Source organism: Streptomyces sp. NPDC023541 (assembly GCF_055559995.1).
This window is the reverse complement of record NZ_JBVHJO010000023.1, coordinates 1-100,172: the sequence shown is the minus strand read 5'-3', so window position 1 is coordinate 100,172 and position 100,172 is coordinate 1. Positions and strand designations below refer to the sequence as shown.

General features: G+C 72.6%; 82 protein-coding genes and 2 pseudogenes. 57 read left to right on the top strand and 27 right to left on the bottom strand.

Going from position 1 to position 100,172, the window contains the following annotated elements:
- The 3 genes from ACZ3X1_RS34265 to ACZ3X1_RS34255 form a co-directional block, all read right to left on the bottom strand.
- Positions 1-10,058 (bottom strand): SDR family NAD(P)-dependent oxidoreductase (locus tag ACZ3X1_RS34265; protein ID WP_467283007.1); only part of this gene is annotated, 10,058 nt, incomplete at its 3' end.
- A gap of 126 nt (positions 10,059-10,184) precedes the next feature.
- A complete protein-coding gene (locus tag ACZ3X1_RS34260; protein ID WP_467283004.1) occupies positions 10,185-11,375 on the bottom strand; it encodes a cytochrome P450 in 1,191 nt (396 codons plus the stop codon).
- Positions 11,376-11,402: 27 nt separating this feature from the next.
- Entirely contained in the window at positions 11,403-12,566 is a 1,164-nt protein-coding gene (locus ACZ3X1_RS34255; protein ID WP_467283002.1) for a pyridoxal phosphate-dependent aminotransferase, read from the bottom strand.
- Between the two features lie 426 nt (positions 12,567-12,992).
- Between ACZ3X1_RS34255 and ACZ3X1_RS34250 the strand changes: the two genes are divergently transcribed.
- A complete protein-coding gene (locus tag ACZ3X1_RS34250; protein WP_467282999.1) occupies positions 12,993-13,823 on the top strand; it encodes an LmbU family transcriptional regulator in 831 nt (276 codons plus the stop codon).
- Positions 13,824-13,901: 78 nt separating this feature from the next.
- On the opposite strand, the gene ACZ3X1_RS34245 is transcribed toward ACZ3X1_RS34250, so the two are convergent.
- Positions 13,902-14,744, bottom strand: a complete 843-nt coding sequence (locus ACZ3X1_RS34245) for an FMN-binding negative transcriptional regulator (protein WP_467282997.1) — start codon at positions 14,742-14,744, stop codon at positions 13,902-13,904.
- A gap of 52 nt (positions 14,745-14,796) precedes the next feature.
- Between ACZ3X1_RS34245 and ACZ3X1_RS34240 the strand changes: the two genes are divergently transcribed.
- A complete protein-coding gene (locus ACZ3X1_RS34240) occupies positions 14,797-16,146 on the top strand; it encodes a lysine N(6)-hydroxylase/L-ornithine N(5)-oxygenase family protein (RefSeq protein ID WP_467282995.1) in 1,350 nt (449 codons plus the stop codon).
- Between the two features lie 116 nt (positions 16,147-16,262).
- On the opposite strand, the gene ACZ3X1_RS34235 is transcribed toward ACZ3X1_RS34240, so the two are convergent.
- Positions 16,263-16,499, bottom strand: coding sequence for an MbtH family protein (locus tag ACZ3X1_RS34235; RefSeq protein ID WP_030651287.1), 237 nt, complete (start codon positions 16,497-16,499; stop codon positions 16,263-16,265).
- Positions 16,500-16,924: 425 nt separating this feature from the next.
- Between ACZ3X1_RS34235 and argB the strand changes: the two genes are divergently transcribed.
- Positions 16,925-17,863: an acetylglutamate kinase gene (gene argB / locus ACZ3X1_RS34230; protein WP_467282992.1), complete on the top strand. Its 939-nt coding sequence runs from the start codon at positions 16,925-16,927 to the stop codon at positions 17,861-17,863.
- Between the two features lie 428 nt (positions 17,864-18,291).
- On the top strand, positions 18,292-20,541 hold the full coding sequence (locus tag ACZ3X1_RS34225) for an MMPL family transporter (RefSeq protein ID WP_356811739.1): 2,250 nt from the start codon (positions 18,292-18,294) through the stop codon (positions 20,539-20,541).
- A gap of 192 nt (positions 20,542-20,733) precedes the next feature.
- Here ACZ3X1_RS34225 and ACZ3X1_RS34220 read toward each other — a convergent pair whose 3' ends face one another.
- On the bottom strand, positions 20,734-21,189 hold the full coding sequence (locus ACZ3X1_RS34220; RefSeq protein WP_390078432.1) for an Lrp/AsnC family transcriptional regulator: 456 nt from the start codon (positions 21,187-21,189) through the stop codon (positions 20,734-20,736).
- Positions 21,190-21,312: 123 nt separating this feature from the next.
- On the opposite strand from ACZ3X1_RS34220, the gene ACZ3X1_RS34215 reads away from it, so the two are divergent.
- The 3 genes from ACZ3X1_RS34215 to ACZ3X1_RS34205 all read left to right on the top strand — a co-directional run bounded on the left by ACZ3X1_RS34215 (position 21,313) and on the right by ACZ3X1_RS34205 (position 22,788).
- The gene (locus ACZ3X1_RS34215; RefSeq protein ID WP_356811737.1) at positions 21,313-22,314 is read left to right on the top strand and encodes an asparaginase; all 1,002 of its coding nucleotides are present in this window, start codon (positions 21,313-21,315) and stop codon (positions 22,312-22,314) included.
- 64 nt (positions 22,315-22,378) lie between these two features.
- Positions 22,379-22,588, top strand: a complete 210-nt coding sequence (locus ACZ3X1_RS34210) for an NACHT N-terminal Helical domain 1-containing protein (protein WP_467282989.1) — start codon at positions 22,379-22,381, stop codon at positions 22,586-22,588.
- Positions 22,582-22,788, top strand: coding sequence for a hypothetical protein (locus ACZ3X1_RS34205; RefSeq protein WP_356811735.1), 207 nt, complete (start codon positions 22,582-22,584; stop codon positions 22,786-22,788). The genes ACZ3X1_RS34210 and ACZ3X1_RS34205 overlap by 7 nt, the downstream gene beginning before the upstream one ends.
- 46 nt (positions 22,789-22,834) lie before the next feature.
- On the opposite strand, the gene meaB is transcribed toward ACZ3X1_RS34205, so the two are convergent.
- The 4 genes from meaB to ACZ3X1_RS34185 are packed head-to-tail and all read right to left on the bottom strand — an operon-like array spanning position 22,835 to position 29,108.
- Entirely contained in the window at positions 22,835-23,824 is a 990-nt protein-coding gene (gene meaB / locus ACZ3X1_RS34200) for a methylmalonyl Co-A mutase-associated GTPase MeaB (RefSeq protein WP_356811734.1), read from the bottom strand.
- Between the two features lie 10 nt (positions 23,825-23,834).
- The gene (scpA, locus tag ACZ3X1_RS34195; RefSeq protein ID WP_356811733.1) at positions 23,835-26,021 is read right to left on the bottom strand and encodes a methylmalonyl-CoA mutase; all 2,187 of its coding nucleotides are present in this window, start codon (positions 26,019-26,021) and stop codon (positions 23,835-23,837) included.
- Positions 26,018-27,883 carry a methylmalonyl-CoA mutase small subunit gene (gene mutA, locus ACZ3X1_RS34190; protein ID WP_356811732.1) on the bottom strand — a complete coding sequence of 622 codons (1,866 nt, stop codon included), beginning with the start codon at positions 27,881-27,883 and terminating at the stop codon, positions 26,018-26,020. The genes scpA and mutA overlap by 4 nt, the downstream gene beginning before the upstream one ends.
- Positions 27,867-29,108, bottom strand: a complete 1,242-nt coding sequence (locus ACZ3X1_RS34185) for an ROK family transcriptional regulator (RefSeq protein WP_467283017.1) — start codon at positions 29,106-29,108, stop codon at positions 27,867-27,869. Before ACZ3X1_RS34185 ends, mutA begins: the two co-directional genes overlap by 17 nt.
- A 1,433-nt stretch (positions 29,109-30,541) precedes the next feature.
- Here ACZ3X1_RS34185 and ACZ3X1_RS34180 point away from each other — a divergent pair.
- The 6 genes from ACZ3X1_RS34180 to ACZ3X1_RS34155 all read left to right on the top strand — a co-directional run bounded on the left by ACZ3X1_RS34180 (position 30,542) and on the right by ACZ3X1_RS34155 (position 36,465).
- Positions 30,542-31,510, top strand: a complete 969-nt coding sequence (locus ACZ3X1_RS34180; RefSeq protein ID WP_356811731.1) for a TauD/TfdA dioxygenase family protein — start codon at positions 30,542-30,544, stop codon at positions 31,508-31,510.
- A gap of 35 nt (positions 31,511-31,545) precedes the next feature.
- On the top strand, positions 31,546-32,193 hold the full coding sequence (ssuE, locus tag ACZ3X1_RS34175; protein WP_362634036.1) for an NADPH-dependent FMN reductase: 648 nt from the start codon (positions 31,546-31,548) through the stop codon (positions 32,191-32,193).
- 42 nt (positions 32,194-32,235) lie between these two features.
- Positions 32,236-33,279, top strand: a complete 1,044-nt coding sequence (locus ACZ3X1_RS34170; protein ID WP_467282985.1) for an ABC transporter substrate-binding protein — start codon at positions 32,236-32,238, stop codon at positions 33,277-33,279.
- 8 nt (positions 33,280-33,287) lie between these two features.
- Positions 33,288-34,100 carry an ABC transporter ATP-binding protein gene (locus ACZ3X1_RS34165; protein ID WP_356811728.1) on the top strand — a complete coding sequence of 271 codons (813 nt, stop codon included), beginning with the start codon at positions 33,288-33,290 and terminating at the stop codon, positions 34,098-34,100.
- Positions 34,097-35,014, top strand: coding sequence for an ABC transporter permease (locus ACZ3X1_RS34160; RefSeq protein ID WP_467282983.1), 918 nt, complete (start codon positions 34,097-34,099; stop codon positions 35,012-35,014). Before ACZ3X1_RS34165 ends, ACZ3X1_RS34160 begins: the two co-directional genes overlap by 4 nt.
- A 98-nt stretch (positions 35,015-35,112) precedes the next feature.
- Positions 35,113-36,465 (top strand): LLM class flavin-dependent oxidoreductase, encoded by a 1,353-nt coding sequence (locus tag ACZ3X1_RS34155; RefSeq protein ID WP_467282980.1) that lies wholly within the window; start codon positions 35,113-35,115, stop codon positions 36,463-36,465.
- A 75-nt stretch (positions 36,466-36,540) separates the two neighbouring features.
- On the opposite strand, the gene ACZ3X1_RS34150 is transcribed toward ACZ3X1_RS34155, so the two are convergent.
- Together ACZ3X1_RS34150 and ACZ3X1_RS34145 are read right to left on the bottom strand one after the other, a co-directional pair.
- On the bottom strand, positions 36,541-37,461 hold the full coding sequence (locus tag ACZ3X1_RS34150; protein ID WP_467283016.1) for an NADP-dependent oxidoreductase: 921 nt from the start codon (positions 37,459-37,461) through the stop codon (positions 36,541-36,543).
- A 114-nt stretch (positions 37,462-37,575) separates the two neighbouring features.
- Positions 37,576-38,295, bottom strand: coding sequence for a DUF2470 domain-containing protein (locus ACZ3X1_RS34145; protein WP_467283014.1), 720 nt, complete (start codon positions 38,293-38,295; stop codon positions 37,576-37,578).
- A gap of 157 nt (positions 38,296-38,452) precedes the next feature.
- On the opposite strand from ACZ3X1_RS34145, the gene ACZ3X1_RS34140 reads away from it, so the two are divergent.
- The 4 genes from ACZ3X1_RS34140 to ACZ3X1_RS34125 all read left to right on the top strand — a co-directional run bounded on the left by ACZ3X1_RS34140 (position 38,453) and on the right by ACZ3X1_RS34125 (position 41,605).
- Positions 38,453-38,848 carry a cell division protein SepF gene (locus ACZ3X1_RS34140; RefSeq protein WP_030031705.1) on the top strand — a complete coding sequence of 132 codons (396 nt, stop codon included), beginning with the start codon at positions 38,453-38,455 and terminating at the stop codon, positions 38,846-38,848.
- A gap of 526 nt (positions 38,849-39,374) precedes the next feature.
- Complete coding sequence (locus ACZ3X1_RS34135; protein ID WP_467283013.1) at positions 39,375-40,601, top strand: AAA family ATPase; 1,227 nt, start codon at positions 39,375-39,377, stop codon at positions 40,599-40,601.
- A complete protein-coding gene (locus tag ACZ3X1_RS34130) occupies positions 40,598-40,996 on the top strand; it encodes a nucleotide pyrophosphohydrolase (protein WP_362634018.1) in 399 nt (132 codons plus the stop codon). Before ACZ3X1_RS34135 ends, ACZ3X1_RS34130 begins: the two co-directional genes overlap by 4 nt.
- A gap of 123 nt (positions 40,997-41,119) precedes the next feature.
- Positions 41,120-41,605, top strand: a complete 486-nt coding sequence (locus ACZ3X1_RS34125; RefSeq protein ID WP_356811723.1) for a DUF6099 family protein — start codon at positions 41,120-41,122, stop codon at positions 41,603-41,605.
- Positions 41,606-41,700: 95 nt separating this feature from the next.
- Here the strand turns inward: ACZ3X1_RS34125 and ACZ3X1_RS34120 are convergent, their stop codons facing one another.
- Positions 41,701-41,943: a hypothetical protein gene (locus tag ACZ3X1_RS34120; protein WP_467283019.1), complete on the bottom strand. Its 243-nt coding sequence runs from the start codon at positions 41,941-41,943 to the stop codon at positions 41,701-41,703.
- Positions 41,944-42,146: 203 nt separating this feature from the next.
- On the opposite strand from ACZ3X1_RS34120, the pseudogene ACZ3X1_RS34115 reads away from it, so the two are divergent.
- Together ACZ3X1_RS34115 and mmuM are read left to right on the top strand one after the other, a co-directional pair.
- Positions 42,147-43,069, top strand: a pseudogene (locus tag ACZ3X1_RS34115) (LLM class F420-dependent oxidoreductase).
- A gap of 311 nt (positions 43,070-43,380) precedes the next feature.
- The gene (gene mmuM / locus ACZ3X1_RS34110; protein ID WP_467282976.1) at positions 43,381-44,301 is read left to right on the top strand and encodes a homocysteine S-methyltransferase; all 921 of its coding nucleotides are present in this window, start codon (positions 43,381-43,383) and stop codon (positions 44,299-44,301) included.
- Here the strand turns inward: mmuM and ACZ3X1_RS34105 are convergent.
- The gene (locus ACZ3X1_RS34105) at positions 44,298-44,489 is read right to left on the bottom strand and encodes an excalibur calcium-binding domain-containing protein (protein ID WP_467282974.1); all 192 of its coding nucleotides are present in this window, start codon (positions 44,487-44,489) and stop codon (positions 44,298-44,300) included. The two genes, mmuM and ACZ3X1_RS34105, sit on opposite strands and share 4 nt — an antisense overlap.
- 164 nt (positions 44,490-44,653) lie before the next feature.
- Here ACZ3X1_RS34105 and ACZ3X1_RS34100 point away from each other — a divergent pair, with 164 nt between their 5' ends.
- From ACZ3X1_RS34100 to ACZ3X1_RS34070, 7 genes are all read left to right on the top strand, one after another.
- Positions 44,654-46,207 carry a 3' terminal RNA ribose 2'-O-methyltransferase Hen1 gene (locus ACZ3X1_RS34100; protein ID WP_467282972.1) on the top strand — a complete coding sequence of 518 codons (1,554 nt, stop codon included), beginning with the start codon at positions 44,654-44,656 and terminating at the stop codon, positions 46,205-46,207.
- Complete coding sequence (locus ACZ3X1_RS34095; RefSeq protein WP_467282970.1) at positions 46,204-48,795, top strand: polynucleotide kinase-phosphatase; 2,592 nt, start codon at positions 46,204-46,206, stop codon at positions 48,793-48,795. The genes ACZ3X1_RS34100 and ACZ3X1_RS34095 overlap by 4 nt, the downstream gene beginning before the upstream one ends.
- A gap of 191 nt (positions 48,796-48,986) precedes the next feature.
- Positions 48,987-49,493: a hypothetical protein gene (locus ACZ3X1_RS34090; RefSeq protein ID WP_362634003.1), complete on the top strand. Its 507-nt coding sequence runs from the start codon at positions 48,987-48,989 to the stop codon at positions 49,491-49,493.
- 46 nt (positions 49,494-49,539) lie between these two features.
- The gene (locus ACZ3X1_RS34085; protein ID WP_356811717.1) at positions 49,540-50,766 is read left to right on the top strand and encodes an arginine deiminase; all 1,227 of its coding nucleotides are present in this window, start codon (positions 49,540-49,542) and stop codon (positions 50,764-50,766) included.
- A gap of 125 nt (positions 50,767-50,891) precedes the next feature.
- Positions 50,892-51,911 carry an ornithine carbamoyltransferase gene (argF, locus tag ACZ3X1_RS34080; RefSeq protein WP_467282967.1) on the top strand — a complete coding sequence of 340 codons (1,020 nt, stop codon included), beginning with the start codon at positions 50,892-50,894 and terminating at the stop codon, positions 51,909-51,911.
- Positions 51,912-52,075: 164 nt separating this feature from the next.
- Complete coding sequence (locus ACZ3X1_RS34075) at positions 52,076-52,903, top strand: enoyl-CoA hydratase family protein (protein ID WP_356811715.1); 828 nt, start codon at positions 52,076-52,078, stop codon at positions 52,901-52,903.
- Between the two features lie 4 nt (positions 52,904-52,907).
- Entirely contained in the window at positions 52,908-55,163 is a 2,256-nt protein-coding gene (locus tag ACZ3X1_RS34070) for a bifunctional salicylyl-CoA 5-hydroxylase/oxidoreductase (protein ID WP_467282965.1), read from the top strand.
- A 6-nt stretch (positions 55,164-55,169) separates the two neighbouring features.
- On the opposite strand, the gene ACZ3X1_RS34065 is transcribed toward ACZ3X1_RS34070, so the two are convergent.
- Genes ACZ3X1_RS34065 through ACZ3X1_RS34055 form a run of 3 tightly spaced genes read right to left on the bottom strand, consistent with a single transcriptional unit; the run spans position 55,170 to position 58,526 of the window.
- A complete protein-coding gene (locus tag ACZ3X1_RS34065) occupies positions 55,170-56,009 on the bottom strand; it encodes a GNAT family N-acetyltransferase (RefSeq protein ID WP_467282963.1) in 840 nt (279 codons plus the stop codon).
- A gap of 41 nt (positions 56,010-56,050) precedes the next feature.
- On the bottom strand, positions 56,051-56,863 hold the full coding sequence (locus ACZ3X1_RS34060; protein ID WP_467282961.1) for a PaaX family transcriptional regulator: 813 nt from the start codon (positions 56,861-56,863) through the stop codon (positions 56,051-56,053).
- 4 nt (positions 56,864-56,867) lie between these two features.
- Entirely contained in the window at positions 56,868-58,526 is a 1,659-nt protein-coding gene (locus ACZ3X1_RS34055) for an AMP-binding protein (protein ID WP_467282959.1), read from the bottom strand.
- A 148-nt stretch (positions 58,527-58,674) separates the two neighbouring features.
- On the opposite strand from ACZ3X1_RS34055, the gene ACZ3X1_RS34050 reads away from it, so the two are divergent.
- From ACZ3X1_RS34050 to hypE, 17 genes are all read left to right on the top strand, one after another.
- Entirely contained in the window at positions 58,675-59,853 is a 1,179-nt protein-coding gene (locus tag ACZ3X1_RS34050; protein WP_467282957.1) for an acyl-CoA dehydrogenase family protein, read from the top strand.
- Entirely contained in the window at positions 59,850-60,248 is a 399-nt protein-coding gene (locus tag ACZ3X1_RS34045) for a RidA family protein (protein ID WP_356811709.1), read from the top strand. Before ACZ3X1_RS34050 ends, ACZ3X1_RS34045 begins: the two co-directional genes overlap by 4 nt.
- Before the next feature lie 1,077 nt (positions 60,249-61,325).
- Positions 61,326-63,068, top strand: a complete 1,743-nt coding sequence (locus ACZ3X1_RS34040) for an enoyl-CoA hydratase-related protein (protein WP_467282954.1) — start codon at positions 61,326-61,328, stop codon at positions 63,066-63,068.
- 76 nt (positions 63,069-63,144) lie between these two features.
- Positions 63,145-64,200 carry an NADH-quinone oxidoreductase subunit B family protein gene (locus tag ACZ3X1_RS34035; RefSeq protein WP_391708452.1) on the top strand — a complete coding sequence of 352 codons (1,056 nt, stop codon included), beginning with the start codon at positions 63,145-63,147 and terminating at the stop codon, positions 64,198-64,200.
- Positions 64,201-64,278: 78 nt separating this feature from the next.
- Positions 64,279-66,063 carry a nickel-dependent hydrogenase large subunit gene (locus ACZ3X1_RS34030; protein ID WP_356813867.1) on the top strand — a complete coding sequence of 595 codons (1,785 nt, stop codon included), beginning with the start codon at positions 64,279-64,281 and terminating at the stop codon, positions 66,061-66,063.
- The gene (locus ACZ3X1_RS34025) at positions 66,060-66,587 is read left to right on the top strand and encodes a hypothetical protein (RefSeq protein WP_356813866.1); all 528 of its coding nucleotides are present in this window, start codon (positions 66,060-66,062) and stop codon (positions 66,585-66,587) included. The genes ACZ3X1_RS34030 and ACZ3X1_RS34025 overlap by 4 nt, the downstream gene beginning before the upstream one ends.
- Positions 66,584-67,234 (top strand): DUF5947 family protein, encoded by a 651-nt coding sequence (locus tag ACZ3X1_RS34020; protein ID WP_390073811.1) that lies wholly within the window; start codon positions 66,584-66,586, stop codon positions 67,232-67,234. The genes ACZ3X1_RS34025 and ACZ3X1_RS34020 overlap by 4 nt, the downstream gene beginning before the upstream one ends.
- The gene (locus tag ACZ3X1_RS34015; protein WP_390073812.1) at positions 67,231-67,932 is read left to right on the top strand and encodes a DUF6084 family protein; all 702 of its coding nucleotides are present in this window, start codon (positions 67,231-67,233) and stop codon (positions 67,930-67,932) included. Before ACZ3X1_RS34020 ends, ACZ3X1_RS34015 begins: the two co-directional genes overlap by 4 nt.
- Positions 67,929-69,389, top strand: coding sequence for a hypothetical protein (locus ACZ3X1_RS34010; protein WP_467282945.1), 1,461 nt, complete (start codon positions 67,929-67,931; stop codon positions 69,387-69,389). The genes ACZ3X1_RS34015 and ACZ3X1_RS34010 overlap by 4 nt, the downstream gene beginning before the upstream one ends.
- Positions 69,386-69,949 (top strand): hydrogenase maturation protease, encoded by a 564-nt coding sequence (locus tag ACZ3X1_RS34005; protein ID WP_356813861.1) that lies wholly within the window; start codon positions 69,386-69,388, stop codon positions 69,947-69,949. The genes ACZ3X1_RS34010 and ACZ3X1_RS34005 overlap by 4 nt, the downstream gene beginning before the upstream one ends.
- Positions 69,946-70,050 (top strand): DUF6893 family small protein, encoded by a 105-nt coding sequence (locus tag ACZ3X1_RS34000; protein ID WP_390073813.1) that lies wholly within the window; start codon positions 69,946-69,948, stop codon positions 70,048-70,050. Before ACZ3X1_RS34005 ends, ACZ3X1_RS34000 begins: the two co-directional genes overlap by 4 nt.
- Before the next feature lie 116 nt (positions 70,051-70,166).
- The gene (locus ACZ3X1_RS33995) at positions 70,167-70,562 is read left to right on the top strand and encodes a hydrogenase maturation nickel metallochaperone HypA/HybF (RefSeq protein WP_467282942.1); all 396 of its coding nucleotides are present in this window, start codon (positions 70,167-70,169) and stop codon (positions 70,560-70,562) included.
- 3 nt (positions 70,563-70,565) lie between these two features.
- Positions 70,566-71,531 (top strand): hydrogenase nickel incorporation protein HypB, encoded by a 966-nt coding sequence (gene hypB, locus ACZ3X1_RS33990; RefSeq protein WP_467282940.1) that lies wholly within the window; start codon positions 70,566-70,568, stop codon positions 71,529-71,531.
- Positions 71,531-73,981: a carbamoyltransferase HypF gene (gene hypF, locus ACZ3X1_RS33985; RefSeq protein ID WP_467282938.1), complete on the top strand. Its 2,451-nt coding sequence runs from the start codon at positions 71,531-71,533 to the stop codon at positions 73,979-73,981. The genes hypB and hypF overlap by 1 nt, the downstream gene beginning before the upstream one ends.
- Positions 73,950-74,330: a HypC/HybG/HupF family hydrogenase formation chaperone gene (locus ACZ3X1_RS33980; protein ID WP_356813855.1), complete on the top strand. Its 381-nt coding sequence runs from the start codon at positions 73,950-73,952 to the stop codon at positions 74,328-74,330. The genes hypF and ACZ3X1_RS33980 overlap by 32 nt, the downstream gene beginning before the upstream one ends.
- On the top strand, positions 74,327-75,466 hold the full coding sequence (gene hypD / locus ACZ3X1_RS33975) for a hydrogenase formation protein HypD (RefSeq protein ID WP_356813854.1): 1,140 nt from the start codon (positions 74,327-74,329) through the stop codon (positions 75,464-75,466). The genes ACZ3X1_RS33980 and hypD overlap by 4 nt, the downstream gene beginning before the upstream one ends.
- 70 nt (positions 75,467-75,536) lie before the next feature.
- Positions 75,537-76,526, top strand: a complete 990-nt coding sequence (hypE, locus tag ACZ3X1_RS33970) for a hydrogenase expression/formation protein HypE (protein WP_467283012.1) — start codon at positions 75,537-75,539, stop codon at positions 76,524-76,526.
- A gap of 41 nt (positions 76,527-76,567) precedes the next feature.
- Here hypE and ACZ3X1_RS33965 read toward each other — a convergent pair whose 3' ends face one another.
- On the bottom strand, positions 76,568-76,804 hold the full coding sequence (locus tag ACZ3X1_RS33965) for a hypothetical protein (protein WP_467282936.1): 237 nt from the start codon (positions 76,802-76,804) through the stop codon (positions 76,568-76,570).
- Positions 76,805-76,973: 169 nt separating this feature from the next.
- Here ACZ3X1_RS33965 and ku point away from each other — a divergent pair, with 169 nt between their 5' ends.
- Positions 76,974-77,963 carry a non-homologous end joining protein Ku gene (ku, locus tag ACZ3X1_RS33960; RefSeq protein ID WP_467282934.1) on the top strand — a complete coding sequence of 330 codons (990 nt, stop codon included), beginning with the start codon at positions 76,974-76,976 and terminating at the stop codon, positions 77,961-77,963.
- 1 nt (position 77,964) lies between these two features.
- Here ku and ACZ3X1_RS33955 read toward each other — a convergent pair whose 3' ends face one another.
- Positions 77,965-78,570 (bottom strand): hypothetical protein, encoded by a 606-nt coding sequence (locus tag ACZ3X1_RS33955; protein ID WP_467282932.1) that lies wholly within the window; start codon positions 78,568-78,570, stop codon positions 77,965-77,967.
- Between the two features lie 109 nt (positions 78,571-78,679).
- Here ACZ3X1_RS33955 and ACZ3X1_RS33950 point away from each other — a divergent pair, with 109 nt between their 5' ends.
- The gene (locus ACZ3X1_RS33950; RefSeq protein ID WP_467282930.1) at positions 78,680-79,645 is read left to right on the top strand and encodes an LLM class F420-dependent oxidoreductase; all 966 of its coding nucleotides are present in this window, start codon (positions 78,680-78,682) and stop codon (positions 79,643-79,645) included.
- Positions 79,646-79,901: 256 nt separating this feature from the next.
- Here ACZ3X1_RS33950 and ACZ3X1_RS33945 read toward each other — a convergent pair whose 3' ends face one another.
- Together ACZ3X1_RS33945 and ACZ3X1_RS33940 are read right to left on the bottom strand one after the other, a co-directional pair.
- The gene (locus ACZ3X1_RS33945) at positions 79,902-80,123 is read right to left on the bottom strand and encodes a hypothetical protein (RefSeq protein ID WP_467282928.1); all 222 of its coding nucleotides are present in this window, start codon (positions 80,121-80,123) and stop codon (positions 79,902-79,904) included.
- 3 nt (positions 80,124-80,126) lie between these two features.
- The gene (locus ACZ3X1_RS33940; RefSeq protein WP_467282926.1) at positions 80,127-80,492 is read right to left on the bottom strand and encodes a hypothetical protein; all 366 of its coding nucleotides are present in this window, start codon (positions 80,490-80,492) and stop codon (positions 80,127-80,129) included.
- Between the two features lie 22 nt (positions 80,493-80,514).
- Here ACZ3X1_RS33940 and ACZ3X1_RS33935 point away from each other — a divergent pair, with 22 nt between their 5' ends.
- Both ACZ3X1_RS33935 and ACZ3X1_RS33930 read left to right on the top strand, forming a co-directional pair.
- Positions 80,515-81,072, top strand: coding sequence for a hypothetical protein (locus ACZ3X1_RS33935; RefSeq protein WP_390073816.1), 558 nt, complete (start codon positions 80,515-80,517; stop codon positions 81,070-81,072).
- Positions 81,073-81,129: 57 nt separating this feature from the next.
- Positions 81,130-81,270: pseudogene (locus ACZ3X1_RS33930) on the top strand (RNase A-like domain-containing protein); the annotation flags it as partial.
- A gap of 39 nt (positions 81,271-81,309) precedes the next feature.
- On the opposite strand, the gene ACZ3X1_RS33925 reads toward ACZ3X1_RS33930, so the two are convergent.
- Positions 81,310-82,479, bottom strand: a complete 1,170-nt coding sequence (locus ACZ3X1_RS33925) for a magnesium and cobalt transport protein CorA (protein ID WP_467282921.1) — start codon at positions 82,477-82,479, stop codon at positions 81,310-81,312.
- A 152-nt stretch (positions 82,480-82,631) separates the two neighbouring features.
- On the opposite strand from ACZ3X1_RS33925, the gene ACZ3X1_RS33920 reads away from it, so the two are divergent.
- Together ACZ3X1_RS33920 and ACZ3X1_RS33915 are read left to right on the top strand one after the other, a co-directional pair.
- Positions 82,632-83,744, top strand: a complete 1,113-nt coding sequence (locus tag ACZ3X1_RS33920; RefSeq protein WP_467282919.1) for a winged helix DNA-binding domain-containing protein — start codon at positions 82,632-82,634, stop codon at positions 83,742-83,744.
- Positions 83,745-83,867: 123 nt separating this feature from the next.
- Positions 83,868-85,589: an AMP-binding protein gene (locus ACZ3X1_RS33915; RefSeq protein WP_467282916.1), complete on the top strand. Its 1,722-nt coding sequence runs from the start codon at positions 83,868-83,870 to the stop codon at positions 85,587-85,589.
- A gap of 113 nt (positions 85,590-85,702) precedes the next feature.
- On the opposite strand, the gene ACZ3X1_RS33910 is transcribed toward ACZ3X1_RS33915, so the two are convergent.
- Both ACZ3X1_RS33910 and ACZ3X1_RS33905 read right to left on the bottom strand, forming a co-directional pair.
- Positions 85,703-86,191: a glutathione peroxidase gene (locus ACZ3X1_RS33910; RefSeq protein WP_356813840.1), complete on the bottom strand. Its 489-nt coding sequence runs from the start codon at positions 86,189-86,191 to the stop codon at positions 85,703-85,705.
- Positions 86,192-86,259: 68 nt separating this feature from the next.
- Positions 86,260-87,207 carry a hypothetical protein gene (locus ACZ3X1_RS33905; protein WP_467282913.1) on the bottom strand — a complete coding sequence of 316 codons (948 nt, stop codon included), beginning with the start codon at positions 87,205-87,207 and terminating at the stop codon, positions 86,260-86,262.
- 267 nt (positions 87,208-87,474) lie between these two features.
- Here ACZ3X1_RS33905 and gcl point away from each other — a divergent pair, with 267 nt between their 5' ends.
- Positions 87,475-89,262, top strand: coding sequence for a glyoxylate carboligase (gcl, locus tag ACZ3X1_RS33900; RefSeq protein ID WP_467282910.1), 1,788 nt, complete (start codon positions 87,475-87,477; stop codon positions 89,260-89,262).
- A gap of 1,138 nt (positions 89,263-90,400) precedes the next feature.
- On the opposite strand, the gene ACZ3X1_RS33895 is transcribed toward gcl, so the two are convergent.
- The 3 genes from ACZ3X1_RS33895 to ACZ3X1_RS33885 all read right to left on the bottom strand — a co-directional run bounded on the left by ACZ3X1_RS33895 (position 90,401) and on the right by ACZ3X1_RS33885 (position 93,905).
- A complete protein-coding gene (locus ACZ3X1_RS33895; RefSeq protein WP_030961149.1) occupies positions 90,401-91,858 on the bottom strand; it encodes a catalase in 1,458 nt (485 codons plus the stop codon).
- Positions 91,859-92,096: 238 nt separating this feature from the next.
- A complete protein-coding gene (locus ACZ3X1_RS33890) occupies positions 92,097-92,996 on the bottom strand; it encodes a 2-hydroxy-3-oxopropionate reductase (RefSeq protein WP_356813837.1) in 900 nt (299 codons plus the stop codon).
- A gap of 75 nt (positions 92,997-93,071) precedes the next feature.
- Positions 93,072-93,905: a TIM barrel protein gene (locus ACZ3X1_RS33885; protein ID WP_467282905.1), complete on the bottom strand. Its 834-nt coding sequence runs from the start codon at positions 93,903-93,905 to the stop codon at positions 93,072-93,074.
- A 125-nt stretch (positions 93,906-94,030) separates the two neighbouring features.
- Between ACZ3X1_RS33885 and ACZ3X1_RS33880 the strand changes: the two genes are divergently transcribed.
- The 7 genes from ACZ3X1_RS33880 to ACZ3X1_RS33850 all read left to right on the top strand — a co-directional run bounded on the left by ACZ3X1_RS33880 (position 94,031) and on the right by ACZ3X1_RS33850 (position 100,021).
- Complete coding sequence (locus ACZ3X1_RS33880; protein WP_078848537.1) at positions 94,031-94,282, top strand: thiamine-binding protein; 252 nt, start codon at positions 94,031-94,033, stop codon at positions 94,280-94,282.
- Positions 94,279-94,662 carry a helix-turn-helix domain-containing protein gene (locus ACZ3X1_RS33875; protein ID WP_356813834.1) on the top strand — a complete coding sequence of 128 codons (384 nt, stop codon included), beginning with the start codon at positions 94,279-94,281 and terminating at the stop codon, positions 94,660-94,662. Before ACZ3X1_RS33880 ends, ACZ3X1_RS33875 begins: the two co-directional genes overlap by 4 nt.
- A 154-nt stretch (positions 94,663-94,816) precedes the next feature.
- Positions 94,817-95,323, top strand: coding sequence for a 2-oxo-4-hydroxy-4-carboxy-5-ureidoimidazoline decarboxylase (gene uraD, locus ACZ3X1_RS33870; RefSeq protein WP_356813833.1), 507 nt, complete (start codon positions 94,817-94,819; stop codon positions 95,321-95,323).
- Between the two features lie 8 nt (positions 95,324-95,331).
- Positions 95,332-95,721, top strand: coding sequence for a hydroxyisourate hydrolase (gene uraH / locus ACZ3X1_RS33865; RefSeq protein WP_356813832.1), 390 nt, complete (start codon positions 95,332-95,334; stop codon positions 95,719-95,721).
- Between the two features lies 1 nt (position 95,722).
- Entirely contained in the window at positions 95,723-96,646 is a 924-nt protein-coding gene (gene pucL, locus ACZ3X1_RS33860) for a factor-independent urate hydroxylase (RefSeq protein ID WP_030822359.1), read from the top strand.
- A 194-nt stretch (positions 96,647-96,840) separates the two neighbouring features.
- Complete coding sequence (locus ACZ3X1_RS33855) at positions 96,841-98,244, top strand: 8-oxoguanine deaminase (protein WP_467282899.1); 1,404 nt, start codon at positions 96,841-96,843, stop codon at positions 98,242-98,244.
- A gap of 376 nt (positions 98,245-98,620) precedes the next feature.
- Entirely contained in the window at positions 98,621-100,021 is a 1,401-nt protein-coding gene (locus ACZ3X1_RS33850) for a nucleobase:cation symporter-2 family protein (RefSeq protein ID WP_467282896.1), read from the top strand.
- Positions 100,022-100,172: the final 151 nt, after the last annotated feature.

Below are 100,172 nucleotides of genomic sequence, written 5' to 3'. Positions count from 1 at the left end.
TTGCAGGCGTCGTCGAGGTCGAGGACCCCCGCGACGTGCGCCGCGGCCAGCTCGCCCACCGAATGGCCGAGGAGGTAGTCCGGCGTCAGGCCGTAGTGCTCGACCGTGCGGTAGAGGGCGACCTCCGTCGCGAAGAGCGCCGCCTGCGTCCACATGGTCTGGTGCAGGGGTGAGGCCGGGTCATCCTCGGCGAAGAGGAGGGACTTCAGGGTCACGGACTGCTGCAGGTGCTCGTCGAGACGGGCGCAGACCTCGTCCAGGGTCCGGGCGTAGACGGGGTGGGTCTCGTACAGCTCACGGCCCATGCCGGGACGCTGACTGCCCTGCCCGGTGAACAGGAAGGCGGTCTTGCCGCCGCCCTGTCCGGCCGGCGGTCCCGTGATGACGTCCGCGGACTCCTCCCCGGAGGCCAGCGCGGCGAGCGCCCTCAGACGGCCCTCGCCGTCGTCCGCGACGACGGCCGCGGTGTGGGCCAGGAGCGCCGGCGCGGCGGCCAGTGACCGGCCGATGTCCGCCAGTGCGATCCGAGACGGCGAAGTGGCGGCCGGCTCCGGCATCGCCATGCGCTCGGAGACGAAGGCCAGCAGCCGCTCCGCCTGGGCCCGCAGGGCCGGCTCCGTGTGGCCCGACAGCAGCCAGGGCGCCATCGGCACCGCCTCGGGGGCCGGGGCGGCGGGCTCCGGCTCGTTGGCGGGGGCCTGTTCGAGGACCACGTGGGCGTTGGTGCCGCTGATGCCGAAGGAGGAGACGGCGGACCGGCGGGGCCGGTCGGTCTCGGGCCACGGGGTCGCCTCCGTGAGGAGGGACACCGCCCCCCTGCTCCAGTCCACGTGCGAGGTCGGCCGGTCGACGTGGAGGGTTTGGGGGAGGATGCCGTGGCGCATGGCCATGACCATCTTGATGACGCCGCCGACGCCTGCGGCGGCCTGGGAGTGGCCGATGTTGGACTTGAGCGAGCCGAGCAGCAAGGGCCGGTCGGTGTCGCGGTCCTGGCCGTAGGTGGCGAGGACGGCCTGGGCCTCGATGGGGTCGCCGAGGGTGGTTCCGGTGCCGTGGGCCTCGACGGCGTCGATGTCGGCGGTGGTGAGGCCGGCGGCGGTGAGGGCTTCGCGGATGACGCGTTCCTGGGAGGGGCCGTTGGGGGCGGTGAGGCCGTTGCTGGCGCCGTCCTGGTTGACGGCCGAGCCGCGGACGACCGCGAGGACGTCGTGGCCGTTGCGGCGGGCGTCGGAGAGCCGCTCCAGGAGCAGCACGCCCACGCCCTCGCTCCAGGCGGTACCGTCCGCCGCGTCTGCGAAGGACTTGCAGCGGCCGTCCGCCGCCAGCCCGCGCTGCCGGCTGAACTCCACGAACAGATCGGGCACCGCCATCACCGTCACGCCGCCCGCGAGGGCCAGGGTGCATTCGCCCTGGCGCAGGGCCTGGGCGGCCAGGTGGAGGGCGACGAGGGAGGAGGAGCAGGCGGTGTCGACGGTGATGGCCGGACCCTGGAGGCCCAGCGTGTACGAGACCCGGCCGGACGCCACGCTGAGCGTGTTGCCGGTCGTACGGTAGGCCTCCACGGCCTCCGGGGCGTTGCGCAGGTGCGAGGCGTACTCGCTGTACATCGCACCGCTGAAGACGCCGGTCCTGGTGCCGCGCAGGGTGGCCGGCGCTATGCCCGCGCTCTCCACCGCCTCCCAGCTCGTCTCCAGCAGCAGCCGCTGCTGCGGGTCCATCGCGGCGGCCTCGCGCGGGCTGATCCCGAAGAACTCGGCGTCGAAGCGGTCGGCGTCGTGGAGGAAACCGCCGTTGCGGGCGTACGAGTGCCCCGCGCGGTCGGGGTCCCCGTCGAAGAGCCGGTCCAGGGACCAGCCGCGGTTCGTGGGGAAGGGGCCGATGGCGTCGGTGCCTTCGGCGACGAGCCGCCACAGGTCCTCGGGCGAGCGGGTGTCGCCCGGGTATCGGCAGGCCATGCCGACGATCACGATCGGGTCCTCGTGATCGGACGCGCCGCGCGCCGCGACCTGCTGCCCGGTACGGACCACCAGGCCCTCGCCGGCCAGCTTGGCGAGCTCGCCCGCCAGGAACTCGGCCAGCGCCGTGGGGGTGGGGTGGTCGAAGACGGCGGTCGCCGGCAGCGTGATCCCGCTGACCGCGACGACACGGCGCCGCAGTTCCAGCCCGGTCAACGAGTCCATGCCGAGGGTCTTGAACGCCGTGTCCGCGTCGACTGAGTCCGGGCCCGCGAGGCCGAGTACGGCGGCGACCGTGGTCCGTACGAGCTCGCCGACGGTACGCAGCCGGTCGGCCGCCGGGAGCGCGGCGGTGCGCTCGGCCCAAGAGGAACCGCCGGCACCGGAAGAGCCGGCGGCCGCGGCGGCGCGGCGGCGCGGGGCGCGGACGAGAGTGCGCAGCAGGGCCGGCACCGACCGGTCGGGCGAGCGCAGGGCCGGCAGGTCCAGGTCGGCCGCGGCGAGCAGTGGCTCCGCCGAGGTGAGGGCCGCGTCGAAGATCTCCATGCCGCGCTCGGCGGAGATCGGCAGCACGCCCTTGCGGACCCACCGCTTGACGTCCAGGTCGCTCAGCCCATTGGTCATGGCACTGGCCGTGTCCCAGAGTCCCCAGGCGAGGCTGGTGGCGGGGAGGCCGTGGTGGCGGCGGTGGTGGGCGAGTGCGTCGAGGTAGGTGTTGGCGGCGGCGTAGTTGGCCTGGCCGGGGTTGCCGATGAGGCCGGCGATGGAGGAGAAGAGGACGAAGTGGGTGAGGGGGAGGTGGGAGGTGAGCTGGTGGAGGTTCCAGGCCGCGTCGGCCTTGGGGCGCAGGACCCGGGTGACGTGGTGGGGGGTGAGGTTGTCGAGGGTGGCGTCGTCGAGGGCGCCGGCCGCGTGGACGACGGCGGTGAGGGGGTGTTGGGCGGGGACGGCGTCGAGGAGGTTCTGCAGTGACTGGCGGACGGCGGCGTCGCAGGCGGCGATGGTGACGTGGGCGCCGGCCGCGGTGAGTTCGTCGGCGAGTTCTCGGGCTCCGGGGGCGTCGGGTCCGGTGCGGCTGGTGAGGAGGAGGTGCCGGGCGCCGTGGCGGGTGACGAGGTGGCGGGCGAGGATCCGGCCGAGTCCGCCGGTGCCGCCGGTGATCAGGACGGTGCCGTCGGGGTCCAGGCCCGTTTCCGCCGCGGGGGAGGGGGTGCTTTCAAGACGGGGGGTGTGGAGCCGGCCGTCGCGGAGGCTGAACTGGGTGTCCGGGCAGGTGGCCGCCGCGTGGGCCGCGGCGGCCAGCTGCCCGGCGTCGGCGTCGTCGATGTCGAGGTGGGCGAGCCGGTCGGGGTATTCGTTCTGTGCGGTGCGGACGAGGCCGGTGAGGGCCGCGGCGGGGAGGTCGCGGATGTCCTGGTCGGTGGTGGGGGCCGTGGCGCGGCGGGTGAGGAGGACGATGCGGGTGGAGTCCAGAGTGGTGTCGGTGAGGAGTTCCCGGAGGGTGGCGAGGGTGCTGCGAACCGCCTCGTGCACGTCCGCGTACTCGTCCGACACGGCTATGAAGGACGGCAGTTGGGCGCCGTCGCCCAGAGCGGTCCGCAGTTCCGCGACATCGGCGTACGTGTCGCCCGAGACGGCCGGGGCCAGCCCGTGCGGGTCGGATCCGAGCACGGCCCACAGCCCCGCCGCGGCATCCGCACCGCCCGCGGTCCGGGCGTCCGACGTCCGGGCGTCCGGCTGCGGCATGGGCTTCCACACCAGCCGGTGCAGACCGGAGGGCCGCCCCGCGCTCTGCGCGGCACGCAGGTCACCGGCCGGACGCAGCGTGATGGAGTCGACCGTGACGACGGGCCGGCCCTCGGGGTCGGTCGCCGTCAGCGAGGCCGTGTCGGCGTCGACCGGTACCACGTGCACGCGCAGCGCGGTCGCGCCCGAGGCGTGCAGGGTGACCCCGCTGAAGGAGAACGGGATGGCCAGCTCGGTACCGTCGCCGAGCAGCATCGCGTGCAGGGCCGCGTCGAGGAGCGCCGGGTGGATGGCGAAGGCCGAGGCGTCGGCGTGCTGTTCCGGCGGGAGGGAGACCTCCGCGAACCGCTCCTCGCCCGCCGCCCCCGACGCCGCGCCGGATGCCGACGCCGGCCCCGACTGCCAGGCCCGGCCCAGGCCCTGGAAGACCGGCCCGTACTCGTAACCGCGGTCGGCGAGACGCTCGTAGACCTCGTCGAGCGGCAGCGGCCGCGCGCCCTGCGGCGGCCAGGCCGGCGCGGCGGCGGGGGCCGGGTGCTCGCCTGTGGCCAGTACACCCGAGGCGTGCCGGGTCCATTCCGCGTCGGCCGGGCCCTCGGGGCGGGAGTGGACGGTGACGGACCGGGTGCCCGACTCCTCGGCCGGGCCGAGCGCGACCTGCAGGTGGACGCCGCCCTCCTCCGGGACGATCAGCGGCGCCTCCAGGACCAGCTCGCGGAGCTTGTCGTAGCCGAAGCGGTCGCCCGCCGAGACGGCCATGTCGACGAGGGCGGTACCGGGCAGCAGGACCGTGCCGACGACCGCGTGGTCCACGACCCACGGGTGCGTACGGCGGGAGACGCGGCCCGTGAACAGCACACCCTCGCGGTCGGCGAGGCTGGTCACCGCGCCCAGCAGCGGGTGCTCGGCCGAAGTGAGGCCGAGGCCCGACGGGTCCTCCGCCGTGACCGGGGTGTCGAGCCAGAACCGGGTCCGCTGGAAGGCGTACGTCGGGAGCTGGACGCGCCGGGCGCCCGTACCGGCGAACACGGCGGACCAGTCGACGCCGACGCCGTGGCAGTGTGCCTCGCCGAGTGCGAGCAGCAGCCGCCCGGCCTCGTCCTCGTCGCGGCGCAGGGTGCCGAGGGAGGTGCCCCGCACGCCCGCCGCGTCGAGGGCGGCCTGCACTCCGATGGTGAGCACCGGATGCGGGCTCACCTCGATGAAGGTGTGGTGCCCGGCGGCGAGGAGGTCTTCGACCGCCTGCTCGAACTGCACGGTCTCGCGCAGGTTCCGATACCAGTACCCGGCGCCCATCACGCTCGCGTCGGGGAGCAGCGCCCCCGTCAGCGACGAGTGGACCGGAATGTCGCCCGGGCCCGCCTCGATCCCGTCGAGGAGCCGGGCCAGCTCGTCTTCGAGCTCCTCCACGTGGGCCGAGTGGGAGGCGTAGTCCACGTCGACGAGACGGGCCCTCGCCCCTTCCTCCTTGACCTGGGCGAGGAGCTCGCGCAGGGCATCCGGATCGCCGGAGACGACGGTCTGGGCGGGGCCGTTGACCGCGGCGACGGAGATCCTGCCCCGCCAGGCGCCGATCCGGTCCCGCACCCACGCCGCCGGCTGGGCCACGGACATCATGCCGCCGCGGCCCGACAGCACGGTCAGTGCCCGGCTGCGCAGTGCCACCACCCGGGCCGCGTCCTCGACGCTCAGCACGCCGGCCACGCAGGCCGCCGCGATCTCGCCCTGCGAGTGGCCGATCACGGCGGCCGGTTCGACGCCCAGCGAGCGCCACACCGCGGCCAGCGACACCATCACCGACCACAGGACGGGCTGTACGACGTCGACGCGCTCGAAACCGGGAGCCCCCTCCACGCCCCGGACCACGTCCAGGAGCGACCAGTCCACCAGCGGTTCCAGGGCCGCGGCGCACTCGGCCATCCGGCGGGCGAACACGGGGGAGGTCTCCAGCAGGCCGGCCGCCATGCCCGCCCACTGCGCGCCCTGGCCCGGGAAGACGAACACGGGGCGAACGGCGGGCCGGCTCTGCCCGGTGACGAGGCCGCGGGCGGTGGCGCCGTCCACCAGGGCCAGCAGGCCCTGCTCCAGCTCCGTACGGTCGGCGGCGACGACTGCGGCACGCCGGTCGAAGTGGCCCCGGCCGACGGCGAGGGAGTGGCCGATGTCCGTGAGCCGGACGCCGGGGTTGTCGCGCAGGTGGTCCAGGAGCCGGCCGGCCTGAGCGCGCAGCGCCTGGTCGGTCTTCGCGGACACGAGGAAGGGGACGGGTGCGGCTTCGGCGGGCGCGCCCTCCTCGGCGGGGGCCGGGCACCCGGCCCGCGGCTCGGCGGCCACCGGCTCGGCGGCGGCCACCGCCGGCTCTGGGGCCTGCTCCAGTACGAGGTGGGCGTTGGTGCCGCTGACGCCGAAGGAGGAGACGCCGGCCCGGCGCGGCCGGTCGGCCTCCGGCCACGGCGTGGCCTCGGTCAGCAGCGAGACCGCGCCGCTCGACCAGTCGACGTGCGAGGTCGGGGTGTCCACGTGCAGGGTGCGCGGGAGCAGGCCGTTGCGGATCGCCATGACCATCTTGATCACGCCGCCCGCGCCGGCGGCGGCCTGGGTGTGCCCGATGTTGGACTTCAGCGAGCCCAGGAACAGCGGCCGGCCGGCCTCGCGGTCCCGGCCGTAGGTGGCCAGGATCGCCTGGGCCTCGATGGGGTCGCCGAGCCGGGTGCCCGTACCGTGCGCCTCGACGGCGTCGACGTCCGCGGCCGACAGGCCGGAGGCGGCGAGGGCCTCCAGGATGACCCGCTCCTGGGAGGGGCCGCTGGGGGCGCTCAGCCCGTTGCTGGCGCCGTCCTGGTTGACGGCCGACCCGCGGATGACCGCGAGGACCTCGTGGCCGTTGCGCCGTGCGTCGGAGAGCCGCTCCAGGAGCAGCATGCCGGCGCCCTCGCCCCAGCCCGTACCGTCCGCCGCCTCCGCGAACGACTTGCAGCGACCGTCCACCGACAGACCGCGCTGACGGCTGAACTCCACGAACATGCCGGGGCTCGCCATCACCGTCACACCGCCGGCCAGGGCCAGTTCGCACTCCCCGGCCCGCAGCGCCTGCGCCGCCATGTGCAGCGCCACCAGCGATGCCGAGCACGCCGTGTCGACGGTGACGGCCGGGCCCTCCAGCCCGAGGGTGTAGGAGGCGCGGCCGGAGACCACGCTCGTGTACGTGCCGGTCAGCAGGTAGCCACCGACGCCCTCGCCCGCCTCGTGCAGGCGCGGCCCGTAGTCCTGCGCCATCGCGCCGACGTACACCCCCGTCCCGCTGCCGCGCAGCGCTGCCGGGTCGATCCCGGCGCGCTCCACGGCCTCCCACACGGTTTCCAGGACCATGCGCTGCTGCGGGTCCATGGCGGCGGCCTCGCGCGGGCTGATCCCGAAGAACTCGGCGTCGAACCGGTCGACGTCGTGCAGGAACCCGCCCTGGCGGGTGTACGAGGTGCCCGCGCGGTCGGGATCCCCGTCGAAGAGGGTCTCCAGCGCCCAGCCGCGGTTGCCCGGGAACTCGGAGACGGCGTCGCGCTCCTCCACGAGCAGCCGCCACAGGTCCTCCGGGGACTCCACCCCGCCCGGGAAGCGGCACGCCATGGACACGATCGCGATCGGCTCGTCGGAGCCGTGGTTCCGGCGCGGGACGGCCCGGGAGACGGGCTGGTGCGCGGGCACCGTCCCGGAGAGCTCGGCGAGCCGGGCGACCAGCTTCTCGGGGGTGGGCCGGTCGAACAGGAGGGTGGTGGGCAGGCGCAGACCGGTGGCGGCGACCAGCCGGTTGCGCAGTTCCACCGCGGTCGCGGAGTCGAATCCGAGTTCCTGGAAGGTGCGGGCCGGGTCGATGTCCGCGCCCTTGCCGCGCCCGAGGACCAGGGCCACCTCGTTGCGCACCAGGTCCATCAGGAACCGGGCCGTGCGCTCCGGGTCCCCGCCGGCCTCGAAGGGGTCGCGGTCGCCTGCGGCGTCGGGGGCACGGAGGCCGAAGGGGTACGTGGGCAGGTCGACGACCGCCGCCTCGGCGGGGAAGACGGGGCTCCAGTCCACGGGGGCGCCGTGCGCGTACGCCTCGGCCACGGAGGTCAGGAAGCGGTGCGGCCCGTCCGCCCCGCGCCGCAGCGAACCGACCGCGACGGCGGTGGAGCCGGTTGTCTCCAAGCTCTGTTCGAGGGGCAGGGTCAGCACCGGGTGGGGGCTGACCTCGACGAAGAGGTCGTGGTCGGCCACGCACCGGACCGAGCTCTCGAACAGCACGGGCTCGCGCAGGCTGCGGAACCAGTACGAGGCGTCCAGCGAGCGCGTGTCCAGCAGCGCGCCCGTCAGGGCCGAGTAGAAGGGGATGGTCCCCTTGCGCGGCCGGACCGGTGCCAGCACGGCGAGCAGCTCTTCGTGGATCTCGTCGATGTGCGCGGAGTGCGCCGCGTAGTCGATGGCGACCCGTCTGACCCGTACGCCGTCGGCGGTGAGCTCCTCCTGGAGCCGCTCGACGGCGTCCAGGTCACCGGCGACGGCGATCGACCGCGGCCCGTTGACGCCCGCGACGGACAGCCGCTCGCCGTACGGGGCTGTGCGCGACCGCACCTCGTCGAGGGGCAGCAGGACCGAGAGCATGGAGCCGCGGCCCGCGAGCCGGGCCTGTGCCCTGCCGCAGAGCGCGCTGACCCGGGCGCCGTCCTCCAGGCTGAGCCCGCCCGCGACGACGGCCGCGGCCATCTCGCCGATGCTGTGCCCGACGACCGCGGCCGGCTCGATGCCGAAGGAGCGCCACAGGGCCGCGAGGCCGAGGGAGGTCGCGAACAGCGCGGGCTGGATGACGTCGATGCGGTCGAGTGCGGGCGCGCCCGGCGCCCCGCGCAGTACGTCCTCCAGGGACCAGTCGACGTACGGGGCGAGGGCCTCGGCGGTGGCCCGGACGCCGGCGAGGAAGACATCGGAGCCGTCGAGCAGGCCGGCGGCCATGCCGGGCCACTGCGCGCCGTGGCCGGGGAAGACGAAGACGGTCCGGTCGCGCGGCGCGGCCGTGGCGCTGACACGTCCGGGGCCGCGGCGGCCCTCGGCGAGCGCGGCCAGCTCCTCGGCGAACTCGGCCTCGGTGGCGGCCAGCAGGACCGAACGGTGCGCGAACGCGGTGCGCGAGACCGCCAGGGAGTGCCCGACATCGGCCGTGCCGGGGCGTCCGCCGGCGCCGTCGGTGAGCCGGAGCCGGTCCAGCAGCCGCCCCGCCTGCGCGCGCTCGGCCGCCGCGGTGTGCCCGGAGACCACCCACGGCAGCACGCCGGCCCGGAAGCCGGCCGCCGACGGGCCGGTGGAACGTTCCTGTACGCCGGGAGCCGCCTCGGCCTCCACCGACCAGACCACCCCGTCACCGTCAACCGCCCGCACGGCCCCCACCCGGCCGACGGCAGTCCCCCACAGAACCGCCCCGAGCCGACCGCCACCCCGCCCTGTCCCAGCTTCGCCTTCGGCACCCCCACCTGCGGCGGCAGCCTCGCCTGCGGCGCCGGCCCGGCCTGTGGCCGCAGCCCTGTCTGGGGCGGTGGCTTCGCCTGCGGCGGTGGCCCGGCCCGTGGCGTCAGCCCCGCCTGCGGTGGCAGCCCCGCCTGCGGCGGCAGCTTCGCCTCCGGTGCCGGCCTCGCCTGCGGTGGCAGCCTCGCCTTCGTCCATGGCCACGGCCACAGTGGCGTGCTCCGTGTCGGTCTCGCCTTCCGTTCCGGCCGCGGGCCCGGCTTCGCCTCCGGCCTCGGCCCCGGCCGTAGGGGCGGCCTCCGTGTCGGCCCCGGTCGAAGGGCGGGGTGGGGTCTGGTCCGGCGTCGGGCCTGTGGCGCCGAGCACGGAGAGGATCCTGTCGCCGTCCGCCTCGGCCCGGGCCAGCGTCTTGAGTACGGCCACGGCCCCGGCCGGGGCGCCCGCGCCCGCGAGGGCGATCGTGCTCTCGCCGGCGCGCAGGCTCTCGGCCGCGAGGTGCACCGCCGCCAGGGCGGACGCCGCGCCCGCTCGTACGGTCCGGTGCGTACCGGTCAGGCCGAACACGGCCGCGACCCCGCCGGCGACGCCCTCGGCGTCCCCACCGAGGAAGAGCCCCGTACCACCGGAGCCGCGCAGCGAGGCCGGGACGGTACCGGCCGCCTCCAGGGCCTCCCAGCACAGTTGCAGCAGGAGCCGCTGACGCTCGTCCACCGATGCGGCCGCCTCCGGCCCGATGCCGAAGAACGCCGGGTCGAAGCCCTCGGCTCCGTCCGCTCCCGGGACGCGGCAGGACAGCCCGATGACGGCGACGGGCTCCCCGGCGGCCCCGGCGAACTCGGCATCGCGGCGGGTGGTCTCGACAGACATGCGGATCCTCACTCCAAGTCCAAAGGTGTTCCGGGGAGCAGCACTTCGAGGGGGACGCCCGGAACACCCGGGAGGCGACCCGCCTGTACGACCGGCCGGCGGCGCGCGCGGCGCGCGGCGGCTCGGCTACCAGTCCACGAGCAGCCGGGCCAGCCCCCGCGTACCGAGGCCGTCCTTCCAGACCACGGCGTCGGGGCCCGAGGCCGTCCGCAGGGTCGGGAACCGCCGCATCAGACGCTCCAGCACGATCTGCAGCTGGAGCCTGGCCAGCGGTGCGCCCAGACAGCGGTGCACCCCGTGGCCGAACGTCAGGTGCGCGGCGTCGTGCCCCTGCGGATCCAGCAGCCCGGGCTCGGCGAAGGTCTTGCCGTCCCGGTTCCCGTGCAGCAGGGAGACGATGACGCCCTCCCCGGCCTGAACCGTGACGCTGCCGAGCGGTACGGGCTCCACCGCGACCCGGGGGAAGCTGATCGGGGTGGAGGGAGTCAGCCGCAGCAGCTCCTCCACCGTGGGGGCCAGCCGGTCCGGCCGCTCACAAAGCTCCCGGTACGCCGCCGGATCGCGGAGCAGGGCGTGCGCCGACAGGCCGAGCTGCCCGACGACGGTCTCGTAGCCGGCCATCAGCAGGGTGAGTCCCATGGTGAGCAGCTCGCCCATGGACAGGTCGCCCTGCTCGTGCGCCGCGATCATGGAGGTGAGGAGGTCGTCCTCGGGCCTGCGGCGCTTGCGGTCGATCAGGTCGGCCATGTAGTCGATGAGTTCGAGGCGGCGCCGGGCCTTCTCCTGCGGGGTGCTGGCGGAGATGTCGAACAGCACCTCGACCCAGTCGCGGAAGCGGGTGGCGTCCTCGTGGGGAACGCCGAGCAGCGAGCACAGGACGGCCAGCGGCAGCGGTGCGACGAGCGTCTCGATCAAGTCGGTGCCGGGCCCCGCCGCGGCCAGGGCGTCGAGATGGCGGTCGGCCAGCTCCTCGACGGCCGGGGCCATGGCGGCGGTGCGGCCGGTGGTGAACGCCTTGGTCACGACGCGCCGCAGCCTGGAGTGATCCGCACCGTCCATGCTCATCATGGAGTTCGGTACGGGCTGTGCGTCGTTGAGCTTCGGGGCCTGCGGCGTGACGGCCTCGGCGCGGCTGAACCTCTTGTCCGTCAGGACCCGGCGGGCCAGTGCGTAGTCGCACACCAGCCACATCTTGTCGCCGGCGGGCGTGCAGAAGGGGACGACGTCGATGCCGTCCGGGACCTGCCCCTCCCCGGTCACGTACTGACCGAGGAACTCCGGGAGCGGGCCCAGCGGGCCGGCGCTGCGGTGCTTCATGCCTTTCCTCCCCGTTGTGGTCGGCGATCAGGTGTTCAAGAGGCGGCGCTCGGCCTCGCGCAGGACCGCGGCCTGCCGGTTGAACGCGATGCGCACGTACTGCTCCCCGGCGGCCGGGTCGGCGAAGAAGGGCGTCCCGGGTACGACCAGCACCCCGGTGCGGTCGAGGAGTTCGCGGACGAAGCCGAGGCTGTCCTGCCGGCCGCCGGTGAGCGGGCCGATGTCGGCGAAGAGGAAGCAACCGCCCTCCGCGGGGGTGAACTTCATGCCCATGCGCGAGAAGACGTCCTGGGCGAGGTCGCGCCGCCCGGCCATCTCGGCCGCCGCGACGGCCAGGTCGACGCCGTGGGCGGTCCGTCCTGCGGCCACCTGAAGGGGGACGGCGGCACCCAGCGTGGTGAGTTCGTGCACCTGGCGCAGCGCGCCCGTGCGCACCGGGTCGGACCGCAGGAAGCCCAGCCGCCATCCGCTGACGGCGTGGCTCTTGGAGAGGGACCCGACGACGATGCTGCGCTCGGCCAGTCCGGGGACGTCGGCCACGGAGACGTGGGGGCGGCCGTCGAAGGTGAAGGCGCGGTAGACCTCGTCGGAGATCACGGTGACGTCCCAGCGCTCGCACAACTCGGCGATCTCGCCCAGCTCCTGGCCGCTCAGGACGCGGCCGGTCGGGTTGCCGGGGGTGTTCAGGACGACGGCCCGGGTGCGGGAGGAGAAGGCGGCGGCCAGCTCGGCGGGGTCGAAGCGCCACTCCGGCGCGTGCAGCCGTACGTACCGGGGTACGGCCCCGGTCAGTTCGACGGCGGCGGTGAAGTGGTCGAAGCCGGGGTCGAAGAGGATGACCTCGTCACCGGGGTCTACGGTCGCCAGCAGGGCGACGAAGAGGGCCTCTGTCGCACCCGCGGTGACGGTGACCTCGGTGTCCGGGTCGGTGGGGGTGCCGAGGGCCTCCGCGATCCGCTGCCGCAGGGTTGCGTCCCCGTTGGGGTGCTCGTACTGGTTGTGGCCGGCCCGCATGGCGCGGGCCGCCTCCTCGATCATGTCCGCGGAGGTCTCGGGGTGGCCGGGGGTGCCGACCGCCAGATCGACGGCGTCACGGGTCCGCGCCAGCATGAACACCTCGGTCAGTCCGCTGCCCTTGAGCCGCGCCGCGCGCGACGAGAGGGGCGACCTGTGGGCCCGGGAGTGCGTCATTTCCGATCCTCCTGCTCCTGCTGAATCGACTGAATTAGCTGAATAGGGAGGCGCAGTGCGGGCGCGGGGAAAATGGCCATGGCCGTTCCGCTTTACCTCTGATGCCTCGTGAAAAGCCGAGCCGGCGGCTGCGGGAATTCTGCTGAGCCGCTGCGGAGAAACTCTGGCCGAGAATGAACATACCTCTCGCCCGGGAGGCGGAGAACAGAACGGCGGCGACAGAAGGCGGCAGCGGACAACAGCTGTTCAGTTGTTCGATGGGTCGGTCGCTCCGTCCCGTCGACGGGACGGAGCCGCTGCCGGGCCGCCAGGGAGCCGGCGGCTACGCGGCGGCCCGCGACGGCCGGACGGGCGACTTTGGCACGCCTTTAGCACGTGCTGCGAGCCTCCACACCTGTTCTGTGGACCCCTTCACATGGAGGCACGATGGCGATTCAGGCCGGCGACGTCGAGGGATCGCGAACGGGGCAGATCCGTCCCGGCCCCGAGTCCGTGCCGAGACCGCGCAGGGGCATGGGCATGGGCATGGGCATGGGTGAGGATCCACGGCGCGGTCAGGTGCTGACCACGAAGGTGGGTCTGCAGATGCCGGCCGGGATGTCCTTCGACGACTGGGAGAAGGCCGGGCGCCAGCTGTCCGGAATCGTGGATTCCTCATCCTGGTGGCTCGGCGACTGGCTCGTGTACGGCAAGGACCACTACACCGACCGCTACCAGCGCGGGATCCGGGCCGCGGGGCTCCAGTACCAGACCCTGCGCAACTACGCCTGGGTCTCCCGCCGCTTCGACTTCACCCGGCGGCGCGGCTCCCTGAGCTTCCAGCACCACGCCGAGCTGGCGTCCCTGCCGCACGACGAGCAGGAGGCCTGGCTCGACCGGGCCGAGCAGCGCAGATGGACCACCAAGCAACTGCGCGGCGCGATCCGCGCCGCACGCGAGAGCCAGGACCGGGTCCGGGTCCCCGCGGAACCGACGCGGAGGCTGGAAGTGCCGGGAAGCCGTCTCCAGTGGTGGCACCGGGCGGCCGAGCAGGCAGGGGTCGACTTCGAGCGCTGGGTGCTCGTCACCCTGGACAGTGCGGCGAAGCAGGCCCTGGCGGAACTCGGCAGGCTGGAGGACGCCGCGGACGGGCCGGCGGAGCTCATGGCGCCGGCCGGGCCCGGTGGGCCGCTGGAGAGCGAGGGGCCGCTGGAGATCGAGGGCCCGAAGCCGCCCGCGGAGCGGGGCGGGTTCGAAGGACCGGCCTCCGGTGCCTGACGCACCGCGCGGCCGCCCGCGGCGCGCAGGGCCCGCACTCCGCGGGGGAGTGCGGACCCTGCGGGGGTGTCCACGTGATCAGGGCAGCTGCCGCATGAGGTCGGCCGCGTCGCGCTGCCGAGTGCACCCGCTGTGGGTGAAGGAGTCCAGCACCCTCCCGCGTACGTCGGCGGGCTGCTCCTGGCTGAGCTTGAACATGCCCTCGGCGCCGGTCACCGTGATCCGGAAGGCGCCCACGCCCGGCAGGAGCTGGTGGAAGTAGCCGATCGAGTCGGTCATGTCCCAGCCCGTACCGAACTTCGCCTCCTCGAAGGCGCGCACGGTGGACTGCACCACGTCCATCGTCTCCTCGCTCGATTCGATCTTCTCCACCACGCCGCGCACGTGCACCGAGGTGAAATTCCACGTCGGGGCCGCCGGTGATTTCTCGTAAACCGTCGGGGAAACGTAGGAATGCGGGCCGGTGAAGGTCAGCAGGACGATGCCGCCCGTCTTGATTGCCGCCCAGTGCGGATTCGCCTTGTTCATGTGGCCGAGGAGCCTGGCACCCGAAAGGTCGGGGGCCCATTCCTCGTTCGCCAGCGGATCGGCGATGACCGGAAGATGCGTGGCGAACGGGCCGTCTTCGACGGGCCCGTTGGTCACCGCCAGGGCCAATGGATTGTCGCGCATCAGATCGGTCATCCATGAACTGTCGGGTTCACGGTAGTTGCTGGGGACGAACATCCGGAATTCACCCTTTCGGTCGGCGGGCTGTGTGAATACATGAAATCCGAACCGACCGTACTGCTGTCCCGTCACCGGGACAGCGGCCTTCGGCATCCGGTTCGCGCTGAAGCCGCTCGATTGCTTTGTCGGTGCCTTCAGGTTGGCGCCGGGACGTTCTCCGGCGCAATACTGAACAAAGGTCTCCCGGATCACCGGTCGAGATTCCAAGACGCTAGCGGGAGAATTGTCTATGGGTACAACGGGTATGCATAACCACGAGATTCACGACGTGGTCGGCATCGGCTTCGGCCCGTCCAACCTGGCGCTCGCAATCGCTCTGGAAGAGCACCGGGCCAACGTTCCGGACCGTCCGGTGAAGGCCGTGTTCTTCGAGCGTCAGGCGTCGTTCGGATGGCACCGCAACATGCTGCTGCCGTCGACCACCATGCAGATCTCGTTCCTGAAGGACCTGGCCACCTTCCGCAATCCGGTGTCCCGGTTCAGCTTCGTCTCGTATCTCCACGAGGCCGGGCGCCTGGTGCAGTTCGTCAACAACCAGGATTTCTTCCCGACCCGGCAGGAATTCCACCACTACCTGGAATGGGCGGCGGCCGGCCTCGCCGACCGGGTGTCCTACGGATCCGAGGTCACCGCGATACGGCCCGCCGGGGACGCCGGCTCCGGCTCTCCCGAGCACCTCGAGCTGGAGGTGCGGGGCGCCGGCGGCGACGTCCGGCTGGTCAAGGCGCGCAACGTGGCCATATCGACCGGCCTGGTGCCGCGCATGCCGGCCGGGGTGACCGCGGACGAACGGGTCTGGCACAGCTCGCAGTTCCTGGAGAGGTTCCGCGGCCTCGACCCCGACGAGCTCAAGAGCGTGGCGGTGGTCGGCGCCGGCCAGAGCGCGGCCGAGATCACCCGGTTCCTGTACGACATGCTCCCGCACGCGCGCGTCAGCGCGGTCATCCCGTCCTACGGGTACTCCGTCGCGGACGACACGCCCTTCGCCAACCAGGTGTTCGACCCGGCCGCGGTCGACGAGTACTACTTCGGCACCGACCAGGCGCGGGAGGCCTTCTGGCACTACCACCGCAACACGAACTACTCCGTCGTCGACGACGAGGTGATCCGCGCCCTGCACCAGCGCTCGTACGAGGAGGAGGTACGCGGCGACAAGCGCCTCCACTTCCTCAACCTCACCCGGGTCGCCGAGGTCGGCAGGGTCGGCAACGAGACGCGGCTCACCCTCAACTCGCTGCTCGACAGCGAGCCGCAGGAGCTGGACGTCGACGCGCTCGTCTTCGCGACGGGCTACGAGGGCATGGACCCCGCCGGCCTGCTCGGCGACTTCGACCGGCACTTCCTGCGGGACGAGACCGGCCGCCACCGGGTGGAGCGCGACTACCGCCTCGTCACCGCGTCGGGCCTGTCCTGCGGGATCTACCTCCAGGGCGGCACCGAGCACACCCACGGCCTGTCGTCGTCCCTGCTGTCGAACATCGCCGTGCGCAGCGGGGAGATCGCCGACTCCATCGTCCTGCGCAGGGCCGAGCAGGAACTGGCCGGGGCGCGGGCCGTCGAGGCCGCAGGCGCGGGCGCGGCCGTCCGGGCCTGACCCGTACACCCCGGCACGACCGAAGGGTGGGCCCCGGTGCTGGACGAACAGCACCGGGGCCCACCCTTCGTACTTCATCGGCCGTTCCACGCCATACGCGGAGAGCCGGATTCACTTCACGCGGCGTCGGCGGAAACCCGGTCCGCGGCCATCGCGTCGCGCAGGCTCTGCGGCCGCAGGTCGGTCCAATTCGCCTCGACGTGCTCCAGGCACAGCTGGCGGCTTTCCTCGCCGAAAACGATGCGCCAGCCGGCGGGAACCTCGGCGAACGACGGCCACAGTGAGTGCTGGCCCTCGTCGTTCACCAAGACGTAGAACCGGCCGTCAGCGTCGTCGAACGGGTTGCTGCTCATGAATCCACTCCAATTCAAGCCGTTCACGGTCCGCTTCCCGGACGGGAAACGGACCGTCATCCATTAAGGGGGATGGAGTTGGCGAGACCGCCGTGCCCGATCATGGCACCTTTCGGCCGCCCGGTGCAGCCCGGTGCGCGGATGAGGCACCCCGCAGGCACCGTCGACGCGTTCGTCCCGCCGTCCTGTTGACGGGACGGATCCGAGCCCGGAACACCGTGCGCCAATTCTGCTTGGTTCTGGGCGAGTTCCGCGGAATGGACTTCCGGCCGCGCCTTCTCGCGCGCAATGCTGGACGGGCGACCACGGCTCCGTGCCGTGGTCCTTCACGTCCCCGGGAGCCGGAGCCCTCCACAGAAGGAGTTGTGCCGATGAGCGTCGCCAGCGCGGCCGGCCGTTCTCTTCACCCTGCGCACGAGGTTCTCATGACGACCCGTCGGTGGACCGCCCTGGACAAGGCGCGGTCCGTCTGCGAGGCGCTGCCATGGCTGACGCGCCACCAGAACGGCACCGTGGTCATCAAACTGGGCGGGCACGCCATGGTCGACGAGCAGCTGACCGCGGCTTTCGCCCGGGACGTCGTCTTCCTGCGCTACGCCGGACTGAAGCCGGTGGTCGTCCACGGCGGCGGCCCGCAGATCGGAGCCGAACTCGAACGGCGGGGCCTGGCGAGCGAGTTCAAGGCCGGCCTGCGGGTCACCTCACCGCCCGCGATGGACGTGGTCCGGATGGTGCTCGCCGGGCGGGTCCAGCGCGAGCTCGTCGGGCTGATCAACGCGAACGGGCCGCTGGCCGTCGGCATGACCGGCGAGGACGCCGACACCCTCACCGCCGTCCGGCACGTGCCATGGGTCGACGGCGAACCGGTGGACATCGGCCGGGTCGGCGACATCACCCGCGTGGACACCGGCGCCATCGAGGCCCTCCTCGCCGACGGCCGCATCCCGGTCGTCTCGTCCGTCGCCCGCAGCGCCGAGGACGGCCACGTCTACAACGTCAACGCCGACACGGCGGCGGCCGCGCTGGCCACCGCGCTGCGCGCCCAGGCGCTGGTGATGCTCACCGACGTGGAGGGGCTGTACGCGGGCTGGCCGGCGAGCGGCGAGGTCATCGCCCGGCTCACCGCCCGAGAGCTGGAGAAGCTGCTGCCGGAGCTCGCCGACGGGATGGTCCCCAAGATGACCGGCTGCCTGCACGCCGTGCGGGGCGGCGTCGGCACCGCGCGCGTGATCGACGGACGGGTCCCGCACGCGGTTCTGCTGGAGATGTTCACGGACGACGGGGTCGGCACGGTGATCGTGCCGGATCCGGAAGCGGACCAGGAGGCGGGCCCGGCGGCGCGAGCGGACGGGGTGGGGCCGTGACCGCGGCGGTCGTGCCGGACCGGTGGTCCACCGATCACTGTGGCGCCATGGTGGCGCCAGCGTGCGTCGAGCGATGCCACGGGGCGGCGCCGAGTGCCGCAGCGAGTGATGGCCGATATCAACGGCCTCACCCCACCAGGTCCCTGGCCGGATCACGGGGCGTCCCGGGCCGCGATCGACCAGGCCGGCCGGTTCTGGCCACCCGCTCCGAAGGCCCCCTACGGCCGGGCATAGCACCGCCTCATCCGGCCACTCCGGCCCCATGGCGCAGGAATGGCGCGACAGTGGCGCCATCTGTGTGCCATGATGGCGTCACCGAAGGCGCCCCGTAGGGCCGGGCCCGCGGCCGGCCGCGCCGATCGCCCTGCCCCACCGGAACCACCCCCGCTCCCGCTCGCACATCGATTCAAACAGGAGTTCTTTTCGTCATGGCCACTTTCCTTTACAAAGTGGGTCGATTCGCCTTCCGGCGACGAGGCCTGGTCGCCCTGCTGTGGGTCGCCGTCCTGGTCGGGGTCGGTTTCGCGGCCTCCACCGCGCCGGCGCCGCCCGCCGATACGTTCTCGATGCCGGGTACGGAGTCCCAGAAGGCCTTCGACCTGCTGAAGGAGAAGTTCCCGGCCATGAGCGTGGACGGCGCCACCGCCCGCGTGGTCGTCCGTACGCCCGGCGGCGAGAAGCTCTCCGACCCCGCCCAGAAGGCCAAGGTCGAGACGCTCGTCGGGGCGCTCGCCAAGGCACCCGACGTGGTTTCCGCGTCCGACCCCTTCGCGACCAACGCCATCAGCCAGGACGGCACCACGGCCTATGCCGTCGCCACCTACAGGCTGACTGCGCTCAAGCTGACGGACGAGGCCCACGACGGCCTCGACAAGGCGCTCGCGGACGCCCGGGCCACCGGACTCGTCGTCGAGGCCGGCGGTGACGCCGTCAAGGTCGACGGAGCACCGGGCGGCGGCGCGGAAGGCATCGGCATCCTGATCTCCGCGATCGTCCTGGTCCTCACCTTCGGCTCGATGATCGCCGCCGGCATGCCCCTGCTCACGGCCATCCTGGGCGTCGCCATCGGCGGTGCGGCCATCACCGCGCTCGGCAGCACCCTCGGTCTGTCCAGCACGACGTCCACCCTCGCGCTGATGATCGGCCTCGCGGTCGGCATCGACTACGCCCTGTTCATCGTCTCCCGCTACCGCTCCGAAGTGGCCGAGGGCCGCGAGCGCCAGGACGCCGCGGGACGGGCCGTCGGAACGGCCGGCTCCGCCGTCGTCTTCGCCGGCCTCACCGTCATCGTCGCCCTCGCCGGCCTCACCGTCGTGAACATCCCGATGCTGACCAAGATGGGCCTCGCCGCCGCCGGCACGGTCGCCGTCGCGGTCCTCATCGCGGTCACCTTCGTCCCGGCCCTCCTCGGGTTCGCGCCGATCAAGGTCATGCCCCGCCGCGACCGCAAGCAGTACAGCGGCAAGCCCCTCACGGAGCGCCAGCAGCGCAAGGCCGACCAGCGGGCCGCCAAGGGCCACAAGCCCAACCTGGGCACCCGCTGGGCCCGGTTCGTGGTCCGCCGCCCGCTCGTCGTCCTCCTCTTCGGTGTCGTCGGCCTCGGCGCCGTCGCGGTACCGGCCGCGAGCCTCCAGCTCGGCCTGCCCGGCGAGGGCACCATGGCGCCGGACACCACCCAGCGCAAGGCCTACGACATGCTGTCCGAGTCCTTCGGGGCCGGGTTCAACGGCCCGCTGACGGTCACCGTCCAGGCCAAGGACGCGGCGACCGCCGCCGGCGGCGTGGGCAAGGAGCTCGCCAAGGTCGAGGGCGTCGCCACGGTGACCCCCGCCACGCCCAACGACAAGGGCGACACCGCGGTGCTCACCGTCGTCCCGAAGACCGGCCCCACCGAGACCGAGACCGAGGAACTCGTCGGACACATCAGGGGCGTCGCCGGCGCCCTCGGCGCGAGCAACGGCGGCGCCGAGATCCTGGTGACCGGTCAGACCGCCCTGTTCATCGACTTCTCCCAGACCCTCGACGACGCGATGCTGCCCTACCTGGGTCTGGTCGTCGGCCTCGCCTTCCTCCTGCTGGTCCTGGTCTTCCGTTCGCTGCTCGTCCCGCTCAAGGCGGCCCTCGGCTTCCTGCTCTCCGTGAGCGCGGCCCTCGGCGCGGTCGTCGCCGTCTTCCAGTGGGGCTGGCTCGGGGACTTCTTCGGCGTCGAACAGCCCGGCCCGATCATGAGCACCCTGCCGATCTTCATGATCGGTGTCGTGTTCGGCCTCGCGATGGACTACGAGGTCTTCCTCGTGACCCGGATGCGGGAGGCCTACGTGCACGGGGCGCAGCCCAAGGACGCGGTCGTCACCGGATTCCGCTACGGCGGCCGGGTGGTCGGCGCCGCCGCGATCATCATGGTCAGCGTCTTCTCCGGCTTCATCATGGAGGACAACGTCTTCGTCAAGATGGTCGGCTTCAGCCTCGCCATCGCCGTCCTCTTCGACGCCTTCTTCGTCCGCATGGCCCTCGTCCCCGCCCTGTTCGCCCTGCTCGGCCGGTCGGCCTGGTGGCTGCCCCGCTGGCTCGACCGGGTGCTGCCGAACATGGACGTCGAAGGCGAGAAGCTCAGCCGGACCGCCCCCGTCCTGCCCTCCCAGCAGCGCCGCGAACACGAGGCCGACGCCCTGCGCTGACCCCTTCCGCGGGAACGCGACGCCCGTGCGCCGACGGCCCCGAGAGCCGTCGGCGCCCGGGCGTTTCCGCTGCATGGCCCCGTCCCTGGACTCCACCCGGGCGTCGAGGGACCCGGAGCCCTCCGCGACGGTCCGGAAGTCGTCACACGCCGCCCGCCACAGCGATCGCCACTCATCGGACGATCACGGCAGTCAGCCGTCGACCGGCAGGCCCGTCGGCTCCTTGACGCGTTTCATGATGATCTGCGAGTTGACCTCGGTGATGCCCGCGAGGGCGGTCAGCTTCTCGATCCACAGCCGCTCGTACGCGCGCAGGTCCGCGACCGCGATCCGCAGCAGGCACCCGGGGCTCCCGAAGAGGCGGTAGGCCTCGATCACGTCGGGGATGTCCTGGAGGGCGGCCTCGAAGGCCTCGACCGCCTCGCGGTCACGGCGCACCTCGACCGAGACGAGCACCTCGAAGCCGCGCTCGACCGCTTCGGGGTCGATCACCGCGCGATAGCCCTGGATCACCCCGTCCTGCTCCAGCTGGCGCACCCGGCGCATGCACGGGGACGGGGTCAGCCCCACCCGCTGGGCGAGTTCCTGGTTGCTCAGCCGCCCGTCGGCCTGGAGCTCGCGCAAGATATCGCGGTCGATGGCGTCCATGGCGCAATTATCACCCACGACTCCTCGCCCGGTCGGAGGAAGACGCAAGCATATTGCGCACAGATCGCTCTATCATTGCTGCTTTGAGTACAAATGTACGAGTGAGAAGGGCGGCCACGCAGCATGGGACGGATCGTCGTCATCAGCACCGGCGGCACGATAGCCAGCCGCTGGCAGGGCTCCGGCTTCGCCGCGGACGCCGACGGGAGCGAGGTCATCGCCACGGCGCCGCTGCCCGAGGGCATGACCGTCGAGGTCGTCGACCTGTTCAGCGTGAACAGCCCCCGCCTCACCACGGCCCACCAGCTCACCCTCCTGCGCACCGTGCACGAGGTGCTCGCCGACCCCGGCGTCGACGGCATCGTCGTCACCCACGGAACTGACACCCTGGAGGAGTCGGCGTTCCTGGTCGACCTCCACCACCACGACCCGCGCCCCGTCGTCTTCACCGGCTCGCAGCGGCCCATGGGCACCGCCGACGGCGACGGACCGGGCAACCTGTACGACGCGCTGCTCACCGCCGCCACCACCCGAGGGCTCGGCGTCCTGATCGCCTTCGCCGGACGCGTCCACGCCGCGCGCGGCACCGTGAAGACGCAGGCCGTGGACCTGGACGCGTTCGCAGACCCCTCCAAGGAACTGCTCGGGAAGATCGGCTTCGGCAAGGTCGCCATGCTGCGCACGCCCCGGCGGCCGGCCGCGCTCCCGCTGCCCGCCATGCCCGAACTCCCGCCGCGCGTCGACATGGTGATGCACCACGCCGACGCCGACCCGGCGCTCCTGAACGCCGCCGTCGAGGCCGGCGCCCGCGGCATCGTCCTCATCGGTACCGGCGCGGGCAACGCCACCCCGGAGATCGTGGAAGCGGTGCGTGCCGCTGTCGCCCGCGGGGTGCTGGTCGCCCTCACCACGCGCGTCATGGCCGGGCCCGTCACCGAGATCTACACGCACGGCGGTGCGGTGGACCTCGTCGCGGCCGGCGCCGTTCCGACGGGCACCCTGCGCGCGGGACAGGCCCGCATCGCGGTCCTCTCCGCCCTCCTCGCCACCGACGACACCGCCGAACAGGTCCGCGTCCTGCGCGAGTCCCTCACTCCGGCCGGCCCGGTACTCGTCGAGGCATAACGCCCCGGGCGGCGTAGGCGACCGTTAGGCTCCGGTCAACGGTCGCTACGCTGCGGGGGGTTGCATGGAGCCCGGCACCATCGGCATCAGGGTGGCCTCGGCGGCCATCGGACCCCTCGTGAAGAAGCTGTTCGTCAACGAGGGCGCGGGCGCCGGCGTCGTCGACCGGCCGATCCGGCTCTCGGGCTACGTGTCCTTCACGGGCGAGAAGCGTTCCCTGACCGAATCCGACTTGCGTACGGTACGTGCGGCGAGAAGGTACTGCGGATGGTGATCCGCCGGTTGCCGCTGGCGTTCCCCGGGCTCGGCGAGTGCCGCTTCCCGGGGAAGTTCACGCCGGAAGGCGACACCGGTATCGACATCGGGCCGCTGGGCGGACTCCCGGGCCTGAAGGAAATCCAGATCCTCGCGAGCCGCGACCGGGTCCGCGGAGCCGAGCTGCTGCCGCCGTCCGCGAGGGTCTTCTTCGGATGACCGGGTGACGGGGCGGCGCCGGCAGGGGGCGCGCCCGGTCACCCGGTCAGTTCCCCGGGTTCCCGAACGCCGCCAGGATGCGGTCCGCCGCCGACGTCGGGGTGACCGAGCCGGCCCGGACCGCGGCCTCCAGCTCCGGCGCGAGGTCGCGTACCGCCGGATCCGCCCGCAGGCGCTCCAGCAGTTCGTCGCGGACCATCGACCAGGTCCACTCCACCTGCTGGGCCGCCCGCTTCGCCGCCAGCCGGCCCCCCGCCTCCAGCAGGGTCCGGTGCTGCTCCAGGCGGTTCCACACCTCGTCCAGCCCCGTCGACTCCCGCGCACTGCACGTCAGTACCGGCGGCGTCCACGCCGCGTCCACCGGGTGCATCAGCCGCAGCGCGCCCGACAGTTCACGGGCCGCGGCCTTCGCGTCCCGCTCGTGCGGGCCGTCCGCCTTGTTCACGGCCAGTACGTCGGCCAGTTCCAGGACGCCCTTCTTGATGCCCTGCAGCTGGTCGCCCGTACGGGCCAGGGAGAGCAGCAGGAAGGAGTCCACCATCCCCGCCACCGTGGTCTCCGACTGGCCCACGCCGACGGTCTCGACGAGGACCACGTCGTAGCCCGCCGCCTCCATCACGATCATCGACTCGCGGGTGGCCTTGGCGACCCCGCCCAGCGTGCCCGCCGACGGCGACGGCCGCACGAACGCCGCCGGATCCACCGACAGCCGCTCCATCCGGGTCTTGTCGCCCAGGATGGAGCCGCCCGTGCGCGTCGACGACGGGTCCACCGCGAGCACCGCCACCCGGTGGCCGAGCCCCGTCAGCATCGTGCCGAACGCGTCGATGAAGGTGGACTTGCCCACCCCCGGCACCCCGCTGATGCCGATCCGGCGGGCCCGGCCCGCGTGCGGCAGCAGCTCCGTCAACAGGCCCTGCGCGAGCGCCCGGTGAGCGGGCAGGGTGGACTCGACGAGAGTGATCGCGCGCGCGATGAACGCGCGCTTCCCGTCGAGCACCCCCTTCGCGTAGGCCTCGATGTCGATCTTCGGCACAGGCGGCCGCCTACAGCTCGTGGCCCAGGTCCGCGGCCAGCCGCGTCACCAGGTCGTGGGCCGCGTCCGGGATGACCGTTCCGGGCGGGAACACCGCCGTCGCGCCCATCTCCAGCAGCGTCGGGACATCGGCCGGCGGGATCACCCCACCCACGACGATCATGATGTCCTCGCGGCCCTCCTCCGCCAGCTGCTCGCGCAGCGCCGGTACGAGGGTCAGGTGGCCGGCCGCCAGCGACGAGACGCCCACCACGTGGACGTCCGCCTCGACGGCCTGGCGGGCCACCTCCGCCGGAGTCTGGAACAGCGGGCCGACGTCCACGTCGAAGCCCAGGTCGGCGAACGCGGTCGCGATCACCTTCTGGCCGCGGTCGTGCCCGTCCTGGCCCATCTTGGCCACCAGGATGCGCGGACGACGTCCCTCCGCCTCCTCGAACCGGTCCACCAGCGCACGGGTGCGCTCCACCGACGGGGACTCGCCTGCTTCGTTTCGGTACACGCCCGCGATCGTACGGATCTGGCTCGCGTGCCGTCCGTACACCTTCTCCAGTGCGTCCGAGATCTCACCCACGGTCGCCTTGGCGCGCGCCGCGTCCACCGCCAGCGCCAGCAGGTTGCCGTCGCCGCGCTCGGCGGCGTTCGTCAGCGCCCGCAGGGTGTCCTGCGTGACCGCCTCGTCGCGCTCCTCCCGCAGCCGCCGCAGCTTGGCGATCTGCTGGCTGCGCACCGAGGAGTTGTCGACCTTGAGGACCTCGATCGCCTCGTCGCTGTCCACGCGGTACTTGTTCACGCCGATCACCGGCTGACGGCCCGAGTCGATCCGCGCCTGCGTACGCGCCGCGGCCTCCTCGACGCGCAGCTTCGGAATGCCCGCGTCGATGGCCTGCGCCATGCCGCCGGCGGCCTCGACCTCCTCGATGTGCTGCCAGGCCCGCCGCGCCAGGTCATACGTCAGCTTCTCGACGTACGCGCTGCCGCCCCACGGGTCGATCGACCGGCAGGTTCCCGACTCCTGCTGGAGCAGCAGCTGGGTGTTGCGGGCGATGCGCGCCGAGAAGTCCGTCGGCAGCGCGAGCGCCTCGTCGAGGGCGTTGGTGTGCAGCGACTGGGTGTGGCCCTGGGTCGCCGCCATCGCCTCGATGCACGTGCGCGTCACGTTGTTGAAGACGTCCTGCGCGGTCAGCGACCAACCCGAGGTCTGCGAATGGGTGCGCAGCGAGAGCGACTTGGCGTTCTTCGGGTCGAACTGCTTGACCAGGCGCGCCCACAGCAGGCGGGCCGCGCGCAGCTTCGCGACCTCCATGAAGAAGTTCATGCCGATCGCCCAGAAGAACGACAGGCGCGGCGCGAACGCGTCCACGTCCAGCCCCACCGCCTGCCCGGCCCTCAGGTACTCCACACCGTCAGCGAGGGTGTAGGCCAGCTCCAGGTCGGCCGTGGCCCCCGCTTCCTGGATGTGGTAGCCGGAGATGGAGATCGAGTTGTACCGCGGCATCTTCTGCGACGTGAACGCGAAGATGTCGGAGATGATCCGCATCGAGGGCTTGGGCGGGTAGATGTAGGTGTTGCGGACCATGAACTCCTTGAGGATGTCGTTCTGGATGGTCCCGGCGAGCTTGTCGGGGGAGACGCCCTGCTCCTCCGCCGCCACGATGTACAGCGCGAGGACCGGCAGCACCGCGCCGTTCATCGTCATCGACACCGACATCTTGTCCAGCGGGATCCCGTCGAACAGCTGCCGCATGTCGTAGATCGAGTCGATCGCCACGCCCGCCATGCCGACGTCGCCCGTCACCCGCGGGTGGTCGCTGTCGTAGCCGCGGTGGGTCGGCAGGTCGAAGGCCACCGACAGGCCCTTCTGGCCGGAGGCGAGGTTGCGCCGGTAGAAGGCGTTCGACTCCTCGGCCGTGGAGAAGCCGGCGTACTGCCGGATCGTCCAGGGCTGGTTGACGTACATCGTCGGGTACGGGCCGCGCAGGTACGGGGCCACGCCCGGGTAGGTGCGAAGGAAGTCCAGGCCCTCCACGTCCCGCCCGGTGTACAGCGGCTTGACACCGATGCCCTCGGGCGTCTCCCACAGCAGGTCGGCGGCCGCGGTGCCGGTGGACTCCTTCACCGACGAGCGCCACTGCTCCTCGGTCACCCCCGGGGCCGCGGTCGGGTCGAGCGCCAGCTCGGAGAAATCGGGGATGCTCATGCGGGCACTCCCATCCGGTCGAGTACGGAGGACAGCACGGCGACGGCGTCACAGCCGGCGAAGACGTACTCGTCCACGGATGCCTCTGCGGTGCCCGGCCGGCCGGCGAGGAAGACGGTCGTGGCGCCCGCCGCACGCAGGGCCTCGGCCACTGCCGCGGCCTGCTCCTCGTACAGCGCGTCGCTGGAGCAGAGCACGGCCATGCCGTCGGCGCCGCTCGCGGCGTACGCCTCGGCGGCCGTCGCCGGGTCCACCGACACCGGGTCGTGCACGGGTTCGATGCCGCCCGCCTGGAACAGGTTCGAGGCGAAGGTGGCGCGCGCGGTGTGCGCGGCCGCCGGGCCCAGCGCGGCGAGGAAGACCCTCGGCCGGGCGCCGGTCGCCGCCAGGTGTGCGTCGCTGCGGGCGCGCAGGGCCTCGTACGCCTCGTCGCGCCGTACGCGCGGCAGGCCGCCCGAGGGAGCGGCGGGCGCGGGCTCGCGTACGACGGGCTTCTCCGACAGCAGGGGGAACTCGCTGACACCGGTGATGGGTTCGCGGCGCTTGGCCAGCTTCTCGGAACGCTCCGCCCAGGTGGCGGCGAGCCGTTCGGCGACCGTCCCGGAGCGCAGGGCGGCCGCCAGACCGCCGGCCTTCTCCAGGGTCTGGAAGAATTCCCAGGCGGCGTGGGCGAGTTCGTCGGTGAGGCGCTCGACGTAGTACGAACCGCCGGCCGGGTCGATCACCCGGGCCAGATGCGACTCCTCCAGCAGGATGGTGGAGGTGTTGCGGGCGATGCGGCGCGCGAAGGCGTCCGGCAGGCCCAGCTCGTTGTCGAAGGGGAGCACGGTGACCGAGTCGGCGCCGCCGACGCCCGCGGCCATGCACGCCACGGTGGTGCGCAGCATGTTCACCCACGGGTCGCGGCGGGTCATCATCACCGGCGAGGTCACGGCGTGCTGGAGCTGGGCACCGGCCTCCGGGGCCCCCGAGGCCTCGGCGATCCGCGCCCACAGCCGGCGCGCGGCACGGAACTTGGCGATGGTGAGGAACTGGTCCGCGGTGGCGGCGTAGCGGAACTCCAGCTGTCCGAGAGCGGCTGTGACGCTCAGCCCACCTGCGGAGAGGGCGCGCAGGTAGGCGACGCCGGTGGCCAGCGACAGCCCCAGCTCCTCGGCGGCGCTGCCGCCGGCCTCGTGGTACGGCAGGGCGTCCACGGTCAGTGCGCGCACCCCCGGCAGACCGGCGGCGGCCTCCCGCGCCAGCTCGACGGCGGCGGCCGTGTCCAGCGCCTCGCCGGTGCGGGCCTCGTGGCCCAGCGGGTCGGCGCCCAGGGAGGCCCGCACGGCCTCCGGAGCCACCGAGCGGTCGGCGAACAGGTCCAGCAGGGCGCGGGCGGCCTCGGCGTAGTCGGCGCCGGCGTCCAGGGCGATCGGGGCGAGGTCGAGGTAGACGCCGTCCAGGGCGCGGGCGAGACCGTCGGCCGGGATGCCGCCGCGGCCCACCGTGAGCCAGAGGGAGGTGACCCCGTTCTCCAGGTCGGCGAGGGCCGCCTCGTTCAGGCGCTGCGGATCGGTGCCCGCGAGGCGCTGGCGCACGTCCCAGCCGTTCGCGGTGGTGCCTTCCGGCCTGCCTCCGCGGACGAAGGGGGCGAAGCCGGGGAAACCGGTGTCGGGAACCGTCCCGTCGGGCGGCGCGGTGTACAGCGGGCGGGTGGTGAGCCCGTCCTCGAGTCGGGTGGACAGCGCATCTTCTGCAGCCTCGCCGGATGCTTCCTTGCCCGACTTGCGCAGTACGCCTTCTACAAGGCGCTGCCACTGCTCATGCGTCGCGTCAGGGAACTCGGCGGCCAGGGAGAGCCCGTCGTCAGGCAGGACCGTCATGGCTCGAATGTAGGGGAGTGCGCTCAGGTGGCACCATACCGACGGGTGTGATCTCCCCCTCTCGGACCGTGCCGAGGGGATCCTGGAACACCCGGCTGAGCAGCACGGTTGCGGCGGCCTCCGGGAGCACGGCCGGACCGGCGTGCGGGACCACGATCCGTTCGGGGTCGTCGCAGACGTGCGAAAGCTCCATCGCGGCGGCCCGCAGCTCCTCCAGGTACTCCTCGTGCAGGACGCTCGCCAGCTCGGTCAGGACCATGACCGCCGGATTGAAGACATCCAACAGAAGGGACGCCGCACGGCCCACCGCCCGGGCCCGTTCGCGCAGCAGCAGGTCGGCGCGCGGGTCGCCGGTGGCGGCGGCGTCCACCAGCAGCGGCACGGAGGGGTCCGGCACGATGCCGCGGCGCACCGCCTCGGCGCCGAGCGAGGTGTCGGAGGCGGTCGCCTGCAGGCAGCCGGTACGGCCGCACGCGCACGGGACGGACGCCCCGGGCACCGGCAGGTGCGCCACGTCGCCGGCCGCGGAGCCCGGACCCTGGTGCACGGCCCCCTCGGTCCCGAACGCGGCGTCGACGACGTTGCCGATGAACAGGTGCACCAGGCTGCGGCGGGCCTCGGGCCGGCCGAACAGGATCTCCGCCCGTGCGACCGCCCGGGCGTGGTTGTCGATCCGCACCGGCAGCCCGAGTGCGTCGGACAGCTCGGCGGCGAGCGGCCTGCGCCGCCACCGCAGCACGGGGTGGTGTACGACGACGCCCTCGTCGGGCCGGACCCAGCCGCCCAGTGCCGCACCGAGCCCGAGCAGCGGCCGCCCCGAGTCGAACGCGGCGAGGAAGCGGCGCAGTTCGGCGGTGATCTCGCCGGACAGCCCGGCCGGGTCCCGCCCCTCGTGGGGGAAGGCCCGCCGGGCCAGCAGCCGGCCCCGCAGGTCGACGAGGCTGAAGGTCGAGGCGGGCACACCGATGTGCAGGCCGGCGGCGACCGGCCCGCCGACGGCCCCGGTGTGCAGGTCCAGGGGGACCCGCGGCCGCCCCACCCCGCCGCCGGGCCCGGCCAGCTCGCGCAGCAGCCCGGCCCGGAGCAGCCCGGTGGCCTGCCGCGACACGGCCGCCGCACTCAGCCCGCTGTGCGCGGCGATGTCACTGCGCGCGACCGGTCCGTGGTCCAGCACCGTCCGCAGCACGGCGGCGGCATTGGCGGCCGTCCGGCTGTCACCGGCCATACGCGTCACTCGGTCTCCTCCGGGGCGGGGTACGTCCCCCGATGATGCCGGTTCCCCTACCGAGCCCCTGCGGGGTGCTCGACGGGCGGCGTCCGGCACCGTGCGGGTCGCCTGGCGGGTCGGGCCGCCGTGCGGTGGAGATCCGGGGTGGTGCATCCGGGGCCGGGGCCCGGGGGTTTCCGGCGACGCGCCCGCTCAGGACATGTCCCACCGACCCCGGGGCGCCCGGCGCCGCGCCTCGCCCGGCCCGGCGGGGCGGGGGTGGGGGCGCGGCCCGGGCCGGATCCGGCGAACGCGTGGCGGCCGCATTGCGGGGGCATGAAATCCAGCCACGGTTTTCGGCCGCGGGGGCGGCGTGGTGCGTGGGGCGGAGTACGGGTGAAAGGGCAGGTCGTAGGGGGTGTACGGGGTGGACGCGAGAGCCGGCGAGAGGCGCGTCCGGTGGCCGCGGACGGGGGTTGACCCGGGTCGGAGGCGCTGACACGCTCCGGGACATGTCCGCGAACGAACGCCTCGCCCCGCGGCTCCGCACCCCCGGCCCCTGCACCGCGCCGGGCCAGTGTCCGGGCCGCTGTCCGGCCCCCTGTCGCCCCTGACCCCACGGTCCCGGTAGATCCCCGGCCGCCCCCGCGATACGGCGGTTCACGCCCGGCCGCCGGTCTGGTGGACCGGTCAGCCTGCCGGCCGCGATCCGTTGGGTCCGCGGCTCGCAGCAGCCCCGGGCCCATGGCCGAGCGGGCCCACCGGCCCGACGGCTCCGGTGCAGCGGACCCCCGTTCCGCCGGACGGCGGCGGTCGGTGCGCGGGCCGGCCGACGGCCGGCCCCGTCGCGAGCCCGGGGGGCCGATGTTCCACGGACCGATCGGTTCGTAGCGCCCGGCGGGCCGACCGGGACACGAACCCGGTGGTCTGCGGACCCCGGCGGCCGACCGGCGGATCGGCCCGGGACGGCGGCCCGCAGGCCACCGGACCGCCGGACAGGGGGACTTCCGCCCCCGGTCCGCACACCCGGGCCCGTACCACCTCCCCGAACGCCCCCCAGCACCCGCCCCGCATCCGCAGCACCCGCGCACCGAACCCGCACCGCACCCCATCCGCACCGCGCAGCGCACGGCGACAGCACCGCCCCCGCAGCGCACGGCGACGGCGCCGCACCCGTATCCGCAGCACCCGGGCACCCAACCCGCACCGCACGGCGACGGCCCCGCACCTGTACCGCAGCACCTGCGCACCGAACCGGCACCGAACCCGCACCGCACCCCATCCGCACCGCAGCGCACGGCGACGGCGCCGCACCCGTATCCGCAGCACCCGCGCACCCAACCCGCACCGCCCCGCACACCATCCGCACAGCACAGCGCCCCACCGTCTCGCTCCGTTTCTTCCGCTGCGGAAATAACCCGCGCGGCCCGCCCCCCCATCAAGGAGTCACCATGGCCACTGCCACCCACACCCCCACCTCCACCCCCACTCCCACCCTCACCGTCTCGAAGATCGGCGGACGCATCGGCGCCGAGATCGGTGGCGTGCGGCTCGGCGGGGATCTGCCCGACGCCGACGTCGCCGGGATCCGGGCCGCCCTCCTGGCCCACAAGGTCGTCTTCTTCCGCAACCAGGGCCACCTCGACGAGGCCGCCCACGAGGCCTTCGCCGAGCGGCTCGGCGCGCCGGTCGCGCACCCCACCGTCCCCTCCGCGGACGGCCGCTACGCCCTCGGCATCGACTCCCACCACGGCGCCCGCGCCAACCAGTGGCACACCGACGTCACCTTCGTCCCCGCCTACCCCGCCTTCTCCATCCTCCGCGCCGTGACCATCCCCCCGTACGGCGGCGACACACTCTGGGCCAACACGGCCACCGCCTACGCCGGCCTCCCCGAGCCGCTCCGCGCCCTCGCCGACGGCCTGCGCGCGGTCCACTCCAACGAGTACGACTACGCCGCCCTGAGGCCCGACGCCCTCCCCGAGGCCCTGGCCGAGTACCGCGAGGTGTTCACCTCCACCAAGTTCCTCACCGAGCACCCGGTGGTCCGCGTCCACCCCGAGACCGGCGAACGCACCCTGCTCCTCGGCAACTTCGTCCAGCGGATCCAGGGCCTCACCGGCCGTGACAGCCGGGCGCTCCTCGACCTCTTCCAGTCGCACATCGAGAGCCCCGAGAACACCGTCCGCTGGCAGTGGCAGCCGGGCGACGTCGCGATCTGGGACAACCGGGCCACCCAGCACTACGGCGTGGACGACTCCGACGACCACGAGCGCACCCTGCGCCGCGTCACCGTCGACGGTGACGTCCCGGTCGGCCCCGACGGAGCCCCGTCCCGCCTCATCAGCCCGGAGACCGTCCCGGACCCCTCCTTCGGCATCGCCTCCGGAGCTTCCACCTCCGACGCCCCCGCCGTCTGATCCGGCACAGACCGTACGCCGCCCAAGGAGCCCCCGTGCCCAAGCTGCTCGCCCTCACCGGCAGCCCCTCCGCCCACTCCCGCACCGCGGTCGTCGCCGACCACGCCCTGCGCCACCTGACCCGGTCCCACGCCGGCTTCGAGACCGCCCGCCTGGCCGTGCGCGAGCTCCCCGCCGCCGACCTGCTCGCCGCACGCCGCGGCGAGCCCGAGATCCGCCGAGCCCTCGAAGCCGTCGCCGAGGCCGACGGCCTGATCATCGCGACCCCGGTCTACAAGGCCTCGTACACCGGCCTGCTCAAGGCCTTCCTCGACCTGCTCCCGCAGGACGGCCTCGTCGGCAAAACGGTTCTTCCCCTCGCCACGGGCGGCAGCCTCGCGCACGTCCTGACCATCGACTACGCCCTGCGCCCCGTGCTCTCCGCCCTCGGCGCCCGGCACGTCACCGCCGGCCGGTTCGTCCTGGACTCCTCCGTCGAGCGCGGCTCCGGCCCCGACCGGCTGCGCCCCGAGGCGGAGATCGACCTCCTCCAGGCCGTCGACGAGTTCGCGGACGCCCTGCGCGCCGCCACCCCGCAGGCCCCTGCCGATGCGCCGGCCCCCGCCGATCCGCCGGCCCAAGCCGATGTGCTGGCCCCGGCCGCTCCGCTCGCAGCCGCCACCGTGCTGACCGGCGCCCCGTAAGTCCGTCCCCGCCCTCACGTCCCGTACCGACAAGGATCCGCCATGCCCGCAGCCCTCACCTCGACCACCACCTCCCGGCGCCAGTTCCTGACCCTGCTCGGCATCTCGGCGGCCGCGGTGAGCTGCGGCACGGCCACCGCCCGCGGCGGATCCGGCTCCGGTTCCGGCGGCCAGGTCACCACCCTCAAGTACCAGGGCAACGTGGGGGCCGTCACGCTCCCCGAACTCGCCGCCGACCTCGGCTACCTCGGCGACGTCAAGCTGGAGTGGGTCGGCAACACCATCAGCGGCCCGCAGGACATCCAGTCCGCCGCCACCGGCCAGATCCACTTCGGCGGCGCCTTCAACGGCGCCGTCGTGAAACTGGCGAGCAGCAAGGCCCCGATCACCTCGGTCATCTCTTACTACGGCTCCGACCAGCACTCCTACAGCGGCTACTACGTGCTGGAGGACAGCCCCGTCCGGTCCGCCCGCGACCTGATCGGCAAGAAGGTCGGCATGAACACCCTGGGCGCACACGCCCAGGCCATGCTGGAGATCTACCTGGGGCGCAACGGGGTGTCGAAGGCGGACACGGCCAAGGTCGAGTCGCTGGTCGTCCCGCCGGTCAACACCGAACAGGTCCTGCGGCAGAAGCAGATCGACGTCGCCGTACTCGGCGGCGTACTGCGCGACAAGGCGCTCGCCACCGGCGGGATCCGCCCCCTCTTCACCGACTTCGAGCTGCTCGGCCCGTTCAGCGCCGGCAGCTACGTGATGACGAAGCGCTTCGTCAAGGAGAACCCCGACACCGTCCGGGCCTTCGTCACCGGAGTGGGCAAGGCCATCGAGTGGTCCCGCACCACCCCGCACGAGCAGGTCATCGCCCGGATGACGGAGATCGTCACCAAGCGCGGCCGCAACGAGGACACCGCCACCCTCAAGTACTGGCGCTCGTACGGCGTCGCGGAGACCGGGGGCCGGATATCCGACAAGGAGTTCCAGGTCTGGCTGGACTGGCTCGCCGAGCGCGGCGACATCAAGGAGGGCCGGCTGAAGGCGACCGACCTCTACACCAACGAGTTCAACGGATACGGAAAGGGGTGACGACGGCCATGGCGAAGATCGTGTTCGAAGGGGTCCGCAAGACCTTCGGGGACTTCACCGCCCTCGACGGCATCGACCTGGAGATCGAGAGCGGCGAGTTCCTCGTGGTCGTCGGCCCCAGCGGCTGCGGCAAGTCCACCCTCCTGGACCTCCTCGGAGGACTGTCCACCCCGACTGCCGGCCGCATCCTGCTCGACGGCGAACCGGTCACCGGGCCGGGCCTCGACCGGGGCATCGTCTTCCAGCAGTACGCGCTGCTGCCGTGGCGGACGGCCCTCGGCAACGTCGAGTTCGGCCTGGAGGCGACCGGCGTCCCGCGCCGAGAACGCAAGGCCCGGGCGCGGGAGTTCCTGGACCTCGTCGGTCTGAGTGGCTTCGAGGACCGGCACCCGCACCAGCTCTCCGGCGGCATGCGCCAGCGCGTCGCCATCGCCCGCTCGCTCGCGTACGACCCGGACGTGCTGCTGATGGACGAGCCGTTCGCGGCCCTCGACGCGCAGACCCGCGAGTCCCTCCAGGACGAGCTGCGCCGCATCTGGCAGCGCACCGGCAAGACGGTCGTCTTCATCACGCACGGCATCGAGGAGGCCGTGTACCTCGGCCAGAAGGTGGCCGTCATGACCTCGCGGCCGGGGCGCATCAAGGAGATCGTCCCCGTCGCCTTCGGCGAGCGACCGGGCACGGGCACCGCCACCGGCCCGCAGGGCGAGGAACTGCGTTCCAGCCCGGAGTTCGCCCGCTACCGCCACGACATCTGGACCCTCCTCCACGACGAGGTGGCCCGCGCCCAGCAACTGGAGAAGGAGGAGGCCTCCGTATGAGCACCGGAACCGACACCGCTGCCCCCGCCGTGCTGCCCGCCCCGCCCGCCCCCGCCGTGGAGGTACGCGGCTCCGCGCCCGCGCCGCGGCCGCTGCCGGACGAAGCCGCGGGGAAGGCCGGCGGCCGCCCGGCCCGGCATCCCCTCAGGGCGCTGGGGCGCCGGCTGCGCGCCCTCGCCCTGCGCTCGGCGGCGATCCTCGCGCTCCTCGCCGTCTGGGAGACCGCGCCCCGGCTGGGCCTGGCCGACCCCACCTTCCTGCCGCCGGTCAGCGAGGTGGCCGCCGCCTGGTGGGAGCTGCTGCGCGACGGCCAGCTCGGCCGGCACACCTGGGCCAGCCTGGTCCGCTCCTTCGGCGGCTTCGGCATCGCCGTCGTCGTGGCCGTCCCGCTGGGGCTGCTCATCGGCTGGTACCGGCCGGTCGCCGCCCTCCTCGGCCCGCTGCTGGAGGTGTTCCGCAACACCGCCGCGCTGGCCCTGCTGCCGGTCTTCGTGCTCCTGCTCGGCATCGGCGAGACCTCGAAGGTGTCCATCGTCGTCTACGCCTGCGTGTGGCCGATCCTGCTGAACACCATCAGCGCCGTCGGCAACGCCGACCCCACCCTCGTCCGGCTGGCCCGCTCCATGGACCTGTCCACCCCGAGGCTCTTCCAGAAGGTGATCCTGCCGGCCTCCGTACCGGCCGTCTTCACCGGCATCCGGCTCGCCGGCGCCGTCTCCATCCTGGTCCTCGTGGCCGCCGAGATGATCGGCGCGAAGGCGGGCCTGGGCTATCTGATCAACGCCTCGCAGTTCAACTTCGCGATCCCGCAGATGTACGCGGGCATCGTCACCATCTCCGCCATCGGCGTGGCCTTCAACCAGCTGCTGGTCACGATCGAACGCCGCCTGAGCACCTGGCGCGTCCCGTCCTGACGCCCTGACGCCCTGACGCCACGACGCCACGACGCCTTGACGTCCCGACGCCCCTTCCCGACGCATCACGCCACGACCCGGAACCACGAGGACCCGCCATGACCGCTGCCGCTGCCGCTCCCGCCGCCCCCCGCACCCTCCACCTCAACGCCTTCCTGATGAACGCCGGGCACCACGACGCCGCCTGGCGCCATCCCGCCGCCCGCCCCGAACGCGTCACCGACCTGAAGTACTTCCAGGAACTGGCCCGCACCGCCGAGCGCGGCAGGCTCGACTCCATCTTCTTCGCCGACGGGCTCGCCCTCTGGGGCAAGGCCCGCTACAACGCCCTCGGCGGGTTCGAGCCGCTCACCCTGCTCTCCGCCATCGCCGCCGCCACCGAACACATCGGCCTCATCGCCACCGTCTCCACCACCTTCAACGAACCCTTCAACCTCGCCCGGAAGTTCGCCTCCCTGGACCACATCAGCGGCGGCCGGGCCGGCTGGAACATCGTCACCTCCGGCACCCTCGACGAGGCGCGCAACTTCAACCGGGACGAGCACCTGGAACACAGCCTGCGCTACGACCGGGCCCGCGAGTTCCTCGACGTCGCCACCAAGCTCTGGGACAGCTGGGAGGACGACGCGATCGTCCTCGACAAGGAAGCCGGCATCTACGCCGACACCGACAAGCTGCATCCGGCCGCGCACCGCGGCCAGTACTTCGGCGTCGCCGGGCCGCTCAACGTCCCGCGTTCGCCGCAGGGTTATCCGCTGCTCGTGCAGGCGGGGTCATCCGAGTCCGGAAAGGAGTTCGCCGCCCAGTACGCCGAAGCCGTCTTCACCGCCCAGCAGACCCTCGCCGACGGCCAGACCTTCTACAAGGACCTCAAGTCCCGCCTGGCCCGGTACGGGCGCGCCGAGTCGGACCTCCTCGTCCTGCCCGGCATCGCACCCGTCATCGGATCCACCGAGGCCGAGGCGAAGGCGCTGGAGCAGGAGCTCACCGACCTCCAGGTGCCGGAGTACGGCCTCGCCCAGCTCTCCGGGATGCTGGGTGTGGACCTCACCGGCCTGCCGCTCGACGGCCCGCTGCCCGACCTGCCCGAGGAACGGGACATCAACGGCAACAAGAGCCGCTTCACGCTCGTCGCCGAACTCGCCCGACGTGACGGCCTCAACCTGCGCGAGCTCATCGCCCGTCTCGGCGCCGGCCGCGGCCACCGGGTCTTCGCCGGAACCCCCGAGCAGATCGCCGACCAGCTGGAGGAGTGGTTCACGCGGGGCGCCGCCGACGGCTTCAACATCATGGCGCCGGTGCTGCCCACGGGGCTGACCGACTTCGTCGACCAGGTCGTGCCGATCCTCCAGCGCCGCGGGCTCTTCCGTACCGAGTACACCGGCCGCACCCTGCGCGAGAACTACGGCCTGCCCCGCCCGGCCAACCGGTACGTGACAGCTGCCTCGTGACGGACGACACCGGCGTCCGAACGGAACGGACGCGTGCCGCCGGCGTGGGGAACTCCGGCGGCACGCGCCGTGGCGTCAGACCGTCAGGACGATCTTGCCGCGGGTGCGGCCGGCCGCGCTCAGCTCCCAGGCCTTGGCCGCGTCGGCGAGCGGCAGGGCGTGTTCCACGTTCACCGTGAGCTTCCCCGCGTCCGCCAGCTGGGCGAGGAACGTCAGATCGGCCGTGTCCGGGCGCACCCACAGCTGGTGGGCGCCCTTGGCGGCGGCCTCGTGGTCGGCGATGGAGACCACCCGGTCGCGCCGCTTCACCAGCGACTGCAGCGTCTCGATGACGCCGTCCCCGTAGAAGTCCAGGCCCGCGTCCACGCCCTCGGGCGCGAGCTCGCGGACCCGGTCCGCCAGCCCCTCGCCGTAGAGCACGGGCTCCGCGCCGAGCGAGCGGAGGTAGTCGTGGTTGTGCGCGCCGGCCGTGCCGATGACCCGCAGGCCGAGGGCGACCGCGATCTGCACGCCGAAGGAGCCCGTACCGCCGGCCGCGGAGTGGATGAGGACGGTCTCGCCGGCCTCGACACCGACGCGGGTCAGCGACTGGTACGCGGTGAGACCGGCCAGCGGAAGGCCGGCCGCCTGCTCGAAGGTCAGCTCGCGCGGCTTGCGGGCGAGGGTGCGCACGGGGGCCGCGACCAGTTCGGCGTAGGTGCCGAGCTCCACCCACTCCTTGCGGACGTAGCCGTACACCTCGTCGCCCACGGCGTAGTCGAAGGTGTCCTGGCCGACCGCCTCGACGACACCGGCCACGTCCCAGCCGGGTATGACCGGGTGGCGGACTTCGAGGATGGGATCGAGGTATCCGGCGGCGAGCTTCCAGTCCACCGGGTTGACCCCGGCGGCCTTCACGCGGACGAGCACCTCGCCGGGCCCCACCTTGGGCTGGGGGGCGTCAACGAGCTTGAGGGAGGCGGGAGCTCCATATGCGCTGTATGTGATGGCCTTCATGATCGTGCCCAACGCGGCTCCCGCGCCGGCTATTCCGCGCCGGCCATTGCGCACCGGCCGTTCGGTACAGGCCGTTCGGTACAGGCCGTTCCCCACCCGCTGACTCCGGACCGCTCAGGCCGGCAGCGTGTTGTGGTGCGAGCGCCTGCGCGCCGCCGCGAACAGCGCCTGGATCTGCGCACCCGACTGCTCGACGTCGTCGAGGGGCGAAGGGAAGGCCAGCCGTACGTCGCGGTGGCCGCGCCGCTCCTCCAGGCGCAGGGTGATCCCGTAGCGGTCCATGGCGAGCGGCAGGGCGCGCACCACCGCGGCCGTGGGCTGGGGGTGAACCAGGCGCAGCAGCAGCGTGACGAGGTCGTGGTGGTCGTCGAGGAGGTGCGTGAGCATGCCCGCCTCGTACGGGGCCAGCGGGTCGGGCCGGGCCGCGTCGAGCTCCTCCAGGCCGACGTGGGCGATGCCCTCCGCGGTTTCCAGCTCGGCCCGCTCGAACTCCATGCAGGTGGAGTCGGCGCCGGACTCGGCGGACAGATCGGAGTAGGGGGTGAGCAGCCGCCCCAGCACGGTGACGCGGGCGCGCACCCGGTCCCGTACGGGGGTGGGCGCGACGTCGGTGAACTCCAGCCGGATCGCGGGCCGGTGCTCGGCGTGACCGCCGGGCTCGGCGGGGTGCAGGTGCAGGCGTCCCATGGGGTCGCCGCCGTCGAGGTGGCGGACCTCGGTGCGCAGGCCGTCGGTGACCACCGTCATGGAGTGGGCGGCGGCCAGGACCGACCGGATCCGCTCGGCGGCGGTGGGCAGGGCGGCCGACGTTGAGGGGTCACCGAACAGGCGCATGCGGATCTCTCCATCGTCCATGTGGGTTAGGTATGCCTAACCTAACTCATCCTGGTCCCTGAGAGTACCCGGCACGGTTCGTGTCGTTGTTGGGCTGAACGGGTGAAACGCGAGAGGATGGGGGGATGCACATGAAGCGCGCGGCCGAGGCGGCCCGGTGAGCAGGTACGACGTCACCGACGAACAGTGGGAGGGGCTCGCGCAGGTGGTACCGCTGCGCAGTCGCAACGAATGGCCCTCCCGGGTGGACCACCGCACGATTCCCAAGTCGCCCGGGGCGGCGGCGGCGGAGCAGCGGCGCTTCGTGGTGATCAGAGTCCAGATCTTCGCGGACGCGCGGGAGGTGGCCGAGTACCTGATCGCGCAGATCCCGGTACTGCTGGACCTCACCGGTGCGGACAGCGAAGTGGCCAAGCGGATCCTCGACTTCAGCAGCGGGGTGGTCTTCGGGCTGGGCAGTGGGATGCACCGGGTGGACCGGAACGTCTTCCTGCTGGCGCCCGTGGGGACCGAGGTCGAGGGGATCGCGGCCGCGGCCGTCCCCCGATCGTAGGAAGGTCCGTACGAAGGAACGGTTCGCCGGGGCCGCGGGGGGCCCGGCGGCCCGTACCGTCCGGCGGATGGACGCCACCGCCGTCGCGTTAGGCGACGCCACCCGCACCCGTGTCGATTTTCCCGGGACCGGACCGGCCGACGGGCCCGCGGCCACGGAACCGCCGGCCCCGATCCCGCCCGTGCCTTCCGGCGCGCCAACCGTGTCCGCGGCTTCCGCGACCTCCGGCACCTCCGCGGCCTCCGCGGCTTCCGTGCCCTCCGGCACCTCCGCCGCTTCCGCGGCCGGGGCGCGGCCGGGTCCTGCCGCGGCGACGCCCCCGGAACCGGCCCCGCCCCTGCACCTGGACCCGCCGAAGTCTCCTGCGTCGCCGCCCGGTTGCACGGGCGGCGCCCCGGTCGGCCCTTTGCGGGCCGGCGACCGGGCGGCGTCCGCGGCCCCGGCCGGCCATCCCGGGACACCGATCGTCTCCGCGGCTTCCGCCGTCTCCGCTGCGGTGCCCGCGTTCCCGGCCGCCCCCGCTGCGGTGTCGGTCGGGACGGCCGGGACGGTCGGGACGGTCGGTGATCCGGTCGTGCCGGCGCAGGCGGCCCCCCGCGGCTCCGGTCGTCCTGCCGAGCCCGCGCAGCGACACGCTCGGCCCGTGATCACAGAGTTGCGGCTTTCCGCCTTCGGGCGGCACCGGTCGGCGGCCTTCCCGCTCGGGCCCGTCACCCTCTTCGCCGGGCCCAGCGGCAGCGGCAAGTCCCAGGCCCTGGCCGCCTACGGGGCGCTGACCGGGCTGGGCGCCGGCGCCACCCTCGACGAGGCGTTCCCCGACGCCGCCGCCCTCATCCCCGACCGGGCGCTCCCCGACGCGCAGCGGCGGCGCGGCTTCCGCCTCGGCTGTACGGTCGACGGCCCCGCCGGACCGGTCCGGCTCGACCTCGCCGTCCAGGCCGAACCCGCCCTGCGGATCGTCGGCGAACGGCTCTCGCAGGACGGGCGGATCCTGTTCGCCACCGCCCTGCGCGACCCCGGCCGGCGCTCGGTGCAGGCCGCCTGGCTGACCGGTGGCGCGGTCGGCGTCACCCGGGCCCCGCTGCCCGACGACCGGCTCGGCACCGCGCTGCTCCCGCTTCGCGTCGCCGGGTCCACGGCCGGCCAGCGGCAGGTGCTGGCCGCGGCCGAGCAGGTCGTGGTGGCCCTGCGCTCGGTGTTCGCCTGCGACCCGCGCCCGGACCGGATGCGCGCGCCCGTCCCGCGGGGCGAGGGCCGGCTGCTGGGCGACTGCGCCAACCTGGCGGACGTCCTGCGCCGGACCCGCGACGAGTGCGGGACCCGACACGCGCTGCTGGCCGAGGCCGCGCGTACCGGCTGCTCGGGGCCCGTGACCGGGCTCGACGTACGCGCTCCGGAGGGCGGCGCCGTCACCGCGGTCCTGGACCGCGGACCCGGCCGCCCCGCCACGGAACTGGCCCGGCTCGGCTCGGGCGAACTCCGCTTCCTCGCGCTCGCGCTGGTCCTGCTCACCGGGCCGGGGGTGCTGGACATGGACCCCGCCGCCGAACTGCTCTCCGCACGGCAGGCGCTGACCGTCCTGGCCGACGGCTTCGACCACGGCCTGGACGGCAGCCAGAGCGCCGAACTGCTGCGGCTGGCGCTGCTGTCCTGCGGCCGCGGCCACGTCCGGCTGGTGGCGGCCGTGGGGGAGGGGACCGCGGCCGCCGCCCGCTCGCTGGCGGGCGTGTCGGTGGTAGACCTGTCGGTATGAACGAGACGGAGACGCAGGGGCCCCGACCGCCCGAGCGGCGGCCCGATGAACGGCTGGACCTGCTGCAGCGCAGGCTCGCGCGGTTCGCGGCGGCGCGCGGCTGGGAGCCGTACCACACGCCCAAGAACCTGGCGGTGGCGCTGAGCGTGGAGGCGGCCGAACTGGTGGAGATCTTCCAGTGGCTGACACCGGAACAGTCGGCGAAGGTCATGGAGAAACCGGAATCCGCCCACCGCGTGGCCGATGAGGTCGCCGACGTACTCGCGTATCTGCTGCAGTTCTGTGAGGTTCTCGGGGTGGATGTGCTGGATGCGCTCGCCGCGAAGATCGAGAGGAATGAACTCCGCTTCCCCGTAACGGGTGGTCCGACACCGAATCGTCACTCTTCGGAGTGATGGACTCTTCCACAATCACGTTTCTGTCCACATTTTCCGAATACCCCTGGCTTTACTGGCCCGTTGCCCTCACTCTGGGTAGTGGTGAGGACGGCGGGATGTCGTGCGGACGGGGGACGGCATATGGATGCGGTACGGCTCATCGCGGCCGGCCGGCACGCGCTGGCACAGAGCGGGGCTGCGTGGGACATAGTGGGCGAGGCCTGGCAGGCCCAGGCACTCGCGCAGGGTATCGGGAGCTGGCTGGCGGTCACCGGGCCGCCGGAGCTGAGATCGGAGGCACGGGGGCTGGGGGAAGCGGGAGGAAGAGGATGCGGGGTCCTGGACCGGGCGGCCCTGCGCGGCGAGGGCAGCGCGCCGGAGTATCCGCCGCGGGCCGCACAGCTGGGCGGCGTGTCGGATGTCCGGCAGGCGCTGCTCGGACTTCAGGCGCTGCTGGGTGAAGTCGGGATAGCCCTGGTCGGGGTGGCCTGCGCCACCGACGACGAGGCCCTGTACTGGCAGTGCATAGAGTCGATCGACGCGGCTGACGAGTCGAGCGACCGGGTGCGGGCGATCCTGCGCCGCATGGCGGTGCGCGAGCGGGGGTCCGCCTCGGGCGTGGCCTGAGCCGGGCACATTTCGGCACGGGCGGCACGGCACGCGCACGGGCGGCACGGCACGCGCACGGGCCGGGTCCCGCCGTGCGCGACGGACCCGCACGGTCAGGAGGACCGGTGGGACGGGCGCTCGCCCTCGGTGGTGCCGCCCGTGGAGGACTGGAGATCGGCGTCGAGCTGCGAGAGGTCGGCGTTGAGTGCCGCCATCAGCTCCTCCATCTGCTGCAAGAGACCCCTCGGTGCGCCGGCGTTCTGGTCGGGCACAGTGGACTCCGGCTGTGCGTCGTGTGCTGCCTGTCCGGTCCAGCCGGTCTGTCGGGGGGTCTGCGGCACGGCCTCGTGGGACATGGCGGCCTCCTCGGCCCTGGCCCTTCCGAGGGGGAAGGGGGCGGTGGACGCACCGGCGAGAGACCGCCGGCACGCGGGCCGGGCGGTCCGGCTCCGTCCGAGCAAACGACCCCCCTCCGGGCTGGTCACTGGAGGCTCCGGGCGCCGACACGTCAGGTTGACGCAGATTCACCCTGGCGGGGCGCGGCGGGCAGGATGGGGTTATGGATCTTCGCATTTTCACCGAGCCCCAGCAGGGTGCGAGCTACGACACCCTCCTGACCGTCGCCAAGGCCACCGAGGACCTGGGCTTCGATGCGTTCTTCCGCTCCGACCACTACGTGCGGATGGGCACCGCCGACGGACTGCCCGGCCCCACCGACGCCTGGATCACCCTCGCCGGCCTGGCCCGTGAGACCAGGCGGATCCGCCTCGGCACCCTGATGACGGCCGGTACCTTCCGGCTGCCCGGCGTCCTCGCCATCCAGGTGGCGCAGGTCGACCAGATGTCCGGCGGCCGCATCGAACTGGGGCTGGGCGCCGGCTGGTTCGAGGAGGAGCACAAGGCCTACGGGTCCCCTTCCCGGCGGACCGGATGTCACGGCTGGAGGAGCAGCTCGCCATCGTCACCGGCCTGTGGGCCACCGCGCCCGGCGCCACCTTCGACTACGCGGGTGACCACTACCGGGTGGAGAACTCGCCCGCGCTCCCCAAGCCCGTCCAGGCCAGGATCCCCGTCCTCGTCGGCGGCCACGGAGCCAAGCGCACCCCCCGGCTCGCCGCACGGTACGCCGACGAGTTCAACATGCCGTTCGCGTCGATCGCGGACAGCGCGCGGCAGTTCGGCCGGGTCCGGGAGGCGGCCGACCAGGCCGGCCGCGGACCCGACGACCTCGTCTACTCCAACGCCCTCGTGGTGTGCGTGGGCAAGGACGACGCCGAGGTGGCCCGCCGGGCCGCCGCCATCGGCCGGGACGTCGACGAGCTCAAGGCCAACGGCCTGGCCGGCTCCCCGGCCGAGGTCGTGGAAAAGATCGGCGCCTACGCCGCCACCGGCTCCTCCCGCGTCTACCTCCAGCTGCTCGACCTCGACGACCTCGACCACCTGGAGCTCATCTCCGCCCAGGTGCTCTCACAGCTCCGCTAAGGGCTGTCCCGTGATCCCCGGCGGGCGCACGACGACAGCCACGGCACCTCGCCGCGTTGTCGGAACGCCCGGATACGCCCAGTATCAGCACGCTCCTCCGCCTTGCGATGCACCGCGTCTGACGCCGTGCGCTGATCCACCGGGGATTACGGGACAGCCCTTAGTCGGGTCGGCAGAGACCCGTCTCGTCGGTCGCCGACGCTCCGCGTCGGTTCCCTCCTCCGCCTTGCGACCGCAGGCAGCAGACCCCGCCGACCACCGCCCCGCGGGCGGTCGGCGCCACTTCGAGCACACTCCCCAGGGGGACACCCATGCCGCGCGCGACCGGCCCGCTCGCCGAAGCACTGGCCCACCGGACCGTCGTCCTGGACGGCGGGCTCAGCAACCAGCTCGCCGCCCAGGGCTGCGACCTCACGGGAGGCCTCTGGACCGCCCGCGTCCTCGACGAGCGGCCGGTCCAGATCGAGGCCGCCCACACGGCGTACGCGCGGGCCGGCGCCGAGGTGCTGATCACCGCGAGCTACCAGGTCGGCTACGAGGCCTTCGCCGCCCGCGGCCATGACCGCGACGCGACCACCGCCCTGCTGCACCGCAGTGTCGCGCTCGCCGCCCGGGCGGCCGAGGCCGCCGACCACGACGTGTGGGTGGCCGCCTCGGTCGGCCCGTACGGAGCGGTGCTCGCGGACGGCTCCGAGTACCGCGGCCGGTACGGCCTGAGCGTGCGCGAACTCGCGGCGTTCCACCGCCCCCGCATCGAGGCCCTGCTCGCCGCGGGCCCCGACGTACTGGCCGTGGAGACCCTCCCCGACCCGGACGAGGCCGAGGCCGTGCTCACCGTGCTCGCCGAGACCGGCGCCCCGGCCTGGCTGAGCTACACCGTGGCCGGGGGCCGCACCCGTTCGGGACACCCGCTGCCCGAAGCCTTCGCGCTCGCCGCAGGGGCCCCGCAGGTCATCGCGCTCGGCGTCAACTGCTGCGACCCCGCCGAGGTCCTCCCGGCCCTCCGGGCGGCGGCCGCCGCCACCGCCAAACCCCTGCTGGCCTACCCCAACGACGGCTCCGTCTGGGAGGCGGCCACCGGCACCTGGCGGGCCCCCGCGACCATGCCCCCGTGGCCCACGACCGCCTGGCGCCGCACCGGGGCCCGCCTCGTCGGCGGCTGCTGCCGCATCGGCCCCGACCACATCGCGGACCTGGCCCGAGGGACCGGCGGGCCCGGCCGCGTCGGCTAACGCTCGAAGCCGACGCCGACGCCGACGCCGACGCCGACGCCGACGCCGACGCCGTCGAGGTGCCGGCCGTACCCGGGGTCTCCACGGCGGATGGGGGCCGCGCCGGCCGCCCCCACGGGCGGAAGGACGACGAGCGCCGTGATGATCAGGGCGGGGTGCTGCCACCAGCGGCGCGGAGGTTCGGGCACGGGCATCGGTGCGGGGGCGCAGGCATGAGGGGGCGGGTAGATGGCGCTCCCGGAGGCTGTGCAGGGTGCGGAGCGCGCGAGCTTATCCAGGAGGTTGAAGATCGTACTTGTTTTCACTCGAAATCCGTTGGCCCGAGCGTGATCCGACAGTCATGCTGAACCGCATGTTCCTTACGATCACCACCACCGGGGCCGCCGAGAATCCGGCGACTGACCTGGGCTTTCTCCTGCACAAACACCCGGATCGGGTCCGCGTGGAGAACCAGTCCCACGGCACCGCCCACGTGTTCTACCCCGAGGCCACGGCCGAGCGGTGCACGGCGGCCCTGTTGCTGGAGGTGGACCCCGTCGCGCTCGTCCGCCGCGGGAAGGGCAAGGGCCGCGGCGGAGCACCCGACGCCGCGCTCGCGCAGTACGTCAACGACCGGCCGTACGCCGCGTCCTCGCTGCTCGCCGTGGCGCTCAGCGGGGTGTTCCGCACCGCCCTGAAGGGTCAGTGCGTCCTGCGCCCCGAACTCCCCGACCAGGCGCGCCCGCTGCGCGTGGAGATCCCCGTCCTCCCCGCGCGCGGCGGCGCCGCCATGGTGCACAGGCTGTTCGACCCGCTCGGCTGGGACCTCGTACGGGCCGAGGCCGTACCGCTCGACGAGCAGTTCCCCGAGTGGGGGGAATCCCGCTACGTACGCCTCGTACTGGAGGGTGAGCTGCGCCTCGCCGACGCCCTGCGGCAGCTCTACGTGCTCCTGCCGGTCCTCGACGACGCCAAGCACTACTGGATCGCCTCCGACGAGGTCGACAAGCTGCTGCGCGCCGGAGAGGGCTGGCTCGCCGCGCACCCGGAGCACGCGCTGATCAGCTCCCGCTACCTGGCCCGCCACAAGCGGCTGACCCAGGAAGCCGTCGAGCGGCTGGAGCTGGTGCGCCTCGCCGAGTCCGACGGCAGCGAGGTCGAGGAGCTCGACAACGCCGTCGACGAGACCCGCGACACGCAAGAGCGGCCCGTACCGCTCGCCGTGCAGCGGCGCGACGCGATCCTTGCCGCCCTGCGCGCCGCCGGCGCCCAGCGGGTGCTCGACCTCGGCTGCGGACAGGGGCAGTTGCTGCAGGCGCTGCTGGGGGACCCCGCGTACACCGAGATCGTCGGCATGGACGTCTCCGTGCGGGCCCTGACCGTCGCCGCCCGTCGGCTGCGGCTGGAGCGGATGGGCGAGCGGCAGAGCTCGCGCGTCACCCTGCTCCAGGGCTCGCTCGCCTACACCGACAAGCGGCTGGCCGGCTACGACGCGGCCGTGCTCAGCGAGGTCGTCGAACACCTGGACCTGGAGCGGCTGCCCGCGCTGGAGTACGCCGTGTTCGGCTCGGCCCGTCCCCGCACGGTTCTCGTCACCACCCCGAACGTCGAGTACAACGTCCGCTGGGAGACCCTCCCGGCCGGGCACGTCCGGCACGGCGACCACCGCTTCGAGTGGACCCGCGAGGAGTTCCGCGCCTGGGCCGGGCAGGTCGCCGCGCGCTTCGGCTACGCGGTCGCGTACGTCCCCGTGGGCGACGACGACCCCGAGGTCGGGCCGCCGACCCAGATGGCCGTCTTCACCCAGGACGCCGCCACCGAGACCCGCGACAAGACCGACAAGACCGACAAGACTGACAGTACCGACAGCACCGACAGCACCGACAGCACCACCACCGACACCCCGAAGGAGGGCGAGGCGGCATGACCGGCACCGAGACCCCCGAGGCCACCCGGAGCACGAGGGCCCCCCGGCCCCGGACCCTTCCCGTCACCGACCTGTCCCTCGTCGTCCTGATCGGGGCCACCGGCTCGGGCAAGTCCACCTTCGCCCGCAAGCACTTCAAGCCCACCGAGGTCATCTCCTCCGACTACTGCCGCGGCCTGGTGTCCGACGACGAGAACGACCAGGGCGCGAGCCGGGACGCCTTCGACGTCCTGCACTACATCGCCGGCAAGCGCCTCGCCGCCGGCCGCCTGACCGTCGTCGACGCGACCAGCGTCCAGGCCGACGCCCGCCGGCAGCTGGTCCAGCTCGCCCGCGAGCACGACGTCCTGCCCATCGCCATCGTCCTGGACATGCCCGAGCAGGTCTGCGCCGAACGCAACGCGGCCCGCCCCGACCGGGCCGGCCTGCCCCGCGCGGTCATCCAGCGGCACCGCCGCGACCTGCGGCGCTCCCTGCGCGGCCTGGAGCGCGAGGGCTTCCGCAAGGTGCACGTGCTGCGTTCCGTCGAGGAGGCCGAGACCGCCGAGGTCGTCCTGGAGAAGCGGTTCAACGACCTCACCCACCTCACCGGACCCTTCGACATCGTCGGTGACATCCACGGCTGTTCCTCCGAGCTGGAGACCCTGCTCGCCAAGCTCGGCTACGAGGACGGCGTCCACCCCGAGGGCCGCACGGCCGTGTTCGTCGGCGACCTCGTCGACCGCGGCCCCGACAGCCCGGGCGTCCTGCGCCGCGTGATGGGCATGGTCAAGTCCGGCAACGCCCTGTGCGTGCCCGGGAACCACGAGAACAAGCTCGGCCGTCACCTCAAGGGCTCCAAGGTCCAGCAGACCCACGGCCTCGCCGAGACGATCGAGCAGCTCTCCCACGAGCCGCAGGAGTTCGTCGAGGAGGTGCGGGAGTTCATCCGCGGCCTCGTCAGCCACTACGTCCTCGACGGCGGGAAGCTGGTGGTCTGCCACGCAGGCCTGCCCGAGAAGTACCACGGCCGCACTTCCGGCCGGGTCCGCTCGCACGCCCTGTACGGGGAGACCACCGGCGAGACCGACGAGTTCGGCCTGCCCGTGCGCTACCCGTGGGCCGAGGACTACCGCGGCAAGGCCGTCGTGGTCTACGGCCACACCCCCGTCCCGAACACCGCCTGGATCAACAACACCATCTGCCTCGACACAGGCGCCGTCTTCGGCGGCCGGATGACCGCCCTGCGCTGGCCCGAGCGCGAACTGGTCGACGTACCGGCCGAGAAGGTCTGGTACGAGCCGGTCAAGCCGCTCGTCACCGAGGTGCCGGGCGGGCACGACGGACGTCCGCTGGACCTGGCCGACGTGCACGGGCGCCGGGTCGTCGAGACCCGGCACCTGGGCAACGTGGGCGTCCGCGAGGAGAACGCGGCCGCTGCCCTGGAGGTCATGAGCCGCTTCGCCGTCGACCCGCGGCTGGTCCCGTACCTGCCGCCGACCATGGCGCCGACCGCGACCTCCCGCGAGGAGGGCTACCTGGAGCACCCGGCCGAGGCCTTCGACCAGTACCGCAAGGACGGCATCACACAGGTGGTGTGCGAGGAGAAGCACATGGGCTCCCGCGCCACCGTCCTGCTCTGCAGGGACGCCGACGCCGCCCGCGAGCGGTTCGGCGTCGACGGCCCGACCGGTTCCGTCTACACGCGCACCGGGCGGCCCTTCTTCCGCGACCCAGAGGTCACCGAGGAGGTGCTGGCGCGGCTGCGCGCGGCCGTCACCGGTGCCGGGGTGTGGGATGAACTGGGCACCGACTGGCTGCTGTTCGACGGGGAACTCCTGCCCTGGTCGCTGAAGTCGGGCGGCCTGCTGCGCAACCAGTACGCCGCCGTGGGCGCCGCCTCGCGCGCCGTGTTCCCCGGCGCCATCGCAGCCCTGGAGGCGGCGGCCGCCCGCGGCGCCGACACCGGCGCCCTGCTGGAGCGCCAGCGCGGCCGGGCCGCCGACGCGGCGGCGTTCACCGAGGCCTACCGCCGCTACTGCTGGACCACCGACGGGCTGGACGGCGTACGGTTCGCGCCGTTCCAGCTGCTGGCCGCGGCAGGGCGGCAGCTGGCCGCCGTACCCCACGACCAGCAGCTGGCCTGGCTTGACCGGCTGGTCGCGGCCGACGATCCGGGCACCCCGGGCGGCACGGGCCTGCTGCGCCGCACCGGCCGGATCCTGGTCGACACCGGGGACGAGGACTCCGTGCGGGCCGGCACCGACTGGTGGCTGGAGCTGACGGCCGCCGGCGGTGAGGGCATGGTCGTCAAGCCGCTCCAGGCCTACGCCCGGGACGGCAAGGGCCGGCTGGTCCAGCCGGGGGTCAAGGTGCGCGGACGGGAGTACCTGCGGATCATCTACGGCCCGGAGTACACGCGTCCGGACCAGCTGGAGCGGCTGCGGGACCGGTTCCTGGGACACAAGCGCTCGCTCGCCCTGCGGGAGTACGCGCTCGGGTTGGAGGCGCTGGACCGGCTGGCGGCCGAGGAGCCGCTGTGGCGGGTCCACGAGCCGGTCTTCGCGGTGCTGGCGCTGGAGTCGGAGCCGGTCGACCCACGGCTGTGACCGCGGCGACGCCGGCGGCCGGTTGCAGGGCCGCGTGAAGGAAGACGTAAAGGCGAAGCCCCCGTACGGCCCTGAATTAGGTCGTATGGGGGAACTTTCGTGGAGAACGCCGGGGAAACCACCGGCGGGATCGTTCATCCAGGGCAGCGGAATGACCGCCAGCCTGGAAGGACGGAACATCACCTATGAAGATGACCGCGCGCGGAAGCATTGCGGCGCTCCTGACCTGTATGGCCGCGGCCGGTGTGGCCACCCCGGCCGTCGCCGACGGGGTGCCGGTGGGTGTCCCGCTCGAGGGTGTGGAGACCACGACGGGCCTGGACGTGCCGCGGATCGCCACCGCGGTGCCGCTGCCGGTCGTCGGAGCGCCCGAGGCTCCCCGCATGCACAAGGGGGACATGCTCCCCTCGCCGCTGCTCCCGGCGGTCCCGGTCGCCACGGAGCTCGGCGAGACCCTGGTCACCTCCCCGCTGCCGAACCTGGCGGGCCGTCCGGAGACGGACGGAGAGGGGTCCTTGGAGTCGCCCGCCACCACCGTCCGCACCCGTACCCCGGGCGCGGTCGTCGGCTCCCCGCTCACGATGCCGGACGGCTCCAACTTCGGCCTGCCGAACCTGACCACGCCCAAGCTGGGTCTCCTCGCGCCGGAAGTCACGGGAGCGCCGGAGGCACTTCTCGGTGTCGCCCTGCCCCGCTGAGCCGACGCCACCTCAAAAGGCCGCCCGGTCTGCGAACGTGTACGGCATGGGATTCCATGTCGACTCCGAGACCGGGCGGCTTCGCCGCGTCATCCTCCACCGGCCCGACCTGGAGCTGAAGCGGCTCACACCCGGCAACAAGGACGCGCTCCTCTTCGACGACGTGCTGTGGGTGCGCAGGGCCCGCCAGGAGCACGACGGCTTCGCGGACGTGCTGCGGGACCGGGGCGTGGAGGTCCACCTCTTCGGGGACCTGCTGTGCGAGGTCCTGGACGTCCCGGAGGCCAGGCGGCTCGTCCTGGACCGGGTGTTCGACGAGAAGGAGTACGGGCCGCTCGCCATCGACCACCTGCGGTCGGTCTTCGACGGGCTGGCCTCGGCGGACCTGGCGGAGGCGCTGGTCGGCGGGATGACCAAGCGGGAGTTCCTGGAACGGCACGCCGAGCCCGTGTCGGTGCGCTTCCATGCCCTGGACCTGGACGACTTCCTGCTCGGGCCGCTGCCCAACCACCTCTTCACCCGCGACACCTCCGCCTGGATCTACGACGGGGTGTCCATCAACGCGATGCGCTGGCCCGCCCGGCAGCGCGAGACCGTGCACTTCGAGGCGATCTACCGCCACCACCCGCTCTTCACCACCTCCGGCGCCTTCCACTACTGGTCGCAGGGGCAGGCGGACTACCCCTCGACGATCGAGGGCGGGGACGTCCTCGTCATCGGCAACGGCGCGGTGCTGATCGGGATGAGCGAGCGGACCACGCCGCAAGCGGTGGAGATGCTGGCGCGAGGTCTGTTCGCCGCCGGTTCGGCGACCTCCATCGTGGCCCTCGACATGCCGAAGCGCCGGGCCTTCATGCACCTGGACACCGTGATGACGATGGTCGACGGAGATACGTTCACTCAGTACGAGGGGCTCGGCATGCTCCCCTCCTACACGATCGAGCCGGGCGACGGCGCCACCGAGCTGAAGGTGACCGACCATCCGGCCGAGCACATGCACCTGGCCATCGCCGCGGCGCTGTCGCTCGACTCGATCCGGGTGCTGACCGCGACCCAGGACGTGCACTCGGCACAGCGCGAGCAGTGGGACGACGGGTGCAACGTGCTCGCCGTCGAGCCGGGCGTGGTGGTCGCCTACGAGCGGAACGTGACCACCAACACGCACCTGCGCAAGCAGGGCATCGAGGTGATCGAGATCCCGGGCAGCGAGCTGGGGCGGGGCCGGGGCGGGCCGCGCTGCATGAGCTGCCCGGTGGAGCGGGACCCCGTCTGAGCAGGTCCTGCGGGGCGGAGTGGGGAAAAGGTCACACGCGCGGGACACCCGCAGGTCTGTATATCAATACAGTGCGTCGTATAGACTTCCAGTATCCCCTGTCACCGTGACGCTGGAGCGACCCCATGGCCCCCGACCTCAAAGGCCGCAGTTTTCTCAAGGAGCTCGACTTCTCGGCCGCCGAGTTCCGCGGCCTCATTGAGCTCGCCGCCGATCTGAAGGCGGCCAAGAAGGCCGGGATCGAGCAGCGTCTGCTTCGAGGCAGGAACATCGCGCTGATCTTCGAGAAGACCTCGACGCGCACCCGCTGCGCCTTCGAGGTCGCCGCCGCGGACCAGGGCGCCCACACCGTCTACCTCGACCCGACGGGCTCGCAGATGGGGCACAAGGAGTCGGTCCGGGACACCGCCCGGGTGCTGGGCCGGATGTTCGACGGCATCGAGTACCGGGGGGACAGCCAGGCGGCCGTCGAGGAGCTCGCCGCGCACTCCGGCGTCCCCGTCTTCAACGGGCTGACCGACGACTGGCACCCCACCCAGATGCTGGCCGACGTCCTCACCATGACCGAGCACAGCGCCAAGCCGCTGCACCGGATCTCCTTCGCGTACCTCGGCGACGCCCGCTTCAACATGGGCAACTCCTACCTTGTGACCGGCGCGCTGCTGGGCATGGACGTCCGCATCGTCGCGCCCAGGAGCTACTGGCCCGCCGAGCACGTGGTGGCCGAGGCGCGCAGGCTCGCGGCGGACAGCGGTGCGCGGATCACCCTGACCGAGGAGGTCGACGCGGGGGTCGCCCAGGCCGACTTCGTGGTCACCGACGTCTGGGTGTCCATGGGGGAGCCCAAGGAGGTCTGGGACGAGCGGATCGCGGCCCTGGCGCCGTACGCCGTCACCATGGACGTGCTGCGGGCCACCGGGAACCCGGACGTGAAGTTCATGCACTGCCTGCCGGCCTTCCATGACCTGGGCACCAAGGTGGCCCGGGAGATCCACGAGCGGCACGGGCTCGACTCGCTGGAGGTGAGGGACGAGGTCTTCGAGTCGGAGCACTCCGTCGTCTTCGACGAGGCCGAGAACCGGCTGCACACCGTCAAGGCCGTGCTCGTCGCCACCCTCGGCCGTCCCGGCCCGAATGACGCATAGTCGTACGAGGCCGGTCGGCGCCGGGCGCCGCGTTCACGCGTCGGCCGGGTGCATCCGCCGCGAGGGAGGCGGGGGCCTTCGGCAGGTGGGGCCGGCCGGCGGCAGGTCCCCCATGTGTAGCGCTTCTCTGACGGTGGTCACGATCTGGTGATAACGTCGATCGGGTGAGCCCCTTCACCGGTTCCACTCCAGCGACCGAACGGTGGCACCACCTCCGCCTCACCCGGCAGGACGGCGTCGCCACCGTCACCTTCGACCGCCCCGAAAAGATCAACGCACTCACCTTCGGCGCCTACGCCGACCTGCGCGATCTGCTCGCCGAACTGTCCCGCGAACGCTCCGTGCGCGCCCTCGTCCTGGGGGGCGAGGGCCGCGGCTTCTGCTCCGGCGGAGACGTCGACGAGATCATCGGCGCCACCCTCGCCATGGACACCGCCCAGCTCCTCGACTTCAACCGGATGACCGGCCAAGTGGTCCGCGCGATCCGCGAATGCCCCTTCCCGGTGATCGCCGCCGTGCACGGCGTGGCCGCCGGCGCCGGCGCCGTCCTGGCGCTCGCCGCCGACTTCCGGATCGCCGACCCCACCGCCCGCTTCGCCTTCCTCTTCACCCGCGTCGGCCTCTCCGGCGGCGACATGGGCGCCGCCTACCTGTTGCCCCGCGTCGTCGGCCTCGGCCACGCCACCCGACTGCTGATGCTCGGCGAGCCCGTCCACGCCGCCGAGGCCGAGCGGATCGGCCTGCTCAGCGAGCTCGCCGACGAGGGCAAGGCCCACGTGCGGGCCGCCGAACTCGCCGCCCGCCTCGCCGCGGGCCCCTCCCTCGCCCACGCGCAGACCAAGGCGCTGCTCACCGCCGAACTCGACATGCCGCTGGCGGCGTCGGTCGAGCTCGACGCCGCCACCCAGGCCCTGCTCATGAACGGCCAGGACTACGCGGAGTTCCACGCGGCCTTCACCGGGAAACGGCAGCCGGAGTGGAAGGGCAGGTAACGCCATGCCGCACGGCAGCGCATTGCGGGTCGCCGTCGTCGGCGGCGGACCGGGAGGGCTGTACGCCGCCGCGCTGCTGGCCCGCCGGGGCCACACCGTGGAGGTGTGGGAACGCAACGCCCCGGACGACACCTTCGGCTTCGGCGTGGTCCTCTCCGACGAGACCCTCGGCGGCGTCGAACGCGCCGACAGCGTCGTCCATACCGCCCTGAGCAGGGAATTCGTGCGCTGGGACGACGTTGACGTGGTGCACCGCGGACGGCTGCTGACCTCCGGCGGCCACGGCTTCGCCGCCATCGGACGGCGCCGGCTGCTGGAGATCCTGCACGAGCGCTGCGTCGGACTCGGCGTCCGGCTCCGCTTCCGCACCGAAGCCCCGGACGTCACCCGGCTGCGTACCACCCACGACCTGGTCGTCGCGGCGGACGGAGTGCACAGCGCGATCCGCGAGGCGGACGCCGCCCACTACCGGCCCACGCTGACCGCCGGCCGCTGCCGCTACATCTGGCTCGCCGCCGACTTCGCCTTCGAAGCCTTCCGCTTCGAGATCGCGGAGACCGAGCACGGAGTCATGCAGCTGCACGCCTACCCGTACGCCGCGGACGCGTCCACCGTCATCGTCGAGATGCGCGAGGAGGTCTGGCGGGCTGCGGGCCTCGACCTCTGCGACGAGGACGAATCGGCGGCCCGCTGCGCCAAGATCTTCAGCGAGGCCCTGCGCGGCCGCCCGCTGCACGGTAACCGCTCCACCTGGACGCAGTTCCGCACCGTCGTCAACGAGCACTGGTCCCACGGCAACGTGGCGCTCGTCGGCGACGCCGCGCACACCGCCCACTTCTCCATCGGCTCCGGCACCAAACTCGCGGTGGAGGACGCCCTCGCCCTCGCCGAAGCCGTCGACGCGGCCGGAGGGGACGTACCGGCCGCTCTCGCCGCGTACGAGACGGCCCGCCGCCCGGCGGTCGCCAGCACCCAGCGGGCCGCGGCCGCCAGCAGCCGGTGGTTCGAGGAACTCGCCGGATACGTCGACCAGCCCGCCCGTCAGTTCGCCTTCAACCTCCTCACCCGCAGCCGCCGCGTCACGCACGACAACCTGCGGCTGCGCGACGAGCGCTTCACCCGCGCCGTCGAACGGGACTTCGGCTGCCCGGACGAGACCACCCCGCCCATGTTCACCCCGCTCACCCTGCGCGGCCTGACCCTGCGCAACCGGGTCGTCGTCTCTCCCATGGACATGTACTCGGCCGAGGAGGGCGTGCCCGGCGACTTCCACCTCGTCCACCTCGGCGCGCGGGCCCTCGGCGGGGCCGGCCTGGTGATGACCGAGATGGTCTGCGTCAGCGAAGAGGGCCGCATCACCCCCGGCTGCGCCGGCCTCTACACCCAGGAGCAGGCCGCCGCCTGGCGGCGCATCGCCGACTTCGTCCACACCTCGGCGCCCGGCGCCGCACTCGGCGTCCAGCTCGGCCACGCGGGCCGCAAGGGCTCCACCAAGGTGATGTGGGAAGGCATGGACGACCCCCTGCCGGACGGCAACTGGCCGCTGGTGGCCGCCTCGGCCCTGCCCTACCGGCCGGGCGTCTCGGCGCTCCCGCGCGCCCTGGGACGGGCGGACCTGGCCGCACTGCGCTCCGACTTCGCGGCGGCCGCCGTCCGCGCCGCGGACTGCGGCTTCGACCTCCTCGAACTGCACTGCGCCCACGGCTACCTGCTCTCCGGCTTCCTCTCGCCGCTGACCAACCACCGCGACGACGCCTACGGCGGCTCCCTGGAGAACCGCCTGCGCTTCCCGCTGGAGGTCTTCGACGCCGTCCGCGCCGTCTGGCCCGGGGACCGGCCCATGACCGTGCGCCTGTCGGCCACCGACTGGGCACCGGGCGGCACCTCACCGGAGGAGGCGGTGGAGATCGCCGCCGCGTTCGCCGCCCACGGCGCGGACGCCATCGACGTCTCCACCGGCCAGGTCGTCGCGGACGAGGCCCCCGAATACGGCCGCTCGTACCAGACCCCGTACGCCGACCGGATCCGCAACGCGCTCGGCGTCCCCGTCATCGCCGTCGGGGCCATCTCCTCCTGGGACGACGTCAACTCCCTGCTGCTGGCGGGCCGCGCCGACCTGTGCGCCCTCGGCCGCCCCCACCTCTACGACCCCCACTGGACCCTGCACGCGGCCGCCGACCAGTCCTACGAAGGCCCGGCCGCCCCCTGGCCGACGCCGTACCGCGCCGGCAGCCGCAAACCCCCCACGGGCCGCGGCTGACGCCGGTCAGGCCGCCTCGATCCGGGCGCGGTCCTCCACCGGCACGTAACCCAACCGCAGGTAGAGCCCGTTGCTCGTCGGATTGGCGAGGTCGGTGAAGAGGACGACCTCCGAGGCTCCTGCCGCGTACGCCGCCCCGCTCACCGCGTGCGTGACCCCGGCGGCGTACCCGCGGCCCCGGAGCCCGGGCGGGGTGTACACCGGCCCGACACGGGAGGCGGAGCCGATCGGACGGGAGAAGGCGGCCAGCGAGACGGGGACACCGCAGTCCTCCCACAGCCGGAGGCCCCCGTACGAGAGCCGGTCGCGCACGAGCGCCTCGCAAGCCCCGGCCGGTATCTCCAGCTCGGTGTGGAACGCCTCCATCCACTCGACCAGCAGGGGCACGTCCTCCTCGGACGCCGCCCGCGCCCGGCCGGCCGGGAAGGGCAGCGGTGCGACCAGGCCGGCCAGCCGGTACAGCCGGAGCTCCTCGGCGACGACGGTTGGCTGGCCCCAGGCCGCCGCCAGTGCCTCGGCATCCGGGCGGCGGGCGTTGATCCCCGGGAGCCCGGCCAGCAGCGGCTCGGTGGCGAGCGCGTCGGCCAGCGCGCGCACCGCCTCCCCGGGCAGCGCTCCGAGCTGCAGCGGGTGCGGTGGAGTGCACACCAGAGCGCCGGAGACGACACCGTCGGGCCCGGTCCACCAGCCGAAGACGGGGGACTCGGGGCCGAAGGTGTGCAGCCCGCGCCGCTCCAGCGCGTCGGCGACGCTCAGCAACAGGGTGTTGGATACGGGCTGCGCGGCCACGGCCGGGCCCGCCGAGGCCCGGTAGGCGGCCAGATCGGTGGTGAAGGTCCAGGTCATGGCTCATCCTGGCGCGACGGCCCGGCCGCCCGCACGTCATTTCACGCGGGCGCCTGCAGTTCCACGAACCGCGCCCCGATGTCCCGCAGACGGGCGTGGAGCTCCGCGAAGACGGCCGCCGCCCGGTCGCCCGGCCAGCCCGCCGGGAGCAGCTCGCGCGGCAGGCCCGGGTCGGCGTACGGCAGACGGCGCCAGCTGTCCAGCGCGAGGAGGTAGCCGCGGTACGCCTCCTGCGGTGTCGGCCGATGGCCCGACTGGAGGGCGCGCAGGGCCGGTTCGTGCAGGTCGAGGAACTCCTCGTGCTGTTTGGCCAGCGCCGCCAGGTCCCACCAGCGGGCCACCGCCTCGGCGGCCGGGGCGAAGCCCAGGTGATCGCCGCGGAACAGCTCCACATACGGCGTCAGGTGCAGCCGCTCCAGCGTGTGAGCGGTCTCCTCCGCCAGCCGGGCCGGCGCGATCCACACGCCCGGCGCCACCGCGCCGAAGCCGAGCCCGGCCAGCCGGGAGCGCAGCAGGTGCCGTTTGCTCCGCTCCTGCTCCGGTACGGAGAACACCGCCACCAGCCATTCGTCCGACGGCTGCGGGCCGCCGTAGATCCGGCGGTCACCGTCGTCCAGCAGCCGGCGCGCCTCGCCGGACAGCTTGTACGCCGCCGCGCCGTCCGCCGCCCGCGCGGGCAGCAGGAAGCCGCGCCGCTTCAGCCGGGACACCGACGAGCGGACCGACGGGGCGTCCACGCCGGCCGCGCCCAGCAGGCGGACCAGCGCGGACACCGGGACCGGGCCCCCGAAGGCCCGCCCGTAGGCTCCGTAGAACGTGACGATCAGGGATCGCGGAGTGTGCTGCTCGACCACGGCTTCACTCTAGGGCGTCTCGCCGACCGGGCCGGGTTTCCTGATCGCGCAGCCGGAAGCGCTGGAGCTTGCCCGTGGCCGTCCGGGGGAGCGCGGGGAGGAAGACGAAGGAGCGCGGGCACTTGTGCGGGGCCAGTTCCGCCCGCATGAACGTGCGCAGGGCGTCCTCGGTCAGGACCACGCCCTCACGGACGACGGTGTACGCCACGACGACCTGCCCGCGTCGCTCGTCCGGGCGGCCCACGACCGCGGCCTCCACCACGTCCGGGTGGCGCAGCAGGGCCTCCTCGACCTCCGGGCCCGCGATGTTGTAGCCCGCCGAGACGATCATGTCGTCGGCGCGGGCGACGTAGCGGAAGTAGCCCTCGGCATCGCGCACGTAGGTGTCGCCGGTCAGGTTCCAGCCGCCCTGCACGTACTCCGCCTGCCGGGGATCGGCCAGATAGCGGCAGCCCACCGGGCCGCGCACGGCCAGCAGCCCCGGCACGCCGTCCGCGACCGGCCGTCCGGCCCGGTCCACCACCCGGGCCTCCCAGCCGGGCACCACCCTGCCGGTCGTGCCGGGCCGGATGTCCTCGTCGGCGGCGGAGATGAAGATGTGCAGCAGCTCGGTCGCCCCGATGCCGTTGACGATCCGCAGGCCGGTGCGGTCATACCAGGCCCGCCAGGTGGCGGCGGGCAGGTTCTCCCCGGCCGAGACGCAGCGGCGCAGCGCCGACAGGTCGTACATGCCCACGTCGTACGGGCCGAGGGCGTCCAGCATCGTCCGGTAGGCGGTGGGCGCGGTGAACAGCACCGTCACCCGGTGCTCCGCGAGCGCGGGCAGCAGCCGGCGCGGCACCGCGTCCTCCAGCAGCAGCGCGCACGCGCCGGCGCGCAGCGGGAAGACGACGAGCCCGCCGAGGCCGAAGGTGAAGCCGAGCGGAGGACTGCCCGCGAACACGTCGTCGGGGCGGGGCAGCAGCACGTGCCGGGAGAAGGTGTCGGCGACGGCGAGCAGGTCGCGGTGGAAGTGCATGCAGCCCTTGGGCCGGCCGGTGGTCCCGGAGGTGAAGGCGATCAGGGCGACGTCGTCGGCGGAGGTCGGGACGGCGGGGAAGGGCGCGTCGTGGCGCTCGGCCAGTCTCAGCAGGTCGTCCGGGGCACCGCCCCCGTAGGCGGTGATCCGCAGCCCCGGCACCTCGGCCTTCACCAGGTCGTCCAGCACGCCCGCATGGCACAGGGCGTGCCGGACCTGGGCCATCGCGCACACCGTCGCCAGCTCCTGCGCGCGCTGCTGGGGCAGGACGGTGACGGCGACCGCGCCCGCCTTCATCACCGCGAGCCAGCATGCGGCGAGCCAGGGGCCGGTGGGCCCGCGCAGGAGCACCCGGTTGCCGGGCACGACGCCGAGGTCGGCGGTGAGGACGTGGGCGAGGCGGTCGACGCGGTCGCGCAGTCCGCCGTACGTCCACACCTCGCCGGCGCCGTCACGGAAGGCCGGGCGGTCGGCGCCGGCGTCCCCGAACCGGGCGATGGTGGCGTCGAGCAGCTCGGCACCGCAGTTCAGCCGGTCGGGATAGGCCAGTTCGGGCAGATCGAAGAGGAGCTCCGGCCAGGCGTCCGCGGGTGGCAGATGGTCGCGGGCGAAGGTGTCGACGTGAGCGGAAGGCTTGAGGTCCAAGGCGGGTTCGCCCCCCTTGCAGCGGTCCGGAGTGGGGTGGGGCCGGCCGTGCGGTCGTTTCTCCCGGCGACCGCCGGGAGGTACTCCTTGGAGCGTATCGTGATGATGACGGCAGTCAACAGGACGCGATAGATGCGGGGATGTTCGGATGACCGGATTCGCGCTCGGTGTGGACCAGGAGGAGTGGTGCGGGCGGTTGCGCGCACTGTCGGCCGAACGGCTGAGGCCGCTGGCGGAGAAGGGGGAACCGGGCAGGGTCAACCGGCCGCTGCTGGCGGCGTTGGGTGAGCTGGGCCTGTTGGAGCGGGTGTTCGCCTCGGGCGCGCTGGAGCTGTGCCTGCTGCGGGAGTCCCTGGCCTACGGTTGCACGGAGGCCGAGACCGCGCTGGCCCTGCAGGGACTGGGGGCGTACCCGGTCCTGCGGGCGGGGAGCGAGGCGCAGCGGCAGCGGTGGCTGCCGCACGTGCGGGCAGGGCGGGCCGTGGCCGCGTTCGCACTCAGCGAGCCGGGGGCGGGCTCGGACGCGGCGGCGCTGGCGCTGGCCGCGGAGCGCGATCCGGCGGGCGGCGCCGCCGGCGCCGCCGGGGCCGCCGGGGGCGGGGGCGGGTGGCGGCTCAGCGGCGAGAAGTGCTGGATCTCCAACGCACCCGAGGCGGATTTCTACACCGTGTTCGCCCGTACGGGTGAAGGGCCGGGTGCGAAGGGGGTGTCGGCCTTCCTGGTCCCCGCGGACCGAGAGGGCCTCAGCGGCGAGCCGCTGGACATGCTGTCCCCGCACCCCATCGGATCCCTCCGTTTCGACGGGGTCCCGGTCGGCCCGGAGGACCTGCTCGGCGAGCCCGGACGGGGCTTCCGCGTCGCCATGGACACCCTGAACCTCTTCCGGCCCAGCGTCGGCGCGTTCGCGGTGGGCATGGCCCGGGCCGCACTGGACGCGACGCTAGCCCACACGGCCGGGCGGACCGCGTTCGGCGGAACGCTGAGCGACCTCCAGGCGGTGGCGCACCGGGTGGCCGAGATGGCCACCCGTACGGAGGCGGCACGGCTGCTGGTGTACGCGGCGGCGGGGGCGTACGACCGGGGCGCGGCCGACGTGCCGAGGCGGGCGGCGATGGCGAAGCTGCTGGCCACGGAGACGGCCCAGTACGTGGTGGACCACGCGGTCCAGCTGCACGGGGCGGTCGCCCTGCGGCGCGGGCACCTGCTGGAACACCTCTACCGGGAGGTGCGGGCGCCGCGGATCTACGAGGGGGCGAGCGAGGTGCAGCGCACGATCATCGCGAAGGAGCTGTACGGGGCGTTGGAGGGGGAGGTGTCCGGGCAGTGAGCCTTGAGCGGATCAACCCGGCGGAGTTGTCGCCGGCGACGGGTTTCTCGCACGCGGTGGTGGCGACGGGCTCGCGGCTGGTGTTCCTGGCGGGCCAGACCGCGCTGGACGGCGCCGGCAAGGTGGTGGGGGAGACCCTGCCGGAGCAGTTCGAGACGGCCCTGGCCAACCTCTTGTCGGCCCTGGCCGCGTCGGGCGGTGCCCCGGCGGACCTGGCGCGGGTGACGGTGTACGCGGTCGACGTGGCCGCGTACCGGGTGCACGCGGCCGAACTGGGCCGGATCTGGCGGAGGCTGGCGGGCCGTGACTACCCGGCGATGGCGGTCGTGGGCGCGGTCCGCCTCTGGGACGAGGCGGCGCTGGTCGAACTGGACGGGCTGGCGGTCCTCCCGTAGGGGTCCGGCCCCCGCCGCCGGGTCCGGCGGGCCGGTCGGTGCCGGGGCCCTGCGGTTCGGCTGCGGCTGGCCGGTGGTGCTGGGGCGGTGCCCCGGGCCCTGCGGTTCGGTTGCGGGGGGTGGGTGGTGCTGGGGCGCTGCCCGGGCCCTGCGGTTTGGCTGGGGCTGGCCGGTGGGTGCCGTGGCCCTGCGGTTCGGCTGCGGGGGGTGGGTGGTGCTGGGGCGCTGCCCCGGGCCCCGCGCCTCAATCGCCGGCGGGGCTGGTGGTGTGGGGCGGTGCCCCGCCGGAGTGTCTCCTCGGCTCGGCGCCCGCGGGCATGTCGCGGCCAGGTGGGCAAGGTCGCGCCTCGTCCTGCGGGGACACTCCGCCGTGTCCCCGCCCCACGGCAGTCCGACAGTGCCCCGAAGACGCCCGGGCCGACTGGACGGTTCCCCGAAGCGGGGCCCGACGCGTGGGGAGCGGGGACGGGGAGGGGTGTCCCCGCAGGACGAGCGCGCAACCACCGAGTACAGCCGAGACACCCCGCACGCGCCGAGCCGAGGAGACACCCCTCCCCGGCCCCGCGGACCCGCCCCCACCGCGCCCGTATCCCGCCGCGCGGACCGGTCCCGGACCGCCCAGGATGGCTTCCGGAACCGGGCCCGACGCGTGGGGAGCGGGGGCGGGGAGGGGTGTCCCCGCAGGACGAGCGCGCGACCACCGGGTACAGCCGAGACACCCCGCGCGCGCCGAGCCGAGGAGACACCCCTGCCCGGCCCCGCGGACCGGCCCGCACCGCGCGGGAATCCCGGTCCGCGGACCGGCCCGACGCGTTGGGGACCCGCCCGCGCCGGGTGCGGATCCCGGCGCGGGGACCGGTCCGCAGGGCGATCCGGAGCCGCCCGCTCCCCCGGCGAGGGGATGGGCCGAGCGGGCGCCCCCGCTGCGCTTTCGAGTGACAACGCCGCACGGCCTCGGCCGCAGCCGCCCCGCCGTGGCCGAGCATCGCAGGCGGCCGGTCGTGCTCCGGTCACCAGCCGGCCGACCAGGCCGGGCACCGCGACCGCGGCGGCTCCGGGCCGCCGCCGGGAGACCACGTGTACATCCTGCTCGTCGCGAGCGCGTTCAACAGCCTCACCCAGCGAGTCCACGCCGAGCTGCGCGACCACGGCCACCGGGTGGCGGTCGAACTGGCCGCGCCCGACACCCCGCTGGCCGACACCGTACGCCGCCACCACCCCGACCTCGTCCTCGCGCCGATGCTGCGCACCGCCATCCCCGAGGACGTCTGGGCCGCGTACCCCTGCCTCGTCGTCCACCCGGGACCGGTCGGCGACCGCGGCCCCTCCTCCCTCGACCGCGCCGTCCAGGACGGCGAGACCCGATGGGGGGTCACGGTCCTGCAGGCCAACGCCGAGATGGACGCCGGGGACGTCTGGGCCACCGCCGACTGCCCGGTGCCACCCGTCGGCAAGAGCGACTTCTACCGCGGCGAGATCGCCGACGCCGCGCTGGAGGCCGTCCTGCTCGCCGTGGAGCGCTTCGCCTCCGGTACGTACGTCCCGCGCCCCCAGGAAGGCGGCCTGGCCCGGCCGCTGCTTCGCCAGGACGAGCGCCGCATCGACTGGTCGGCGGACAGCACCGAGCGCGTCCTGCGCGTCCTGCGCGCCGCCGACTCGCAGCCCGGCGTACGCGACCACCTGCTCGGCACGGACTGGTTCCTGCACGGCGGCCGCCGCGAGGACGACCTGCGCGGCCACCCCGGCGAACTGCTCGCCACCCGGGCCGGCGCCGTCTGCCGCGCCACGTCCGACGGGGCCGTCTGGATCCCGGAGCTGCGCGCCCCCCGCGCCCCGGACGCACCGCCCACGCCCAGGCTCCCCGCGACCCTCGCCCTCGCGGACCGGCTGCCCCCGCTGCCCGAACTCCCCGCCCCGCCCGACAGCGGCCCCTACCGCCCCGCCTGGTCCGACATCGGCTACCACGAAGAGGGCCGGACCGGCTTCCTGACGTTCTCCTTCCCCGGCGGCGCGATGAGCACCTCGCAGTGCCGCCGCCTGCTCGACGCCTACCGGACCGCCTGTGCCCGCCCCACCACCGTCCTCGTCCTGGGCGGCGGCCGCGACTTCTTCTCCAACGGCATCCACCTGGGCGTCATCGAGGCCGCCGACGACCCCGCCGAGGAGTCCTGGGCCAACATCAACGCCATGGACGACCTCGTCGAGGCCGTGCTCACCACCACCGACCGCCTCGTGGTCAGCGCCCTCGGCGGCAACGCCGCCGCCGGCGGCGCCATGCTGGCCCTCGCCGCCGACGAGGTCTGGTGCCGCTCCGGCGTCGTCCTGAACCCGCACTACCGCCTGATGGGGCTGTACGGCTCCGAGTACTGGACGTACACCCTGCCCCTGCGCGTCGGCTCCGGCCTGGCGGTGCGCCTCACCTCCGAGGCGCTGCCGCTGGGAGCCGCCGCCGCGCACCGGCTGGGGCTGGTCGACCGTACGGTCCCGTGCGCGCCCGGGGACTTCGCCGACGAGACGCAGCGCCTCGCGGTCCGGCTCGCCGCCCTGCCGGCCACCGCGTCCCGGACCGCCGCGAAGAAGGCCACCCGCGAGCTCCATGAAGGGCGCCGGCCGCTGGCCGCCTACCGGGCCGCCGAGCTGGCGCGGATGCGGCGGACCTTCTTCGATCCGGACGCCTCCTACCACGCCCTGCGCCGCGCCTTCGTGCGCAAGGAGCGCCCCGCGGCCACCCCGCCCCATCTCACCCGCTCCGCCGCGAACCGGCTCTGCGTCACTGGACTGGCCGTACCAGACGCGGCGCCGGGCCCCGGCAGCTGTTAGCAAGAAACGTGGGGCCGAGGCAGACCGCCTCCCCACCCCCTCCACACCCCTGATCCCCTCCCCGAGGAGGCAGCGCATGGCCGCAGTGACGAAGGACCCGGTCGAAGACCCCGTGATCCACATCCTCTGGATCAACGCGGGTCTGAGCTGCGACGGCGACTCCGTGTCCCTGACGGCGGCGATGCAGCCGAGCATCGAGGAGATCGTCACCGGCACCCTGCCCGGTCTCCCCAAGATCGCCGTGCACTGGCCCCTGATCGACTTCGAATGCGGCCCGGTCGGCGGCGCGGACACCTTCATCGAGTGGTTCTTCAAGGGCGAGCGCGGCGAGATCGACCCCTTCGTCCTGGTCGTCGAGGGCTCGATCCCCAACGAGTCGATCAAGCCCGAGGGCTACTGGTGCGGGTTCGGCGACGACCCGGCGACCGGCCAGCCCATCACCACCAGCGAGTGGATCGACCGGCTGGCCCCCAAGGCCCTCGCCGTCGTCGCCATCGGCACCTGCGCCACGTACGGCGGCATCCACGCCATGGAGGGCAACCCGACCGGTGCCATGGGCGTGCCCGACTACCTGGGCTGGGACTGGAAGTCGCAGGCCGGCATCCCCATCGTGTGCGTGCCGGGCTGCCCCATCCAGCCGGACAACTTCTCGGAGACCCTGACCTACCTGCTCTACCAGGCGGCGGGATCGGCCCCGATGATCCCCCTCGACGACAAGCTGCGCCCCACCTGGCTGTTCGGCGCGACCGTCCACGAGGGCTGCGACCGCGCCGGCTACTACGAGCAGGGCCAGTTCGCCCACACCTACGACTCCCCGAAGTGCCTGGTCAAGCTGGGTTGCTGGGGCCCCGTCGTGAAGTGCAACGTCCCCAAGCGCGGCTGGATGAACGGCATCGGCGGCTGCCCCAACGTCGGCGGCATCTGCATCGCCTGCACCATGCCCGGCTTCCCCGACAAGTTCATGCCCTTCATGGACGAACCCCCCGGCGCGAAGGTCTCCACCACCGCCAGCGGGGCGTACGGGGCGCTGGTCCGCAAGCTGCGGTCGGTCACCGCCCACACCGTGGACGAGGAGCCGAAGTGGCGGCGGACCGGCCGCAGCCTGACCACGGGCTACCGCCCGCCCTGGTGACGGCCCCGCTCCTCCCACACCCCGGCAGACACGCCCCGAACGCACCGAACGCACCGAAGAAGGGTCACGGCAGACACGATGGCACCGAACACGAAGGCGGCCGGCGACGGCAGCGGCCTGGTGGAGATGGCCTGGGATCCGATCACCCGGATCGTCGGCAGTCTCGGCATCCACACGAAGATCGACTTCAAGCAGAAGCGCGTCGCGGAGTGCTACAGCACCTCGTCGGTCTTCCGCGGCTACAGCGTCTTCATGCGCGGCAAGGACCCCCGCGACGCGCACTTCATCACCAGCCGCATCTGCGGGATCTGCGGCGACAACCACGCCACCTGCTCCGTTTACACGCAGAACATGGCCTACGGGGTGAAGCCGCCCCACCTCGCCGAGTGGATCATCAACCTCGGCGAGTCGGCGGAGTACATGTTCGACCACAACATCTTCCAGGAGAACCTGGTCGGGGTCGACTACTGCGAGAAGATGGTCCGCGAGACCAACCCCGGGGTCCTGGAACTCGCCGAGCGCACCGAGGCCCCGCACGCCGGTGACCACGGCTACAAGACCATCGCCGACATCATGCGCTCCCTGAACCCCATCGAGGGCGAGTTCTACCGCGAGGCCCTCCAGGTCAGCCGCTACACGCGCGAGATGTTCTGCCTGATGGAGGGCCGCCACGTGCACCCCTCCACCCTCTACCCGGGCGGCGTCGGCACCATCGCCTCCGTCCAGCTCTTCACGGACTACATGAGCCGCCTCATGCGGTACGTCGAGTTCATGAAGCGCGTCGTCCCGCTCCACGACGACCTCTTCGACTTCTTCTACGAGGCCCTGCCCGGGTACGAGGAGGTCGGCCGCCGCCGGGTGCTGCTGGGCTGCTGGGGCGCGCTCAACGACCCCGAGTACTGCGACTTCACGTACGCCAACATGACCGACTGGGGACGGAAGATGTTCGTCACCCCGGGCGTGATCGTGGACGGCAAGCTGGTCACCAACGACCTCACCGAGATCAACCTCGGCATCCGCATCCTGCTGGGCAGCTCGTACTACGACGACTGGCAGGGCCAGGAGCAGTTCGTCACGCACGACCCGCTCGGCAACCCGGTCGACCCCCGCCACCCCTGGAACCAGCACACCATCCCCGCCCCGCAGAAGCGCAACTTCGACGACAAGTACAGCTGGGTGATGTCCCCCCGCTGGTTCGACGGCAAGGACCACCTCGCCCTCGACACCGGCGGCGGCCCCATCGCCCGCCTGTGGTCCACCGCCCTGTCCGGCCTCGTCCACACCGACTACGTCCAGGCCACCGGCCACAGCGTCGTCATCAACCTGCCCCGCACCATGACCAAACCCGAGACCCGCTTCGAGTGGAAGATCCCGAAGTGGAGCAACGCGCTGGAACGCAACCGCGCCCGCACCTACTTCCAGGCGTACGCGGCCGCCATCGCCCTGCACTGCGCCGAGAAGGGCCTCGCCGAGGTCCGCGCGGGCCGCACCCAGACCTGGGAGAAGTTCGAGGTGCCGGACGAGTCCATCGGCGTCGGCTTCACCGAGGCCGTACGGGGCGTCCTCTCGCACCACATGGTCATCCGCGACGGCAAGATCGCCAACTACCACCCCTACCCGCCGACTCCGTGGAACGCCAGCACCCGCGACACCTTCGGCACGCCCGGACCGTACGAGGACGCCGTGCAGAACACCCCGATCTTCGAGGAGAACACCCCGGAGAACTTCAAGGGCATCGACATCATGCGCGCCGTGCGCAGCTTCGACCCCTGTCTGCCCTGCGGCGTCCACATGTACGTCGGCGGCGGCAGGACCGTGAAGACGATGCACGTCCCCACCGGCCTGAGCGGACTGGGCGGATGAGCGCGGCCGTCGACGCCCGGGAGGCGGGCCGCCGCGTCGAGGAGGTGCTCGACCGGCTGGCCGCCACCGGGGACCGCGCCGCGTGCGAGGCCGCCGAGGAACTCGTGCGGGTTCTCATGGAGTTCTACGGTGCCGGGCTCGCCCGGATCGCGGCGAAGCTGGGGCACGGCCCGCTGGCGGCGGCCGCGGACGACGAGCTCGTGGCGAGCCTGCTCTCCCTGCACGGCCTGCACCCCGAGGACGTGCACACCCGGATCGCCCGCGCCCTGGCCGCCGCCCCCGACCCGGTGGAGCTGCTCGGCTTCGACGAGGCCACCGGTGTCCTGCGGCTGCGCCCCGCGGCCGCCCCCACCGGCTGCGGCTGCGGGCCCGGCGGGGCGGAAACCGCCCGGCGCACGCTGGAGGACACCCTGACCTGCTTCGCCCCCGAGGTGACGAGCGTGGAGATGGAGCCCGCCCCGGACCCGCAGCCCGCGCTGCTGCAGATCGGCACCCGGCCGCACAGCCCGGCACGGGTGTCGTGAGCGGGCCCGCCGCCCGTACGCAGGGCCCGCGCGGGCTGCGCCGGTTCGCCGGCCCGCGCCCGCCCCGGCCCGAGACCTGCGAGCTGTGCGGGGTGGTGGTGCCCGCCGGGCACCGCCACCTCGTGGAGACCGAGAAGCGGACGCTGGTCTGCGCCTGCACCGCCTGCTCCCTGCTGTTCGACCGCCCCGGCGCCCGGACCGGCCGCTACCGGGCCGTCCCCGACCGCTACCTGACCGACCCGGAGCACCGGCTCGACGACGGGGTGTGGGAACGGCTCCAGATCCCCGTCGGCGTCGCCTTCTTCTTCCGCAACGCCGCCCTGGACCGGCTGGTCGCGCTCTACCCCAGCCCGGCCGGGGCGACGGAGAGCGAACTCGATCCGCAGACATGGCAGCAGGTCCTCGACGGCGGGCCGCTGGCCGCCCTGCTCGAACCCGACACCGAAGCCCTGCTCGTGCACCGCTGGGAGGGCCGCTCCGGCTGCTACCTCGTGCCGATCGACGCCTGCTACGAACTGGTGGGCCGGATGCGGATGCTGTGGCAGGGCTTCGACGGAGGGGCCGAGGCGCGGGCCGCGCTCGGCGCCTTCTTCGACGACGTCGAACGGCGGGCCAGGCCCCTCGCGCCCACGGGGGACCGGTCATGACGGGCTTCGACTTCACCTGCACCGGCGTGCGGGCCGACCCGTACGCCGCCGGCCCCACCCTCGTCTTCCGGCTGCGCGTCACCGCCGACCCGGACACCCGCGTGCACGCCCTCGCCCTGCGCTGCCAGATCCGCATCGAACCGGCCCGCCGCGCCTACGGCCCCGCCGAGGCGGAGGGCCTCGCGGACCTGTTCGGCGAACGCTCCCGGTGGGGCACCACGCTCCAACCCGTGCAGTTCGCCCAGGTGTCGGTCATGGTGCCCGGGTTCACCGGGGAGACCGAGACGGATTTGGTCGTGCCCTGCACCTACGACATGGACATCGCCGCGACCCGCTACTTCGAAGCCCTGGAGGACGGCGAAGTCCCGCTGCTGATGCTGTTCTCCGGCACCGCCTTCACCGGTGAAGCCGGCTTCCGGGTCGAGCCGGTGCCCTGGGACCGCGAAGCCTCGTACCGGATGCCCGTGGCCGTCTGGCGCGAGATGGTCGAGCAGCACTTCCCCGGCTGCGGATGGCTGCGGCTGCCCCGGGCCACCATGGCCGAGCTGCTCGCCTACCGCTCCCGCCACGCGCTCGCCTCCTGGGAGGCGACCGTACGCGCCCTGCTGGACGCGTCCGATCCCGCGCAGCCGCCCCCGCCCGGAGCCGTCCGGCCGGGTGCCCTGCGCCCGCGCCTCACGGAGAGGACGGCCCCGTGACCACGACCGACGGCTGCGGGGCGGCGACGGCCACCGCGGACCCGCGTTTCGCCGCCGCCCGGCAGGTGGCGGACGCCGTCCTCCTGGAGGGGTACGTCCTCTACCCGTACCGCGCCTCCGCGGCCAAGAACCGGCTGCGCTGGCAGTTCGGGGTCCTGGTACCCCCCGCGTGGGGGCCCGCCCACGGCGAGCACGCCTTCCAGCAGACCGAGGTCCTGATGGAGCCGAAGGGCGACGCGAGCCTCGCCCTGGAGCTGCGCTTCCTGCACGCGCAGCGGCGTACGGTCCAGCAGGCCCTGGACGGCGGGGGCTTCGCCGAGGTCGACGAGCTGCACCTGGCCGACCGGGTCCTCGTCCCCTGGGACGAAGGGACCGAGGAGCACGTCGAACTGAAGGTGGCTGTCGCCGAGTTGACGGGTGATGGCATCACCGTCCCGTTCACCCGCCCCGCCCGCGACGACATCGAGACCGTCCTCGGCGCCGACGGGCGGACGGCGGGCCGGCTGGTCCGCCGCACCGAGGAGATCGAGGGAGTACTGCGGCTGCGGGCCGTGGAACTCGACGGCGCCTACCGGGTGTTCAGGCTCACGGCCGTCGTGGAGAACACCAGCCCGTGGGCCCCCGGAGCCGACGCCGGACCCGTAACCGACGCCGTCCCCGCCGACCGGGAGGCGGCCCTGCCCCGTTCGCTGGTCGCCGCCCACCTCCTGCTGGGCCTCGACTCCGGCTCCTTCCTGTCCATGACCGACCCGCCCGAATGGGCCAGGGAGGCCGTCGCCGCCTGCCAGAACCTCCACACCTGGCCGGTGCTCGCAGGCGGGGCGGGCCGCGCCGACGTGGTCCTGTCCTCCCCGATCATCCTGGAGGACCACCCGGCCATCGCGCCCGAGAGTGCGGGCGCCATGTACGACGCCACCGAGATCGACGAGATCCTCGCCCTGCGGACGGCGGCCCTGACCGACCAGGAGAAGCGCGAGGCGCGCGGCACCGACGCCCGGGCGGCCGCCGTCATCGACCTCGCCGACTCCCTGCCTCCCGAGGTGCTGGAGCGCCTGCACGGCGCCGTACGCTCCCTGCGGGAGGTCACCGGCCCGGACGGGCCGGAGCAGATCACCGAAATCCCGGACGAAGAAGCGGTGTTCAGGCCGGACACACCCTGGTGGGACCCCGCCGGCGCGGACACCGCCGATCCGGCCCGCGACCGGATCACCATCGACGGCGCCCCCGTCGGACCGGGCAGTCGCGTCCTGCTCCGCCCCGGACCGCGCCGCACCGACGCCCAGGACCTCTTCCTCCACGGCCGCGCGGCCCTGGTCGAAGCCGTGCTCCACGACGTCGACGGGGGAGTGCACCTCGCCGTCACGGTGGACGACGACCCCGGCGCGGACATCCGGCGGGAACAGGGCCGCTTCCTCTACTTCCAGCCCGACGAGGTCACCCTGCTGGAGGGCGCGTGAACCCCAAGGTCCTGATCGCGGGCATCGGCAACGTCTTCCTCGGTGACGACGGCTTCGGCGTGGAGACCGTACGGGCCCTGTCCGCGCACCGGTTGCCCGACGGGGTCGAGGTGGTGGACTTCGGCGTGCGCGGGGTCCACCTCGCCTACCAGCTCCTCGACGGCTACGACACGCTCGTGCTGGTCGACGCCACCGCCCGCGGCGGCGCACCGGGCACGCTCTACCTCATCGAGGCGGAATCGGGCGCGGCCGCGGGTGCGGGCGCCGGCCCACAGACCGCCGCCGGCCCCGGTGAGGGCCCCGTGCTGGACGGCCACCACATGTCGCCCGACACCGTGCTCGCGCTCCTGGACGCCCTGTGCGCCGGAACCGGCGCCACCCCGCCGCGGCGCACGCTGGTCCTCGGCTGCGAACCAGCCTGCGTCGAGGAGGGGATCGGACTGAGCGCCCCCGTCGCCGCCGCCGTACCCGAAGCCGTCCGCATGGCCCTGGACCTGCTCGAACGTCCGGCCACCGACGAAGCCGGCGCACCCCGCCGCGAACTGAGGAGAACCCCATGAAGAAAGCCATCATCGGCGGGGCCGCCGTCGCCGCCCTCACCGCCGTCATGCTCATGGTCGCCCCCGACATCAGGCGCTACCTGCGCATGCGCCGGATGTGACCCCGCTGCCGCCGCACCCCCCGCCGAACGGCGTACGGGGGATGCGGCGCACCGGCGTGCCCGACCGCCGCACCCCCGTCCCGCCGGTGTAATGAGCCCCGGCAGGACGGAGTCCGATGCACGAGATGTCGATCGCCATGGCCGTCGTGGGCCAGGTGGAAGAAGCCGCCAGGGCGGGCGGCGCGCACGCCGTCACGTCCGTACGGCTCCAAGTGGGAGAGCTGGCGGGCGTGGTGCCCGACGCGCTGGCCTTCTGCTTCGAACTGGCCTGTGCCGGGACCGTACTCGACGGCGCGGAGCTCGTCACCGAAACCGTGGCCGCCCGCGCCCGCTGCGGGACCTGCCCCGGCACCTGGGCCGTCGGGATGCCCCCCGAGCTGTGCTGCCCGGCCTGCGGCAGGGCCACGGACGTGGAACTGCTGTCGGGCCGCGAGCTGCAGATCCTCAGCGTCCGCTGGGAAGACGGCCCCGCCGGCGCCCGTACCCGCGAACCGATTCCCGAGGAGGCCTGAACCATGTGCCGAGTGGTCGATCTGCGGCAGGCGGTACTCGCCAAGAACGACGGCGTCGCCCAAGCCCTGCGCGAAGAACTCACCGCCCGCGGGACGACGGTGGTCAACCTGCTCTCCAGCCCCGGCAGCGGGAAGACGGCGCTCCTGGAGCGCGAGCTGCTCCTGGCACGCGAACGATCGGTACCGGTCGCCGCGCTCACGGCGGACCTGGCCACCGAGAACGACGCGCTGCGGCTGGCCCGTTCGGGCGTACCCGTCAAGCAGGTGCTCACGGACGGACTGTGCCACCTGGAGGCCGGGATGCTCGGCCGGCACCTGGACGGCTGGCTGCCCGAGGACACCCGGCTGCTCTTCGTGGAGAACGTGGGCAACCTGGTCTGCCCGGCCGGCTACGACCTGGGGGAGTCGCTGCGGGTGGTGCTCGCCTCGGTGACCGAGGGCGAGGACAAGCCGTTCAAGTACCCGTCCGCCTTCGGACTGGCGCAGCTGGTGGTCGTCACCAAGACCGACATCGCGCAGGCCGTCGAGTTCGACGAGGCCGCCTTCCGCGCCAACGTCGAACGGGTCAATCCCGGTGTGGAGATCGTCATGACCTCGGCCCGCAAGGGCGAGGGCCTGGGCCTCCTGCTGGACCGGGCGCTGGCGGCGGGGGCGGGGGCCGGGACGCACACCCCGGTGATGGCCCGCCGGCAGCAGGCGACCGGCCACGACCACGGAGCCGTGGACGGCCACGACCACGGGCACCTGCACGGCCACGACCACGGGCACCTGCACGGCCACGACCACGGGCACCTGCACGGCCACGACCACGGTTGCGATCACGGGTCCGACCACCACCACGGGCCCGGCCACACCCGCGACCACACCCCTGCCCACGGCGCCGATCACGACCACGATCACCGGCACGACCACGATCACCAGCACGACGACGGGCACCCGCAGGTCCGGCCCGCCGCCCAGACCCGCTGATGGAGCCGGTGCAGCGCCGCCGGGTCACCGTCCGCGGCGTGGTCCAGGGCGTCGGCTTCCGCCCCTACGTCTACACGCGCGCCACCGGACTCGGCCTCGCCGGGCACGTCACCAACACCCCCGAGGGAGTCGTCGCCGAGGTCGAGGGCGCCCCGGCCGCCGTCTCGCGGTTCTGCGAGCACCTCGCGGCGGACGCACCGCCGCTGGCCGTCGTGGACGCCGTCGACCACCACGAGGTCCCCGTCGCGGGCGGCGCCGGATTCACGATCACCGCCTCGCGGGGCGGCGGCCCCGCCCGGACGCTCGTCTCCCCGGACGTGGCGACCTGCGCCGACTGCCTCGCCGAACTCGCGGACCCGGCCGACCGGCGCCACCGGCACCCCTTCATCACCTGCACCCACTGCGGACCGCGGTTCACCATCGTCACCGGGCTGCCGTACGACCGAGCGCACACCACCATGGCCCGCTTCCCCATGTGCCCCGACTGCGCCCGCGAGTACGGTGATCCCGCAGACCGGCGCTTCCACGCGCAGCCGGTCGCCTGCCCGGCCTGCGGCCCCCGGCTGGCCCTGCTCACCGGGCGGCCGCCCCGCGAGACCCCGGACGGCGGCACCGACCCGATCGCCGCGGCCCGCCGGCTCCTGGCGGCCGGGGCGATCCTCGCCGTCAAGGGCCTCGGCGGCTACCACCTGGCCTGCGACGCCACGCACCCGGGCGCCGTGGCCGAGCTGCGCCGCCGCAAGGCCCGCGGCGACAAGCCCTTCGCCCTGATGGCCCGCGGCATCGGCGACGCCGAGCGGCTCGCGCACATCGGCCCCGAGGAACGCGCCCTGCTGCAGGGCGGCGTACGGCCCATCGTGTTGCTGCGCCGCCGCGACGGCCGTGACGGGACGGCCCCCGCGGCCGCCGCCGGCGCGCCGGGCGCCGTACTCGCCGACGGTGTGGCCCCGCGCTGTCCCGACCTCGGCGTGATGCTCCCGTACACCCCCGTCCACCACCTGCTCCTCGGGCTGCCCGGCGACCCGCCCGGCCCCCGGCTGCTCGTCATGACCAGCGGGAACCTCGCGGGAGAGCCCATCGTCACCGACGACGACGAGGCCCTGGAGCGGCTCGCCGGCCTCGCCGACGCCTGGCTCACCCACGACCGCCCCATCCACGTGCCGTGCGACGACTCCGTGGTGCGGGTCTGCGACGGCGAGACGCTGACCGTACGCCGCGCCCGCGGCTACGCCCCGTTGCCGATCACCCTGCCCGTACCGGTCCCCGCGACCCTCGCCGCGGGCGGCGACCTGAAGAACACCTTCTGCCTCGGCGAGGGCCGCCGGGCCTGGCTGTCCGCCCACATCGGCGACATGGACGACCTCGCCACCCAGTACGCCCTCGAACGCGCCGAGCGGCAGCTGGAGTCCATCACCGGTGTCAGCCCCGGACTGCTCGCGGCGGACCGGCACCCGGGCTACCGCTCCGCCCAGTGGGCGCGGCGCGCCGCCGGATCCCGGCCGCTCGTCCGCGTCCAGCACCACCACGCGCACATCGCCTCCGCCATGGCGGAACACGGCCTGGACGGCGAACGCCCGGTGATCGGCGTCGCCTTCGACGGCACCGGCTACGGCGACGACGGCGCGGTGTGGGGCGGCGAGGTCCTCCTCGCCGACTACGCCGGGTACACCCGGTTCGCCCACCTCGGCTACGTACCGCTGCCCGGCGGTGACGCCGCCGTGCACCGCCCGTACCGGATGGCCCTGGCCCATCTGCGGGCGGCCGGTCTGGACCGGACCCCGGACCTGCCCTGCGTCGCAGTCTGCCCGGCAGATGAACTGCGTGTCCTGGAGAGGCAGTTGGAGCGAGGCCTGAACTGCGTCCCGACCTCCAGCATGGGGCGGCTCTTCGACGCCGTCTCCTCGCTGGCGGGCGTCTGCCACCACGCCGGCTACGAGGCCCAGGCGGCGATCGAACTGGAGGCGGCGGCCCTCCGCGCGGGCGGAACCGGTCCCGACTACGCCTTCCGGCTGCGCGTCCCGCCGCACCCCGCCGCCGGCCCGTCCGCCGCAGGACCGGCCGCCTCCGCACCGGTCGTCGCCGATCCGGCGCCGCTGCTCGCGGCCGTCGTGGCCGACGTACGCGCGGGCACCGCCCCGGGGCTGATCGCCGCCGGCTTCCACACCTGCGTCGCCGCCCTCGTCGCTGAGCTCTGCGGGCTCGCGCGAGAGCGGCACGGCCTGGACACCGTCGCGCTGACCGGCGGCGTCTTCGCCAACACCCTGCTGTCCTCGGCGTGCGCCCGCACCCTGCGGGCGGCCGGGTTCACCGTCCTGCGCCACGGCCGGGTCCCCCCGAACGACGGCGGGCTGTCCCTCGGCCAGCTCATGGTGGCGGCGGCCGCCACCCCGGAGCACCACCCACAGCAAGGAGAAACCCATGTGCCTGGCGGTACCCGGCAGAGTGCTTGACATCGGGGAGAAGGACGGCACCCGCATGGCTACCGTCGACTTCGGCGGCGTGCAGAAGGAGGTGTGCCTGGAGTACCTGCCGGACCTCCAGGTCGGCGAGTACGCCATCGTCCACGTCGGTTTCGCCCTCCAGCGCCTCGACGAGGAGTCGGCCCGCCAGACCCTCGCGCTCTTCGAGGAACTCGGCATGCTCCAGGAGGAGTTCGGCGATCCGTGGGAGCAGGCGGCCGCCCAGGCCGGCGCCGACTCCCCGTGGCCCTTCGCCGACGGGCCGTTCGCCGACGGGCCGGACGCGGGAGAGGCCACCGCACCCCAGGAAGCCCGGACAGCCCAGGAAGGCCGGCAGTGAAGTACATCGAAGAGTTCCAGGACCCCGCCCTCGCGCGCAGGCTGCTCGACGACATCCACGCCACCGTCACCCGCCCGTGGGCGCTGATGGAGGTGTGCGGCGGCCAGACCCACACGATCATCCGGCACGGCATCGACCAACTCCTCCCCGAACAGGTTGAATTGATCCACGGGCCGGGCTGCCCGGTGTGCGTCACCCCGCTGGAGGTCATCGACAAGGCACTGGAGATCGCCTCCCGCCCCGACGTGATCTTCTGCTCCTTCGGAGACATGCTGCGGGTGCCCGGCACCGGCCGGGACCTGTTCCAGGTGCGCAGCGAGGGCGGCGACGTACGCGTCGTCTACTCCCCGCTCGACGCCCTGCGGATCGCCCAGGAGAACCCGCAGCGCCAGGTGGTGTTCTTCGGCATCGGCTTCGAGACCACCGCCCCGCCCAACGCCATGACCGTCCACCAGGCGAAGAAGCTCGGCATCCACAACTTCAGCCTGCTGGTCTCCCACGTCCGGGTGCCCCCGGCGATCGAGGCGATCATGCGGTCGCCGAGCTGCCGCGTCCAGGGCTTCCTGGCCGCCGGGCACGTGTGCAGCGTGATGGGCGTGAGCGAGTACCCCGAGCTGGCCGCGCGCCACCGCGTACCCATCGTCGTCACGGGATTCGAACCGCTGGACATCCTGGAGGGCGTACGCCGGGCCGTGCGGCAGCTGGAACGCGGCGAGCACACCGTCGACAACGCCTACGCGCGCGCCGTCCGCCCGGAGGGCAACCCGGCGGCCCTCGCCATGCTGGAGGACGTCTTCGAGGTCACCGACCGGGCCTGGCGCGGCATCGGCGTCATCCCGGACAGCGGGTGGCGGCTGTCCGCCCGCTACCGCGACTTCGACGCCGAACACCGCTTCTCGGTCAGCGGCATCAACACCCGGGAGCCCGCGGAGTGCCGTAGCGGCGAGGTGCTCCAGGGGCTGCTGAAACCGCACGAGTGCGAGGCCTTCGGCACCCTGTGCACCCCGCGCAGCCCGCTCGGCGCCACCATGGTCTCCAGCGAGGGGGCCTGCGCCGCGTACTACCTCTACCGGCGGCTGGAGCTGAAGACCGTACCCGCCGCGACCACCCCGCAGGAGGCGAGCCCCGTTGTCTGACGCCGGTACCACCCTCGACATCACGGGCTGGACCTGCCCGGCGCCGCTGCGCGACCGCCCGCGCGTGGTGATGGGCCACGGAGGCGGTGGCGCACTCTCCGCCGAGCTGGTCCAGCACCTGTTCGCCCCGGCCTTCGGCGGTGAGGTGCTGGCCCAGCTGGGGGACTCGGCGGCCATCTCCCTCGGCGGCGTCCGGCTGGCCTTCTCCACCGACTCCTACGTGGTGCGCCCGCTGTTCTTCCCGGGCGGCGGCATCGGCGACCTGGCGGTCAACGGCACCGTGAACGACCTGGCCATGAGCGGGGCGCGCGCGGCGTACCTGTCCTGCGGCTTCATCCTGGAGGAGGGCGTCGAGATGTCCGTGGTGGCGCGCGTCGCCGAGACCATGGGCGCCGCCGCACGCACGGCGGGCGTGGAGATCGCGACCGGCGACACCAAGGTCGTGGAGTCGGGCCACGGTGACGGCGTCTACATCAACACGGCCGGCATCGGGATCATCCCCGACGGAGTGGACCTGCGCCCGCAGCGGGTCGTGCCGGGCGACGTCGTGATCGTCAGCGGTGGGATCGGACTCCACGGAGTGGCGATCATGAGCGTCCGGGAGGGCCTGGAGTTCGGCGTGGACGTCGAGAGCGACTGCGCGGCCCTCGGCGGTCTCGTACAGACCATGCTCGCCGTCACCCCCGACCTGCACGTCCTGCGCGATCCCACCCGGGGCGGCCTCGCGGCCTCGCTGAACGAGATCGCGGCCGCCTCGGGCACCGGAGTCGTCATCCACGAGCGCAGCGTCCCGGTCCCCGCGGCCGTCGCCAACGCCTGCGCGATCCTCGGCCTCGACCCGCTGTACGTCGCGAACGAGGGCAAGCTGGTCGCGTTCGTCCCGCGCGAGCACGCCGACGCCGTACTGGATGCCATGCGCGCCCACCCGCTGGGCCGGGGCGCGACGGTGATCGGCGAGGCCGTGGACGCCCACCCGGGACTGGTGGTCGCCCGTACGGCCCTCGGCGGCACCCGCGTCGTCGACCTGCCGATCGGCGAGCAGCTGCCGCGCATCTGCTGACGGCCCGCCCACGCGGTCCGGGGGCCGCGTGGGCGCAACGGTCAGCGGTCGTCGCGCATGTCGTCCAGGTCCTGCTCGTCCAGGTCCCGCATCACGTCCCGCATGGTCGCGTCCTCGCGGCCCCGCTCGTGCGCGATCTCGTCGGGGGTGCGCGGGCGGCCGCCCGTCCTCATCCGCTCCGGGTCCGGCGACCGGCCGCGGAGGCGCTCGTCGCGCTCCCTGCCCGGTGTACGGCCCGCGTCCTGCATGCCGTCGTCCCTTGTGCTGCCGCCACTCATGACCGTTCACACTCCTTTCCGTGCGTGCCGGTCCCGCCCTTGCGGCTACCCCTCCGGAGCCGCCCAAACGCGCAGGTCGCCGCCGCGCGGCGGTGGCCGTTTCCGGCGCTGCCCTGCGGGCAGGCGCCCGGGGGCGAGGGGGACCAGGCGCGCCGAGGCGGTGATCAGCATGGCCAGACCGGTGTGGACCGGCGTACTGAGCTTCGGGCTGGTGAGCATCCCCATCGGCATCTACACCGCGACCGACAGCCACACCATCCACTTCCACCAGCTGCAGCGCGGCACCTCCGACCGGATCCGCAACCGGCGCGTCAACGAGCGCACCGGCGAGGAGGTGGCCCTCGACGACATCGTCAAGGCCTATGACACCGGCGAGGAGTACGTCCTGGTCGAACCGGCCGAGCTGGACGACATCGCACCGGGCCGCTCGAAGTCCCTGGAGATCAGCGGCTTCGTGGACCTCGCCGAGATCGCCCCGATCTTCTTCGACCGCACCTACTACCTCGGTCCCAAGGGCAAGGAGTACACCAAGGTCTACGCCCTGCTGGAGGAGGCCCTCGCGAAGGCGGAACGGGCCGGCGTCGCCACCTTCGTCATGCGCGGCCGCGAGTACCTCGTCGCCCTCAAGGCGGAGGACGGCATCCTGACCCTCCACACCCTGCACTGGGCCGACGAGATCCGGAACCCGCGCGAGGAGATACCCGACCTGCCGGCCGCGTCGGGCACGAGGGCCGGGGCGAAGGAGATGAAGTTGGCCGAGCAGCTGATCACGGCGCTCGGCATGCGCTGGGAGCCCGAGGACTTCCACGACACCTACCAGGACAAGGTGTCCGCCCTGATCAAGGCCAAGGGGGCGGGGGAGACCGTGGAGAAGGCCGAGCCCGCGGCGGAGGCCACGAACGTCGTCGACCTCACGGAGGCCCTGCGGGCGAGCGTCGAACGGGCCCGCGGGGGCGGCCGGCGCAAGGCAGGCCCGACGTCCGGCAAGGCGCGGGACTCCCGGGACTCGCAGGACTCCCTGGACTCGCAGGACTCCCTGGACTCGCTGACCAAGGCCCAGCTGTACGAGCGGGCGACGGCCGCCGGCATCCCCGGCCGCTCCACCATGACCCGCGCCGAACTGGCCGAGGCCCTGGCCTCTCCGTCCCGGGCGGCGTGAACTACGCGTCTTCGCGGCCGTCCGGCCGGCGGCGGCGGACGACGTGTTCCCGCCGCACCCGGTCCGCATTGGCACGCAGTGCCCGTTCGTCGTCGAGCGGCGGCTGCCCCGGCCCGCTCCCGGTCCGGGAGGTGACTCCCGGGAGCCTGCCGTGGTCGTCGGCCGTACCGCCCTCGTGCTGGAGCGGCGGCCGGTGCGGCGGGGAGTCGGCCGGGTCCGGCGGATCCGGCGGGTCGGGCGGCTCGTCAGGCCCGCCCGCGGGCATGGCCGCGCGCACCGCCCGCTCGGCCCGCTCCGGATCGGGCACGGACACCGCCACCCGGCGGTAGGGCGCCCCGTCGTCCAGCTCCAGGCAGAGCACGGTGCTCTTGGCCTTCACCGCGACGAAGTCCTCGCCGTCGGGCCTGCTGCGAATCCCCGAACACCGTCCCGGGGACCACGTGCCGTGACCGGCCCGGCCGCGCAGCACGCGCCACCAGCTCTTCTCCACGCGTACCTCCCGCAGCGCCGACACGGGTACGCGTACCTGCCGCCGCCGCGCGGCCAGGCCCTCGCGCAGCCCCAGCCGCACGACGACCTCGGCCCCCTCCACGCTCACGTGTGCCATGGCAGCTCACCGCCTTCCTACGGTGCGGCTCCCCCGGAACGCCGGCCGCATGCCTGCCCGCCGTGAGCCGGCAGGTTTCGGCGCGGCGGCAGCGGTTAGGCGCCGGGACATGGTGCGCATCGGATACACGATGATGACCGAGCAGGCGGGCCCCCGGGACCTGGTGGACCACGTGGTCGGGGCCGAGCGTGCGGGGTTCGACTTCTCTGTCGTCTCGGACCACTACTTCCCCTGGCTGGACTCCCAGGGCCACGCCCCCTACGCGTGGAGCGTGCTGGGCGCCGCCGCGCAGGCCACCACCCGGATCCCGCTGATGACGTACGTGACGTGCCCGACGTTCCGCTACCACCCCGCGGTGGTCGCGCAGAAGGCCGCCACGGTGCAGCTCCTGTCGCAGGGGCGGTTCCGGCTCGGGCTCGGCTCCGGCGAGAACCTGAACGAGCACGTCGTCGGCCCGGGTTGGCCGGCTGCCCACGTACGCCTGGAACGGCTCGAAGAGGCGGTGGGCATCGTCCGCTCCCTCCTGGCCGGCGACCACGTCAACCACCACGGCACCCACTTCGACGTCGAGGACGCCAGACTGTGGGACCTGCCCGACGTACCGCCGCCGATCGGCATCGCGGCGTCGGGCCCCGCCTCCTGCGCACTGGCCGGCCGCCTCGGCGACGCCCTCGTCGCGGTCGCGCCGGAACGCGACCTGGTGACCGCGTTCGGCGAACACGGCGGCTCCGGGAAGCCGTGCATCGGACAACTGCCCATCAGCTACGACCCCGACCGGGAGACGGCAGTACGCAGGGCCCACGAACAGTTCCGCTGGGCACTGGGCGGCTGGCACGTCAACGCCGAGCTCCCGAATACGGCCGCGTTCGCCGAGGCGACCCGGCACGTCCGGCCGGAGGACGTCGCGGAGACCGTGCCGTGCGGCGACGACGTGGCGGCCGTCACCGAAGCGGTCCGCGGCTACGCGGACGCCGGCTTCACCGAGGTCGCCCTGATCCAGATAGGCGGCGACCAACAGCAGCCCTTCCTCACCTGGGCCCAGTCGACCCTGCTCCCCGCCCTCCGCAAGCTCTGACACCGCCGGGTGCGGCTCTCGGTCAACACCGATGAGTGCGTTGACCGTGCATATGTGCCCTTGCTCCTTGGGTAGGCATCGCTCACGTCCTGCGGGACGTTCGGTCCGGTGGGCACGGCGCCGGTGTAGGCGCCGATGGCGCGGCCGTCCTGGATGCTCAGCCCGTTCTCGTTCGCCAGCTCGATGGCGTGGGAGAGGGCGCGTTGGGCGTAGCCCATGGAATGCGCGAGGGCGTCGAGGACCATGGCGACGCCCTTCATGATGTCCCCGCCGGACTCAAGGCGGTCGGCGAGGTCTTCCAGGCGCTTACCGGCGGTTTGCCCGTGGCGTCCGCCCAGTGGTCGTCGAGCGGCTTCTCGCCCTGCGCGCGGATGTCCTCGCAGGTGGAGGACGAGCGCCGGGCGAGGTCGACCCAGTCGTCCGCGGCCTTCTGCCACTGGTCCACGCGGGAGGCGTACAGGTCGTGGCAGGTGACCACGGGTCAGTTCCTCCCGAAGTCGGCGAGACCGCTCTGGAGCCGGTTGAAGGCGTCCCTCGCCCGGGCGTCCGTGGTGTCGTACGCGTTCGCCGTGGTGTGCGGGCTGTCGGCCATGGTGTTCATCTGCTTCCCCAGGTCGACCATGTGGTCCTCCCAGGCGGTCGCGCACCGCTTCAACGCTGCCGCGGAGGCCCAGCCGTGGTGGCCGTCGGCTGCCGCGTCACTCGAATCGAGGTACCGACGAAGGTTCTCCAGCGCCGCGCCGGCGGCCGAGCGGGCACCATGCGCACCTTGTCGTACGTAGTACGTCTTGATGGCGAACGATGTCGTGGGAAGGTCGTGGGACCGGGGCGACACCGCCGCGCGCACTTGGAGAACTGGGGTAGGGCCCGTGCATCAGATTGACGCCACATCGTGGAGCCGTGCTCTGCGGGCCCTTTTCGGGGAGCACATGTTCGCGGCCGTGGGGGCGCGATGGCGCGATGACTGGCGCCTGGACGCCCTCGACGTCATGCAGCTGCGGACGGACGATCCGCGTGGCTGGTCGAAGGTTGCCGCGGCACCGGGAGGGGGCGATTACGGCACCGGCCCGGACAGCCCGTTCAGTGCTGTCACGTCAGGAGACTTCAGCACGGCCTTCCCTGTGTCGAGGAGGGGCGCCGAACAAATCCTGGTCACTCTCCAGGGTGAGTGGTTCAAAACGGATGACATTCCGGATTTCGATGCGCGGGAGGCCGAGCTGACCTCGCACGCGAGGACGATCCTGGAAAGATTCGGAGAAGACGCGCTGTTTTTTACCAATGCGGCGACGGCGCGAGAGAATCCCCATACCGACATGTTCCGTCGCGAGGGTGCCTATGAGGGATTCACCAGCCACGTAATGGATTGTGGTGTGATCGCTGTCTCCGCCACGGAAGTCGGCATCTTCTGGGGCTTCACCATCGACTGATGATCTCCCTTACGTACCCGTTCTGCCACCCGTCCCGACCGCGCCTCCCAGCAGGTCATCACGCACAACGAGCAGGCCGTACATCGCTGGCTGGCCCAGGACACGCGTCGAGGCTTCACCATCGAGGCCGCTTGGCCGTCCCGTGGGGAGCCCGTCGGGCGCGTGCAGCTGCAGGCGACGATGCTTGACGGTACAGATGCAAATCCAATAGGCGGGCGACGCGATTGGTTGCTTGGTCTAGAGCCAGTCCCGACGTTTGAAGACGAGGTACAAGCTGATGCAAACTGCCGCCATCAGGAGGATCGCGAAGGGGTAGCCGGCGGCCCACTTCAGTTCCGGCATGGTTTCGAAGTTCATGCCGTAGATCGTGCCGACCAAGGTGGGTGCAAAGAGGATGGCGGCCCAGGAAGAGATCTTCTTGATCTCCTCGTTCTGCTCGAAGCCGGCTTCGGCCAGGGCGCGCATTTCCGCGTTCTGTTGCTGGGAGACCAGGGTGGCGTTCACCGTGAGGATTTCGGTCAGGGCCTGGCGGAAGCCGTCGACGCGTTCGCTCGTGTGTGTGACGTGGTCCGCCACGTCGCGGAGGTAGCGCTGGAGTTCCTCGTCCGTGCCGTACTTCGCGAAGCCCGCCATCAGGCCGTGGAGCATGCCGACCAGGGGGCGGGTCGCGCGTTGGAACTCGACCATCTCGCGGGAGAGTTCGTAGATGCGGCGGGAGACCGCCGGGTCGCCGCGGAAGACCTCCGTCTCGATCTCGTCGATGTCCGTCTGGACGCCTTCCACGACCGGGGCGTAGCCGTCGACCACCGCGTCCAGGATGGCGTACAGGGCGGCCTCCGGGCCCAGGGAGAGCAGTTGCGGGTTCGCCTCCATGCGGCGGCGTACCGCCGAGAGGTCCGGGGCGCTGCCGTGGCGGACCGTGATGAGGAAGTCGGGGCCGACGAAGACGTGGAGCTCGGCGAACTCGACCTCCTCCTGGGCGTCCAGGTATCGGGCGGCGCGCAGGACGACGAAGAGGGTGTCGCCGTAGCGCTCCAGCTTGGGGCGCTGGTGGGCTTCGAGGGCGTCCTCGACGGCGAGTTCGTGGAGGTTGAACTCGGTCGCGAGAGAGTGCAGTTCGGGTTCCGTCGGCCGGTGCAGGCCGATCCAGGCCATCCCGTCGGGCTCCTCGCGCAGCTGCCGGAAGGTCTCGGCCAGGGTGGCCGGGGAGGCGACCCGGCGGCCGTCGCGGTAGACGGCCGAGTCGATCACGCTGCGGTGGTCCGGGGGGTTGGGGGCGGCCGGAGCCGGCCGCGGTGCGGACGGCGGTACGGAGGGCGGCGCCGCGGCCGGGGAGGCGGGGCGCCGCCATCCCGAGCGCTTCGCGCCGGACGGCGGCGAGGGGCGGCGGTGAGGGCGCTCCGGCATCGCAGGTCAGCTCCCGGTCGAACGTGTGTTTACGGGCAAGGGGCAGGATATAGGGGGAAAAGACGACGGGTGCGGGCGCGGTCGAGTTCCCGCCGACCTTCGGTGTGGAGTTGCGGACAGAGGGTGTCCGCAAGGAGGGCTAGCTTGCTGTCATGGCCTCCAGGACGACACATCCCGTACTCGACACCCGCGCACTGAACCGTGCCACGCTCGCCCGCCAGCTGTTGCTGAGCCGCGCCGAGATGTCCGCGGGGGACGCCGTCGCCCATCTCCTCGGGCTGCAGGCGCAGAACGTCAAGCCCCCGTACTTCCAGCTGTACGCCCGCCTCGCCGGCTTCGAGCCCGCCGAACTGGCCGGGCTCATGGAGTCCCGCGAGGTCGTACGGATGGTCACCATGCGGTCGACGATCCACACGCACACCGCGCACGACGCCCTCACCCTGCGTCCCCTCGTCCAGCCCGCCCGGGACCGCGAGGTCAACTACTTCCGCAAGGGTCTCGCCGGCGTGGACCTCGACCGGCTGGCGCAGCGGGCCCGCGCCTTCGTCGAGGGCGAGCCGCGCACCATGGCCGAGATCCGCGAGGACCTGCTCCAGCAGTGGCCCGACGCCGACCCGCAGTCCCTTTCCGTCGCGGCGCGCTGCCTGTTGCCGCTGGTCCAGGTCACGCCGCGCGGGGTGTGGGGACGCAGTGGGCAGGTACGTCTCACCACCGTCGAGAACTGGCTCGGGGAGCCCGTCGGGGCGGCGCAGCCCGTGGACGACGTGGTGCTGCGCTACCTCGCCGCGTTCGGACCCGCCTCCGTCAAGGACATGCAGACCTGGGCGGGGGTGACCCGGCTGCGCGAGGCCTTCGAACGGCTGCGGCCGGGGCTCGCCGTCTTCCGCGACGAGAACGGCGCGGAGCTCTTCGACCTGCCCGACGCGCCCCGCCCCGATGCCGGCACCCCCGCGCCGCCCCGCTTCCTCCCGGAGTTCGACAACCTCCTGCTGTCGCACGCCGACCGCACCCGCGTGGTCCCGCCCGAGGTCAAGGGGCGCAGCTGGACGGGGAACCAGGCCCACTGCACCCTGCTCGTCGACGGGTTCCTGGCCGGGCTGTGGAGGCTGGAGGGCGGGGTGCTCACCGTGGAGCTGTTCGGCAGCGTGCCGAAGGCCGTGCGGGAGGAGATCGTCGCCGAGGGGGAGAAGCTGATCGCCGACATGGGCGGGCTGCCTGCCGAGTCCGCCGAGTCCGCCGTACGGTTCGCGCCGATCCGCCGCTGAGCCGCGCCGGGCCGACGGGCCGCCGACCCCCGGGCAAGCCCCGCAGCCCGGCCCCGCAAACGGTCAACTCGCGGCTGCCGTCACCCTGGTGGTCCGTACACCGAACGCGGCACGATACCTGCCATGACGACCGAAAGCCCCCGCAGCAGCGCCCCCGGCGACGCCGCCGACCCCACCGCCCAGTTCCTCGCCGCGCGCGATTTCCTGCTGGAGCGGCGCGGTGACTACGAAGCCGCCCGCACCGGATTCACCTGGCCCCGCCCCCACCGCTTCAACTGGGCCCTCGACTGGTTCGACCACATCGCCGCCGGCAACGACGCCGACGCCCTGCGCATCGTCGAGGAGGACGGCACCAGCGAGGCCCTCTCCTTCGCACAGCTCGCCGTACGGTCCGACGCGACCGCCACCTGGCTGCGCGGCCAGGGCGTCGCGCCCGGCGACCGGATCCTCGTCATGCTCGGCAACCAGCGCGAACTGTGGGAGGTGATGCTCGGCGCGATGAAACTGCGCGCCGTCGTCATCCCCGCCACCCCCCTCCTCGGCCCGGCCGACCTGCGCGACCGCGTCGAGCGCGGCCACGTGCGCCACGTCGTCGCGCGGATCGAGGACACGGCCAAGTTCGACGAGGTGCCGGGCGACTACACCCGGATCGCCGCCGGGGACCAGGTCGACCAGGTCCCCTCCGGCTGGCTGCGGCTCGCCGACGCCCCGGACGCCGTCGGCGGCTTCACCCCCGACGGGGAGACCCTCGCCACCGACCCCCTGATGCTCTACTTCACCTCCGGCACCACCGACCGCCCCAAGCTCGTCGAGCACACCCACGCCTCGTACCCCGTCGGGCACCTCTCCACCATGTACTGGCTCGGACTGCGCCCCGGCGACGTGCACCTCAACATCGCCTCGCCCGGCTGGGCCAAGCACGCCTGGTCCAACCTCTTCGCTCCCTGGAACGCCGGCGCGACCGTCTTCGTCCACAACTACGCCCGCTTCGACGCCGAGCGGCTGATGGCCGAGATGGACCGGCACGGCGTGACCACCTTCTGCGCCCCGCCCACCGTGTGGCGGATGCTCATCCAGTCCGATCTCACCCGGCTGGCCAGGCCCCCGCGGGAGGCCGTCGCCGCCGGCGAGCCGCTCAATCCCGAGGTCATCGAGAAGGTCCGAGAGGCCTGGGGCGTCACCGTCCGCGACGGTTTCGGCCAGACCGAGACCACTCTCCAGGTCGGCAACTTCCCCGGGGTCCCCGTCAAGCCGGGCTCCATGGGCCGGCCGGCGCCCGGCTACGAGATCGTCCTGCTGGACCCGGTCACCGGCAAGGAGTCCGCCGACGAGGGCGAACTGTGCGTGGACCTGCGCGTCCGGCCGGCCGGGGTGATGACCGGCTACCGGGACGACCCGGGGCGCACCGCCGAGGCCATGGCGGAGGGGCTCTACCGCACCGGCGACATCGCCGCCCGGGACGCCGACGGGTACCTCACCTACGTCGGGCGCTCCGACGACGTCTTCAAGGCCTCCGACTACAAGATCAGTCCGTTCGAGCTGGAGAGCGCCCTGCTGGAGCACGACGCGGTCGCCGAGGCCGCCGTCGTCCCCGCCCCGGACGAGCTGCGGCTGGCGGTACCGAAGGCGTACGTCACCCTCGCGGCCGGATGGGATCCCGGGCCGGAGACCGCCCGGGTGCTGTTCGAGCACGCCCGCGCCGTGCTGTCCCCGTACAAGAGGATCCGGTGCATCGAGTTCGCCGAGCTGCCGAAGACCGTGTCCGGCAAGATCCGGCGGGTGGAGCTACGGGAGCTCACGGCGGCGGGCTCCGCCGCCGAATACCGGGAGGCCGACCTGGGCTGAGGCGGCCGGCCGGCGGGGCCGGCCTGCGCGGCGCCCGTACGCGCGCTCCCGCACCCGCCCCGGGCCGCCCCGCCCCCGCACCCGCCCCGCGCCCGCCCGGCTCCTTACGCGTCTTACGCGGGCAGGTGCGCCTCGATCGCGGCGATGACCTCCGGCGCCTCCGGCTCGGTGCGCGGACGGAAGCGTGCCACGACCTCACCGGCGGGGGAGATCAGGAACTTCTCGAAGTTCCACTGGATGTCCCCCGCCTCGCCCTCCGCGTCGGGGGTCTTCACCAGCTCCTGGTACAGGGCGTGCCGGTTGTCGCCGTTGACCTCGGACTTCTCTAGCATCGGGAAGGTGACGCCGAAGCCCGCCGCGCAGAAGGTCTGGATGTCGTCGGCGTTGCCGGGCTCCTGCCCGCCGAACTGGTTACAGGGCACGCCGATGACCGTGAAGCCCTTCTCCTCGTACTTGAACTGCAGGCGGGCCAGTCCCGAGTACTGCGGGGTGAGCCCGCACTGCGACGCGGTGTTCACCAGGAGGATCGCCTTGCCCTTGTGCGCCGCCAGGCTGGTGGGCTCGTCGGACAGGGTGGTCAGCGGGATGTCGTACAGGCTCACGGGACTCTCCTCGGCAGGCAGCGGGTAGTGCCACGAGCCTAAAGGGTGGTCAGGGGGTGCCCCGCCGGTCAGGCCCCCGATCCGACCAGTTCGTCCGCCGGGTCGTTGACCGGCTGCGGCATGCCGGTGAGGTCCATGACGAACAGCGGTATCCCGAGATCGTCCGCGCGGCTGCGGGCGTCCGCCGTGTACCCGGCGAGGGAGAAGTAGACGCTGGTCGCCGAAGCGGTGAGTCCGTTGAGCCAGACGCACTCCACCGCCCGCAGCCCGGCCGGCGCGGTGGTCGGGTCCACCTGCGCCACCAGCCCCGGAGCCCGCAGGTCCACCGCCGCCGACGGGATCGGCCGGCCGTCGGGCTGGCGTACGTCCTGGAAGCCGAGCCAGCGCAGGTACAGCGCGGCGGTGGCCACCGCGTCCCGGGCCGTACGGATGGTCACCGGCCGGAACGCGGGCCGGGGCACCGCCGCGGTCGGCGGCAGCGGTACGTGCGCCGGGTTCACCTCGGGCCGCGCCGCCGCCGGGCCGCGGCCGCTCCCGGGCCTGCCCGTGCGCCCGTCGCCCCGGAGATCGCCCGGGGCGTCGTCCGCCGCAGTCTCTGCCCGTGCGTCGGACGGGGCGTCGGCCCGGGCGTCCGCCGGGGCATCGCCGCGCGGGTCCGGCGGATCCGCCGGGCCCGCCGCGCCCGCGGGATCCGCCGCGGCACCGGGCCCGGCGCCCGGCCCCGTACCGGCCTGCGGTGCCTGCGAGCGCTCCGGCGGATGCACCGGGAGCCGCACCACCGTGCCGCACGATCCGCACCCCAGCTCGGGGTGCGGCCACTCGCTCTCCCGCCCGCACGTCGTGCACCGCACCGCCACCCAGCTGTCCGACCAGGTGCGGTGGGTCAGCGGCACCGGTGGCGCCGACAGGTCCAGCGGGGGATTGACCGGGCTCCCGCAGGCGCAGGGGAAGACCGGCGCGGTGTAGCCGTTCTCGCGCAGGCATGCCGGGCAGCGCACCGGTACCGCTTCCGCCATGACCCCTGACCCCCTCCGTCGCCCTGCGTAGGTCCATGCTCCACCACCGGCGACCGCCGGGGCGAGGGTGCGCGCCATTTCGGCCCCGTTCCCGCCGGGCGGATCGGGGATTTGTGCAAGTCACCGAGCGAGGTGCCGCTTTTGGTGGCTTCCGGGGTCCGCAACCGCCTTGACGCCGAAGAAGACGCCGCTTAGCTTGTTCCGTATAGCAGAACAAAACTTCCGGATTACGGAAAAGCCTGACCGCCAGACCCGCAGGAGAACCTGATGCCTCGTATGACAGCCGCCGCTGCTGCAGTTGAGATCCTCAAGCTCGAGGGTGTCGAACAAGCGTTCGGTGTTCCCGGTGCTGCGATCAACCCCTTCTACCGCGAGCTCAAGAACGTGGGCGGCATCAACCACACGCTCGCCCGCCACGTCGAGGGCGCCTCGCACATGGCCGAGGGGTACACGCGCGCCAAGGCGGGCAACATCGGCGTCTGCATCGGTACCTCGGGCCCGGCCGGCACCGACATGATCACCGGCCTGTACTCCGCCATCGCGGACTCCGTCCCGATCCTGTGCATCACCGGTCAGGCTCCGGTCTCGAAGCTCCACAAGGAGGACTTCCAGGCTGTCGACATCGCCTCGATCGCCAAGCCGGTCACCAAGGCCGCCACTACGGTCCTGGAGGCGGCGCAGGTTCCCGGCGTCTTCCAGCAGGCGTTCCACCTCATGCGCTCCGGCCGCCCCGGCCCGGTCCTCATCGACCTGCCGATCGACGTCCAGCTGACCGAGATCGAGTTCGACCCGGCGACCTACCAGCCGCTGCCGGTCTACAAGCCGCAGGCCAGCCGCGCCCAGGCCGAGAAGGCCCTGAGCTTCCTGCTGGAGTCCGAGCGCCCGCTGATCGTCGCCGGCGGCGGCATCATCAACGCCGACGCCTCAGACCTGCTCGTCGAGTTCGCCGAGCTGACCAACATCCCGGTCATCTCCACCCTCATGGGCTGGGGCGTCATCCCGGACGACCACGAGCTGGCGGCCGGCATGGTCGGCGTCCAGACCTCGCACCGCTACGGCAACGCGACCTTCCTGGAGTCGGACGTCGTCCTCGGCATCGGCAACCGCTGGGCCAACCGTCACACCGGTTACAACCTGGACGCGTACCTGGGCGACCGCAAGTTCGTCCACGTCGACATCGAGCCCACCCAGATCGGCAAGATCTTCGCCCCGGACTTCGGCATCGCCTCCGACGCCAAGGCCGCGCTGGAGCTCTTCATCGAGGTCGCCAAGGAGCTCAAGGCCGAGGGCAAGCTGCCGGACTTCTCCGCCTGGGCCGCCTCCGCCCAGGAGCGCAAGGCCACCCTCCAGCGCCGCACGCACTTCGACAACATCCCCATGAAGCCGCAGCGCGTCTACGAGGAGATGAACAAGGCGTTCGGCCCCGAGACCCGCTACGTCACCACCATCGGCCTCTCCCAGATCGCCGGCGCGCAGATGCTGCACGTCTACAAGCCGCGCCACTGGATCAACTGCGGCCAGGCCGGCCCGCTCGGCTGGACCATCCCGGCCGCCATCGGTGCCGCCACCGCGGACCCGGAGACCCCGATCGTCGCGCTCTCGGGCGACTACGACTTCCAGTTCATGATCGAGGAGCTGGCGGTCGCCGCCCAGCACAAGGTCCCCTACGTCCACGTCCTCGTGAACAACGCCTACCTTGGCCTGATCCGTCAGGCGCAGGGCGGCCTCGGCATCAACTTCGAGGTGAACCTCGAATTCGAGAACGTCAACACCCCGGAGATCGGCGTCTACGGCGTCGACCACGTCAAGGTCGCCGAGGGCCTGGGCGTCAAGGCCATCCGCGTCACCGACCCGAACGAGCTGGGCGCCGCCTTCGAGCAGGCCAAGAAGCTGGCCCAGGAGTTCCAGGTCCCGGTCGTCGTCGAGGCCATCCTGGAGCGCGTCACCAACATCTCGATGAGCAAGACCGTCGACATGAGCGACGTCACCGAGTTCGAGGAGCTCGCGACCGAGCCCGGTCACGCCCCCACCGCGATCAAGGCCCTGCAGGTCTGATCCACGGCCCCGGCCGTACGCGGCGACCCCCGTCCCTCCGCGAGGAGGGCGGGGGTCGCTCCGCGTTCCGCCGCCGTACGGGCCCGCCCGCCGCGTCCGTTCGGGGCTCCCTCCCGAGCGTCGGCCGCTACCGGCCGGGGCCGGGGCCGGTGGCGGCGGTCGCGCTGCCCGGCGCGGTACTGCTGGAGCCGATCACGGCGCTGCCGGTCTGCCGGCCCTCATTCATGGGGCAACGACCGTGGTCCATCTGGCCGTGCGCCTCCGGCCGGGCCGCCGGCAGAGAGCCTTCGACCTCGGCGGCCTCGAACTGCCGGCCGCGGCGCGGTCTGCGCGCAGCCCCGGACGCTGCTGGCGCTGTTCGTCCCGGGAGGGCTGTTCTTCCTCGGCATCCTGCTGTTCGACCGCGAGGCCCTGGACACCGAACCCGGCTCCGACACCGACTGGTGGGGGCCGCCCGCGACGAGGTGCTCGCCGTGCGCCGCGAGCCGGCCGACCAGGTCGCCAGCGCCCCCCGAGCGCCGGTCTGCCCGCATTCCGCGAGGACGTGCCCGACGCCCGGACCGCGGCGGCGGCCGTTTCCGTGCTTCGGCGGCCCGATCCCGGCATGGTCTGCACATGCAGGGTGCGCCGATCGCGCGCTTCCCTCCAGGTGTTCGGGCGGGAGTCCGACCAGCCGCCCGCACTGCGGCCCACCTCCGTTCCACCGGCACGCTGACCGCCTGGTACGACAAAGCGCCGAGTCACGGGACCGTCCGTGACTCGGCGCTCTGGTTTTTACCGCCCGACGGTGCGAGGCTGGCGCGACAGGACGTTCGCACCGCCGGGCGGAGTGTGTGGGGAGGAGTCTCCTCTTCTCGCAGGGGACTCTGTGCGTGGCCCTGTGAGAAGAGGAGTGGCTGGGGACCGTGGCGGGCGGGCGACGAGAACTCCGGCATCGTCTCCCTCAGGTCAAGAGACGGGCCTCGGAACCCATTACCACCGCACTGGCTCGCACGCTCGCCACGGTCCTCACGCGGCGCCAGCCGCATGGACTGGCGCAGTCTGCCCTCTCCGCGTACCACCCCTCATCCGGGTCCACGGGTCGGGCTCAGCACCCGGGGCCTGACCTCCCGTCAGGCCCCCGGTACATCGGTGCGGCTCAGGCGTCGCGCAGGGCGCGGACGGCCTCCTCGACGCGACGGCCGTAGTCGGCGTCGGCGGCGTGGAAGTGAGCCAGGTTCTTCTCGATGACGTCCTCGAGGGTGACCTGAGACAGGCCGCCGGCGATGTTCGCCACCAGACGCTGCTTCTCGGCCTCCGACATCAGGCGGTAGAGCTCACCGGCCTGGAAGAAGTCGTCGTCCTTGGTGTGGGCCGGGGCCTCGTGGGTGCCCGTGTAGCCGGAGACGGCCTTCGGGGCGCCCAGCGCCAGACCGGTCTCGGCCGGGCCCTGGTACGAGTTGGGCTCGTAGTTCTTGTCGTGGCGCGAGCCGTTGCGCAGCGCCATGACGCCGTCGCGGCCGTAGTTGTCGGCCTTCGTCGCCTTCGGGGCGTTGACCGGCAGCTGGGTGTGGTTCACACCGAGGCGGTAGCGCTGCGCGTCGGCGTAGGCGAACAGGCGTCCCTGGAGCATCTTGTCCGGCGAGGCGGTGATGCCCGGGACGAAGTTGTTCGGGGAGAACGCGGACTGCTCGACCTCGGCGAAGACGTTGTCCGGGTTGCGGTCGAGGACCAGGCGGCCCACGCGCTGCAGCGGGTAGTCGGCGTGCGGCCACACCTTGGTGAGGTCGAACGGGTTGAAGCGGTAGTCCGCGGCCTCGGCGGCCGGCATGATCTGGACGTAGAGGGTCCAGCTCGGGTTCACACCGCGCTCGATCGCCTGGAGCAGGTCGGTCTGGTGCGAGTTGGCGTCCTTGCCGACGAGCTCGGCGGCCTGCTCGCTCGACAGGCAGCGGATGCCCTGGTTCGTCTTGAAGTGGTACTTGACGAAGAAGGCCTCGCCCTGCTCGTTCGTCCACTGGTAGGTGTGCGAGCCGTAGCCGTTCATGTGGCGGTACGACGCCGGGATGCCGCGGTCACCCATCAGCCAGGTGATCTGGTGCGTGGCCTCGGGGGCGTGCGCCCAGAAGTCCCAGACGTTGTCCGGCTCCTGCTTGCCCGTGAAGGGGTCGCGCTTCTGGGAGTGGATGAAGTCGGGGAACTTGATCGGGTCCTTGATGAAGAACACCGGGGTGTTGTTGCCGACGAGGTCGTAGTTGCCCTCTTCGGTGTAGAACTTCAGCGCGAAGCCGCGGGGGTCGCGCACCGCGTCCGCGCCGCCGAGGGAGTCGGCGACGGTGGAGAACCGCAGGAAGGTCTCGGTCTTCTTGCCGACCGTGTTCAGGAAGGCGGCGCTGGTGTACGCGGTGACGTCGTCGGTCACCTCGAAGTAGCCGTAGGCGGCCGAGCCGCGGGCGTGCACCACGCGCTCCGGGATGCGCTCGCGGTTGAAGCGGGCGAGCTTCTCCAGGAGCTGCTGGTCCTGGATCAGGAGCGGGCCACCGACGCCGGCGGTGGCGGAGTTCTGGTTGTCGGCGACCGGGGCGCCGGACTCGGTCGTCAGCGTGCGCTTCGACATGGTGACCTTCCGTACGGGTAACTGCTGACGGAAAGCGTCTTCCGTCATGCGGAACAGCCTAAATTCGGCGAGAACTAAACGTCAACAGTTTGTTGAACGAAGTTGTGAGGAGAGATGACCCGGACGGTGCCGGCGCTTGGGCGCGACAGGACAGGTGTCAGCACCGGCACCGTCCGGAGACTCAGTGCCCCCTCGGGGAGGGGACGGGCCGGGCCCTGCGAGGGCCCGGCGGGGGGACTCAGACCTGGGCGCCGGAGAGGCGCTCGACGGCGCGCAGCAGGGCCGAGTGGTCCAGGCCGCCGTCACCCTGGGCGCGCAGGGAGGCGACCAGCTGGGCGACGACCGCGCCGACCGGGAGGGCCGCACCGACGTTGCGGGCGGCGTCGGTGACGATGCCCATGTCCTTGTGGTGCAGGTCGATCCGGAAGCCGGGCTTGAAGTCGCGGTTCAGGAAGTTGTCCTTCTTGCGGGTCAGGACCGTGGAGCCGGCCAGACCGCCGTTGAGGACGTCGAGGGCGGCCTGGAGGTCCACGCCCGACTTCTCGAGGAAGACGACGGCCTCGGCACACGCCTGGATGTTCACCGCGACGATGAGCTGGTTGGCGGCCTTCACCGTCTGGCCGGAGCCGTGCGGGCCGCACAGGACGATGGTCTTGCCGAGGGCCTCGAGGATCGGCAGGGCCGCGTCGAAGTCGGCCTTCTCGCCGCCCACCATGATCGACAGGACGGCCTCGATGGCGCCGGCCTCGCCGCCGGACACCGGGGCGTCGAGGACGCGGATGCCCTTCTCGGCGGCGTTCTTCGCCAGGTCCACGGAGGTCTGCGGGGTGATCGAGGACATGTCGACGATCAGCGCGCCGGACCTGGCGTTCTCCAGGATGCCCTCGGGGCCGTAGTTGATGGCCTCGACCTGGGGGGAGGCGGGCACCATCGTGATGATCACGTCGGCGTCCTTGACGGCCTCGGCGATCGAGCCGGCCGCGGTGCCGCCGGCGGCCGCCAGGCGGTCAAGCTTGTCCTGCTCCAGGGTGAAGCCGGTGACCGAGTAGCCGGCCTTCAGGAGGTTCTCGGCCATCGGGGAGCCCATGATTCCGAGACCGATCCAGGCAATCTTCGGGAGCGCAGCGGGGTTGCTCATGATGAGGGTCCTTCTCTTAATGCTTCGTACGAAAAGTGCGTGAGGTGCCTGGCTGATCGCCCGTACTTGGTCCTCCTACTTGGCGGCGCGGGCCTCGGCCGGCAGCCATGCGAAGGAGGCGGCAGCGTCGGCGGCCTTGTACTCGAGGCCTACGTAGCCCTCGTATCCGGCCTTCTTCAGCTGGTCGAGCAGCTCCTCCAGGGGCAGCTCGCCGGTGCCCGGAGCACCTCGTCCCGGCTTGTCCGCGATCTGGACGTGCCCGGTCTTGGCGGCGTACTTTTCGATGACCTCGGAGAGGTCCTCATCGTTCATCGCCAGGTGGTACAGGTCGAGCAGGAACTTGGCGTTGCCGAGGCCGGTGGCCTCGTTCACCTTGTCCACCACCTCGATGCCGGCCGGGGCGCTCACCAGCGGGTAGAGCGGCGACTCGGGCTTGTTGAGGGTCTCGATCAGGAGGACCGCACCCACGCGGTCGGCGGCCTGTGCGGCCACGACCAGGTTCTTGAGGGCCAGCTCGTCCTGCACGGCCGCGTCCACGCCTTCGACGCGGTTGCCGTAGAGGGCGTTCAGCGCCTTGCAGCCGACCGAGGCGGCGAAGTCCGCGGCCACGTTGATGTTGGCGTTGAAGCGGTCCGACTCCTCACCGGGTACCGAGACCGCGCCGCGGTCCGGGCCCGGCAGCCGGCCGGCGTAGAAGTTCAGGCCCACCAGCTGGGTGCCGGCGTCCTCAAGGGCTTTCTTGAGGGCGTCGAGCTCCTCCTGAGCGGGGGTGGGGGTCTCGATCCAGGGCCACCACAGCTCGACCGCCGTGAAGCCCGCTGCGGCGGCGGCCGCGGGGCGCTCCAGGAGCGGGAGTTCCGTGAAGAGGATCGACAGGTTCACATCGAAGCGCTGGTCCGTGTATCCCATGAGGGGTGTGCGCTCCTTCCGTATTGCGGAAGTTATTTTCTGCTTGATGGAAGACTGCATGGGGTTCCGCGCGGATGTCAAGTGCGGACTCCCGAAAAATCGAGACAGCGCGGTAGCTTGACCGCGTGCGATTGAGAGTGGAGTTCACGACCGAGCCCTTCGATCTCGAAGAGGCCCCCGACCACGCCGTGGCGGCCCGCGAGGTCATCCAGAAGGCCCAGCTGGAGGCGGTGGACGTCGGCCCGTTCGGCAACACCGCGGAGGGTGAGGCCGACCGGGTGCTGTCCGCGGTGACCGCGCTGCTGCGCGACTCCCTGGAGGCCGGGGCCACGCGCGTCACCCTCCAGGTCAACGTGATCGGCGAGGAGACGCCATGACCGAGCCCCGCGACCACCCGTTCGTCACCGCGGTCAAGCCGCTCGTGGACGCCATGGGCGGCGAACTGATGGACCCGGCCCAGGCCACGCCCGACGACGTCGTGCTCAGCTGGGAGGGTCAGGACCTGCTCGCGGTGCGCCTGCCCCAACTCTCGGACTCGCTGGACCACATCCTCGCCGCGCTGGAGCGCCGGCACGGCGTACCGTTGTCACAGCTCGACCGGAAGTCCAAGCAGGACGTCGTGCGGATACTGGAGGCGCGCGGCGCCTTCTCCGTCCGGCACGGTGTGGAGACGGTCGCGGGCGCCCTGGGGGTCAGCCGCTTCACGGTTTACAACTACCTGAACAGGGAAAATCCCAGCAGAAACAGCCAAGCGTAAACATCTTCTGACCCACAGTGACGAGCCGTCGCCCAATTCACCCGGGCGGCGGCTTTTGTGTACGGGAAGTTTCAACAAAGTGTTGACGCCGTGTGGTGGAGAGCGTTAGCTATGCGCAGCCCGTCAAAGCAACAACAGGCCACGGAGGCCTACCGTGACTTCGAGTCCGACCCCGGGTCTCACCCGGATCAACACCTTGGACGACAGTGCGGCCACGGCCGAACTGCACGAGGTGTGCGCCAGCTCGGCGTGGGGGAGCAAGATGCTCGCCCAGCGCCCCTTCGCCACCGCGGAATCCCTGTTCGCCGCGAACGAGACCGCCATGGCGGAACTCACCGCGGAGGACCTGGCCGAAGCGATGGCAGGCCACGCGCCGATCGGCCGGCCGAAGCCGGGAGACCCGACCTCCGCCCGCGAGCAGCGCGGTATGGCCGGTGCCTCCGAGGAGCTCAAGAACGAACTCCTCGAACTGAACCTGGCCTACCAGGAGAAGTTCGGCCACGTCTTCCTCATCTGCGCCACCGGTGCGACCGGTGAGTTCATGCGGGACGCGGTCAAGGTCCGGATCGGCAACTCGCCGGAGCAGGAGCGGGAAACCGCCCGCGGTGAGCTCGTCAAGATCAACCGGATCCGCCTGACCCGCCTCGTAGAAGGAGAGTGAGACCGACCATGAGCACCGAGACCACCGCGTCGGTGTCCACGCACATCCTGGACACCAGCATCGGCAAGCCCGCCGAGGGCGTCGCCGTCTCCCTGTCGGCCCGTGCGGGACTCGACGGGGAGTGGGCGGCCCTGGGCGGATCCGCCACCGATGCGGACGGGCGCTGCAAGGACCTGCCGGCGCTGCCGGAGGGCACCACCCACGTACGTCTCGACTTCGAGACCGAGACGTACTTCTCAAAGAAGCAAGCCGAGGCGCAGCAGGACGCCCCCCGCGTAAGGGACAGCGCTACGTTCTTCCCCGAGGTCACCATCACGTTCGCGGTGCACCCGGGCGAGCACTACCACGTACCGCTGCTGCTCAACCCGTTCGGCTACTCCGTTTACCGAGGGAGCTAGCATGGCCACGATTCTGGGCCAGAACCAGTACGGCAAAGCAGAGAACCGCGTCGTCAAGATCACGCGGGACGGCGACACCCACCACATCAAGGACCTGAACGTCTCGGTCGCCCTCTCCGGCGACATGGACGACGTCCACTACTCCGGCTCGAACGCCAACGTCCTGCCGACGGACACCACCAAGAACACGGTGTACGCGTTCGCCAAGGAGTACGGCATCGAGTCCGCCGAGCAGTTCGGCATCCACCTGGCGCGCTGGTTCGTGAACAGCCAGGAGCCGATCCAGCGCGCGCGCATCCGCATCGAGGAGTACGGCTGGGACCGGATCGCCACGTCCGACGCCAACTCCAAGTTCATCGGCGCCGACGAGGTGAAGCACTCCTTCGTCCGCCAGGGCCAGGAGACCCGTGTCACCCAGATCACGTACGACGGCCAGAACTGGGAGGTCATCTCCGGCCTCAAGGACCTGGTCGTCATGAACTCCACGAACTCCGAGTTCTGGGGTTACGTGAAGGACAAGTACACGACCCTGCAGGAGGCTTACGACCGCATCCTGGCCACCCAGGTGTCGAGCCGCTGGCGCTTCAACTGGTCGGACGACGAGCAGCGGATGCCCAACTGGGAGAAGTCCTACGCCGAGACCCGCAAGCACATGCTGCAGGCCTTCGCGGAGACCTACTCCCTGTCGCTGCAGCAGACGCTGTACCAGATGGGTTCGCGCATCATCAACCACCGTTCGGAGATCGACGAGGTCCGCTTCTCGCTCCCGAACAAGCACCACTTCCTCGTCGACCTGGAGCCCTTCGGCCTCAAGAACGACAACGAGGTGTACTTCGCCGCGGACCGTCCGTACGGTCTGATCGAGGCCACGATCCTGCGGGACGGCGCCGACGCGCGCATCCCGGTGGACATGACCAACCTCTGAGAGCGCGGCACGCGCGTCCCGGGGCTCCCCGCAGTGGCCCCGGGACCGCGCAACACGACCCAACTTCCTGAATCGGCACCCGGACGCACCACACGGGGCGGCAGTACTGTCAGCTGCCAAGGCCCCGGCTCCGGCACTCAAATCCCCTGGGTCCTGCCGTGCCCGCACCGCCACTGAAAGCACGAGGAAGTCCCATGGCAGCATCGGCAGCCCATGACAGCGCCGTCGAGCGCATCGTCATCGAGAACTGTGCGATCGCGACCGTCGACGCCAATGACACCGAGTACGCCTCGGGCCACATCGTCGTCGCAGGCAACAAGATCGAGTTCATCGGTGCGGGCAAGGCCCCCGAGAACCTCGAGAACGTGGTCCGCCGGATCGACGGCACCGGGCACCTCGTGACCCCCGGTCTGGTCAACACGCACCACCACTTCTACCAGTGGATCACGCGTGGCCTGGCCACCGACCACAACCTCTTCAACTGGCTCGTCGCCCTGTACCCGACGTGGGCGCGCATCGACGAGCAGATGACGTACACGGCCGCGCAGGGCTCCCTCGCCGCGATGGCCAAGGGCGGTGTGACCACCGCGATGGACCACCACTACGTCTTCCCCAAGGGCTCCGGCGACCTCTCCGGCTCGATCATCCGCGCCGCGTCCGAGATGGGCGTCCGCTTCACCCTTGCCCGGGGCTCCATGGACCGCAGCGAGAAGGACGGCGGCCTGCCGCCGGACCACGCCGTCGAGACCCTCGAAGGCGCGCTGGCCGACACCGAGGCGACGGTCAAGAAGTTCCACGACGCCTCCTTCGACTCGATGACCCAGGTCGCCGTCGCCCCCTGCTCCCCCTTCTCGGTCTCCACCGAGCTGCTCAAGCAGGGCGCCGAGCTGGCCCGCCGCCTCGGTGTGCGCATGCACACCCACGGCAGCGAGACCGTCGAGGAGGAGAAGTTCTGCCACGAGCTCTTCGGCATGGGCCCCACCGACTACTTCGAGTCGACCGGCTGGCTCGGCGAGGACGTGTGGATGGCGCACAGCGTCCACATGAACGACTCCGACATCGCCGCGTTCGCCCGCACCAGGACCGGTGTCGCGCACTGCCCGTCCTCCAACGCCCGTCTGGCCGCCGGCATCGCCCGCGTCCCGGACATGCTGGCCGCCGGCGTCCCGGTCGGCCTCGGCGTGGACGGCACCGCCTCCAACGAGTCCGGTGAGCTCCACACCGAACTGCGCAACGCGCTGCTGATCAACCGTCTGAACCCGGTGCACCGGGAGGCCGCGCTCAACGCCCGCCAGGCCCTGCGCCTCGGCACCTACGGCGGCGCCCAGGTCCTCGGCCGCGCCGGCAACATCGGTTCGCTGGAAGTCGGCAAGTGCGCCGACCTGGTCCTGTGGAACCTGAACACCTTCCTGCACTCCTCGATCGCCGACCCGGTGACCGCCCTGGTCTTCGGTGCGGCCGCCCCGGTGACGGCCTCGTTCGTCAACGGCAAGCAGATCGTGGAGAACAACCGGCTGCTCTTCGCCGACGAGGACGCCATCGCGGTGTCCACGCGGGAAGAGGCCCAGCGCCTCGCGCGGCTCTCCGCGCAGGCCTGATCTCCGCCCAGCCACCACCGCTGGGAGGGGCCCCAGAAGTCCGGCCGGGGGGGACGGCCTCCGGCCGGCGGCCGCGGACCCGAGCGGGGTCCGCGGCAGCCGTTCCCGGGGTAGCGCCCGAGGTGATCCGAGGGCGCCCCCGGGGGCGGTGACTCGTGCCACTGCGCTCCCGCGCGCGCATCGCGCCATGGCCACGGCACCTCCAGCCCCGCGGCAGGGACCACAGCGGAACCGGTTTTGGGCGAATCGTTTCTGCACCCCTTGGGACATGCAGTCGCACCACCCACAACTCCATACAGGCTCGACTTGCACTCCTTTCGCACCACCTCCAAGACACCCACGTCCCTGCCGACGTGTTACCCGACCGGAGGAAGCCGTGGCCGCAATGCCCAGGTTTCGCAAAGACGCAGTCGCAGTACCGCAGGTCTCCGCGGAGAAACACCCGGTCGACGAGACCCTGCCTCCGCTGAAAATGTTCACCAGCGGTCTCCAGCACGTGGCCGCCATGTACGCGGGTGTCGTCGCCCCGCCGATGATCGTCGGCCCTGCCGTGGGGCTCTCCGCCACCGAGACCGCCTTCCTGATGGGCGCCTCGCTCTTCACGGCCGGCCTGGCCACCCTCCTCCAGACCCTCGGCTTCTGGAAGATCGGCGCCAAACTCCCCTTCGTGAACGGCGTTTCCTTCGCCGGAGTGACCCCGATGATCGCGATAGGCAAGGGGGAGGGTGCGGACGCCCTCCCCGTCATCTTCGGGGCGATCATCGTCGCCGGGGTCATCGGCTTCCTGGCCGCCCCGTACTTCGGCAAGCTCGTCCGCTTCTTCCCGCCCGTCGTCACGGGCACGGTCATCACCCTGATCGGCGTCTCACTGCTGCCCGTCGCCTTCAACTGGTCGCAGGGCGGCAACCGCACCGCCGCCGACTACGGCTCGATGCAGAACATCGGCATGGCCGCCGTCACCCTGGTGATCGTCCTGCTCATGCGCAAGTTCCTGCGCGGCTTCCTCCAGCAGATCTCGATCCTGCTCGGCCTGGTCGCGGGCACGCTCATCGCCCTGCCGCTCGGCATGACGAGCTTCGACGCCGTCAGGAACGCGTCCCTGGTGGGCTTCCCCACCCCGTTCCACTTCGGCGCCCCGCAGTTCCAGGTCGCCGCGATCATCTCCATGTGCATCGTCATGCTCGTCTGCATGACCGAGTCCACCGCGGACATCCTGGCACTGGGCAAGATCGTCGGGCGGCCGGCGGACGAGAAGGCCATCGCGGGAGGCCTGCGCGCCGACACCCTCGGCAGCGCGGTCAGCCCGCTCTTCAACGGGTTCATGTGCAGCGCCTTCGCCCAGAACATCGGCCTGGTCGCCATGACCAAGGTGCGCAGCCGCTTCGTCGTCGCCGCGGGCGGCGGCATCCTGATCCTGCTGGGCCTGTGTCCGATGGCGGCCTCCGTCATCGGAGTGGTCCCGCTGCCCGTCCTCGGCGGCGCCGGCATCGTCCTGTTCGGTTCGGTGGCCGCCAGCGGCATCCAGACCCTGGCCGGGGCGGCCATGGAGAAGGGCGAGAACGCCCTGATCGTCGCCGCCTCCGTGGGCATCGGCCTGATCCCGATCGCCGCGCCGGACTTCTACCACGCCTTCCCGAAGGACCTGTTGGTCGTCCTCGACTCCGGCATCAGCACCGGCTGCGTGGTGGCCATCGTGCTGAACCTGGCCTTCAACCACCTCGGAGCCAGGAAGGGCGCGGCCTCGGGGGCCGCACCCGGACCGGTGCCGGTGCACTGACCGGCCCGAGGGAGCACGGCGGTGGGGGCGGCCCCCCCCCCGGGGGGGGGGGGGGCCCCCCCCCGCGCGGGGGGGGGGGGGGCGCCCCGGGGCCCGACGGACGGGGGCCGGGGGGCGGGGTGGGGGCGGCCCCGCACACGGTGTCGGGAAA

Excerpts from the sequence above, each read along its gene's own strand:
- ACZ3X1_RS34260 (WP_467283004.1), bottom strand. The coding sequence starts at position 11,375 with ATGAAGCACCGCAGCGCCGGCCCGCTGGGCCCGCTCCCGGAGTTCCTC.
- ACZ3X1_RS34255 (WP_467283002.1), bottom strand. The coding sequence starts at position 12,566 with ATGACGCACTCCCGGGCCCACAGGTCGCCCCTCTCGTCGCGCGCGGCG.
- ACZ3X1_RS34250 (WP_467282999.1), top strand. The coding sequence starts at position 12,993 with ATGGCGATTCAGGCCGGCGACGTCGAGGGATCGCGAACGGGGCAGATC.
- ACZ3X1_RS34240 (WP_467282995.1), top strand. The coding sequence starts at position 14,797 with ATGCATAACCACGAGATTCACGACGTGGTCGGCATCGGCTTCGGCCCG.
- ACZ3X1_RS34235 (WP_030651287.1), bottom strand. The coding sequence starts at position 16,499 with ATGAGCAGCAACCCGTTCGACGACGCTGACGGCCGGTTCTACGTCTTG.
- argB (WP_467282992.1), top strand. The coding sequence starts at position 16,925 with ATGACGACCCGTCGGTGGACCGCCCTGGACAAGGCGCGGTCCGTCTGC.
- ACZ3X1_RS34225 (WP_356811739.1), top strand. The coding sequence starts at position 18,292 with ATGGCCACTTTCCTTTACAAAGTGGGTCGATTCGCCTTCCGGCGACGA.
- ACZ3X1_RS34220 (WP_390078432.1), bottom strand. The coding sequence starts at position 21,189 with ATGGACGCCATCGACCGCGATATCTTGCGCGAGCTCCAGGCCGACGGG.
- ACZ3X1_RS34215 (WP_356811737.1), top strand. The coding sequence starts at position 21,313 with ATGGGACGGATCGTCGTCATCAGCACCGGCGGCACGATAGCCAGCCGC.
- ACZ3X1_RS34210 (WP_467282989.1), top strand. The coding sequence starts at position 22,379 with ATGGAGCCCGGCACCATCGGCATCAGGGTGGCCTCGGCGGCCATCGGA.
- ACZ3X1_RS34205 (WP_356811735.1), top strand. The coding sequence starts at position 22,582 with ATGGTGATCCGCCGGTTGCCGCTGGCGTTCCCCGGGCTCGGCGAGTGC.
- scpA (WP_356811733.1), bottom strand. The coding sequence starts at position 26,021 with ATGAGCATCCCCGATTTCTCCGAGCTGGCGCTCGACCCGACCGCGGCC.
- mutA (WP_356811732.1), bottom strand. The coding sequence starts at position 27,883 with ATGACGGTCCTGCCTGACGACGGGCTCTCCCTGGCCGCCGAGTTCCCT.
- ACZ3X1_RS34185 (WP_467283017.1), bottom strand. The coding sequence starts at position 29,108 with ATGGCCGGTGACAGCCGGACGGCCGCCAATGCCGCCGCCGTGCTGCGG.
- ACZ3X1_RS34180 (WP_356811731.1), top strand. The coding sequence starts at position 30,542 with ATGGCCACTGCCACCCACACCCCCACCTCCACCCCCACTCCCACCCTC.
- ACZ3X1_RS34170 (WP_467282985.1), top strand. The coding sequence starts at position 32,236 with ATGCCCGCAGCCCTCACCTCGACCACCACCTCCCGGCGCCAGTTCCTG.
- ACZ3X1_RS34165 (WP_356811728.1), top strand. The coding sequence starts at position 33,288 with ATGGCGAAGATCGTGTTCGAAGGGGTCCGCAAGACCTTCGGGGACTTC.
- ACZ3X1_RS34160 (WP_467282983.1), top strand. The coding sequence starts at position 34,097 with ATGAGCACCGGAACCGACACCGCTGCCCCCGCCGTGCTGCCCGCCCCG.
- ACZ3X1_RS34155 (WP_467282980.1), top strand. The coding sequence starts at position 35,113 with ATGACCGCTGCCGCTGCCGCTCCCGCCGCCCCCCGCACCCTCCACCTC.
- ACZ3X1_RS34150 (WP_467283016.1), bottom strand. The coding sequence starts at position 37,461 with ATGAAGGCCATCACATACAGCGCATATGGAGCTCCCGCCTCCCTCAAG.
- ACZ3X1_RS34145 (WP_467283014.1), bottom strand. The coding sequence starts at position 38,295 with ATGCGCCTGTTCGGTGACCCCTCAACGTCGGCCGCCCTGCCCACCGCC.
- ACZ3X1_RS34130 (WP_362634018.1), top strand. The coding sequence starts at position 40,598 with ATGAACGAGACGGAGACGCAGGGGCCCCGACCGCCCGAGCGGCGGCCC.
- ACZ3X1_RS34125 (WP_356811723.1), top strand. The coding sequence starts at position 41,120 with ATGGATGCGGTACGGCTCATCGCGGCCGGCCGGCACGCGCTGGCACAG.
- ACZ3X1_RS34120 (WP_467283019.1), bottom strand. The coding sequence starts at position 41,943 with ATGTCCCACGAGGCCGTGCCGCAGACCCCCCGACAGACCGGCTGGACC.
- mmuM (WP_467282976.1), top strand. The coding sequence starts at position 43,381 with ATGCCGCGCGCGACCGGCCCGCTCGCCGAAGCACTGGCCCACCGGACC.
- ACZ3X1_RS34100 (WP_467282972.1), top strand. The coding sequence starts at position 44,654 with ATGTTCCTTACGATCACCACCACCGGGGCCGCCGAGAATCCGGCGACT.
- ACZ3X1_RS34095 (WP_467282970.1), top strand. The coding sequence starts at position 46,204 with ATGACCGGCACCGAGACCCCCGAGGCCACCCGGAGCACGAGGGCCCCC.
- ACZ3X1_RS34090 (WP_362634003.1), top strand. The coding sequence starts at position 48,987 with ATGACCGCGCGCGGAAGCATTGCGGCGCTCCTGACCTGTATGGCCGCG.
- ACZ3X1_RS34085 (WP_356811717.1), top strand. The coding sequence starts at position 49,540 with ATGGGATTCCATGTCGACTCCGAGACCGGGCGGCTTCGCCGCGTCATC.
- argF (WP_467282967.1), top strand. The coding sequence starts at position 50,892 with ATGGCCCCCGACCTCAAAGGCCGCAGTTTTCTCAAGGAGCTCGACTTC.
- ACZ3X1_RS34070 (WP_467282965.1), top strand. The coding sequence starts at position 52,908 with ATGCCGCACGGCAGCGCATTGCGGGTCGCCGTCGTCGGCGGCGGACCG.
- ACZ3X1_RS34065 (WP_467282963.1), bottom strand. The coding sequence starts at position 56,009 with ATGACCTGGACCTTCACCACCGATCTGGCCGCCTACCGGGCCTCGGCG.
- ACZ3X1_RS34050 (WP_467282957.1), top strand. The coding sequence starts at position 58,675 with ATGACCGGATTCGCGCTCGGTGTGGACCAGGAGGAGTGGTGCGGGCGG.
- ACZ3X1_RS34035 (WP_391708452.1), top strand. The coding sequence starts at position 63,145 with ATGGCCGCAGTGACGAAGGACCCGGTCGAAGACCCCGTGATCCACATC.
- ACZ3X1_RS34030 (WP_356813867.1), top strand. The coding sequence starts at position 64,279 with ATGGCACCGAACACGAAGGCGGCCGGCGACGGCAGCGGCCTGGTGGAG.
- ACZ3X1_RS34025 (WP_356813866.1), top strand. The coding sequence starts at position 66,060 with ATGAGCGCGGCCGTCGACGCCCGGGAGGCGGGCCGCCGCGTCGAGGAG.
- ACZ3X1_RS34015 (WP_390073812.1), top strand. The coding sequence starts at position 67,231 with ATGACGGGCTTCGACTTCACCTGCACCGGCGTGCGGGCCGACCCGTAC.
- ACZ3X1_RS34000 (WP_390073813.1), top strand. The coding sequence starts at position 69,946 with ATGAAGAAAGCCATCATCGGCGGGGCCGCCGTCGCCGCCCTCACCGCC.
- ACZ3X1_RS33995 (WP_467282942.1), top strand. The coding sequence starts at position 70,167 with ATGCACGAGATGTCGATCGCCATGGCCGTCGTGGGCCAGGTGGAAGAA.
- hypB (WP_467282940.1), top strand. The coding sequence starts at position 70,566 with ATGTGCCGAGTGGTCGATCTGCGGCAGGCGGTACTCGCCAAGAACGAC.
- hypF (WP_467282938.1), top strand. The coding sequence starts at position 71,531 with ATGGAGCCGGTGCAGCGCCGCCGGGTCACCGTCCGCGGCGTGGTCCAG.
- ACZ3X1_RS33980 (WP_356813855.1), top strand. The coding sequence starts at position 73,950 with ATGTGCCTGGCGGTACCCGGCAGAGTGCTTGACATCGGGGAGAAGGAC.
- hypE (WP_467283012.1), top strand. The coding sequence starts at position 75,537 with ATGGGCCACGGAGGCGGTGGCGCACTCTCCGCCGAGCTGGTCCAGCAC.
- ACZ3X1_RS33965 (WP_467282936.1), bottom strand. The coding sequence starts at position 76,804 with ATGAGTGGCGGCAGCACAAGGGACGACGGCATGCAGGACGCGGGCCGT.
- ku (WP_467282934.1), top strand. The coding sequence starts at position 76,974 with ATGGCCAGACCGGTGTGGACCGGCGTACTGAGCTTCGGGCTGGTGAGC.
- ACZ3X1_RS33955 (WP_467282932.1), bottom strand. The coding sequence starts at position 78,570 with ATGGCACACGTGAGCGTGGAGGGGGCCGAGGTCGTCGTGCGGCTGGGG.
- ACZ3X1_RS33950 (WP_467282930.1), top strand. The coding sequence starts at position 78,680 with ATGGTGCGCATCGGATACACGATGATGACCGAGCAGGCGGGCCCCCGG.
- ACZ3X1_RS33925 (WP_467282921.1), bottom strand. The coding sequence starts at position 82,479 with ATGCCGGAGCGCCCTCACCGCCGCCCCTCGCCGCCGTCCGGCGCGAAG.
- ACZ3X1_RS33920 (WP_467282919.1), top strand. The coding sequence starts at position 82,632 with ATGGCCTCCAGGACGACACATCCCGTACTCGACACCCGCGCACTGAAC.
- ACZ3X1_RS33915 (WP_467282916.1), top strand. The coding sequence starts at position 83,868 with ATGACGACCGAAAGCCCCCGCAGCAGCGCCCCCGGCGACGCCGCCGAC.
- ACZ3X1_RS33905 (WP_467282913.1), bottom strand. The coding sequence starts at position 87,207 with ATGGCGGAAGCGGTACCGGTGCGCTGCCCGGCATGCCTGCGCGAGAAC.
- gcl (WP_467282910.1), top strand. The coding sequence starts at position 87,475 with ATGCCTCGTATGACAGCCGCCGCTGCTGCAGTTGAGATCCTCAAGCTC.
- ACZ3X1_RS33895 (WP_030961149.1), bottom strand. The coding sequence starts at position 91,858 with ATGTCGAAGCGCACGCTGACGACCGAGTCCGGCGCCCCGGTCGCCGAC.
- ACZ3X1_RS33890 (WP_356813837.1), bottom strand. The coding sequence starts at position 92,996 with ATGAGCAACCCCGCTGCGCTCCCGAAGATTGCCTGGATCGGTCTCGGA.
- ACZ3X1_RS33885 (WP_467282905.1), bottom strand. The coding sequence starts at position 93,905 with ATGGGATACACGGACCAGCGCTTCGATGTGAACCTGTCGATCCTCTTC.
- ACZ3X1_RS33875 (WP_356813834.1), top strand. The coding sequence starts at position 94,279 with ATGACCGAGCCCCGCGACCACCCGTTCGTCACCGCGGTCAAGCCGCTC.
- uraH (WP_356813832.1), top strand. The coding sequence starts at position 95,332 with ATGAGCACCGAGACCACCGCGTCGGTGTCCACGCACATCCTGGACACC.
- pucL (WP_030822359.1), top strand. The coding sequence starts at position 95,723 with ATGGCCACGATTCTGGGCCAGAACCAGTACGGCAAAGCAGAGAACCGC.
- ACZ3X1_RS33855 (WP_467282899.1), top strand. The coding sequence starts at position 96,841 with ATGGCAGCATCGGCAGCCCATGACAGCGCCGTCGAGCGCATCGTCATC.